Origin of the sequence: Burkholderia sp. AU38729, from assembly GCF_020419725.1 — a bacterium.
GTDB lineage: Bacteria > Pseudomonadota > Gammaproteobacteria > Burkholderiales > Burkholderiaceae > Burkholderia.
Genome location: NZ_JAIZQO010000001.1, coordinates 229934 through 345276, shown reverse-complemented (window position 1 = coordinate 345276; position 115343 = coordinate 229934). Strand labels below are relative to the sequence as shown.

100 protein-coding genes and 2 pseudogenes (2 of these 102 running past the window's edge) are annotated in these 115343 nt (G+C 66.0%); 31 read left to right on the top strand and 71 right to left on the bottom strand.

Annotated features, from left to right (window positions below):
- The 3 genes and pseudogenes from LGM56_RS01460 to LGM56_RS01450 all read left to right on the top strand — a co-directional run.
- Window positions 1-1111: the 3' portion of a nucleobase:cation symporter-2 family protein gene (locus tag LGM56_RS01460; RefSeq protein WP_089496393.1), read on the top strand. It extends 263 nt beyond the left edge of the window; only the last 1111 of its 1374 coding nucleotides appear in the window; the start codon falls outside the window, past its left edge; its stop codon occupies window positions 1109-1111.
- Between the two features lie 85 nt (window positions 1112-1196).
- Window positions 1197-2579: an amidohydrolase family protein gene (locus LGM56_RS01455; RefSeq protein ID WP_226202343.1), complete on the top strand. Its 1383-nt coding sequence runs from the start codon at window positions 1197-1199 to the stop codon at window positions 2577-2579.
- A 14-nt stretch (window positions 2580-2593) separates the two neighbouring features.
- Window positions 2594-2725 (top strand): annotated as a pseudogene (locus LGM56_RS01450) (Asp/Glu/hydantoin racemase); the annotation flags it as partial.
- Between the two features lie 39 nt (window positions 2726-2764).
- On the opposite strand, the gene LGM56_RS01445 reads toward LGM56_RS01450, so the two are convergent.
- The 5 genes from LGM56_RS01445 to LGM56_RS01425 are packed head-to-tail and all read right to left on the bottom strand — an operon-like array spanning window position 2765 to window position 9103.
- A complete protein-coding gene (locus LGM56_RS01445) occupies window positions 2765-3490 on the bottom strand; it encodes an SMI1/KNR4 family protein (protein ID WP_089426882.1) in 726 nt (241 codons plus the stop codon).
- A gap of 34 nt (window positions 3491-3524) precedes the next feature.
- On the bottom strand, window positions 3525-4826 hold the full coding sequence (locus tag LGM56_RS01440; protein WP_089496390.1) for a PAAR domain-containing protein: 1302 nt from the start codon (window positions 4824-4826) through the stop codon (window positions 3525-3527).
- Complete coding sequence (locus LGM56_RS01435) at window positions 4823-5647, bottom strand: DcrB-related protein (RefSeq protein WP_226202342.1); 825 nt, start codon at window positions 5645-5647, stop codon at window positions 4823-4825. The genes LGM56_RS01440 and LGM56_RS01435 overlap by 4 nt, the downstream gene beginning before the upstream one ends.
- 47 nt (window positions 5648-5694) lie before the next feature.
- Window positions 5695-6264, bottom strand: a complete 570-nt coding sequence (locus LGM56_RS01430; RefSeq protein ID WP_144023082.1) for a hypothetical protein — start codon at window positions 6262-6264, stop codon at window positions 5695-5697.
- Window positions 6236-9103 (bottom strand): type VI secretion system Vgr family protein, encoded by a 2868-nt coding sequence (locus LGM56_RS01425; RefSeq protein ID WP_226202341.1) that lies wholly within the window; start codon window positions 9101-9103, stop codon window positions 6236-6238. The genes LGM56_RS01430 and LGM56_RS01425 overlap by 29 nt, the downstream gene beginning before the upstream one ends.
- On the opposite strand from LGM56_RS01425, the gene LGM56_RS01420 reads away from it, so the two are divergent.
- Window positions 9102-9560, top strand: coding sequence for a hypothetical protein (locus LGM56_RS01420; protein WP_174973743.1), 459 nt, complete (start codon window positions 9102-9104; stop codon window positions 9558-9560). The two genes, LGM56_RS01425 and LGM56_RS01420, sit on opposite strands and share 2 nt — an antisense overlap.
- A gap of 518 nt (window positions 9561-10078) precedes the next feature.
- The gene (locus LGM56_RS01415; RefSeq protein ID WP_226202339.1) at window positions 10079-11320 is read left to right on the top strand and encodes an NAD(P)/FAD-dependent oxidoreductase; all 1242 of its coding nucleotides are present in this window, start codon (window positions 10079-10081) and stop codon (window positions 11318-11320) included.
- A 30-nt stretch (window positions 11321-11350) separates the two neighbouring features.
- Here the strand turns inward: LGM56_RS01415 and LGM56_RS01410 are convergent, their stop codons facing one another.
- From LGM56_RS01410 to LGM56_RS01370, 9 genes are all read right to left on the bottom strand, one after another.
- Complete coding sequence (locus LGM56_RS01410) at window positions 11351-12118, bottom strand: FadR/GntR family transcriptional regulator (RefSeq protein WP_226203224.1); 768 nt, start codon at window positions 12116-12118, stop codon at window positions 11351-11353.
- Between the two features lie 190 nt (window positions 12119-12308).
- Window positions 12309-13181: an amidohydrolase family protein gene (locus LGM56_RS01405; RefSeq protein ID WP_226202337.1), complete on the bottom strand. Its 873-nt coding sequence runs from the start codon at window positions 13179-13181 to the stop codon at window positions 12309-12311.
- A gap of 60 nt (window positions 13182-13241) precedes the next feature.
- Window positions 13242-14183: an ABC transporter substrate-binding protein gene (locus LGM56_RS01400; protein WP_089496385.1), complete on the bottom strand. Its 942-nt coding sequence runs from the start codon at window positions 14181-14183 to the stop codon at window positions 13242-13244.
- A gap of 97 nt (window positions 14184-14280) precedes the next feature.
- Window positions 14281-15318, bottom strand: a complete 1038-nt coding sequence (locus tag LGM56_RS01395; RefSeq protein WP_089496384.1) for an ABC transporter permease — start codon at window positions 15316-15318, stop codon at window positions 14281-14283.
- 27 nt (window positions 15319-15345) lie between these two features.
- Window positions 15346-16884: a sugar ABC transporter ATP-binding protein gene (locus tag LGM56_RS01390; protein ID WP_089496383.1), complete on the bottom strand. Its 1539-nt coding sequence runs from the start codon at window positions 16882-16884 to the stop codon at window positions 15346-15348.
- A 12-nt stretch (window positions 16885-16896) separates the two neighbouring features.
- Window positions 16897-17673: an SDR family oxidoreductase gene (locus LGM56_RS01385; RefSeq protein ID WP_226202335.1), complete on the bottom strand. Its 777-nt coding sequence runs from the start codon at window positions 17671-17673 to the stop codon at window positions 16897-16899.
- A 43-nt stretch (window positions 17674-17716) separates the two neighbouring features.
- Window positions 17717-18994, bottom strand: coding sequence for an L-fuconate dehydratase (locus tag LGM56_RS01380; RefSeq protein WP_226202334.1), 1278 nt, complete (start codon window positions 18992-18994; stop codon window positions 17717-17719).
- A 23-nt stretch (window positions 18995-19017) separates the two neighbouring features.
- Window positions 19018-19860, bottom strand: coding sequence for an ureidoglycolate lyase (locus tag LGM56_RS01375; RefSeq protein WP_069252330.1), 843 nt, complete (start codon window positions 19858-19860; stop codon window positions 19018-19020).
- Window positions 19861-19957: 97 nt separating this feature from the next.
- Window positions 19958-20722, bottom strand: coding sequence for an SDR family oxidoreductase (locus LGM56_RS01370; protein ID WP_226202332.1), 765 nt, complete (start codon window positions 20720-20722; stop codon window positions 19958-19960).
- Window positions 20723-21384: 662 nt separating this feature from the next.
- Between LGM56_RS01370 and LGM56_RS01365 the strand changes: the two genes are divergently transcribed.
- The 3 genes from LGM56_RS01365 to LGM56_RS01355 all read left to right on the top strand — a co-directional run bounded on the left by LGM56_RS01365 (window position 21385) and on the right by LGM56_RS01355 (window position 23340).
- The gene (locus tag LGM56_RS01365; RefSeq protein WP_039366241.1) at window positions 21385-21675 is read left to right on the top strand and encodes a DUF3331 domain-containing protein; all 291 of its coding nucleotides are present in this window, start codon (window positions 21385-21387) and stop codon (window positions 21673-21675) included.
- 167 nt (window positions 21676-21842) lie between these two features.
- Complete coding sequence (locus LGM56_RS01360) at window positions 21843-22829, top strand: oxidoreductase (RefSeq protein WP_226202330.1); 987 nt, start codon at window positions 21843-21845, stop codon at window positions 22827-22829.
- Between the two features lie 214 nt (window positions 22830-23043).
- A complete protein-coding gene (locus tag LGM56_RS01355; RefSeq protein ID WP_089426868.1) occupies window positions 23044-23340 on the top strand; it encodes a DUF4148 domain-containing protein in 297 nt (98 codons plus the stop codon).
- Between the two features lie 202 nt (window positions 23341-23542).
- On the opposite strand, the gene LGM56_RS01350 is transcribed toward LGM56_RS01355, so the two are convergent.
- The 6 genes from LGM56_RS01350 to LGM56_RS01325 form a co-directional block, all read right to left on the bottom strand.
- The gene (locus tag LGM56_RS01350) at window positions 23543-24739 is read right to left on the bottom strand and encodes a TauD/TfdA family dioxygenase (RefSeq protein WP_226202328.1); all 1197 of its coding nucleotides are present in this window, start codon (window positions 24737-24739) and stop codon (window positions 23543-23545) included.
- A gap of 22 nt (window positions 24740-24761) precedes the next feature.
- Window positions 24762-25718: an alpha/beta hydrolase gene (locus LGM56_RS01345; protein ID WP_226202326.1), complete on the bottom strand. Its 957-nt coding sequence runs from the start codon at window positions 25716-25718 to the stop codon at window positions 24762-24764.
- Window positions 25719-25751: 33 nt separating this feature from the next.
- The gene (locus tag LGM56_RS01340; RefSeq protein WP_226202324.1) at window positions 25752-26240 is read right to left on the bottom strand and encodes a thioesterase family protein; all 489 of its coding nucleotides are present in this window, start codon (window positions 26238-26240) and stop codon (window positions 25752-25754) included.
- Window positions 26241-26252: 12 nt separating this feature from the next.
- A complete protein-coding gene (locus LGM56_RS01335; RefSeq protein ID WP_039366226.1) occupies window positions 26253-27218 on the bottom strand; it encodes an L-carnitine dehydrogenase in 966 nt (321 codons plus the stop codon).
- Between the two features lie 87 nt (window positions 27219-27305).
- Complete coding sequence (locus LGM56_RS01330) at window positions 27306-28235, bottom strand: 3-keto-5-aminohexanoate cleavage protein (protein WP_039366557.1); 930 nt, start codon at window positions 28233-28235, stop codon at window positions 27306-27308.
- A gap of 83 nt (window positions 28236-28318) precedes the next feature.
- Window positions 28319-29272 carry a choline ABC transporter substrate-binding protein gene (locus LGM56_RS01325; RefSeq protein WP_089496375.1) on the bottom strand — a complete coding sequence of 318 codons (954 nt, stop codon included), beginning with the start codon at window positions 29270-29272 and terminating at the stop codon, window positions 28319-28321.
- A gap of 610 nt (window positions 29273-29882) precedes the next feature.
- Between LGM56_RS01325 and LGM56_RS01320 the strand changes: the two genes are divergently transcribed.
- A complete protein-coding gene (locus LGM56_RS01320; protein ID WP_206148512.1) occupies window positions 29883-31466 on the top strand; it encodes an isocitrate lyase in 1584 nt (527 codons plus the stop codon).
- 55 nt (window positions 31467-31521) lie between these two features.
- Here LGM56_RS01320 and LGM56_RS01315 read toward each other — a convergent pair whose 3' ends face one another.
- Window positions 31522-32400, bottom strand: a complete 879-nt coding sequence (locus tag LGM56_RS01315) for a LysR family transcriptional regulator (RefSeq protein ID WP_226202322.1) — start codon at window positions 32398-32400, stop codon at window positions 31522-31524.
- A 121-nt stretch (window positions 32401-32521) separates the two neighbouring features.
- Here LGM56_RS01315 and LGM56_RS01310 point away from each other — a divergent pair, with 121 nt between their 5' ends.
- The gene (locus LGM56_RS01310; RefSeq protein WP_226202319.1) at window positions 32522-32971 is read left to right on the top strand and encodes a DMT family transporter; all 450 of its coding nucleotides are present in this window, start codon (window positions 32522-32524) and stop codon (window positions 32969-32971) included.
- A gap of 49 nt (window positions 32972-33020) precedes the next feature.
- Here LGM56_RS01310 and LGM56_RS01305 read toward each other — a convergent pair whose 3' ends face one another.
- From LGM56_RS01305 to LGM56_RS01280, 6 genes are all read right to left on the bottom strand, one after another.
- Entirely contained in the window at window positions 33021-33461 is a 441-nt protein-coding gene (locus LGM56_RS01305) for a c-type cytochrome (protein WP_226203222.1), read from the bottom strand.
- Window positions 33462-33562: 101 nt separating this feature from the next.
- Complete coding sequence (locus LGM56_RS01300; protein ID WP_226202318.1) at window positions 33563-34063, bottom strand: c-type cytochrome; 501 nt, start codon at window positions 34061-34063, stop codon at window positions 33563-33565.
- The gene (locus LGM56_RS01295) at window positions 34060-34605 is read right to left on the bottom strand and encodes a methylamine dehydrogenase light chain (RefSeq protein WP_089485178.1); all 546 of its coding nucleotides are present in this window, start codon (window positions 34603-34605) and stop codon (window positions 34060-34062) included. The genes LGM56_RS01300 and LGM56_RS01295 overlap by 4 nt, the downstream gene beginning before the upstream one ends.
- 39 nt (window positions 34606-34644) lie before the next feature.
- The gene (gene mauD / locus LGM56_RS01290) at window positions 34645-35277 is read right to left on the bottom strand and encodes a methylamine dehydrogenase accessory protein MauD (protein ID WP_175012455.1); all 633 of its coding nucleotides are present in this window, start codon (window positions 35275-35277) and stop codon (window positions 34645-34647) included.
- Window positions 35274-35828, bottom strand: coding sequence for a MauE/DoxX family redox-associated membrane protein (locus LGM56_RS01285; RefSeq protein WP_226202316.1), 555 nt, complete (start codon window positions 35826-35828; stop codon window positions 35274-35276). The genes mauD and LGM56_RS01285 overlap by 4 nt, the downstream gene beginning before the upstream one ends.
- A 7-nt stretch (window positions 35829-35835) precedes the next feature.
- The gene (locus LGM56_RS01280; RefSeq protein WP_226202314.1) at window positions 35836-36993 is read right to left on the bottom strand and encodes an amine dehydrogenase large subunit; all 1158 of its coding nucleotides are present in this window, start codon (window positions 36991-36993) and stop codon (window positions 35836-35838) included.
- Window positions 36994-37237: 244 nt separating this feature from the next.
- On the opposite strand from LGM56_RS01280, the gene LGM56_RS01275 reads away from it, so the two are divergent.
- The 8 genes from LGM56_RS01275 (at window position 37238) to LGM56_RS01240 (ending at window position 46875) form a co-directional block, all read left to right on the top strand.
- Complete coding sequence (locus LGM56_RS01275) at window positions 37238-38200, top strand: helix-turn-helix domain-containing protein (RefSeq protein WP_089496366.1); 963 nt, start codon at window positions 37238-37240, stop codon at window positions 38198-38200.
- A 127-nt stretch (window positions 38201-38327) separates the two neighbouring features.
- A complete protein-coding gene (locus LGM56_RS01270; protein ID WP_089441811.1) occupies window positions 38328-39272 on the top strand; it encodes a GlxA family transcriptional regulator in 945 nt (314 codons plus the stop codon).
- Between the two features lie 489 nt (window positions 39273-39761).
- Window positions 39762-41474 (top strand): M36 family metallopeptidase, encoded by a 1713-nt coding sequence (locus tag LGM56_RS01265; protein WP_226202312.1) that lies wholly within the window; start codon window positions 39762-39764, stop codon window positions 41472-41474.
- A 79-nt stretch (window positions 41475-41553) separates the two neighbouring features.
- Window positions 41554-42807, top strand: coding sequence for a M20/M25/M40 family metallo-hydrolase (locus LGM56_RS01260; RefSeq protein ID WP_226202310.1), 1254 nt, complete (start codon window positions 41554-41556; stop codon window positions 42805-42807).
- A gap of 263 nt (window positions 42808-43070) precedes the next feature.
- On the top strand, window positions 43071-43430 hold the full coding sequence (locus LGM56_RS01255) for a YbjQ family protein (protein WP_089458737.1): 360 nt from the start codon (window positions 43071-43073) through the stop codon (window positions 43428-43430).
- Between the two features lie 935 nt (window positions 43431-44365).
- Complete coding sequence (locus tag LGM56_RS01250) at window positions 44366-45187, top strand: 2OG-Fe(II) oxygenase family protein (protein ID WP_226202308.1); 822 nt, start codon at window positions 44366-44368, stop codon at window positions 45185-45187.
- 37 nt (window positions 45188-45224) lie between these two features.
- Window positions 45225-45851, top strand: a complete 627-nt coding sequence (locus tag LGM56_RS01245; protein ID WP_089496362.1) for a DUF47 domain-containing protein — start codon at window positions 45225-45227, stop codon at window positions 45849-45851.
- A gap of 13 nt (window positions 45852-45864) precedes the next feature.
- Entirely contained in the window at window positions 45865-46875 is a 1011-nt protein-coding gene (locus LGM56_RS01240; protein WP_226202306.1) for an inorganic phosphate transporter, read from the top strand.
- Between the two features lie 51 nt (window positions 46876-46926).
- Here LGM56_RS01240 and LGM56_RS01235 read toward each other — a convergent pair whose 3' ends face one another.
- From LGM56_RS01235 to betC, 5 genes are all read right to left on the bottom strand, one after another.
- Window positions 46927-48177: an MFS transporter gene (locus LGM56_RS01235; protein WP_089458739.1), complete on the bottom strand. Its 1251-nt coding sequence runs from the start codon at window positions 48175-48177 to the stop codon at window positions 46927-46929.
- 227 nt (window positions 48178-48404) lie between these two features.
- Entirely contained in the window at window positions 48405-49817 is a 1413-nt protein-coding gene (gene cysS / locus LGM56_RS01230) for a cysteine--tRNA ligase (protein WP_226202304.1), read from the bottom strand.
- A gap of 373 nt (window positions 49818-50190) precedes the next feature.
- Window positions 50191-51330, bottom strand: a complete 1140-nt coding sequence (locus tag LGM56_RS01225; RefSeq protein ID WP_089496359.1) for a porin — start codon at window positions 51328-51330, stop codon at window positions 50191-50193.
- 259 nt (window positions 51331-51589) lie between these two features.
- On the bottom strand, window positions 51590-52558 hold the full coding sequence (gene choX, locus LGM56_RS01220) for a choline ABC transporter substrate-binding protein (protein ID WP_226202301.1): 969 nt from the start codon (window positions 52556-52558) through the stop codon (window positions 51590-51592).
- Window positions 52559-52603: 45 nt separating this feature from the next.
- Window positions 52604-54139: a choline-sulfatase gene (gene betC / locus LGM56_RS01215; RefSeq protein WP_226202299.1), complete on the bottom strand. Its 1536-nt coding sequence runs from the start codon at window positions 54137-54139 to the stop codon at window positions 52604-52606.
- 274 nt (window positions 54140-54413) lie between these two features.
- On the opposite strand from betC, the gene LGM56_RS01210 reads away from it, so the two are divergent.
- Together LGM56_RS01210 and purU are read left to right on the top strand one after the other, a co-directional pair.
- Window positions 54414-55319 carry a choline sulfate utilization transcriptional regulator gene (locus LGM56_RS01210; RefSeq protein WP_089496356.1) on the top strand — a complete coding sequence of 302 codons (906 nt, stop codon included), beginning with the start codon at window positions 54414-54416 and terminating at the stop codon, window positions 55317-55319.
- A gap of 169 nt (window positions 55320-55488) precedes the next feature.
- The gene (purU, locus tag LGM56_RS01205) at window positions 55489-56373 is read left to right on the top strand and encodes a formyltetrahydrofolate deformylase (protein ID WP_089496355.1); all 885 of its coding nucleotides are present in this window, start codon (window positions 55489-55491) and stop codon (window positions 56371-56373) included.
- Between the two features lie 161 nt (window positions 56374-56534).
- Here the strand turns inward: purU and LGM56_RS01200 are convergent, their stop codons facing one another.
- The 11 genes from LGM56_RS01200 to LGM56_RS01150 form a co-directional block, all read right to left on the bottom strand.
- Window positions 56535-58190: an APC family permease gene (locus tag LGM56_RS01200; RefSeq protein WP_226202297.1), complete on the bottom strand. Its 1656-nt coding sequence runs from the start codon at window positions 58188-58190 to the stop codon at window positions 56535-56537.
- Between the two features lie 226 nt (window positions 58191-58416).
- Window positions 58417-59280 carry a glycine betaine ABC transporter substrate-binding protein gene (locus tag LGM56_RS01195; RefSeq protein ID WP_226202294.1) on the bottom strand — a complete coding sequence of 288 codons (864 nt, stop codon included), beginning with the start codon at window positions 59278-59280 and terminating at the stop codon, window positions 58417-58419.
- Window positions 59281-59414: 134 nt separating this feature from the next.
- A complete protein-coding gene (locus LGM56_RS01190; RefSeq protein WP_226202292.1) occupies window positions 59415-60569 on the bottom strand; it encodes a hybrid-cluster NAD(P)-dependent oxidoreductase in 1155 nt (384 codons plus the stop codon).
- A gap of 29 nt (window positions 60570-60598) precedes the next feature.
- Entirely contained in the window at window positions 60599-61840 is a 1242-nt protein-coding gene (locus LGM56_RS01185) for an aromatic ring-hydroxylating oxygenase subunit alpha (RefSeq protein ID WP_089496350.1), read from the bottom strand.
- Window positions 61841-61892: 52 nt separating this feature from the next.
- Window positions 61893-62678, bottom strand: coding sequence for an electron transfer flavoprotein subunit beta/FixA family protein (locus LGM56_RS01180; protein WP_226202290.1), 786 nt, complete (start codon window positions 62676-62678; stop codon window positions 61893-61895).
- A complete protein-coding gene (locus tag LGM56_RS01175) occupies window positions 62675-63844 on the bottom strand; it encodes an electron transfer flavoprotein subunit alpha/FixB family protein (RefSeq protein ID WP_089496348.1) in 1170 nt (389 codons plus the stop codon). Before LGM56_RS01175 ends, LGM56_RS01180 begins: the two co-directional genes overlap by 4 nt.
- Before the next feature lie 4 nt (window positions 63845-63848).
- Entirely contained in the window at window positions 63849-65774 is a 1926-nt protein-coding gene (locus LGM56_RS01170; protein ID WP_089496347.1) for a (Fe-S)-binding protein, read from the bottom strand.
- Between the two features lie 3 nt (window positions 65775-65777).
- Window positions 65778-67841, bottom strand: coding sequence for an NADH:flavin oxidoreductase (locus tag LGM56_RS01165; protein ID WP_021160633.1), 2064 nt, complete (start codon window positions 67839-67841; stop codon window positions 65778-65780).
- Window positions 67842-67917: 76 nt separating this feature from the next.
- Window positions 67918-68451, bottom strand: a complete 534-nt coding sequence (locus LGM56_RS01160) for a DUF5943 domain-containing protein (RefSeq protein ID WP_226202288.1) — start codon at window positions 68449-68451, stop codon at window positions 67918-67920.
- A gap of 140 nt (window positions 68452-68591) precedes the next feature.
- Window positions 68592-69563 (bottom strand): dipeptidase, encoded by a 972-nt coding sequence (locus LGM56_RS01155; RefSeq protein ID WP_226202286.1) that lies wholly within the window; start codon window positions 69561-69563, stop codon window positions 68592-68594.
- A 31-nt stretch (window positions 69564-69594) separates the two neighbouring features.
- Window positions 69595-70869 (bottom strand): serine hydroxymethyltransferase, encoded by a 1275-nt coding sequence (locus LGM56_RS01150; protein WP_124578595.1) that lies wholly within the window; start codon window positions 70867-70869, stop codon window positions 69595-69597.
- Window positions 70870-71316: 447 nt separating this feature from the next.
- Between LGM56_RS01150 and LGM56_RS01145 the strand changes: the two genes are divergently transcribed.
- The gene (locus LGM56_RS01145; RefSeq protein ID WP_089426837.1) at window positions 71317-72342 is read left to right on the top strand and encodes a GlxA family transcriptional regulator; all 1026 of its coding nucleotides are present in this window, start codon (window positions 71317-71319) and stop codon (window positions 72340-72342) included.
- Between the two features lie 57 nt (window positions 72343-72399).
- Here the strand turns inward: LGM56_RS01145 and LGM56_RS01140 are convergent, their stop codons facing one another.
- Window positions 72400-73812, bottom strand: coding sequence for a discoidin domain-containing protein (locus LGM56_RS01140; protein WP_226202284.1), 1413 nt, complete (start codon window positions 73810-73812; stop codon window positions 72400-72402).
- Between the two features lie 275 nt (window positions 73813-74087).
- Here LGM56_RS01140 and LGM56_RS01135 point away from each other — a divergent pair, with 275 nt between their 5' ends.
- The 4 genes and pseudogenes from LGM56_RS01135 to LGM56_RS01120 all read left to right on the top strand — a co-directional run bounded on the left by LGM56_RS01135 (window position 74088) and on the right by LGM56_RS01120 (window position 78027).
- A complete protein-coding gene (locus LGM56_RS01135) occupies window positions 74088-75509 on the top strand; it encodes a PLP-dependent aminotransferase family protein (RefSeq protein WP_226202283.1) in 1422 nt (473 codons plus the stop codon).
- Window positions 75510-75771: 262 nt separating this feature from the next.
- Window positions 75772-76530, top strand: a complete 759-nt coding sequence (locus LGM56_RS01130; protein WP_226202280.1) for a hypothetical protein — start codon at window positions 75772-75774, stop codon at window positions 76528-76530.
- Window positions 76531-76707: 177 nt separating this feature from the next.
- Window positions 76708-76819 (top strand): annotated as a pseudogene (locus LGM56_RS01125) (EamA/RhaT family transporter); the annotation flags it as partial.
- 185 nt (window positions 76820-77004) lie between these two features.
- Window positions 77005-78027 (top strand): class I fructose-bisphosphate aldolase, encoded by a 1023-nt coding sequence (locus tag LGM56_RS01120; protein WP_226202277.1) that lies wholly within the window; start codon window positions 77005-77007, stop codon window positions 78025-78027.
- 163 nt (window positions 78028-78190) lie between these two features.
- Here LGM56_RS01120 and fdhA read toward each other — a convergent pair whose 3' ends face one another.
- The 8 genes from fdhA to LGM56_RS01080 all read right to left on the bottom strand — a co-directional run bounded on the left by fdhA (window position 78191) and on the right by LGM56_RS01080 (window position 88250).
- Window positions 78191-79387 carry a formaldehyde dehydrogenase, glutathione-independent gene (gene fdhA / locus LGM56_RS01115; RefSeq protein WP_059525191.1) on the bottom strand — a complete coding sequence of 399 codons (1197 nt, stop codon included), beginning with the start codon at window positions 79385-79387 and terminating at the stop codon, window positions 78191-78193.
- Window positions 79388-79777: 390 nt separating this feature from the next.
- Window positions 79778-80968: an efflux RND transporter periplasmic adaptor subunit gene (locus LGM56_RS01110; RefSeq protein WP_089496339.1), complete on the bottom strand. Its 1191-nt coding sequence runs from the start codon at window positions 80966-80968 to the stop codon at window positions 79778-79780.
- Window positions 80968-82860, bottom strand: a complete 1893-nt coding sequence (locus tag LGM56_RS01105) for an efflux transporter outer membrane subunit (protein WP_226202275.1) — start codon at window positions 82858-82860, stop codon at window positions 80968-80970. Before LGM56_RS01105 ends, LGM56_RS01110 begins: the two co-directional genes overlap by 1 nt.
- 8 nt (window positions 82861-82868) lie before the next feature.
- A complete protein-coding gene (locus LGM56_RS01100) occupies window positions 82869-83807 on the bottom strand; it encodes a glycosyltransferase family 2 protein (RefSeq protein ID WP_226202272.1) in 939 nt (312 codons plus the stop codon).
- Window positions 83808-83817: 10 nt separating this feature from the next.
- The gene (locus LGM56_RS01095; protein ID WP_226202270.1) at window positions 83818-85413 is read right to left on the bottom strand and encodes a DHA2 family efflux MFS transporter permease subunit; all 1596 of its coding nucleotides are present in this window, start codon (window positions 85411-85413) and stop codon (window positions 83818-83820) included.
- Window positions 85410-86693 (bottom strand): glycosyltransferase, encoded by a 1284-nt coding sequence (locus tag LGM56_RS01090; protein ID WP_226202268.1) that lies wholly within the window; start codon window positions 86691-86693, stop codon window positions 85410-85412. The genes LGM56_RS01095 and LGM56_RS01090 overlap by 4 nt, the downstream gene beginning before the upstream one ends.
- A gap of 17 nt (window positions 86694-86710) precedes the next feature.
- Window positions 86711-87280, bottom strand: coding sequence for a methyltransferase family protein (locus LGM56_RS01085; RefSeq protein WP_046549619.1), 570 nt, complete (start codon window positions 87278-87280; stop codon window positions 86711-86713).
- 67 nt (window positions 87281-87347) lie between these two features.
- Complete coding sequence (locus tag LGM56_RS01080; protein WP_089441755.1) at window positions 87348-88250, bottom strand: alpha/beta fold hydrolase; 903 nt, start codon at window positions 88248-88250, stop codon at window positions 87348-87350.
- Window positions 88251-88971: 721 nt separating this feature from the next.
- Here LGM56_RS01080 and betI point away from each other — a divergent pair.
- The 3 genes from betI to betA are packed head-to-tail and all read left to right on the top strand — an operon-like array spanning window position 88972 to window position 92780.
- Window positions 88972-89556 (top strand): transcriptional regulator BetI, encoded by a 585-nt coding sequence (gene betI / locus LGM56_RS01075; RefSeq protein WP_089426825.1) that lies wholly within the window; start codon window positions 88972-88974, stop codon window positions 89554-89556.
- Window positions 89557-89588: 32 nt separating this feature from the next.
- Window positions 89589-91058, top strand: coding sequence for a betaine-aldehyde dehydrogenase (gene betB / locus LGM56_RS01070; RefSeq protein ID WP_089475461.1), 1470 nt, complete (start codon window positions 89589-89591; stop codon window positions 91056-91058).
- Window positions 91059-91079: 21 nt separating this feature from the next.
- A complete protein-coding gene (gene betA / locus LGM56_RS01065) occupies window positions 91080-92780 on the top strand; it encodes a choline dehydrogenase (RefSeq protein WP_226202266.1) in 1701 nt (566 codons plus the stop codon).
- Between the two features lie 85 nt (window positions 92781-92865).
- Here the strand turns inward: betA and LGM56_RS01060 are convergent, their stop codons facing one another.
- The 19 genes from LGM56_RS01060 to LGM56_RS00970 all read right to left on the bottom strand — a co-directional run bounded on the left by LGM56_RS01060 (window position 92866) and on the right by LGM56_RS00970 (window position 112847).
- Entirely contained in the window at window positions 92866-93450 is a 585-nt protein-coding gene (locus tag LGM56_RS01060) for a dual specificity protein phosphatase family protein (RefSeq protein WP_226202264.1), read from the bottom strand.
- Between the two features lie 13 nt (window positions 93451-93463).
- Window positions 93464-93958: a hypothetical protein gene (locus LGM56_RS01055; RefSeq protein ID WP_226202262.1), complete on the bottom strand. Its 495-nt coding sequence runs from the start codon at window positions 93956-93958 to the stop codon at window positions 93464-93466.
- Window positions 93955-95097: an MGDG synthase family glycosyltransferase gene (locus LGM56_RS01050; protein WP_226202260.1), complete on the bottom strand. Its 1143-nt coding sequence runs from the start codon at window positions 95095-95097 to the stop codon at window positions 93955-93957. The genes LGM56_RS01055 and LGM56_RS01050 overlap by 4 nt, the downstream gene beginning before the upstream one ends.
- Before the next feature lie 282 nt (window positions 95098-95379).
- Window positions 95380-95871: a hypothetical protein gene (locus tag LGM56_RS01045; RefSeq protein ID WP_226202258.1), complete on the bottom strand. Its 492-nt coding sequence runs from the start codon at window positions 95869-95871 to the stop codon at window positions 95380-95382.
- Window positions 95868-97277: a hypothetical protein gene (locus LGM56_RS01040; RefSeq protein WP_226202256.1), complete on the bottom strand. Its 1410-nt coding sequence runs from the start codon at window positions 97275-97277 to the stop codon at window positions 95868-95870. The genes LGM56_RS01045 and LGM56_RS01040 overlap by 4 nt, the downstream gene beginning before the upstream one ends.
- Entirely contained in the window at window positions 97274-97531 is a 258-nt protein-coding gene (locus LGM56_RS01035) for a PAAR domain-containing protein (protein WP_089496328.1), read from the bottom strand. The genes LGM56_RS01040 and LGM56_RS01035 overlap by 4 nt, the downstream gene beginning before the upstream one ends.
- Window positions 97532-97766: 235 nt before the next feature.
- A complete protein-coding gene (locus LGM56_RS01030) occupies window positions 97767-98498 on the bottom strand; it encodes a hypothetical protein (RefSeq protein WP_226202254.1) in 732 nt (243 codons plus the stop codon).
- A 50-nt stretch (window positions 98499-98548) separates the two neighbouring features.
- Complete coding sequence (locus tag LGM56_RS01025) at window positions 98549-99316, bottom strand: hypothetical protein (protein ID WP_226202252.1); 768 nt, start codon at window positions 99314-99316, stop codon at window positions 98549-98551.
- A gap of 5 nt (window positions 99317-99321) precedes the next feature.
- The gene (locus LGM56_RS01020; RefSeq protein WP_226202250.1) at window positions 99322-100077 is read right to left on the bottom strand and encodes a hypothetical protein; all 756 of its coding nucleotides are present in this window, start codon (window positions 100075-100077) and stop codon (window positions 99322-99324) included.
- Window positions 100078-100082: 5 nt separating this feature from the next.
- Window positions 100083-100811 (bottom strand): hypothetical protein, encoded by a 729-nt coding sequence (locus LGM56_RS01015; RefSeq protein ID WP_226202248.1) that lies wholly within the window; start codon window positions 100809-100811, stop codon window positions 100083-100085.
- Window positions 100808-102784 (bottom strand): alpha/beta hydrolase, encoded by a 1977-nt coding sequence (locus LGM56_RS01010; protein ID WP_226202246.1) that lies wholly within the window; start codon window positions 102782-102784, stop codon window positions 100808-100810. The genes LGM56_RS01015 and LGM56_RS01010 overlap by 4 nt, the downstream gene beginning before the upstream one ends.
- Window positions 102781-105297 (bottom strand): type VI secretion system Vgr family protein, encoded by a 2517-nt coding sequence (locus LGM56_RS01005; RefSeq protein WP_226202244.1) that lies wholly within the window; start codon window positions 105295-105297, stop codon window positions 102781-102783. The genes LGM56_RS01010 and LGM56_RS01005 overlap by 4 nt, the downstream gene beginning before the upstream one ends.
- Before the next feature lie 132 nt (window positions 105298-105429).
- Window positions 105430-106551, bottom strand: coding sequence for a hypothetical protein (locus LGM56_RS01000; protein ID WP_226202242.1), 1122 nt, complete (start codon window positions 106549-106551; stop codon window positions 105430-105432).
- Between the two features lie 234 nt (window positions 106552-106785).
- Window positions 106786-107289, bottom strand: a complete 504-nt coding sequence (locus tag LGM56_RS00995; RefSeq protein ID WP_089496324.1) for an activator protein — start codon at window positions 107287-107289, stop codon at window positions 106786-106788.
- A gap of 182 nt (window positions 107290-107471) precedes the next feature.
- Entirely contained in the window at window positions 107472-107975 is a 504-nt protein-coding gene (locus LGM56_RS00990; protein WP_039369510.1) for a hypothetical protein, read from the bottom strand.
- 121 nt (window positions 107976-108096) lie between these two features.
- Entirely contained in the window at window positions 108097-108921 is an 825-nt protein-coding gene (locus LGM56_RS00985; protein WP_089496322.1) for an OmpW/AlkL family protein, read from the bottom strand.
- Window positions 108922-108994: 73 nt separating this feature from the next.
- Window positions 108995-110248, bottom strand: coding sequence for a DUF2957 domain-containing protein (locus LGM56_RS00980; protein WP_226202240.1), 1254 nt, complete (start codon window positions 110246-110248; stop codon window positions 108995-108997).
- A gap of 71 nt (window positions 110249-110319) precedes the next feature.
- On the bottom strand, window positions 110320-111933 hold the full coding sequence (locus LGM56_RS00975) for a DUF2957 domain-containing protein (RefSeq protein WP_226202238.1): 1614 nt from the start codon (window positions 111931-111933) through the stop codon (window positions 110320-110322).
- Between the two features lie 617 nt (window positions 111934-112550).
- Complete coding sequence (locus LGM56_RS00970) at window positions 112551-112847, bottom strand: cupin domain-containing protein (RefSeq protein ID WP_089496319.1); 297 nt, start codon at window positions 112845-112847, stop codon at window positions 112551-112553.
- 434 nt (window positions 112848-113281) lie between these two features.
- On the opposite strand from LGM56_RS00970, the gene LGM56_RS00965 reads away from it, so the two are divergent.
- The 3 genes from LGM56_RS00965 to LGM56_RS00955 form a co-directional block, all read left to right on the top strand.
- Window positions 113282-114226, top strand: coding sequence for an ABC transporter ATP-binding protein (locus LGM56_RS00965; protein ID WP_089496318.1), 945 nt, complete (start codon window positions 113282-113284; stop codon window positions 114224-114226).
- Window positions 114227-114229: 3 nt separating this feature from the next.
- Window positions 114230-114991 carry an ABC transporter permease gene (locus LGM56_RS00960; protein WP_083266168.1) on the top strand — a complete coding sequence of 254 codons (762 nt, stop codon included), beginning with the start codon at window positions 114230-114232 and terminating at the stop codon, window positions 114989-114991.
- A gap of 164 nt (window positions 114992-115155) precedes the next feature.
- Window positions 115156-115343: the 5' portion of an MFS transporter gene (locus tag LGM56_RS00955; protein ID WP_226202236.1), read on the top strand. It continues 1225 nt past the right edge of the window; only the first 188 of its 1413 coding nucleotides appear in the window; the start codon lies at window positions 115156-115158; its stop codon lies off the right edge, out of view.

Here is a 115343-nt window from a genome sequence, read left to right as displayed (position 1 = left end):
CAGCGTCGGCCCCGTGATCGCGATCGGCCTGACGCCGGGCGTGGGGTTCGCCGGCGTGTGCGGCGCGGTGATCGGCGCGGGCATCGTTACGACCTTCGCCGCGCCGCTGGTCGGCCGGCTGCGCCGCCTGTTCCCGCCGGTCGTGACCGGCTGCATCGTCACCGTGATCGGGCTGCAGCTGTTTCCGGTCGCGTACCAGTGGGCCGGCGGCGGCGACGCGGCGAAGCTGCAGTTCGGCGAGCTGTCGTTTCTCGCCGTCGCGCTCGTCGTCGCGGTCGTGATCCTCGCGGTCAACCGCTTCGCGAACGCGTTCCTGCGCAACCTGTCGGTGCTGATCGGGCTCGTCGCGGGCAGCCTGCTCGCGATCGCGCTCGGGATGGGCAACTTCACGAACGTCGCCGCCGCGCCGTGGTTCACCGTGCCCTACCCGTTCCACTTCGGCACGCCGGTGTTCGCGATCGTGCCGGTGCTGACGATGGTCGTCGTGATGATCGTGCAGATGGTCGAGTCGATGGGCCTGTTCGTCGCGATCGGCGACATCGTCGAGAAGCAGGTGAGCGAGGAGGACGTCGTGCGCGGGCTGCGGGCGAACGGCGTCGCGAGCGCGATCGCCGGCACGTTCGCCGCGTTCCCGTTCATCGCGTTCATGGAGAACGTCGGGCTCGTGATCCTGACCGGCGTGCGCAGCCGCTGGATCGTCGCGGTCAGCGGCGTGCTGATGTGCGTCGTCGCGCTGGTGCCGAAGATCGGCGCGATCGTCGCGTCGACGCCGTCGGCGGCGCTCGGCGGTGCCGGTATCGCGATGTTCGGCGTGGTGGTCGCCGCCGGCGTGCAGACGCTCGCGAAAGTCGACTTCGAAGGCAACCGCTACAACGTGCTGATCGTCGGCTTCACGATCGCGACCGCGCTGATTCCGGTGATGGCGCCGAAGGTGTTCGCGCACATGCCCGACTGGACGCAGCCGTTCCTGCACAGCGGCGTCGTGCTCGCGTGCCTCGTGTCGGTGCTGCTCAACGCGCTGCTCAACGGTGTGCCGGCGGCTGCCCCCGTTGAATCGCACGTCCACGCCGACGCCGCGCACGGCAGCCCGATGGCGCGCGAGTGCGACTGACGGGCCGCATGCCGCGCGCGGCATCGAGCCCGCGCGGCGCCTGACGAACCACAACCCGACTATCCGTATTCGAGGAGACCCGACCATGAGCGTTCCTTCTTCTTCGCTGCTGATCCGCAACCCGATCGCGGTCATGAGCGGCCGCACCGGCGACGCCGCACGGCTCGGCCAGGCCGACCTGCGCATCCGCGACAGCCGGATCGAGACGATTGCGCCCGATCTCGCACCGCTGCCCGGCGAACGCGTGATCGACGCGACCGACTGCGTCGTCTACCCGGGCTGGGTCAACACGCATCACCACCTGTTCCAGAACCTGCTGAAGGCCGTGCCGGCCGGGATCAACGCCGGCCTGCAGGAATGGCTCGCGGCCGTGCCGTATCCGCGCGTCGCGCGCTTCACGCCGGCACTCGCGCGCATCGCCGCACGGCTCGGCTTCGCGGAGCTGCTGCTGTCCGGCGTGACGACCTGCGCCGATCATCACTACCTGTATCACGCGGGCGGCACGACCGAGACCGGCGACCTGCTGTTCGACGAAGCGGCCAGTTTCGGGATGCGCTTCGTACTGTGCCGCGGCGGCGCATTGCAGGCGGCCGGCGATCATCCGGGCTTCGCCGGCACGGCGTTGCAGCCCGAGACGCTCGACCGGATGCTTGCCGATATCGAACGGCTGAAGGCGCGTTATCACGACGCGGGCACCGCATCGATGCGGCGCGTGGTCGTCGCCCCGACGACACCGACCTTCTCGCTGCCGCCCGACCTGCTGCCCGAAGTCGCGCGCGCCGCGCGCGGGATGGGCCTGCGGCTGCATTCGCACCTGTCGGAGACGACGCGTTACGTCGACTTCTGCCGCGAGCGCTACGGCAAGCTCCCGGTCGAATTCGTCGCCGAACACGAATGGCTAGGTCCCGACGTGTGGTTCGCGCACCTCGTCCATCTCGAGGAGAACGAAATCGCGCTGCTCGCCGAAACGGGCACCGGCTGCTCGCACTGCCCCGTCAGCAACGCGCGGCTCGGCAGCGGCATCGCGCCCGCACCGCGCATGGCGGCGGCCGGCGTGCCGGTGTCGCTCGGCGTCGACGGTGTCGCATCGAACGAATCCGGCAGCATGACGCACGAAGCGAATTTCGCGTGGCTCGTGCATCGTGCGGCGCACGGTGCGGCGGCCACCACCGCCGAGGAAGTGCTGCACTGGGGCACGCAAGGCGGCGCGCGCGTGCTCGGGTTGAACGCGGTCGGCACGCTGGAGCCGGGCCGGGCCGCCGATCTCGTGCTGTACGACGTGAGCGGGCCGCGCTTCAACGGCTTCCACGACTATTCGATCGCGCCGGTGACCGCCGGCGAGCCCGCGCCGGTGAAGTACAACATCGTGAACGGCCGCGTCGTGGTGGACAACGGCGAGATTCCGGGCCTCGACCTGGCCGCGCTGCGCCGCGAGGCCGTCGACGCCGTGCGGCAGTTGCTCGATTGAACGGACGCCCCGCGATGAATCCGCGCATCCGCATCGGCATCCTGACGCCGTCGTCGAACACCGCGCTCGAACCGCTGACGACCGCGATCGTCGCCGGGCTGCCGAACGTCAGCGTGCATTTCGCGCGCTTCACCGTGACCGAGATCCGACACGCCCGGCGCCCGAAAGGCGCCGGGCGTGTCTCATCATCGCTTGTCGGCTTCCTCGACGAAAATCTCGAACCACGCGTTCATCACGGCCCAGAAATCCACCGGCTCGAGTTCGGTCGGATTCTCGTGCCACCAGATCCGCCCTGCGTCGCTGCCGTCGCCGGCGCTGTCGCGCAGGTCGAGGCACAGATAGTCGCCGCCGCCATTCTGGAACACCGTCCACACGAGATCAGGATTCACGCCGAGCTGGCGCGTCTCGTCGGGCGTCAGGTCGAGCTTGTCCGTCAGCGCGGTCTGGTCGCCGATCGGCAACGGGCCCATCGAGTTCGCGGGGAAGAACGTCCAGCCGTTGTGCGTGAACTGGTAGAAGCTGCGCAGATCGTCGGGCAATGCGCGCCACAGCGGCATGTCATCCGATACGAGATCGCCGAGCGGCGGATGGCCGATGAAGAAGTTCAGGTCGTCCTGTTCGACCGTGTACGGATAGAGCAGGCACAGATCGCCGTTCTCCTTCTGGAACACGGCGGGGCGCCGCAGCTTCTCCGCGAAGAACTGCTCGACCGCCGGCAAGCGGCCGGCGACGCCCGCCCACATCTTCGCGAGCCAGTTGCCCAGCGCGGCGTCGGGCGTATCCAGCAGCACGCGCCATGCGGTCGGCACCTGCACGTCGGCGGGAATCTCGTTCGCTGCAAGCCAGACCTGGCCGCGCAGCTTGAAGCGCTTCAGTTCGGCCGTGTAAGTCGTTGCGGATAGCTCAATCATTGCCACTCACCCTTGAATTCGTCGTCGACACATTCTACTTGGGCTGATCGCCAAGCAAATCCTTGATCTGCTGCTGCAGCATCGTCCGGTTGTCGGCCTCGCGCTGCATCATCTGCTGCCTGAATCCTTCGTCCACCTTGATGCCGCCCTTCTTGTATTCGGTCCAGTCGGCATAGGACTTCGACCCCTTCGACGTGTTCGCCGTCTCGCTCAGGCCCGTGAAGTTGTCGGGGTTGTTCAGGACCTTGACCTGGTTGTCGAAGGACAGATCCTTGAACCCGGGCATCTCGGTGATCTCCTTCATCGATACGATGTGGTCCGCATGCAGCGGCTTGTCGATCGTCAGGCCCGGCAGCGCGGGATCGTCCATGCCGGGCTCGTAGTTCTCGTTGACCATCTTCTGGATCTTCGAGCTCGGCGTCTTGGCGCGCAGCTGATCGTACAGCGTGCGCGGCACGCCCTTGGTCGTGACGCGGACGTTGCCGCCGTTCGCGCCGAGCGTGTTCGGCTCGATCTCCACCTTGGTGCGGTTCAACACATCGACCGCGTTCTTCGCGGCTTCCGTGTCGGCGCCCTTCGCGCCCAGGCCGAGCAGCGCGAACCCGGCGACGCCGACCATGATGTCGCCGTAGCCGGGGCCCAGCGACTCGCCCCATGAATGGAGCGCATTCAGGCCGACGTTGGCGCCGATCACGGTGCCCGCGAACAGTGCGGTGGCGCCCAGGCCGGCCGCGAGCGCGCCCAGCCCGGCCGCGCCGAGCGCGACGAAGCCGAGCACTTCGAGGGCCGTCTCGAACATCGCTTCCGTGTCGTGAATCTCCACGACGGTGACGGTCTCGCCGCCGACCGTCACGTTGTCGCTCGCCGTCTTGATGGCGGCGCCGCATTCCATCTTCATCGACAGGCGCGCCATCGGCTTGCCGTTGACGGTCACGGTGCGCGACCCCTGCGCGACCAGCAACCGCGTCTGCGGAAAATGATTGAACGGCAGGCCGTTGCATTCGTCCGCATAGTCGACGCCGGCGCGCAGCGCGGAGCGACTGTTGACCGTGACGTTCGGCGATCCCTGATGCAGCATGCCGGTGGTTGGACCGGGCAGGTTGGCCGCTTTCTGGATGCCGCGGACCAGCGCGCCGCCGGCGAGGCCGCCACCCGCCACGCAGCCGCCGATGATCGCGACGAGCGCGAGGCCGCCGGTGGCCGCGGTCGCCGTCACGATGGCCGCCGCGACCACCGCGCCGACCACCGCGCCCGCGATCATGCCGAGCAGCCCGAAGCCATGCCCGATCTCGTCGCCCATGCGGGCCGCGCGCAGGGCGGCCTCGGCACCGCTCATGACGACGCGCCGTCCGGCCGCGCGGCGGCCTGCTGACGCAGGTGCGCTTCGATGTCCTGCAGCGAGACCAGCGGCGGCACCCCCTCCACGGCCGTGACCGCGTCGAGCCGGCGCAGCAGCGGGAGCCCCGAATAGCCCCGGCTGGGCCGCAACTCGTAGCGCCCTTCCGCCTTGAACAACCCCTGGCGGCTGTGCTGGACAATGCTCGGTTCGAGCGGCGAGCCGTCGCTCGCGAAGAACACCCAGTCGTGACCTTCGACTTCGCGCGTGCTGATCCGCTCGCACACCGTGCGCAGGTCCGGATAGACGCGCAGCACGCGTGTCCTGGCCGACAGCGCGAACACGTGCGGCAGGCCGTCGTGCGCGGCCGCCGGCGTATCGGCTTCATCCGGCACCGGCGGCATCAGGACGAACGACGCCAGGATCGACGTCCACGCGGGCACGTGCCGCTCGAAATCCTCCACGCGTGCATTGAGCGTGAACACCAGCATCGCGTCGTCGAGCCGGACCATCGCCTGCCGCTGCCGCAGCACCGTCTTGTCGCTGCGCCACTGGTAGTCGAGCATGATGCCCGGCAGTCCGCCGATCGTGACGGCCTCCCGCGCGAGCGGCTTGTAGCCCGGAAACTGGCGCTTGAACGCCGTCTGCTGCACATCCGCGTACGCGCCGGCGTCATCGAGCGGCGTGTCGTAGTCGCGCGTCACCACGAATGCGACGTCCTTGCGACCGGACGCATCCGGCAAATGGAACACATTCATGGTCTGGTCGCGCCAGCCGTCGGGCAACGCCATGCGCCCCTCGTGCAATCGGTAAGCCGCCATTCCGTTTTTCCTTTTATCGATCCACGCACATGCGTGAGGGGCGCGCGTTACTTCGCCTTCTCGCCGAAACCGACGCTCGACAGGCAATCGGGGTTGCGCTCCGCGAACCCGAACACGAGTTCGCCCCAGGGTGTCTCCGAGCGGAACGTCGTCTCCTCGTTCGGCGAGCGGCCCGTCGGCGTACCGGCGATCCGCATCCCGGCGAAATGCGCCTTCACGTCGTCGCGGCCGACGCAACGGCCGGACAGCGTCAACGTCAGCGCACCCTGCGCGCCGCCTTCATTGCTCGTGCGCAGCACGACGCGCTCGATCTGCGTGCCGTCGTCGAGCTTGATCGGCGCGCCATCGTCGTTGCTCCAGAACGTGAAGTATTCGTTGCTCGATTCGCTGCGCGCGAGCTTCGCGTGCAGCAGGTGCTCGACGGGTTCGCGCCGGATCGGCTGATGCGCGCCGATCTGGTCGATCACTTGCCAGAGACTGAGTTGAACGGTTGTGTGCATCTTCTTCGATCCTTGCGAACACGCCGGTGTCACGCCCAGCGACAATGCGAGCAGCAGCGAGGCGGCGATCGCCGCGCCGCGGCCGCGCTTAGTGGGACGGGGGGTAAGTACGGTCATACCAGCTTCCGTAGTACGTTTGATAATTGACATACTGGCCGTTGACGGGCACCGACGCGTATTCGCCCGTGCCATAGACGTGGCCGATGGCGGCCCGTGCCGCGTTCGCGTCGCCGTTCTTCACGAACTGGTTGTACGCGGCATTGTAGGCCGGCGAATTGGCCGGATTGCCGGCGATCTGGATGTCCGGGCCGCCGTGCGCGAGGATTTCGCGCTGCACCTTGATGTTGTTCATCGTCGCCGCGCCTTCGTCCGCCAGTTCGCTGTTGACGTAATTGGTCTTGCTCGATAAATCCGGCGCGCCCGGGTACAGCGCGTGTCCGGTTTCATGCGCGAGCCCCTGGACGACGGCCTGCGGATTGCCGCGGTCGTTGCCGTCGATCACGATCGTCGGCGGCTGGCCGTGCTTGTTCGTGGACGACCCCTGATTCGCCGGACCGTACTGGATATGCCAGCCGTCCTTCTGCAACTTGGCGATGTCGTGTTCGAGCGTCGGCGACTTCGCGGCGAGCTTGTCGACGTCGGCGCCGAGCCCGGTCGCCACGGCTTTCTTCGGCGCGCCTTTCGCCTGCTTTTTCCCGTGCGCCGGCGCAGCAGCGGCTGCCCCGCCGCCACCGCCGCCGCCTCCTCCTCCGCCCCCCCCTGCCGCCGGCGCGGCGGCGTTCGGCTCGGGATCGGTCGGATCGTTCACCGGCACGAGCGGCGGCGCCGCGGGCCCGGTCGCGCCATCGGGATTCAGGTCGACACTTTGTGAGCCCAGCACGACCACGCGCGTGCCGTCGAGCACGATCTGCCCGTCGGCCGACAGCGTGATCTTCGCCTTCCCGCATTCGAGCACGATCGACTGGGAGCCCTTGACGTGCACGTGCTCGGTATCGGATTCGATCTGCACGGGGCCCTTCGCCTTGAGCGCCATATGCTGTTCCTGCGCATGCAGGATCACCGCCGTCTTCGCCGTGTGCTGGATGTGCTCGTCCTGCGACTGCACGGAAATCGCCTTACGCACGATGCTCGCGTGCTGGCCCTGCGTGACGACGTTGGTCTGGTTCGGGCCGTTCACGACCGTCACGTGATTGTTCTGGACCGTCGTGGCCATATCCTTCTGGCTGTGGATATTGACCAGTTCCTCGCCTTTCTTGTCGTGGATCACGACTTCGCAGAACCCGCCGCCGCCGGGCGTGGAGTTGCTGTGAAAACCCATCTGGTGCGCGCCGTCGGGCAGGCCGTAGGGCGGCGTCTGTTCCGCGTTGAACATGCGGCCGACGATGATCGGCCGGTCGGGATCGCCGTTGAGGAAATCGACGATGACCTCCTGGTTCACGCGCGGAATCGCAACGGTGCCCCAGCCGCGCCCTGCCCACGGCTGCGACACGCGGATCCAGCAGGAGCTGTCCTGGTCGTTCTTGCCGTAGCGATCCCACGGGAACTGCACCTTGATCCGGCCCATGCCGTCGGTATGAATCTCCTGCCCCTTCGGGCCCACCACGATCGCGCTCTGCGGGCCGGGCATCACCGGCTTGTCATGTTGCCGCACCGGACGATACGGAATCTTGCTGCGGATCAGCGTCAGTTCGTTGCGGAAACTGCCGGGCTGCGCCGAGGCATCGTCGAAGTTGTTCTTCGCGTCGATCCGGATCCCGACGACCAGGAACGTGTTGTCGTCCTGCTTGGCCGGGTCGAACCAGAAGTGCCCGTCGATCTTGAACTTGCGGCCGACCGTGAGCCCGCGGCAACCGGATTTGCCGCGAAATACCTTGGCCTGCCACTCGTACACCTCGAGCCGGCGCTTGGCCTCCGCCTCGCCCGCGCGGGTGTCCTTGTAGGCGAATGCCGAACTGCCGTCGTACACCTCGAGCTTCGGTGCATTGCCCTGATCGGCCAGCGTCGGCAGTTCGACGTAAGGCCGGCCCTTCGGGTGCTTGTAGTCGAACGTATGCAGCGCCACCACGCCGGGCTGGGTTTCGCGGCTCGCCGATAGCGCGGTCAGGCGGTCCGCCTGCTGCACGCCGCTCGCCGCGTTGTAGGTCACGACGGGATCGTGCGCCTGGTCGGGACAGGACGCCGAATCGTCGGCGATCACGAGCGTGTGGCCGTCCTGCCGGTATTCGAAGTAGTAGAACAGCCCGTGCCGCTCGAGCAGCCGGCTGACGAAATTCAGGTCGCTTTCCTGGAACTGGACGACGTAGTCCTCGGGCTTCAGTTCCTGCTTGATGTGCGTCTGGTAATCGACCAGCGCGCCATAATCGGCGAAGACCTTGCGCAGCACGTCGAGCACCGTGACCTGCTGATAGATCCGGCTGTTGACCCGCTTGCCGAGATACCAGAGCCACGGCGCCAGGTCGCCGCGATAGTGCGCGATGCCGCCGTCGTTGCGCTCGAAGCCGAACCGGACCAGATAGCCGTGAATCTGCCGCTCCGATCCGTCCTGGAGCGTGATGTTCACGGCGACCGCCTGGTTCAGCACGTCCTTGAGGTCGATCGACGGATTCTGCGTGATCAGGTCGAGCGTGTAGCCGGGCATTTCGGACAGCGCTTCGCCGCCGGTGATCGCCGCGATCGACAGCGCGCGGTTGCCGGTCAGCGACGACTGGAAACGCAGCAGGCGCGTCGTCTCGCTGAACGGCAACGACGCGGCAGAGGCGCCGGGCTGCGCGGCCGTCTGGCCCGGAACGAAGAATTGCGGTGCGGAAGCGAGATCGGAAAGCGGCTGCCCGGCGAGCGGGTGATCGTCGACAGCCGGCGGCGCGTCGGCAGCCGCCATCGGCATCGCCGAGGCGCCCGCGCCGCGCATGCCGGCCATCGCGCCGGAAGCGAGTTGCCCGGCAAGCGGATTCAGCATGCCGGCCGCCGGTGCGGCCATCGACGCCGCAATCTGCGCCGGATTCCCGCCGGCGGCCAGGGCCTGCATGACGGCCGATGCGGTCGGCGCGATCTTGCCGACGACGGGATTCGCCGCCGCGGCCATTTGCATCGCGCCCGACTGCAGCGCGCCGGCAAGCGGGGACGATCCCGCGGACTCGGCCAATCCGGCGATTCCTGGCAACTCTTTCATGGGCCCTCTCGCTTTCTTTTCTGATTGCCGCGACGCAGGCGACGCGGCATTACTACATGTCGATGTCCGAAATATTAATTTCCGAATGCATCTTCGACGGAATGCGATTCGCGGCTTTCAGGCAATCAATGCAATCGCATTCGCCAGCAGGCAAACATTCGAGAAAATCGGCATTTTCTCCCACGCTTATGTCTTTTTCTTGGCGGGGATCGGCTGTCTCTCACGACAAGCGGCGCCATCATAACGGCCCGTCTCGGGCGAGTCCATACCTTTCAATTAAGTAGTCCCCTCGAATTCCGGCAGCCAGCTGATCATGCAGCCGACCTTCATTTCACGGGACGGGTAATTTTGACATTTCCGCGATGCAGCACGGGATAATTTACCGATACGGTAAATAACCACAAGTCGGCAATTCAAAAACAAATGAGTCCCGGCGAATCGCACCGCAACGCGGTTTTCCGGCATGGTCAGTCATTCCGGAATGACTGGAGCCGCACACCTGTCGATCACGCAATCGACTTTCGCTGGCGTATTGCGCGCCCGCATGAGATTGACGCATTTCCGGACGGAACGCCAACGGATTGTCGCCGGCGAGCGAACGTGTCGCTTCGTGGCATGACGCGCATGAAACCCGATGCGCGCCCAACCGTCGGGCATCGCGCGACGCACCCGTGCGCTCCGGAGGTATCCTCGGGTTCTGAACGGACCATGCATCTTCACGCAAACGGTCCATCCGCTAACCCTACTCTGTCACCGTCATTCATGGATTTCGACGTCATCGTTCTCGGCGCAGGCATCGTCGGCGTCTCCTCGGCACTCCACCTGCAGGATCGCGGGCGCAAGGTCGCCCTCGTCGATCGCGGCGCGCCCGGCGAAGGCACGAGCTTCGGCAACGCGGGGCTGATCGAGCGCTCGTCGGTCGAACCGTATCCGTTCCCGCGCAGCCCGTTCACGCTGATGCGCTATGCGCTGAACCGCTCGACCGATCTCTACTGGCACAGCGCGTCGCTGCCCGCATTCGCGCCCTGGCTCGCGCGTTTCTGGTGGGAATCGGCGCCGCTGCGTCACGCGGCGGCGTCGCGCGACATGCTGCCGCTGATCGAGCGCTGCATCGTCGAGCACGACGCGCTGATCGCACGGGCCGGCGCCGGCGAGCTCATCCGCGCGAACGGCTGGCTGGAAGCATTCCGCACGCCCGCCGCATTCGAACGCGGCGTGACCGAAGCCGGACTCACCGCGCGCCGTCACGGGCTCGGCATCACGCCGCTCGATGCGGCCGCGCTGCGCGCGCACGAACCGAGCCTCGCGCCCGGCTTCTGCGGCGCGCTGCACTGGCTCGATCCGAAAAGCGTCGTCGACCCGTCCGCGCTCGTCAAAGCGTACGCGCAACTCTTCGTGCAGGGCGGCGGCACGCTGCTGACGGGCGACGCCGCGAGCCTCGACGCGCTGTCGCCGGGCTGGCAGGTCAGGACGCAGGACGGCATGGCCGCCGCGCCGGCCGTGGTCGTCGCGCTCGGCCCGTGGTCCGACACGGTGTTCGGCAAGTTCGGCTACACGATCCCGCTGCGCGAGAAGCGCGGCTATCACATGCACTACGCACCTTCCACGCGCGGCGTGCCGTCGGCGCCGATCGTCGATCGCGAATACGGTTACGTGATCGCGCCGATGAAGCGCGGGCTGCGGCTGACGACCGGCGTCGAAATCGCGCGGCGTGGCCTGCCGCCCACCGGTGTGCAGCTCGAACGCGCGGAACGCGTCGCGCGGCCCGTGTTCGGTTTCGGCGAGCGGCTCGACCCGCAACCGTGGCTCGGCTTCCGGCCGTGCACGCCCGACATGCGCCCGGTGATCGGCCCCGCGCCCGCGCATCGCGGGCTGTGGTTCGCGTTCGGCCACAACCATCACGGGCTGACGCTCGGCCCCGTCACCGGCCGCCTGCTGGCCGAGATGATGACGGGCGAAGCGCCGTTCACCGATCCGGCGCCGTATCGCGCGGATCGCTTCTGAACGGGCAACCGGCCATGCTTCGACGCGCGCTCAATCGAGCGCGCGCCCGAAGATGCGGATCACTTCGTCGAGATGCTCGGCCATCGCACGCCGCGCGGCGTCCGGGTCGCGTGCGCGGATCGCATCGAGGATCGCGCGGTGTTCGAGTTCCGAGCGGTGCGGCATGTCGTTCGGCATGTACAGCGACTGCAGCCGCTGGAACATCAGGTCGTACTTGTGCGCGAGCAGCTGCTTGATCATCAGCGCATACGCGGCGTTGTCGCTCGCCTCCGCGATGCGGATATGAAACAGCCGGTCGCCCGGATGCGTGAGCGAGCCACTGAGGTTGTCTGCCTGGTTGCGCAGGAACGCCTCGTGGATCCCTTCGATCTGCTCGTCCGACCCGTGCTTCGCGGCCAGCGCTGCGGCTTCCGGCTCGATCAGCCGGCGCGCCTGCAGCAACGCGAACGGCGGGATTTCGGTATCGAGGTCGAGTGCGATGCCGAGTTCGGGATCGATCTCGACGATCGTAAACGGCGCGGCCTTCTCCGCAGGGACAGGCGCGGGTTCAGGCGGGGCGGCCGTTTCGGGATGGCGCACCTTCACGCCGTCGCCGACGCGCACGCTCACGAGTCCGCTCACTTCGAGCGCGATCAGTGCCTCGCGCACCGAGGTGCGCGACACGCCGAACTGTTCGGCCAGTTCGCGCTCGGGCGGCAGGTAGCTGCCCGGCGGAAAATCGCCGGACTCGATCATCGCACTGAGCTTGTCGGCGATCTGCTGGTAGAGGCGGCGGTTCTGAATCGGCTGGATGGACATACGTCGGGACTGGTGATCGGTTTCGTTCCGGACGGCCGCGCGCGCATCGCACGCAACCGTTTGCGCATATTCTAAAGGTTCGGCCCCGAGCATCGGGCGCAGCATCGATGCGACCGCAACCATCGACACACCGCGGCACCCTTCGTCATTCGTCCGACGAAGTCACGCCCCAACGGGCATGCCCGCGCGCTCACGTCGGCACCGCATAGCAACGCGCGGCGGTGCCGCCCCACAGCGCGGTGCGCTCGGCCGCCGACAGCCGCGATTCGGCCCAGCGCTCGATGATCGACGCCACTTCGTCATACGACGCCGCGAGCAAGCACACGGGCCAGTCCGACCCGAACATCAGCCGCTGCGGGCCGAACGCGTCGAGCGCCGCGTCGAGACACTGCTCGATGCGCCGGACGTCCTTCCCGCGCAGCCCGCGCTTCCAGTCGGCCTCGGTCACGAGCCCCGACAGCTTGCACACGACATGCGGCAGCGCGCTCAGCTCGCGCAACGCGGCGCGCCAGCGCGCGAGCGCCGTGTCGTCGCGCTCGAAGTCGGCGAGTGCGGGCTTGCCGACGTGATCGAGCACGAGCCAGTGCGCGTCGTGCCGCGCACAAAACGCCCACACGTCGCGCAACTGGCGCTCGAACACGAGCACGTCGTACACGTAGCCGTTCGCCTGCAGCCACGCGATGCCGCGGTTGAAGCCCGGCTCCGCGACGAACGCGCCGGCATCGGCTTCGTCCTGCACCTGGTGGCGAAAGCCGCGCAGCTTCGGGCTGCGCCATTCTGCAATGCGATCCGCGAGCTGCGGCGCGGCGAGATCCTCCCAGCCGACCACCGCCGCGATGCGCGCATCGTCGCGCGCGAGATCGAGCAGGAACGCCGTCTCGTCGCGCCCGGCGCGCGCCTGCACCGCGATCGACGCGCCGAGCGCCTGCGCGTGCATCAGCGGCCACAGCGCATCGGGCAGGTAGTCGCGCGCGAGCACGCCCATGCCGGGGCCGATCCACGGGTAATCGGCGGCGCGGTAGCGCCAGAAGTGCTGATGCGAATCGATACGCACTGCGCCCATGATGCCCTCGTGTCCGGTCGCCGCGGCGGCGTCGCGCGCCACCGCCGCGCGACGCAACGTTCAGTCGTACAACACCGCCGCGATCTTCGGATCGTCGATATTGGTCTTGTCGTACCAATAGAAACCGGTATCGATGACCTTCGGCAGCTTCTCGCCCTTGATCGCCTTCACGGCCGCCTCGACCGTCTTGTAGCCGATCCCGATCGGATTCTGCGTGATCGCGCCGGCCATCAGCCCGCTGCGGATCGCGTCCTTCTGCTGCTTGCCGGAATCGTACCCGACGATCACGACCTTGCGCTTCATCTCGCGCACGCCGTTGACCACGCCGATCGCCGAGCCTTCGTTGGTGCCGAACAGCCCCTTGAGCTTCGGATACGCCTGCAGGATCGACTTCGTCACCTCGGTCGACTTCAGCTGGTCGCCTTCGCCGTACTGCACGGTCACGACCCGCACCTTCGGGTGCGCCGACTTCATCCGTTCGAGGAAGCCGTCGCGGCGGTCGATGCCGGTGCGGCTCGTCTGGTCGTGCGCGACCACGGCCACCTCGCCCTCGTCGCCGATCAGCGCGGCGAGCTTGTCGGCGGCGAGCGACGCGGCGGCCTTGTTGTTGGTCGCGGCCGTCGTCACCGGGATGTCGCTGTCCACGCCCGAGTCGAACGCGATCACCGGGATCTTCTCGGCCTGCGCCTTCTTGAGCAGCGGCAGCGCGGCCTTGCTGTCGAGCGCCGCGAAGCCGAGCGCGGCCGGCTTCTTCGCGATCGCGGCCGACAGCATGTCGATCTGCTTGTCGACCATCGCCTCGGTCTCCGGCCCTTCGAACGTCACCTTCACCTTGTAGTCTTTCGCGGCCTGCGTCGCGCCCGCTTTCACGGCCTGCCAGAACTGATGCTGGAAGCCCTTCGAGATCAGCGGGATGTAGGTTTCCTGCGCCTGCGCGCCGGCCGTGACGCCGACGGCGAACGTCAGCCCGACGATCGCGTTCAACACCTTGCTCCTGATCACTTCGCGTCTCCTTTTTTCGTATCGACTCAACCGACTGGAACGACTGGGACGCCGGCCGGGACCGGCGATGAAGCACCTGCCTGCGTGAATGCGACCGTCAGCGGCGCCGCCGGCGCAGGATATCGACGTAGACGGCGAGAATGATGATCACGCCCGTCACGACCGTCTGCCATTCCTGCGCGACCGACATGATGCGCAGGCCGTTCGTCAGTACGCTCATGATGAACGCGCCGATGATCGTGCCGACGATGCTGCCCGCGCCGCCCGACAGCGACGTGCCGCCGATCACGACGGCCGCGATCGCATCGAGCTCGTAGCCCTGCCCGAGGGCGGGCTGCGCGGAATTCAGCCGCGACGCGATCAGCAGCCCGGCGATCCCGCACACCGCGCCGCTGAACGTGTAGACCGCGATCTTCCACGCGTCGACGTTCACGCCCGACAGCCGCAGCGCTTCCTCGTTGCTGCCGAGCGCGAAGGTGTAGCGGCCGAAGATCGTGCGGTTCAGCACGATCGACGCGCCGATCGCGACGAGGAACAGGATCAGCACCGCGTTCGGAATCGGCAGCGCGGGAATCAGGTTGCCGATCAATGAATCCTGCGCGATCGACGTGAAGCCCGGCGTGTCGTTGAAGTAGATCGGCCGCGTGCCCGAGATCACGAGCGACAGCCCCTTGAGCAGCATCATCATGCCGAGCGTCGCGATGAACGGCGGCACCTTCATCTTCGCGATCACGAAGCCCGATACGCTGCCCGACAACGCGCCGAAACACAGCGCGGCCAGGATCCCGAGCGGCAGCGGCATCCCCCATTTCGTCAGCACGACGCCGGCCATCACTGCGCAGAACGTCATCAGCGTGCCGACCGACAGGTCGATGCCCGACGTGATGATCACGTAGGTACAGGCGACGGCCAGCACGCCGTTCACCGCGGTGGCCTGCAGGATCGCGACGAGGTTGTCGACTTCGAGGAAGTTCGGCGACGCGACGCTGAAGAACACGATCAGCAGCACGAGGCTCGCGAACGCGAGCAGCTTCTGCCGCGCGGCCGGATTGAAGAAGCGCGACTTCACGCTCGATGCGCCGGCCGGCGTGTCGCCGGACGCGAGGGGCGGAACGGGATGCGTATCGTTGGACATGATCGGGTAAGCGTCTCGGCGTCTGATTCAGGACAATACGGTCGACTCGCGCTGTGTCGCGAGCTGCATGATCTTTTCCTGCGTGGCGTCGGCCGCGCGCAATTCGCCGGTCACGCGCCCTTCGCACATCACGAGAATCCGGTGGCTCATGCGCAGCACCTCGGGCAACTCCGACGAGATCATCACGATCGCCTTGCCGTCGGCGGCGAGCGCGTCGAGCAGCTTGTAGATCTCGCTTTTCGCGCCGACGTCGATGCCGCGCGTCGGTTCGTCGAAGAACAGGATGTCGCAGTCGCGCAGCAGCCACTTCGCGATCACGATCTTCTGCTGGTTGCCGCCCGACAGCAGCCGCGCCGGCTGCGCGACCGACGGCGTGCGGATCGCGAGCTGCCGCACGTACGACTGCGCGGTGTCGCGCAGCGCACGCGCGTCGAGAAACACGCCGCGGCGCACGAAGCGGCGCATGCTCGACAGCGCGATGTTGTTCTGCACGTCCATCCCGACCGCGAGCCCGAAATGCTTGCGATCCTCGGACAGGTAGCCGATGCCGTGCTTCACCGCATCGGCCGGCGTGCGGATCGTCACGGGCTTGCCATGCACGCGGATCTCGCCCGCATCGACCGGGTCCGCGCCGAACACCGCGCGCGCGACCTCGGTGCGGCCCGCGCCCATCAACCCGGCGAAGCCGAGAATCTCGCCGCGCCGCAGCGTGAAGCCGACATCGCGGATCGCGCGGCCGCGCGACAGCCCGCGCACTTCGAGCGCGACGTCGTTCGCGGACGTATCGGGCGGCGTGCGGAATTCGGTCGCGAGCTGACGGCCGACCATCATCGCGATGATCGTGTCCATCGACGTGTCCGCCATCGGCACGGTCGCCACGTACTTGCCGTCGCGCATCACGGTCACGCGATCGGCGATCTGGCGCAGCTCGTCCATCTTGTGCGAGATGTAGACGATGCCGACACCATGCGCGCGCAGGTCGCCGATGATGCGGAACAGCTCGGCGATCTCCGCGTTGTTGAGCGCAGCGGTCGGCTCGTCCATGATCAGCACGCGCGAGTCGAACGACAGCGCCTTCGCGATCTCGACCATCTGCTGCTTGGCCACCGTCAGCCGGCCGACCGGCGTACGCGGGTCGAGATCGAGCCGCATCCGCGCGAAGATCGCGGCCGCGTCGCGATTCAGCTTGTCTTCGTCGACGAACACGCCGAAGCGGCCGCGCGGCTCGCGGCCGATGAAGATGTTCTGCGCGACGCTCAGGTGGTTCATCAGGTTCAGTTCCTGATGGATGATGCCGATCCCGAGCGCCTGCGCGGCGCGCGGATCGGCGATCTCCACCGCGCGGCCGTCCATCCGGATCTCGCCTTCGTCGCGCGGGTAGACGCCCGCCAGGATCTTCATCAGCGTCGACTTGCCGGCGCCGTTCTCGCCCATCAGCGCATGCACTTCGCCGGCACGCAGGTCGAAATGGCAGTCGTCGAGCGCCTGCACGCCGGGAAAGCGCTTGCCGATGCCGGTCAATGCGATCAATGGTGGCGCGGCGTTCGGAGTCGGGTCAGGTTGCATGGATCGCCGCCCTCAGCTGATCGCACGGTCGAGATGCGTATAGCCGCCGTCGACGAACAGCCACTGGCCCGTCGTATGCGAGGCACGTTCCGACAGCAGGAACACGGCCGTATCGGCGATTTCGTCGGCCGTCGTGAAGCGTTGGCCGAGCGGCACCTTGCCCGCGATGCCGGCCAGCTTCGCGTCGGGGTCGTCGAAGCCGGCGAGCCAGTTCCGATACAGCGGCGTCATCACCTCGGCCGGAATCACCGCGTTCACGCGCACGCCGTCGTCGCGCAATGCGACGGCCCATTCGCGCGTCAACGCGAGCTGTGCGCCCTTCGACGCGCAATAGCCGCTCGTGTTGCCCTGCCCGGTGACGGCCGTCTTCGACGAGATATTGACGATCGCGCCGTGCGACGCCTTCAGATGCGGCACGCAGTAGTGCGCCATCACGTAGTAGTGGATCAGGTTGCGTTCGAGCGACGCGACGAATGCGTCGCGCCCGGCATCGAGCCCGATGTTGTCGTTGACGCCCGCGTTGTTGACCAGGCCGTCGAGTCGACCGAAGCGCGTGACCGTTTCCGCAACGGCATCGCGGCACCGCGCATCGTCCTGCAATTCGACCGGGATGCACGCGGCCTGCGGCTGCTTCTGCACGACGGCGCGCCAGAATGCATCGTCGGGTGCGTGGCGCGCGAACACCACCGGAATCGCGCCTTCTTCGGCCAGCCGCATCGAAATCGCGGCGCCGATGCCCGACGCGCCGCCGGTCACGATCACGACCTTGTGTTGCAGATTCAAATCCACTTCGCGTCTCCGTCGTTCATGTTGTCGGCACGCTCGACGCGTGTCAGCCGCGGAACCGGTACTGCTCCAGCGATTCGGGCTTCATCTCGATCGAGAAACCGGGCGCCGTCGGCGGCATGTACGCCGCGCCGCGCACCACGCACGGTTCGACGAAATGCTCGTGCAGGTGATCGACGTACTCCGTCACGCGCCCTTCCTTCGTGCCGGCAATGCAGATGTAATCGATCATCGACAGATGCTGCACGTACTCGCACAACCCGACGCCGCCCGCATGCGGGCACACGGGCAGCCCGTACTTCGCGGCCATCAGCATCACCGCGAGAATCTCGTTCACGCCGCCGAGCCGGCACGCATCGATCTGCACGACGTCGATCGCGCCGCGCGCGATGAACTGCTTGAACAGCACGCGGTTCTGGCACATCTCGCCGGTCGCGACCTGCACGGGCGCGATCGCCTCGCGGATCTTGCGATGCCCTTCGACGTCGTCGGGGCTGGTCGGCTCCTCGATGAACCACGGCCGCGCGAACGCCAGCTCGCGCACCCAGTCGATCGCCTCGTCCACTTCCCACACCTGGTTCGCGTCGATCATCAGCTTGCGGTCCGGGCCGATCACCTCGCGCGCGATCGTCACGCGGCGGATGTCGTCCTCCAGGTTCGCGCCGACCTTCAGCTTCACGTACTCGAACCCGGCGTCGACGGCTTCGCGGCACAGCCGCCGCAGCTTGTCGTCGCTGTAGCCGAGCCAGCCGGCCGACGTCGTGTAGCACGGGTAGCCGTCGCGCTCGAGCAGTGCGATCCGGTCGGCCTTGGCCGGCGCCTGCCGGCGCAGCAGGTCGAGCGCTTCGTCCGGCGTCAGGCAGTCGGTCAGGTAGCGGAAGTCGATCGCGCGCACCAGTTCCTCGGGGCGCATGTCGGCCACGAGCCGCCACAGCGGCTTGCGTTCGGCTTTCGCCCACAGATCCCACACCGCGTTGACGACCGCGCCCGTCGCCAGGTGGATCGCGCCCTTGTCGGGGCCGATCCAGCGCAGCTGGCTGTCCGACGTCACGTGCCGCCAGAAGCGGCCCATGTCTTCGCGGATCCAGTCGAGGTCGAGGCCGACGACGAGGTGGCGCATCGCGTCGATCGCCGCGCAGCAGATCTCGTTGCCGCGCCCGATGGTGAACGTGAGCCCGTGACCCTCGAGCCCGTCATGATCGGTTTCGAGCACGACGTAGGCCGCCGAATAATCGGGGTCCGGATTCATCGCATCGGAGCCGTCGAGCTGGCGCGAGGTCGGGAAGCGCACGTCGAGGACGCGCATCGATCGAATGATAGGCATGACGAACCGTCCGTTAAAGGAAATCAGGCCTGCACGGTGCGCTGGCGTTGCTCGCCGAGCCCGTCGATGCCGAGCGTGATCACCTGTCCGGCGCGCAGGTAGACGGGCGGCTTCTGCCCGAGGCCGACGCCCGGCGGCGTGCCGGTCGAGATCACGTCGCCCGGCTGCAGGCTCATGAAGCGGCTCAGGTAGCTGATCAGGTGCGGCACGCGGAACACCATCGTCGCGGTCGTGCCGTTCTGGTAGCGATGGCCGTCGACGTCGAGCCACAGCCGCAGTGCATGCGGATCGGGCACTTCGTCGGCCGTCACGAGCCACGGCCCGAGCGGCCCGAACGTGTCGTTGCCCTTGCCCTTGTCCCAGGTGCCGCCGCGTTCGAGCTGGAATTCGCGCTCCGACACGTCGTTCACGACGCAATAGCCTGCGACGTGCGACAGCGCGTCGGCTTCCGCGATGTAGCGGCCGCCCTGGCCGATCACCACGCCGAGCTCGACTTCCCAGTCGGTTTTCTCCGAGCCGCGCGGAATCTCGACGTCGTCGTTCGGGCCGGAGATCGCGCTCGTCCACTTGCCGAACACGACGGGCTCCTTCGGCACCTCCATCCCCGATTCGGCCGCGTGGTCGGAATAGTTGAGCCCGATGCAGATGAATTTGCCGACGCGGCCCACGCACGCGCCGAGCCGCGGCGTGCCTTCGACCAGCGGCAGCGACGACGGCGGAATGTCGCGCAGTCGCGCGAGCGACGCCGGCGCCAGCACGTCGCCGGCGATGTCGTCGATCACGCCGGACAGGTCGCGGATATGGCCCTGCGCATCGAGCAGGCCCGGCTTTTCATGGTGTTTGTCGCCAAATCTCAGCAGTTTCATGTCGTGTTGAGCCGATACGGAAAGTGAATGGGAGGGCGCGGTTAGTTCGACACGGCCGGTTAGGCACGGCCGGTTAGGCGCGGCCGGTTAGGCGCGGTCAGTTCGACCAGCCGCCGTCGATCAGGTGGATCGCGCCGGTCGTGAACGACGCTTCGTCGGACGCGAGGTACAGCGCGAGCGCGGCCACTTCCTCCGCGGTGCCGATGCGTCCGATCGGCTGGCGCGCGACGAATGCCTGGCGCACTTCGTCGGTCGATACGTGGCGCGTGCGCGCCTGGTCCGCGATGCGTTGCGCCAGCGACGGCGATTCGATCGTGCCCGGGCAGATCGCGTTGCAGCGGATGCCCCGCTCGACGAAATCGGCGGCCACCGCCTTGGTCAGGCCGATCACGGCCGCCTTGGTCGTGCCGTACACGAAGCGGTTGGGCACGCCCTTCACGCTCGACGCGGCCGACGCCATGTTGATGATCGACGCGCCGCCGGCTTCGAGCATCGCGGGCAGCAGCGCGCGGATCAGCCGGTACATCGACGTGACGTTCAGGTTCAGCGAGAACGCCCATGCTTCGTCGTCGCAATCGAGGATCGAGCCGTGGTGCACGAAGCCCGCGCAGTTGAACAGCACGTCGAACGCGCGTTCGCTCGCGGCGAGCGCCGCGACGTCCCGCGCATCGGTCACGTCGAGCCGACGCGTGGCCAGCCGACCGCCCGCGCGCTCGGCGTCGGCCTCGAGCCGCACGAGCGCGGCTTCGTTGATGTCGGTCGCCAGCACGTCGGCGCCCTCGCTCGCGAAGCGCAGCGCGGTCGCGCGGCCGATGCCCTGCCCGGCCGCCGTCACCAGCGCGCGTTTGCCCTGCAATCTCATGAGCACCTCCCGAAGAAGCCGGCCACCCGTCGGCCGATTGGCACAAAGGACTAAAGGTCCAACCAATCATAGGAAGTGAGGCCGCGTTTGTCACGGAATCGGGATTCAGTATTTACCCGGGTGGGGAAATCGGGCTGTTGAGCAAGCATTCGGCGTTCGACAGCGCCCGGGAGCACGTCCCGGGATTCGGACAAATCCAATACCGGTGGGTCTTCCAGTCGATTCTTTCGCACAAGCGGGGCACGACATCCGGCCAAACTGACGAAAAAGTCATGTTCACGTCAGGGTCTCAACGGGATGCGCGCGCCATCATGACGTACCGGACTGCGCATCCGGTCCATCGCCACCCCGCCCGCGTTCGATCCCTGCGGGCACCTCCGTCCCCCCGGCGATGGGCTCCGTGACTGGGCGAGCAGACACGGCGCGCAGGCCGATTTTCCGCCCCGGGCTTCGTGTCCGGGGCGTTTTTGTCAGTGGTTTCCAAGAAAATAAGCCTGGATTGTTTCTAAATCGGCAAAAGGTAATTTGAGCCAGACAGGATGTTTTTTCCGGTCACAGACGCTTACATTTAGCGCACCACTCATGGAAACCGCTACGGATTCGCCATCGGGTAGTGACATCCACTGCCATGACCGAACCGCACGAGCTTTAGGAAACGGCAAATGAAGGCCTCCAAATCCCTGCCTGCGCTCGATCCCGCCGACGTCCACGTCGAAATCCTCGAACGTTCCGATACGCTGCTCGTCGTCCGCTGGGTCGAGCCCGGCCGCTGTCACTACGGTGAACAGCGCTGGCGCCGCCGCTTCGCGCAACGCACCGGCACCTGCGCGCTGTCGCGCCAGGTGATCCACCGCGGCGACGAAGTCTTCCGCCCGGCCGAACGCCCGGCGCCCGCGAACGCGGCCGCGATGATCTCCGCCGCCGAAGTGCTCGCGCTGGCCGGCGGCAGGTAAATCCTGCCGGCCATACGTCACCGCACGCGGCGCCATCCGATGCGCCGGCCCTAGAAGCGCCGGTCTAGTTCCCTCGCTTGTCTGCCACGCCCGCGCACACTATCGTTACACCACTCAATGTAACGATTACGCACCGCGGCCGCCCGGCCGCGCCGATGGAGGCAGACATGCATGCATGGAGCGCGCGCCACGTCCCGGCGCAAGGCGGCAAGGTCGCGGTCGTGACCGGCGCCAACAGCGGGCTCGGCTGGCAACTGGCGGAAACGCTGGCCGCGAAAGGCGCGACGGTCGTGATGGGCTGCCGCGACGCGGCCCGCGCCGCGCAGGCGGCCGACGCGATCCGCCGGCTCCATCCCGATGCCCGCGTCGAAGTCGACGCGCTCGACCTCGCCGATCTCGCGTCGATCGCGCGCTTCGCGGCCGATGTGGGCGAACGCCATGGGCGCGTCGACATCCTCTGCAACAACGCCGGCGTGATGTTCCTGCCGCTGCGTCATACGCACGACGGCTTCGAGATGCAGTTCGGCACCAACCACCTCGGCCATTTCGCGCTCACCGGCCATCTGCTGCCCGCGCTGCGTGCCGCGCGCCGGGCGCGGGTCGTGACGATGTCGAGCGGCCTCAACCGCGGCGGCCGGATCCGCGTCGACGACCTGCGCGCCGAACACCGCTACAACCGTTATCTCGCCTATTGCGACAGCAAGCTCGCGAATCTCGTGTTCGCGATCGAGCTGCAGCGCCGTTTCGAGCGCGCGGCGTTCGCCGGGATCAGCGTGGCCGCGCACCCGGGCTACGCGGCGACCAACCTGCAGTTCGCGGGCCCGGCGATGGACCGCTCGCCCGCCCGTGCCGCACTGATGCGCGCCGCGAACCGTTATCTCGCGCAGCCGGCCGACCAGGGCGCGCTACCCGCGATTCATGCGGCAACCTCGCCGGATCTCGCCGGAGGCGCTTACATCGGGCCGTCCGGCTGGTTCGAGTCGCGCGGATTGCCGGCGCCCGCGAGTGTGCCGCGCGCGGCGCGCGACGTGGCTTCCGCTGCACTGCTGTGGGAAGCCTCGGAAGCCGCAACGGGCGTGCGGTTCCTCAGTTCGGGCGCACCGGCCGGACGCTCGCCGGGCCGGTCGTTCGACACAGCGGCCGAGGTGCGCTGAACCGCGCTTCGCCCTCCGCAATATTCGCGATACTTGTTGCACCGACCGAAAAGAAAGCCGGTTGAAAGCCTGATTCGACGCGCGACTGTTACCACCCAGGAAACAATTTATCGTCAAAATCAGCGTTTACCCTCAACCCTCCGATGACTAAGATTTGATCAATCGCTTAAGACATGGTGTCGAGAGCGAACTCAATAAAACACCGGAGGTCATCATGAAATCGCTCGTTTCCGCAGTCGTTGCCGCTGCCGCCCTGTCCGCTTCGTTTGGCGCATTCGCTCAAAGCACCGTGACCCGCGCTCAAGTGCGCAACGAACTGGTCCAGCTCGAACAAGCCGGCTACAAGCCGGGCGTGGCGAGCCCGTACTACCCGAACGACATCCAGAGCGCCGAAGCGCGTGTTCATGGTGCCGACACCAGCGGCTACGGCGCACAACCGGCTCCGGCCGTCCACTCGGGCGCCCCGGCCGCATCGTCGAACGCTCGCGACTCGATCTTCTTCGGCCAGTAAGCCGATGCGCCCTCGGCGGGCGCCGCGCATCGCGCGATGAAGCACGAAAGTCAGGACGAGCCCCCTTGCGGGGCTCGTCCTTTTTGATGAAACGCATACCTCCGCCGCCCGGCAACGGGAGGCTTCGCCCGGGCGCCTGGCGTCCGGGTGTTTTTTCATTTCCGAGGGATGCGTACGAGCAGGACGAAACCGCGCGCGCCTGTCAGCGCGACGCGGCCGCGCCAGGCGCCGAGCGCGACAGCACACGCCACCGCGACAGCAGTTCGTCGCGATCGATGTAGCAGCCCTGCAGGTGCCGGCGTCCGGTAGACGGATCGAACTCGGTGCGCGCATGCAGCACGCGGCGGTTGTCGAACGCCCACATGTCGCCCGCCCGCAGCCGGCGCTGCACGCGAAAGCGCGGCTCGCGCGCCAGCGCGAGAAACCGCCGGTACGCACGATAGACGGCCGCCACCGAGCCGGCCGGCGCATCGAGCGGCCCGCGCAGGAAGTTCGCGACACGCACCTCGGTGACGTTGCCACGCGCGTCGAGCCCGATCACCGGCGCCGAGCAGCGGTAGTCGCTGTTCGCACTCTTGTTCCAGAACTCGAACGGCGTCGACGCGAGCTGTTCGAAATCGGCCGGATGCTCGCGCCGCAGCGCATCGGCCAGCGCGAAGCCGTCGAGGAACACGCTGTCGCCGCCGGTCGCGTCGTTCGCGAGGCAATGCAGGAACTGCACGCCCGGCTGCAGCTCGCGGGTCGGCAAGTCGGTATGCGGCGGCAGGTTCAGCGACGTATACGCATTGCTGTCCGGGCGCGGCTTCGATTCGACGTCGAACAGCACGCCGAAATTGCTTTCGCGGATCAGGCCGATGCGGCGCGCGATCTCGTCGACACGGTCACGCTCGGCCGGCACGCCTTCGACGAGCGTCAGCCCCGTGCGTTGCAACGCGGCGAGCCACGCGAGCAATGCGCCGTCGTCCTCCATCACGTCGCGCCACGCGAACACGCCGATGGCCGTCGCATCGTCACCGGCCCATACGTGCCGCCCGTGCGCGGCCTGGCGCTCCGCGCGCGACACGTCGTCGTAGGCATGCGCGCGCAACCAGCCCGGCGACCACGCGCTGCGATGTCCGTCATTCCACTCGACATGCAGCGCGCCGTCGGTTTCGACGTGCACCGTCAACGCGGAGAGATCCTCGCGCGCATCGGCGATCTCGAACACCTGTTCACGCGTGACGGCATGCACGCACGCGGAACACGCGCAGTTGTCGCGCAGCCAGTCGAAATGAAACGGCGATCGTCGCGTGTCGCTCCATTCGACGTCCACCGCGCCGTCGCCAATCGTCGCCGCCGCAATGGCCACGTCGGCCGAAAACGTCCGCCAGTCCTCGATACGGTGTTGCGCTGCCTGCATCGTTGCCTCCCGGAAACGCCCGCTACGCGTGTGGTGCGAGCAGAAACCCGCCGACCGTCCGGTGCAGCCGCGCCGCCTGCGGGCTCGTTCCGAGCGCGCGCCAGCAGCCGTGCACCAGCCCTTCTCCCATCCAGTAGTGCGCGACCCCGCCGGCCGCGCGAATTCGTTCGACGTACACGCGCGCGTCGTCGCGCAGCGGATCGTGTTCCGCGCCGATCGCGAGCACGGGCGGCAGGCCGTCGAAACGCGAAGCCGCGAGCGGTACCGACGCGCGCAGCAGCGGGTCGCCGTCTCCCAGCGCATCGAGCAAGCCGCCTTCCCAGTACAGCGCGCGATAGCGATGGACGTCGTCGAGCGTCAGCATCGGCGCATGCGCTTCCGTTTCGCGCGCGGGCGCTTGCGGTTCGAACCCGAGCATCGGATAGACGAGCGCGATGCCGTCGACACCGCCTTCGCCCGCATCGCGCAGCGCGGTGGCCACGGCTGCCGCGAGCATGCCGCCCGCGCTGTCGCCCGCGAGCGTCAGCGGATGCGCGCACGGCCCGAACGGCCAGCGCGCATCGCGTGCAGCGCGCGTGACCGCCAGGCAATCTTCAAGCGCGGCCGGTGCGCGATGCTCGGGCGCGAGCCGGTAATCGACCGCGATCACGTCGAGCCCCGTATCGGCCGCCAGTTGCGCGGTGATCAGCGCATGACTGTCGAGCGAGCCGACGACGAAACCGCCGCCATGAAAGAACAGCACCGTGCCGCGTGGCGTGCGGTGCGCGGACGTGTAACGCCGCAGCGCGATCGCACGGCCGTCGGCGGCGTGCCAGACGGCGTCCTGCTGCACGATGCCGGCCGGCAGCGCGGCCGGCGTCCATTCGGCCGCGAAGCGGTCGTACAGGCGGCGCTGTTCGGCGGGCGAGCGCGCCGCCGCGTCGGCCGGATACCACGCGTCCACGGCGGTAACGAACGCTGCGATTTCCGGTTCGAGCATCGTGTGCGCTCCGAGGTCGAAGGTTCGAGCCGGCTAGCGGCGCGGCGGCAGCCCGATCACGCGGCCCGCATACGCGGGCGCCGCGCCATCGCGCTGCAACGCATGCAGCTCGGCCACGCGAGCGGCCACGTCGTCGTCGAACGGCGCCGATTTCGCGCCGTCGCGCGTATCGACGTGCAGCAGCATCTGCTCGCTCGCCGACACCGCATCGGCGTGCCCGTCAGCAAACAGCTCGAGATACAGGTGCAGCCGCTTCGCGTCGTGCGCGAGCACGCGCGCGTCGACGCGCACCGGCGTGCCCTCCTTGATCTCGTGCAGGTAGTTCACGTGCGCTTCGAGCGTGTAGACCGAGCGCCCCCGCTCGCGACGCGCGGCGTCATCGAGGCCGATGCGATCCAGCAGCGCATCGGTCGCGAAGCTGAAGATCAGCAGGTAGAACGCATCGCGCAGGTGGCCGTTGTAGTCGACCCATTCGGGCCGCACCACGTCGCGGTAAATCGTCAGCGGGGTATCGCCGGTCATCGTCTGTCGTCCTCAGTCTTCGAATCGCATCCCGTGCCGCGCCTTTACCGCGGCGATCGACTTCAGCACCTCGGTGATGCACTCGTCGCGATAGCGCTCGAGCTCCTTGATGCTGCGCGTGCCCTGCTGTTCGGTAGTGCCTTCGACGACGCTGTCGATCAGCGCGTCGGTCAGTGTGGGCGCGACCAGCTTCGTCCACGGCAACTCGAGCGCGGGGCCGAACTGCTGCATGAAGTGTCGCATGCCCGCATCGCCGCCCGCGAGCGTGTAGGTCAGGAACGTGCCCATGAACGACCAGCGGATGCCCGCGCCGAAGCGAATCGCGTCGTCGATCTCGCCGGTCGTCGCGACGCCTTCGTTGACGAGGTGCAGCGCCTCGCGCCACAACGCTTCGAGCAGGCGGTCGGCGATGAAGCCCGGCACTTCCTTGCGCACGTGCAGCGGCCGCATGCCGAGCTTGCGATAGACCTCCATCGCGCCTTCGACCGCTTCCGGCGACGTGCGCGCGCCGCCGAGCACCTCGACGAGCGGCAGCAGGTAGACGGGATTGAACGGATGGCCGACCACGCAGCGCTCCGGATGCGTCGCCCGCGCGTAGAAATCCGTCGGCAGCAGCCCCGACGTCGACGACGCGATGATCGCGTCGGGCTTCGCCGCGCGGCTGATCTGCTCGTGCAGCTCGAGCTTCAGCGCCTCGCGCTCGGGCGCGCTTTCCTGGATGAAATCCGCGTCGGCGACGCAGGCCTCGATCGTCGAGACGAAACGCAGCCGCGCAGGATCGGCGCCCGGCGCAAGGCCAACGCGTTCGAGCGCGGGCCACGCATTCGCGACGTTCGCGCGCAGCCGCTCCTCCGCGCCCGGCGCCGGGTCCCACACGACCACGTCGAGACCATGCGCGAGCGCGCGGGAAATCCATCCGCTGCCGATCACGCCGGTGCCGATGGCGGCGAACGTCTTGATGTCGGTCTTCACAGCCATGTCAACGCATCCTTCAAATCAGGGGAAATCGGTGGGCGGCGGCGCCTGTGCGTGCCGCCGCGTCATGTCAATCAGTCTCGTAAAAGCTCACGCGAACTCGGCGATCGCACGGCGTTCGAGCGGACGCTCGCCGCGTGCGGGCAGGCCGAGCTTGCGGCGGCCTTCGGCCGGCGTCAGCACGCGGGCACCGAGCCGTTCGATGATCTCTCGCGCGCGCTCGACGAGCGTGCCGTTGGTCGCATGCACGCCGCGATCGAGCCAGATGTTGTCTTCGAGGCCGACCCGCACGTGGCCGCCGAGCAGCATCGCCTGCGCGACCATCGGCATCTGCATGCGGCCGATGCCGAAGCCGGCCCAGTGCGCGCCCGGCGGCAGGTTGTCGACCATCGCCTTCATCGTGCCGGTATCGGCCGGCGCGCCCCACGGAATGCCGAGGCACAGCTGGAACAGCGGCGGATCGTCGAGCAGCCCTTCCTTCAGCAACTGCTTCGCGAACCACAGGTGGCCCGTGTCGAAAATTTCCAGCTCCGGCTTCACGCCGAGTTCCTGGATGCGCTTCGCGCCGGCGCGCAGCTGCGCGGGCGTCGATACGTAGATGTAATCGCCGTCACCGAAATTCAGCGTGCCGCAGTCGAGCGTGCAGATCTCGGGCAGCAGATCCTCGACGTGCGCGAGCCGCGTGAGGCCGCCGACCAGGTCGGTGCCCTTGCCGAAACGCATCGGGTCCTCGCCGGGGCCGATCTCGAGATCGCCGCCCATGCCGGCGGTCAGGTTGATGATCACGTCGACGTCGGCCGAGCGGATGCGGTCTACCACTTCGCGGTACAGGTTCGGGTCGCGGCTGCCGCGCCCCGTCTGCGGATCGCGCACGTGGCAGTGCGCCACCGTCGCACCGGCCTTCGCGGCCTCGATCGCGGCGGCCGCGATCTCCTTCGGCGTGACCGGAATCGCCGGATGCTTGCCGACCGTATCGCCCGCGCCGGTGACGGCGCAGGTGATGATGACTTCGTGGTTCATGCTGGTTGCCTCGCTTGAATCGGGTTGTGTCGCAATGCGGCTGTTTCGTCAGGGCGCGCCGCGTACGGCGCGCGGGCCATCCATCACAGGCCGAGATACGCCTTCACGGCCGGCAGGCCATCCTTGCCGTCGAACGTCTTGACGCCCGCGAGCCACGGATCGAGCACCTGCGGGTTCTTCTTCAGGTACGCCTTCGCGGCGTCGGCCGGCTTCGTCTTGTTCATCACCGACTGCATCAGCTGGTTCTCGAGCTGCGTCGAGAAGCGCAGGTTCGTGACGAGCTTGCCGGCGTTCGGGCAGCGTGAAATGAAGTCGGGGGCCGTGAGCGTGTACACGCGCGCCTCGCCGTAGTTCGGCCCGAACGACGCATCGCCGCCGGACAGATAGTTCATGCTGATCTGGATGTTCATCGGATGCGGTTCCCAGCCGAGGAAGACGACCCACTTCTTCTCGCGGATCGCGCGCTCGACGGTCACCAGCATTCCGGCCTCGCTCGATTCGACGAGCTTGAAGCCGCCGAGCCCGTACTGGTTCGTGTCGATCATCTTCTGGATCGTCGCGTTCGCGCTGCTGCCCGGCTCGATCCCGTAGATCTTGCCGTCGAGTTCCGCGCGGTGCTTCGCGATGTCCTCGAAGGTCTTCAGGCCCGCCTGGTATTCGTAGCTCGGCACCGCGAGCGTCGCCTTCGCGCCCGACAGGTTCGGCGGCTCGACGACGTTGATCGACTTGCTGTCGAGGAACGGCTGAAGCTGCTTCTGCTGCACGGGCCACCAGTAGCCGAGCGATATGTCGAGCTGCTTGCTCTTCAGGCCGGCGAACGAGATCGGCACCGACGCGATCGTCGTGGTCGGCTTGTAGCCGAGCGCCTCGAACACGGTCGACGCGAGCGCCGTGGTCGACGTGATGTCGGTCCAGCCGATATCCGCGAAACGCACGGTGCGGCAGGCCGCGGCATCCGTTTCGGCCTGCGCCGCGTGCGTGAACGCGCCGGTCGCCAGCACGGCCGCGACAAGCGCGGCGATCTTCGTCGACTTCATGGTTCGTTACCTCCCGGTTTGACTCGCGGCAGCCGGTGCGCGGGGTGTGCCCGGCCTGCATCGTGGGAGTAAAAGTAACGAGCCATATTGGCCGCGAGAAGACCGGCGGCGACCTGTTCTTGACTATTTGCGACTATGAGTGGAAACCACTAGGTTTCTTGAGAGGCTTGATGGGCGGGGTTTTTACGCGTATTCCCGATGGATTCGGCTTGTCCGCATGCGGCGCGATGTTTTCGATTCGGCCCAGACGAAGCGGCATGCCGGCGCGGCTTCGGTTCAGCGCCGCTCGCACCGACCCGACGATCGGGTGTCACGGGCGCATGTGAAGCTTGCCCGGCCTCCAGCAGCCGAAAGAGCGTTTCGTATTGCGGAATCCACGCCGAATTCCCGCGCCAACACCTTTTCGTCGCTTGAAAACTTGTTTTGCATTGCAAAAATCGCTGCGTAACTCATTGAAAATCAAGCAAAAATAATGTCTTATGTCTTATATAAGACATCACCAAAAGCGCGATGGGCGGCGTTACTATTTATCCCATGCAGTCCGCTTCGACAGACGTAGCGGGCACGCTCAACCCGTTACTCAAACGCGCTTTGCTCCCAGGAGATTGACATGGCCCAGTATCAAGACGACATCAAGGCAGTTGCCGGTTTGAAGGAAAACCACGGCAGCGCGTGGAATGCGATCAGCCCCGAGTACGCCGCCCGCATGCGTGCCCAGAACAAGTTCAAGACGGGCCTGGACATCGCCAAGTACACCGCGAAGATCATGCGCGCCGACATGGCCGCGTACGACGCCGACCCGGCCAAGTACACGCAGTCGCTGGGTTGCTGGCACGGCTTCATCGGCCAGCAGAAGATGATCTCCATCAAGAAGCACTTCAACAGCACCGAACGCCGCTACCTGTACCTGTCCGGCTGGATGGTCGCTGCGCTGCGCTCCGAGTTCGGCCCGCTGCCGGACCAGTCGATGCACGAAAAGACCTCGGTCAGCGCGCTGATCCGCGAGCTGTACACGTTCCTGCGCCAGGCCGACGCCCGTGAGCTCGGCGGCCTGTTCCGCGAACTCGACGCCGCCAAGGACGCCACGGCGAAGGCCGCGATCCAGGAGAAGATCGACAACCACGTCACGCACGTCGTGCCGATCATCGCCGACATCGACGCCGGTTTCGGCAACGCGGAAGCCACGTACCTGCTGGCCAAGCAGTTCATCGAAGCAGGCGCATGCTGCATCCAGATCGAAAACCAGGTGTCCGACGAGAAGCAGTGCGGCCACCAGGACGGCAAGGTCACCGTGCCGCATGAAGACTTCCTCGCGAAGATCCGCGCGATCCGCTACGCGTTCCTGGAACTGGGCGTGGACGACGGCATCATCGTCGCCCGTACCGACTCGCTGGGCGCCGGCCTGACCAAGCAAATCGCCGTGACCAACACGCCGGGCGACCTGGGCGACCAGTACAACGCTTTCCTCGACTGCGAAGAACTGTCGGCCGACCAGCTGGGCAACGGTGACGTCGTCATCAAGCGCGACGGCAAGCTGCTGCGTCCGAAGCGCCTGCCGAGCAACCTGTTCCAGTTCCGCGCCGGCACCGGCGAAGCGCGCTGCGTGCTCGACTGCATCACGTCGCTGCAAAACGGCGCCGACCTGCTGTGGATCGAAACCGAAAAACCGCACATCGCCCAGATCGGCGGCATGGTCAGCGAGATCCGCAAGGTCATCCCGAACGCGAAGCTGGTGTACAACAACAGCCCGTCGTTCAACTGGACGCTGAACTTCCGTCAGCAGGCGTACGACGCGCTGAAGGCCGAGGGCAAGGACGTGTCGGCCTACGACCGTGCACAGCTGATGAGCGTGGAATACGACGAGACGGAACTGGCCAAGCTGGCCGACGAGAAGATCCGTACGTTCCAGGCCGACGCATCGCGTGAAGCCGGCATCTTCCATCACCTGATCACGCTGCCGACGTACCACACCGCCGCGCTGTCGACCGACAACCTGGCCAAGGAATACTTCGGCGACCAGGGCATGCTCGGCTACGTGGCCGGCGTGCAGCGCAAGGAAATCCGCCAGGGTATCGCCTGCGTGAAGCACCAGAACATGTCCGGCTCGGACATCGGTGACGATCACAAGGAATACTTCAGCGGCGAAGCAGCGCTGAAGGCGGCCGGCAAGGACAACACGATGAACCAGTTCTGATACCGGTCATCGCCACGCGAAACGCCAACCCGTTACGTTACGGGTTGGCGTTTTTTTATTCGCCGATCACCCGCACGAGCGCGTCCGCCAGCACCGTCGGCGCGACCGGCAACACCAGCGCGCACACCGACCTGGCGTCTTCATCCGAAATCGGCACGAAGACGACCCCGTCGATCCCGAGACTCGCCATCCGTTCCGGCACGATCGCGACGCCGTGCCCGGCCGCGACGAGATTCAGCATCGACGTCTTCGGCGACACGATCCGGGCGGTCGCCGGCACGAAGCCGCGCTTCAGGCAAAGATCGATCACGACGCGCGCGAGCCCGCCCCGCTCCCGATACACGGCCGATACGAACGGCTCGTGCCGCAGCCGCGAGATCGCCATACGCTTGCGGCCCGCCAGCGGATGATCGGCCGGCACCGCCACGCACAGACGCTCGGCCGCGAGCTCGACGAAGCGCACGCGCGGATCGCGGCGCAGCACCGGCAGACGAACGATCCCGATATCGGCGTTGCCGTTCGCGATCTCCAGCACCTGATCCTCGGACGACGCGCGGTCGAGATCGATCCGCGCGCCCGGACACGCGCGCATGAAGCGCTCGAGCACCGGCATCAGGCTGCCGACGGGAACGGTGCTCGAATGCAGGAGCCGCAAGACGCCCGCTTCGCCGCGCGACAACTGCGCGCCCTCGTCGGCCGCGGCGGCCAGGGTCGCCGGAATCGACGCCACGCGATCGCGATAGAGCGCGCCGGCCGGCGTGAGCCGTACCCCTCTCGGCTCCCGGTCGAATAGCGGAAACCCCAGCTCGTCTTCCAGTTGACCGATCTGCCGGCTGAGCGCCGACTGCGCGACGTGGAGCGCGCTCGCGGCCGGCGTGAAGCCGCCGAGATCGGCCACGGTCAGGAAATACTGGATTTGCCTCAGGGATGGCATGCCGAAAAGAGATGGATAAGCGCCCGATTTGATATTTGCGTTATACCGTCGCGCTTTCCAGAATGGAAGCCTGTCGTGCCGGAGCCACCGTCACGGCCACTTCGCCGGAGCCTGCCTCGTCGTGACTACTCTCCTGTCCTATCTGCTGGTCGTCGCCGCCGGCGTCAGCGTGGCGTTGCAACAGGTGCTCAACGCCAACCTCCGTGCGCAGCTCGGCTCGCCGTGGTGGGCCGGGTCGGTCAGTTATCTCGTCGGCCTCGCCGCGATGCTCGTCGTGGCGCTGCTGACCCCGCATCCGCGCTTGAGCGGCACCGGCACCATTACCGGCGCCGCGTCATGGTTCAGCTGGACCGGCGGCATTTTCGGCGCGGTGTTCGTCGGCATCGCGATCCTGATGGTGCCGCGACTGGGCGCCGCGACGACGCTCGCGCTGATCGTCGTCGGGCAGATGACCGGCGCGCTCGTGTTCGACCACTTCGGCGTGCTCGGCATCCAGCAGCATGCGGCCAGCCCGATCCGCCTGGCCGGCGCGGCGTGCCTCATTCTCGGGGTGGTGCTGGTTCGGGCGTGACGACGTCGCGGATTGCTGCCGGATGCGCGTGATTTCCCGAATGAGTCAGTCAGTAGCGATCGTTGACGCCGTCGATCCCGCGCGCCTGCAACGCGCGCACGAGGCCGGCGCGCACGGTCGCGACGTCGGACAACGCGGGACGGCGGTGCGCGGCGACTTCGGCGGCCGTATAAGGCTTGAAGTCGCGCGGCAGTGCGTCGCGGTTCATGGTGGTGAGTACCCAGTTGAGCACGTCGGCGAGATCCTGGTCCGACAGCGCCGAATTCGACGCGCCGGGCACGCGCATCACGTACTCGCGCCCGGCCGGCAGATGCGTGAAATAGCCGAGCGAGTTGGCGAGCGGCGGCACCTTGCCGGGGATGCCGCCGCCCGTCGCCGTGTGGCAGCCCATGCAGTTGAGCACCCAGTGCTGGCGCGCGAGCGCCGCGTCGGCCGCGCCTTCGGCATGCACCGGTGCCGCGGTCAAACCCGCGACTGCTCCGGCCAGCATCAGCAACGACGACAGCCGACGCGACACGCTGCCGAGCCGCGACGACTCCGCGCAGCGCGTGCGCGCCGCGTCATCGCCAACACGGGGCACGCACGCGAGCGTCACAGGCCGAGCCCCTTGATGACCACTTCGCGTTGCGCATGAACGGCCGTGCCGTCCATCGCCTTCGCGCGCGCCGCACGGATATCCGCCGCCATGAACGGCTTCGCATCACCATGCTGCGCGTTGAGATCGAACACGGCGTAGTTGAGCACGTGCGCGATGTCGTCATCGCTCGCGCTCGCAAACGACGGCATCTTGAAGTTGTAGCTCTTGTCGCGCACCCTGATCTCGCCGAACATCCCGTGCAGCAGCGTTGCGACCAGTTGCGCGCGCCCCGGCTCGGCCGTCGCATACTTGCCCGGATAATCGGTCAGCGGCGGCGCGAGGCCGTCCTGCCCCTTGCCGCCCGCCTGGTGGCATACCGCGCACTGCGCGTCGAACAGGCTCTTGCCGGCCGGGTAATGCACGGTTTCCTGCGCGCCGGCGGCGGCCGGCAACGCGAAGGCCGTCACGGCCGTCATGCATGCGACGGCGAACTTCCCTGCTTGCATCCCTTTCATTGTTTTGCCGCTCCCAGCAGAACCGAAACCGAACAGTGATAGTTCGAATTCCCGTTGGCCATGCACCAGTTGATGTCGTTGTTCAGCGACAGCTTGTACAGCGGCTTCTCGCGCTCGTTGCGGTTGCAGAAGCACTTGCCGCACGACGTCTTGCCGCAGCAATCGTTGTACGACACGATGTAGTCCGAACCGTCGTGCGGGTTGCGGCAGGTGCCGATCCACGTGATCGGCGAAGGCGTCGTGCCCGGTGGGCAACTGCTCGACGTGCCGCCGCAGCAGCTGCACAGCCAGCCGTCGATCGCGCAGTATTTCCAGTAGTCGCAGCTCATCGGGTCGTCGCTTGCCGCCGATGCGGCGCCGCCGGACGCGGCCGATGCACCCGATGCCGCATCGGCCGCATACGCGGTGCGATCGACGGGCAGCAGCGGCAGCATCGCCGATCCCACCAGCACCTTGCCGAGCTTCGCCATCGCGCTGCGCCGCGAACTGTGCTGCGCGACGCCGCGCGCCGACCGCTCGAACCATGAATCAAACAGGCCCATGTCGTTGTTCTCCCTTGAGTTTGAAAGAGGGTCGGCCGGTCATGCGTGCTGCGCGTGCGCGTCGTGGTCGTGGCCGTGATCGCCGTGCACGAACTGCTGCAGCGATGCGACGCCGCGCTCCTTCGCCTCGAACAGGCTCTCGAGATGCTCGCGCGTATTGACGAGCCCCTTCGCGCGCACCGTGCCGGTTTCGTCGAGCAGCACCGCGTACGGCAGCTTGCCGATCTGGTACGCGAGGCCGAGCTCCTGCGACAGCACGTACGGGAAGCGCCCGAGGTCGTGCTTGCGCGCGAAGCGCGTGTGTTCGTCGATATCGCCGTCGCTCGCGAGCACGATGTTCACCGGCGTCGCTTCGCTCGCCTGCAGCGACGGCAGCAGCGGCAGCAACTTCTTGCAGACGGGGCACGTCGGCGACAGGAAGAACAGCAGCGTCGCCTTGCCCGACGCATCGAAGCCGCCGACCTTCACCTGCGCGCCGCGAATGTCGGTCAGTTCGAACGTCGGCGCGATCGCGCCGACCGCCGGCCCCTTGTCGATCATCAATGCGCCGGCCGGCATGATGCGTTCGTACAGGATGCCGATCTGGCGCACGAGCGCGAGACAGATCGCGCCGAGCGCGAGGACGGCCACCCACAGCAGGGCGGTGGAAACGGTGAGAGCGGTTTGCATCATGAATTCCTCAGGTGGGAAAGGCGCGGGGCGTTGGCGAGCAGCACGTCGACGGCGAGCAGCGCGCAGACGATCAGCAGCACGGAGAAGAACAGCGTCAGGTAGTCGAACCACACGACCGCGCGTGCACCCGGTTCGACGAGCGCGGTCGCGGCCAGCGCGGCGAGCAGCAGCGCGCGGCCGACGTGCAGCCAGCCGATGCCGCGCGGCGCATCCGCGCGCGCCGCCGCGAAGCCGGAACAGCCGCAGTCGATGTCGGTATGGCCGCGCAGGAGATTGATCGCAATCGCGACGGCGAAGGCCACGAGCAACGCGATCAGGCCGATCGCGCCGGCCGTGCGCGTATCGGGAAACAGCAACGCTGCGGCGCCGATCGCTTCCGCGAGCGGAATCGCGAACGCGACGGGCGCGGTCAGCGCGTCGGGCAGCAGCCGGTAGCCGGCGAGCGCCTGGCTGAACGCGGCGGGCCGCCGCATCTTCGCGAACGCGCCGAGCAGCACGACGACGGCGGCGCCGGCCTGCGCGCTGGTGGCAAGTACGGGATCGAGTGTCATCGCGGCCTCACGGGTTGACGAGCAGCGACGACGTGTTGCCGATCTGCTTCTCGACGTGCTGCAGCTTGCCGGTGCGCGCATCCATCACGACGAGGTCGGACGTCGCCGTCAGCCCGTACAACAGCGGCTTGTCGTCCTCGCTGACCTGGATCGACACGAGCGGATCGATCTTCTGCTGCGCGAGATCCCAGCGGGCGACACGCTGCTTCGACTTCAGGTCGACCACCCACACCTGCGTGCCGGGATCCTTGTGCGAGCCGTCGCCGCCCTTGTGCATCAGCACGTAGTAGCGGTTCTGCCGGGCCTGCACGGCCGTCTGCTGCATGCCGCCCGGGCGCCAGCCTTCGGCGCGCTCGGCATCCGTCACGAGCGGCCACGGCTTGCCGAACGCGGGCTGGTCGCCGCTGAAATCCGCGCTGCGCACGTTGCCGCCATACGTCGTGAACAGATAGTCGCCGTGGTAGCGCGACGCGTTCACGAACGCCGGATCCTTGTCGACGTCGATGAACGCCTCCGACATCGTGCGTTTCGCTTCCTTGCCGTTCGCATCGAGCGTGACGGTCAGCGCCTTGCCGCTTTCGCACAGCGCGGTGAAGCGGTCGTTGCCCGACGGATAGGCGAGCACGCAGGCCGCCGTATCGATCTCCGACAGCACCTGCTTCGACACCGCATCGATCACCGTCAGCGAGGCGGCCGGCGTGATGTTCGCGACGTACAGCCGCTTGCCGTCCGCGCTGAACGCGGTGTTGTACGGCGACGGCACATGCTGCGCATGCTTCGCTGGAATCACGATCTCGCCCGCATGATCGAGCGTCGTGTTGTCGGTCATCTCGACGACGTCGGTGCGCGTGCCGTGCGAGCCGCGCGAGAAGTAGGTCGTCGCGACGAAGCTCGTCTTGTGGTCGGGCGAAATCGCGAAGCCGGGGCCGAAACCGCCGTCGATCTGGCCGAGCAGCTTCTTCGCATCGGCGTCGTACACGTAGATGCGTCCGTCGGTCATCGACGGCATCGAGATGTCGACGATATAGACCTCGTGCGGATGCCATGGCGGCATCTTCTGCACGACCAGTTCCTCCGGCCTTTCCGTCGCGTTCGCGCTGCCGGCCCATGCCGCCGCGCACGCCAGCGTCGCCGCGAACACCGCGGTTCGTCGCCTTGTCCTCATGTCGCCTCCAGTTGGGGAATCACGTGATGTGGGGCGACTGTAGTTCGACAATAAATCCGGTCAGCACCCGGACCGGCACCGCGTGCGTGCCGATTCGGGATATTGGAAAACCGCCTGAAAGCCGCGCCGGCCGGACGCTTCCGACCCTCTGACCCACGCGCGCGAAATAGCGCTCCCCCTTATTGCGCCGACCACGCGGTCGGTTTAATCTTGCGCGGTCCTGATCGATGCACCCGGAGGCGCCGTGTTCGTGATTCACGAGAGGTTCGACGACGCGGACCGGCATGCCGAGGCGCTGCGCGGCTGGAACCAGCGCTACGACCAGATCGGCTCCGGCGCGTATCGCAGCGCGGTCAAGCATGCGGTGCTGGACGGCATGCAGCTGTTCCAGGAAACCGCCAACGTGCGCATCATCCAGCGCGGAAGACTGCCGCACGACCATACGGTGTTCGGCATGCCGCTCACCGGCTCGGGTGCATTCGCATTCGGCGGTGCGCGCATCGAGCGCGGCACGATGGTGATGGCGCGCGGCGGTGCGCCGTTCGAGCTGCATTCGCCCGACGACATGTCGCTGATCGGTGTCGTCGCCGATCGCGCGCTGATGCAGCAGGTCGAGGATGCCGCCGATGTACGCGTCGACGAAGCCACGTTGCGGCGCGGTGTCGTCGACATGCCCACCGCCGTGCTGATGCGCGCGAGCGTGCAGGTCGCCACGCAACTCGAGCGCGTGCTGGCGGCGCCCGATGCCTACCGCGACGCACGCGCACAGCGCGAACTGCGCGGCGAGATCGGCAACGTGCTCGTCGATCTCCTCACGTACCGGATTCCCGAGCCTTCGAACCGTCTCACGCACGCCTGTCGCGCCGACATCGTACGCCGCGTGCACGACTACGTGATCGGCCATCCCGAAGCGCCGGTCGACGTGCTGAGCCTGTGCACGCAATTGCGCGTGAGCCGGCGCACGATGCAGAACAGCTTCCAGTCGGTCGTGCAGACCAGCCCGTTGAACTACGTGCGCTCGCTGCGCCTGTCGCAAGTGCGGCGGATGCTGCTCGATACACGGCAGGCCGACCTGCCGATCAGCGACGCGGCGGCGCGCTGGGGCTTCATGCATCTCGGGCATTTCGCGAACGCGTACAAGGCGCAGTTCGGCGAGTTGCCGTCGACCACCGCGCGCCGGGCCGTGCGCGACGCAAAAACGCGCTGAGCCCGCGCAAAACCCGCGATAATCTCCCGCTGACCGTTCGGCGCACGCGAACCGGCCGCGGCGCCAGCCCGTCCGCCCGCCGCCCCGCACGATGCGCGACGACCACCGGATTCCATCTCCTGCCCCGATGCCCGAGGATTTCCATTTCCTGCTGCTGCCCGGCTTCTCCGCCCTCGGCTTCATGTCCGCGGTCGAGCCGCTGCGCGTCGCGAACCGCTTTCGCACCGAGCTCTATCGCTGGCACGTGATCAGCGCCGACGGCGCGCCCGTCGCCGCGAGCAACGGCATTCCGGTTGCCGCCGAGGCCGCGTGCGCGGAGGTCGACAAGGTCGAGACGGTGTTCGTCGTCGCGGGTTTCGATCCGCTCGTGTGCTACACCCGCGCGATCGGCGACTGGCTGCGCCGCCAGCACCGTCATGGTGCAACGCTCGGCGGCATCGACACGGGCAGCTTCGTGCTCGCGGAAGCCGGGCTGTTCGACGCGTCGCAGCCGCTCACGCTGCACTGGGAAGCACTGGCCGCGTTCCGCGAACGCTACCCCGGGCTGAACGCGACGCAGGAGCTGTTCGAGATCGACGACCGGCGCATCACGTGCGCGGGCGGCACCGCGTCGATCGACATGATGCTCGACCTGATCGGGCGGCGGCACGGCGCCGATCTCGCGGCGGCGATCTCCGAGCAGTTCGTCGTCAGCCGGATCCGGCAGCGCTCCGACAGCCAGCGGCTCGAGATCGCCGCGCGCTACGGCGTGCACAACCGCAAGCTGATCCAGGTGATCGGCACGATGCAGCGGCACATGGAAAACCCGCTCGGCTCCGATGCGCTCGCGCAGGAGGTGTCGATCACGCGGCGCCAGCTCGAACGGCTGTTCAGCGCGACGCTGAACGACACGCCGACGCACTTCTACCTGAACCTGCGCCTCGATCGCGCGCGTGAACTGCTGCAGCAGACGGACATGAGCATCACGTCGGTTTGCGTCGCATGCGGGTTCGAATCGCCGTCGCATTTCTCGCGCACGTATCGCACGCGATTCGGGCTGAGCCCGCGCAACGACCGGCGCGCGACGCGCTGATCGTCGCCGGTTTCACGCACAATCCGGCGCGGAATTGCGCGTTCGGGCAGCGATTCCCGCCGCTCGCTGAACAATGCCGGCGATTGATCGACGGACCGAAGCGGTCGTCGAAAATAAATTGGAATGTCGTTGAAAATATTCTGTAACATACCAAAAAAAGTTAGATAGGCAGCCTAACGACATGCATGCCGCATCGCGACGTGCGTCGCGCCACGCGGGCTGCCACCGATATCGATCCGATCCGAGGGGTATGACATGACGATGCTCGCTTCGCCGTCGCCGCACCTGCCTGCCGTTCGCTTCTTCTCCCGCTTCTCCCCCTCTTCGCCTGCCTGTTTCTTTTCGACCTGACATTTAGGTTTCCTTAGTCAGTCGACGCTCCCAACACCGCTTCGCCGCACCGGCGCCATCGCGCAGGCGCGCGGGCCGTGTCGTGCCTGCGCGCCACGAACGCGCGGGCGTATCCAACCGTTGAGATGAGGATCACGTATGCAGACATCACGCAAAGCACTGCCGCTCGCCCTGGGTCTCGCGCTCGGTTTCGGCATCGTCGGCGGCACCGCGGCCGATACGAAAGTGTCGAACCCGCAAGCAACGAGCCTGCGCGAAAGCCTGACGCGCGGCGTCGCGCCGCCGGCCGCCAAGGCCGATACGGCCGCCGGGCAGTTCCGCGCAGACGGCGTCGCCGTCACGCTGTACAACCCCGCGTATCGCGCGAAGAAGACCGCCACGACGCCCGCCGCCACCGCGCGCGACTTCGTCGCGTCGCAGGCCGCGCAGCTCGGGCTCGACGCGACCGCGCTCGCGAGCCTCGTCGTCACGTCGGAGCGCAACGACGCCGACTTCACCGTCGTGCGCCTGCAGCAGCAGGCGGCCGGCTTGCCCGTCTACGGCAGCGATATCGCGGTGACGGTCGCGAAGGACGGCCGCATCCTGTACGTCGCGAGCAACACGATCAACGGCGTGGTCGCGACGTCGCGCAAGTCGCAGGCCGTCGACCAGCAGCAGGCGCTCGACCGCGCCCGCGCGTATCTCGGCGTGAGCGGCTTCACGAACCTGGATGCGCAGCTCGTCGCGTTCGTCGACAAGACCGGCACGCATACCGTATGGAAAGTGCGCGGCCGCCCGAACGACGGCCCGAAAGGCGACTGGGAGCTGCTGATCGACTCGGGCAGCGGCGACGTGCTGCGCGCCGAGGACAAGGCGTTCTATGCGACCGACGGCACGGGCTTCGTGTTCCGGCCCGACCCGCTGTCGCCGACCAAGAGCAGCTACGGCAGCACGGGATTCAAGGACAACAACGACGCTGACTCTTCGCAGCTCACCGCCGCACGCGTGCGCGTGACCTTGAAGGATCTCGCGCAGTCGGGCGGGCGCTACACGCTGACGGGCCCGTACGCGTCGTGCATCGATTTCGACGCGCCGCTCGACAAGGCGTGCCCCGTGCAGTCGACGCCCGCGTTCGAGTTCACGCGCGGCAACCTGTATTTCGAGGCCGTGAACGCGTACTACCACATCGACACGTTCCTGCGTTACGTGAACCAGACGCTCGGCATCAAGGCGCTGCCGTACCAGTACACGGGCGGCGTGCAGTACGACCCGCACGGCGAATCGGGCGACGACAACTCGTCGTACTCGTCGAGCAGCGGCCGGCTGACCTTCGGGCAAGGCGGCGTCGACGATGCGGAGGATGCGGACGTCGTGATCCACGAGCTCGGCCACGGCATCCACGACTGGGTGACGAACGGCGGCCTGTCGCAACAGGAAGGACTGTCGGAAGGCACCGGCGACTATCTCGCCGCCGCGTACAGCCGCGACTTCAACCAGTGGAGCCCGTCGGATGCGCAATACCACTGGGTCTACAACTGGGACGGCCACAACGAGTTCTGGGGCGGCCGCGTGACCAACTGGAACGTCGGGCGCACCTACGCGCAGGCACGCGGCGCGGAGATCCATACGGCCGGCCAGTACTGGGCGTCGTGCAACCTCGTCGCGCGCGATGCGATCGGTGCGCAGGCGATGGACAAGGCGTTCCTGAAAGGGTTGTCGATGACCAACAGCTCGACCAACCAGAAGGCCGCCGCGCAGGCCGTGCTGACGGCCGCGTCCGCGCTCGGCTACAGCAGCGCGCAGCTGACCGCGATCGGCAATGCGTACAACCAGAGTTGCACGTACGGCGTGACCGTACCGAAGAAGTCGTAATTCCGCAGCAGGCGGGGGCGCCTCGCACGACCTGCGGCGCGCCCTCTTCCTCGACATCGCCATCCTCACGAGATCGAACATGCCTACTCTGAAACTGATCCGCCTGAGCGCCGCGCTGGGCGGCATGCTGCTGACCGCCGCCGCACACGCGACGCCGGTGTGGATCACACTCGGCGACGCGGCGTTCCGCCAGTTGCAACGCATCGACGCCGGCGCCACCGCGCAATACAGCACGACCCTCGACGCCGGCAAGACGGCCGACGGCGCCACGCGCCGCGAAACCGTTCACGTCGTCGAAATCGACGATTCACGGCTCGGCGAGCTGGCCCACGCCGTCCACCATACGCGCGGCCACGGGCCCGGCTATGTCGTGCACGACTCGTTCGACGACGCGCGCCAGGCACTGCAGCCGTTGCCGCCGACGCTCGTGAAACAGGCCGCCGCCTCCGTGTACAAGGTATCGAACGCGCCGCAGATCGGCACGTGGATCCAGCAGCTGCAGGCCAGCAACGTCGTCGGCACGATCACGTCGCTGTCCGGCTTCACGAACCGCTACTACACGACGTCGCACGGCGTCGCCGCATCGGACTGGCTCGCCCTGCAGTGGAAGCAGCTGGCGGGCTCGCGCGCCGACATCACCGTCGAACAGTTCGCGCACACCGGCTTTCCGCAGAAATCCGTGATCCTGACGATTCGCGGCAGCGATCCGGCCGCGGGCACCGTCGTGCTGGGCGGCCACCTCGATTCGACGGTCGGCCGCACGACGGAGAACACGCGCTCGCCCGGCGCGGACGACGATGCGTCGGGCATCGCCAGCCTCACCGAAGCGCTGCGCGTGCTGCTGGCGAACAACTACAAGCCGAAGCGCACGATCAAGTTCGTCGGGTACGCAGCCGAGGAAGCCGGGCTGCTCGGCTCGAAAGCGATCGCGAAGCAGTTCCGCGCGCAGAACGCGAACGTGGTCGGCGTGCTGCAGCTCGACATGACGAACTACAAGGGCGATCCGAAGGATATCTACCTGATCACCGACTACACGAACGCGTCGCAGAATACCTACCTGACGAATCTGGCGAAGACCTACTTGCCGGAACTCGCGATCGGCACGTCGCAGTGCGGGTATGCGTGCTCGGATCACGCGTCGTGGAATGCGCAAGGGTATCCGGCGTCGTTCCCGTTCGAGGCCGACCAGAACGACAGCCCGTATATCCACACCGTGAACGACACGCTGGAGAATTCGGATCGGCAGGCGAATCATGCGCTGAAGTTCGGCAAGCTGGCGCTGGCCTACGCGGTCGATCTCGGTGGCGATGGCGGGACGTCCGTGAGGCCCTGACGGCGTGCTGCCGGGAAGGTGGCCCGTGCGCGCCTCCTTCCCGGCGACTTCGGTCGAACGCGCGCCGTCAGGATCGGGTAACGACGCATGCTCGTCGCAGCTGCAATGGCCGCTGCCGGCGCTCGCCGATACATTTGTTAAAGAATGCCGCCGCCTGAGCGGACAACCGGCGACATCGCGATATCGCTCACGTCTCGCTGCCGGCTTCGCGTCCGCGTCCGGATAGAATCGTCGTTCGACCACTCCGCTCCCCACGTCCCGCCATGACCGATACCCCCCGCTCCCTCGACGATCTTTCGCCCGCTCGCGTGACGACGGCGTTCGACCTGCCCGGCCACACGACCGTCCGCTCGCTCGGCGTCGCGCAAGGCATCATCGTGCGCTCGCGCTCGATCGTCGGCTCGTTCGGTGCGTCGCTGCAGACGATCTTCGGCGGCAACATCACGCTCTATACGTCGCTGTGCGAGAAGGCGCGCGAGCATGCGTTCGACAAGATGCTCGCCGATGCGCGCAAGCTCGGCGCGAATGCGATCGTCGCGATGCGTTACGACTCGACCGAGATCGGCTCGGGTGTGACTGAAGTGATTTGCTACGGCACGGCCGTCATCGTCGAACCCGCGTGAGGCCCGGCGCTGGCGCCGACGCGAAGCACGAAAACCGCGCCGCCGTCACGGCCCGACGGGCCTTGCCCGATATGCCGAAATCGGCCCGGTGCATCGGCAACGCTGCCCGCCCGCGCCGACGCCACGGGCAGGCGAACCCCGCGCGAAAACCACGCGAAGTTTTCGATTGACGCGCCGCGCGGTTCCCTCTTACCATCGCACTCGTTTTCATTCATGGAGGCTTCTGTGCCTACCGATGCGAGTTGTAGTTGGTCCTGCACCAACCTGACTGCCGCCTGAGGAAGCTTCGCAGAGCCTTGTCTTCTGCCGCATCCCGGGATAGCAGGATGCGGCGTCTTTCAGGATCGGCCTACCGTCGATCCGAAATTCCCGTACTCGATAATTCAGTCGCCGCTCGACACGCGAGCGGCATCCGTACGTGACCCGCGTCGCGTGCGTGTGTCCGGCTGCATGCCCGCGCGTGCACGGCCCAGGTTCACGCACGCGCTACGCCAATAGACAGGAGTTCGAAATGGACGACGACCCTAGCCGATTAAGCTGCGCCGGCACGTGTTCGCACGCCCTCCCGGCGAACCCTCGACTCCCAGCCTCTTATCAGCCGATCGCGCCCGACGCGGCGCGGCGGGAAGCGCTCGTCCGTCGTTGACGTCATGACGCTCCCGCCGTGTGCAGTCCGGCGCCTGGAGCACGCATGAAACGACTCGATCTCTCCGCTCAGCCGAACCGACAGCACCGGTTCGCACACGACGGCCGCCCGGACACTCTCCCGCGTCGCCACCCTGCCGGTCATTTACGTCGATCCACGGCGGCTTCGTCACGCACGCCGCGATGACGCCGACCGGGTCGCGCCGCCACGCCCCGCCTTCTCATGCGCCTGTCACGCGGCAATGCCCGCGTTCGGCGCCACGCCATGTCCGATGTACCGGGAGAACACCATGCACAACCGTATGAAACTCCATGCCAGCCGGCTGATCCGCGACAGCTACGTCTACTTCAAGATGCCGCGCGCACTGCTCATGCATTTCGACCGCCTCGCGGCCGCCTATGACCAGCTGGATCGCAAGCAAAAGCACGCGTTCTCGTTTCCCGACCAGACCGACGGCTTCCTGCCGTTCGGGCTCGAGTACTCGCTTACGCCCGAGCGCCCTGATCTGTGCGACCGGTTCTGCTACTGGGTTGCACGGCGCGACGCGCATCACGGCTTTGCGCTGGCCAAATCCGCGTTCTACCGCGAGATCGCTGCCTACGAGGGCTGCATCCACACGATCGCGCAAGACCTGCTCGATGCGGTATGCGACAACCTCGGCGGTACGCCGCAGCCGCCGGTCCGGCACAGCTCGTACCTGCAGTTCTGCGCGTACGAGCGGCATCCCGGCAGCCACGACCGCGCGTACCTGCAGGATCCGCACGAGGACGGCCACCTGCTGTCGTTCATCCGGCCGACCGCACCCGGCCTGGTCCTGCTCCCCGACTCGTCGCCGCTTTCTGCGCTGCCGCGGCCCGACGAAATGATCGTGCTGGCCGGTTCACTGCTCGAGGCGCTCACCGACGGCGAAGTGCCGGCGATGCAGCACGCCGTCGAACGCCCGCGCACACGCACACCGCGCAAGTCGCTGATGTACTTCGTCAATCCGGACCTGTCGGCCGGGTACGCCAGCACGATCGTCAACCAGCGGCCGCTGGACTTGCGCTCACTCGCCGAAGGCCGGCACGTCGCATTCGGTAACCGCGCGCTATGCCGCCCGTGCGCGGCCTGACCCGCGTCATCCCGCCCACCTTTTCTCCGGAGAATCCATGCTTGGACGCTTCCTCCCCGTCGAAAACCGTTTCTTCGACCTGTTCGACACGCATGCGCAGCACATCGTCCTCGCCGCGTGCGAGGTTCAGATGCTCCTCGACAATCTCGACGATGCCGAGCTGGCCATGGCCAACGTCCAGACCACCGAACGAACCGGCGACAAGCTCGCACACGATGCGATCGACCTGCTGCACAAGACGTTCATCACACCGCTCGATCGCGACGAGATCCACAAGCTCGTCACGACGATGGACGACATCCTCGACCTGATGGAGGACGTCGCGACCACCGTCGTGGTCTACGACCTGAAGTCGGTCACCGAGGAGGCCAGCGAACTCGCCGACATCGTCGTGCAGTCGGCGCTGCAGGCGCAGATCGCGGTCAACCTGCTGTCCGACATGAAAGAGTCGGCGCAGATCCTCAAGGCATGCGAAGAGATCGACACGCTCGAGACCCGCGCCGACCGCGTGCTGCGATCGGCGATCTCGAAACTCTTTCGCGACGACATCGACGTGAAGACGCTCATCAAGCTGAAGGGCGTCTACGACCTGCTCGAACGGATCACCGACAAATTCGAGGATGTCGCGAACATCGTCGAAGGCATCGTGCTGGAAAACGCGTGAGCGAATCAACAAGATGCATTCGATACAACTCGCCCTATGGATGGTCGCGGCACTCGTGCTCGTGGCGCTCTTATTCGACTTCATGAACGGCTTTCACGACGCGGCAAACTCGATCGCCACCGTCGTGTCGACCGGGGTGCTGAAGCCCCAGCAGGCCGTCGTGTTCGCGGCCGCGTTCAACGTGATCGCGTACTTCATCTTCCACCTGAAAGTCGCGCAGACCGTCGGTAAAGGCACGATCGACCCCGAGATCGTCGACCACTACGTCATCTTCGGCGCGCTGGTCGGTGCGATCGGCTGGAACGTGATCACGTGGTACTACGGGATTCCGTCGAGCTCGTCGCACGCGCTGATCGGCGGCCTCGTCGGCGCGGCGCTCGCCAAGTCGGGCTGGAGCTCGCTGAACATCGACGGGCTGCTGAAGACGATCGCGTTCATCTTCATCTCGCCGCTGCTCGGCTTCATCCTCGGCTCGCTGTTCATGCTCGGCGTGTCGTGGCTGTATTTCCGCACCGCGCCCAGCAAGGTCGACCGGCGCTTCCGCCGGCTGCAGCTGCTGTCGGCCGCGCTGTACAGCCTCGGCCACGGCGGCAACGACGCGCAGAAGACGATCGGCATCATCTGGATGCTGCTGATCGCGTCGGGCTATGCGTCGGCGACCGCCGATGCGCCGCCGGCGTGGGTGATCGGCGCGTGCTACCTGTCGATGGGCCTCGGCACGCTGTTCGGCGGCTGGCGCATCGTGCGCACGATGGGCCAGAAGATCACCAAGCTCAAGCCGGTCGGCGGTTTCTGTGCGGAAACCGGTGGCGCGATGACGCTGTTCCTCGCATCGTTCCTCGGCATTCCGGTGTCTACCACGCACACGATCACCGGCGCGATCGTCGGTGTCGGCGCGACGCAGAAGCTGTCGGCCGTGCGCTGGGGGGTGGCCGGCAACATCGTGTGGGCCTGGGTGCTGACGCTGCCCGCGGCTGCGTTGTTCGCGGCCGGTGGATGGTGGCTCGGTCACCGGATCTTCTGATTGCTTCGACGCGACCGTACGCGTGACACAGGACGCATCCCGCACCCCACGTCACGCGTCGCGCTCGAGCGACTTCATGTTCGTGAGCTGAGGAAACAGCCGCATCCACGTGAGCGCGACCGCAATCGTCGCGGCGCCACCCACGACGATTGCCGCGGGCGCGCCCCACCAAGCGGCCGTCACGCCCGACTCGAATTCGCCGAGCTGGTTCGACGTACCGATGAACAGCGAATTGACCGCGCTCACGCGCCCGAGCATGTCGTCGGGCGTGCGCAGTTGCACGAGCGACAGCCGCACGACGACGCTGACGACGTCCGACGCGCCGAGCGCGGCCAGCGCCACGAGCGACAGCGCGAAGTGCCGCGACAACCCGAACACGATCGTCGCGATGCCGAATGCGATCACGCCGCCGAACATCGCGCGGCCCGGCCGCCCCTTCAGCGGGAACCGCGTGAGCCACAGCGTGCCCGCGAGCGCGCCGACCGCGGGCGCCGCACGCAGCGCACCGAGCCCCCACGGGCCGACCTGCAGGATGTCGCGCGCGTAGATCGGCAGCAGCGCGGTCGCGCCACCGAACAGCACCGCGAACAGGTCGAGCGACAACGCGCCGAGAATCGCCGGCTCGCGCCGGATGAACGCGATCCCCGAAAACACCGAGCGCAGCGTGACCGGCTCGCGGGCGGGCGGCGCACTGCGCAGCGGAATCGTGCCGCTCAGCACCGCCGCGATCGCGAATGCGACGACGCTCGTGCCGAACGCCGCGGGCGCGCCCACGCCATACAGCAGGCCGCCGAATGCGGGCCCGAGGATCTGCGCGGCCTGGTTCGCCGATGTCGACAGCGCGGTTGCGCGCGGCAGATCGGTACGCGGCACGACGGCCGGCAGCAGCGACGACACCGACGGCGACTCGAACGCGCGGGCCGTGCCGACGATCGCCGCAAGCGCGTAGACGGCCGGTGCGGCCAGCCACCCTTGCGTGGCACCGAGCAGGAACACGCCGGCGGCCAGCGCCTCGACGCCCTGGCAGATCGTCGCGATGCGCCGGCGATCGTAGCGGTCGGCCACCTGTCCGACGACGAGCGTCAACGCGAACATCGGCACGAACTGCGCGAGGCCGACGAGACCGAGCGCGAATGCGCTATGCGTGAGCGCGTAGACGTACCAGCCGATGGCAACCGACAGGATCTGGAACGCCAGGGAAGACATGACACGCGTGCCCCAGAAACGCTGGAACGGGACATGGCGGAACAGGTTGGCGGGTAACGGGGATAAAGGACTAGGGTCGGGCACGGAGTCGGTCATCGAGGTCTCGGCAGGCGGCGCTGCGCGCCGGTACCGTTCGAGAAACGACGGCGCACGCCGACGCGTGCGCGCGAAAACGGTACCGACGCGGCCAAAGCGCGATGATATGCCAACCGCGGAAAACCGGCCGCAGGCGTGAGTGCCGACGATTCCTGCGGCCAAGTCGAGCGCGGCCGCCGGGTCGATGTCCGGCGACGGGATCTTCCGATACAGGCGGCCCGCGCGCTTTACTGCGGCGGGCCGCCTGTATCGCTCGAATCCGTCGCGAAGCCGAACACGCGTTGCCCTTCCGGCGTGTCCTCGACTCTCCAGCCCTCGGCGCTCAACGCTGCCCGGATCCGGTCGGCCTGCGCCCAGTCCTTGTCCGCCCTCGCGCGCTCACGCTCACCGAGCAACCCACGGACATGGTCCGGAACGTCGAACGCAACCGGCCGCCATTCGCGCAAGCCGAGACCCAGCACGGCATCGAAGCTGTCGACGGTCGCTTTCAGGGTGGCAGGCGGCAGGTTGCTCCTGACCAGGTCCCACAGCACCGCGAGCGCCCTCGGCAGGTTCAGGTCCTCGTTCACTTCGGCATCGAAGCGCGCGGCGAAATCCGCATCGACCTGCCCGCCGTCCGGCCAGCCGGCATGGAGGTGCCGCAGCCGATTCAGCGCGGTGTGCGCCGCGTCGAGTGACGCCCACGTGAAATGCAGCTTGCTTCGATAGTGGGCCGTCAGGCACAGGTACCGGTACGCGAGCGGATCGACACCGCGGCGCTGCAAGGTCTGCAGGCGAACGAAATCGCCGCTCGACTTCGACATCTTCGCATCGGCGTCGAGCGTCAGAAAGTGCCCGTGCATCCAGTAGTTCGCGAGGGACGTGCCGTGGGCCGCCCGCGTCTGCGCGATCTCGTTGCTGTGATGCACGGCGATATGATCCTCGCCGCCGCAATGGATATCGAACAACGTCCCGAGATACTTCGCCGACATCGCCGAGCATTCGATATGCCAGCCCGGAAAGCCGCGCCCCCACGGGCTGTCCCATTCCATTTGCCGCTGGACGTCGGCCGGGCTGAACTTCCACAGTGCGAAATCCGTGATGCTCCGCTTCCCGCCCAATGCCACCCGCTTGCCCGCCTGCAACCCCGCGCGGTCCAGCCGCGCGAGATACCCGTAGTCGTCCTGCCGACTGGTGTCGAAGTAGAGGCCGTCGTCCGTCCGATAGACGTAGCCGCCCCGGTCGAGCGTATCGATGAAGGCAATCTGTTCGGCGATGTGATCGGTGGCGCGGCACCACACCGTCGGCTCGAGCAGGTTGAGCGCGTGCCAGTCCCGGACGAACGCCTCGGTGTAGCGCCGCGCGATGGCCCACGCCGATTCGCCGGTCCGACGGCTGCCCTTCTCCATCTTGTCTTCGCCTTCGTCCGCATCCGACGTCAGGTGGCCGACGTCGGTGATATTGACGACGTGCCGGACCGCGTAGCCGTTGCGTTCCAGTACGCGGCGCAGGAGATCCTCGAACACGTAGGTTCTCAGGTTGCCGATGTGGGCATCGTCGTAGACCGTCGGGCCGCAGCAATACATGCCAACCTGCCCGGCCCGGATAGGCGTGAAGGGGCGCACGGTACGCGACCAGGTGTCATACAGCGCAAGCGGCATCGAGTTTCTCCATCTGGAAAGTGTCGGCCCAAAAACAAAAAGGCCGCCTGTCTTGCATCACAGGCGGCCGGAAGGCGATTGCTTGAATGTTTAGCGAATTCGCTAGACGCAACTTCCCCCTGGCATGTTCTGACAACATGCACCGATGAACGAGGAGGGGGAAAGGGCGAGATCAAGCATGCGGTCGATGCTAGCGCCTATAGACGGCAATGGTCAATACCATCCGAGCGCTTCTCCCCGGGCGGTGGCCACGCTGCCGGCACGGGCCGGACGGCTTTCATGCCCGCTCACGCCGGCAAAAAAAAGCGCGAACCGAGGTTCGCGCCAAAGAGAGACCGCTCGCTGAAGACGTCGCTGCCCCACCCCATCCCGCTCAGAACGAATGCCGCATCCCGATCCGCACGTCGGCCTGCGTCTGCGTCGTCGACGGCGTGAAGCTGTAGCCGATCACCGCATCGACGCCCTGCGATGCGCGCAGGTAATCGCCGGAGATGTAGATGTCGGTGCGCTTCGAAAGCAGGTAGTGCAGGCCGGCCGTGCCCTGGTTCCAGTGGTGGCCTTCGAAGCGCGTGTGCTGGTAGCCCGCGATGAGGCTCAGCGCCGGCGTGAACTGGTACAGGCCGCCGCCTTCGTACACCTGCATGTGCGACGACTGGCCGAAGCCCTTGATCGTCGTGTACGAGTAGTTGGCGTCGAGCGTCAGCTTGCCGATCGTGTAGCTGGTGCCGATGCCGAACGTGCCCTGGCTGTCGACGTCCATCGCGGTGTTCGCGAACAGGTCGGTGCGGGCACCGGTCGCCGGATCGACGGTGACGGTCTGCTGGCCGAGGAACGTGTGCGTGCCGATCATCGCGTACGGGTCGAACGCATAGATGCCGTTCGGGTTGTTCAGGCGCGTATACGCGGCGCCGATCGAGAAGTCGCCCTTCGTGAAGCTCGCGCCCGCGCTCCAGGCGCTGTTGCGATGGAAGTTGCCCGCGACGTTGCCGAACGAGTACATCGCGCCGAACTTGAAGCCGCTCAGGTCGTTCGACAGGAACTTCACCGAGTTCGGCAGGCGGTCGCCGTTGAAGCGGTCGAAGTCGCCCTGGTGGATCGCATAGCCGCTGCCCCACGCGGAGATGTTGTAGATCGATACGAGCTCGTTCGTGATGTCGAGCTGGTTGCCGAACGACAGCGTGCCCCAGTCGTTCTGCAGGCCGACATACGCCTGGCGGCCGAACTCCGCGCCGCCGAAGCCGAGTTGCCCGTTGCCGAGGTGGAAGCCGCTCTCGAGGGTGAACACGGCCTTCAGGCCGCCGCCCAGGTCTTCGGTGCCCTTGAGGCCGAAGCGGTTTCCGTAGGCGACGCCGTCATCGAACTTGACCACGTGCGAACCGCCCGTGTTGTTCACGTACGTGATGCCCGCGTCGAGAATCCCGTACAGCGTCACGCTGCTTTGCGCATGCCCGATGGCGGGAATACAGGCCGCGCATGCAAGCGCGGCGGCTACGGCAACTTTCTTTTGCTTCATTGTCGACCACCCTCCCTGAACCGTTCGATGGATAGAATCTCGTCCCGGCGCGTGCCGCGATGCGCCGGTGGATTCGAATTCGGTACGCCCGCTGGCTTTGGTATTTCGTTTTCCGCAATAACGCAGCCATTGGCGAAAAATACAAACCCATATTTCGGGTCACCCGTCTGAAGGCGACACTAAATGGTCACGATGCGACGGATCGGGAAAACACGTAGACAGGCGGCACGGCAAAAACCGGCCGCCGGAAGGGAGGGAATCAGCGACCGTCGAGGGCCGCGCGCACGGCCGGCAGGCCCGGTGCGCCGGCCGCCGTCGTCACGCCGTCGAGCCAGCCGGCGACCAACGCCGGGTCGGCCTTCAGCGCATGCTGCGCCGCGAGCACGGGCGACGTCTTGTGGTCGAGCATGTCGGCGATCATCCGGTTCTCGACGTCGACCGAGAACGTCATCTGCCGGAACAGCCGCGCGAGGTTCGCGCACTGGCCGGCGAACCCGGCACGCGTGACCGTGTTGACCGTCGCGCCGCCGTAGTTCGGACCGAAGTACGCATCGCCGCCCGACAGATACGTCAGATGGAACTTCGTGTTCATCAGATGCGGCTCCCATGCGAGAAACACGATCCAGCGCTTGTCGCGCACCGCGCGCTCGACCTGCGTGAGCATGCCCGTCTCGCTCGATTCAACGAGCGACCAGTTCGCCGCGCCGAGTGCATGGTCGGACAGCATCCGCTTGATGTTCTGGTTCGCGGGCGCGCCGGGCTCGATCCCGTAGATCTTGCCGCCGAAGCGGTCCGCGTAGCGCGCGAGATCGGCGAACGTATGCACGCCGGCGGCCGCCACGTAATCGGGCACCGCGAGCGTGAATTTCGCGCCGCTCAGGTTCGCGTGCAGCACGTCGATCGATTTCTCGTCGACGAACGGCTTCACGAGCGGCGCCTGCGCGGGCATCCAGTTGCCGAGGAACACGTCGACCTGCCCTTTCTTGAGCCCCTGGTACGTGATCGGCACCGACAGGTTCGCCACGTCCTGCCGGTAGCCGAGCGCCTTCAGCACGACGCCCGCCATCGCGTTCGTCGCGTCGATGTCGGTCCAGCCGGGCGCCGCCATCTTCACGTCGCCGCACGTCTGCGGGTCGGCCGCATGCGCGGCTTGCGTCGTCATCAGGCACGCGGCGGCGGCGAGCGCCGCGCCGATCCTTCGGATTGCTGCATTGCGTTGCCGTTTCATGGTTCGCTTCCTCCGTCGTTCTTCAATGATCGCGATGCGGTACGCTCAGCGCCCGACTCGCGGAAACCGCGCCATTGCCTCGAGCGTGTCGAGCTCGATGTGATTGCGCATGTAGCGCTGGCTCGCGTCGGTGAACGGCTGCCAGTCCCACGCCTGAATGCGGCCCTGCGTCGTGGCCGCGTAATGGAAGCGCCGGCGGCGCTGGCTCGCGCGCACCTGCCGGTCCAGCTCGGGCAGGTTCCAGCGCTGCGCGGCCTGCGCGCGGAACGCGGCAAGCACGTCGGCCGCTTCCGGCGTGCCGGCCAGGTTCGTCAGCTCGCGCGGGTCGTCCGACAGGTTGTACAGCTGGTCGGGATCGAGCGGGCAATGCACGTACTTCCAGTCGCCGCTGCGGATCATCACGACCGGCGCGATCGCGCCTTCCGCCAGGTATTCGCCGAGCGCGACGTCGTGCGCCGGCGTGCCGTGCAGGTGCGGCACCAGGCTCGCGCCGTCGACCGGGTCGGGCCAGCCGCCGGCCGGTGCCGCGCCGGCGAGGTCGACGAGCGTCGGCAGCAGGTCGACGTGCGACACGGGCCCGCGCACGCGCGCGGCGTCGAAGCGGCCCGGCGCATGCACGATCAACGGCACGCGGCAGCCGCCTTCGAAGAACGTCATCTTGTACCAGAGCCCGCGTTCGCCGAGCATGTCGCCATGGTCGGACGTGACGATCACGATCGTATCGTCGGCGAATCCGCACTGTTCGAGCGCGGCCAGCACGCTGCCGAACTGCGTGTCGACATAGGACGTCGCGCCGTAGTAAGCGCGGCGCGCGGCGCGGATCTGCGCATCGGTGGGCGGCGTACGGTCGTTCTCGCAGACGAAGCGCAGCCGCTGCGAATGCGGGTCGCTTTCCGCCGCGTCGAGCCGCACGGCCGGCATGTCGATTTCTTCGTCGCTGTACAGATCCCAGTAGTCGCGCGTGATCGCATACGGGTCGTGCGGATGGGTCAGCGACACGACCATGCAGAACGGCCGTGCATCGTGCCCGGCCGCGCGCTCGCGCGCGACGTCGTACAGCTTCTGCTTCGCCGCGAACGTCACCTCGTCGTCGAAATCGAGCTGGTTCGTGCGCACGCACGGGCCGGCCTCCAGCACCGAACTCATGTTGTGATACCAGCTCGGCCGCTCGGTCGGACTGTCCCAGTCGGGCACCCAGCCGAAATCGGCCGGATAGATATCGGTCGTGAGGCGCTCCTCGAAGCCGTGCAGCTGGTCGGGCCCGCAGAAATGCATCTTGCCGGACAGCATCGTCCGGTAACCGCCCGCGCGCAGGTAGTGCGCGAAGGTCAGCGTTTGCGCCGGCAATTCGGCGGCGTTATCGTAGGCGCCGATCCCCGACGGCAGCTTGCCCGTCAGCAGCGAGAAACGCGACGGCGCGCACAGCGGGCTCGCGCAGTACGCGGCGTCGAACACCACGCCTTGCGCGGCGAGACGGTCCAGCGTCGGCGTGCGCGCGACGCGATTGCCATAGGCCGGCAGCGCGAACGGCGTGAGCTGGTCGGCCATCAGGATCAGGATGTTGGGTGTCGGGTTCGTCATCGGCGTTCGTGGGGAAAACGGTGTTCGAATGGAGCGGCGCGCCGCTCGCGCAGCGGGACGTCCGGCATGACGGAAGCGGCTCGGCGAAAGTGCCGCACGGGCGGGCCGCGCTGGCTAGAATCGCGGAATGCGTGGCGCGGTGCCCGTGAAGCGGGCTTTGAAGCAGGCTTTGAGCAGGCCGCGAAACGCAGGTACCGCACCGTCCGAAGCACTATCCCCCACCCGAATTCGCGCGGGTAGGTGTCCGGCCCTTATGGGGCCATTAGAGAGACTTATGTCGAAATCCGAACCGTTACCGTCGATGCAGGCGCTGCGCGCGTTCGAATCGGCCGCCCGGCTCGCGAGCTTCACGGCCGCCGCGCGCGAGCTCGGCTCCACCCAGCCGGCCGTGAGCCAGCAGGTGTTCCAGCTCGAGGCCGAACTGGGCGTGCCGCTGTTCGAGCGCAGCCCGCGCGGCGTCACGCTGACGGCCGACGGCGAGTGCCTGTACGAAGCCGTGCGGCTGAGCCTCGACACGCTGCGCGGCGCGACCGCGACCCTGCGTGCGCGCCGCGAGCACGGTGCGCTCACGATCGTCACCGACTTCGGCTTCGCGACCTACTGGCTGATGCCGCGCCTGGCCGGGCTGAAGCGCGTGATGCCGGATGTCGACGTGCGCGTCGTCACGTCACAGGATTACGACGCGCAGCGCGACCATGGCGACATCGCGATCCTGTTCGGCGACGGCCACTGGCCGTCGTGCACCGCCGCGCGACTCTTTCCGGAATCGGTCACACCCGTCTGCTCGCCCGCGTTCCGCGACGCGCACCCGCACGTCGCGCGGGCCGAGCACTTGCTGGCCCTGCCGCTGCTGCACGTGCAGCCGACGCGCCCCGAGCGCTGGCTGTCGTGGTCCGGCTGGTTCGACGCGCACGGCCTCGATACGGCCGCCGCCGCGCGCGGCGTGACCTTCAACAGCTACGCGCTCGTGATCCATGCGGCACTGCTCGGCGAAGGCGTCGCGCTCGGCTGGTCGCCGCTCGTGGACGAACTCGTCGCGTCGGGGCAGCTCGTGAAGCCCGTCGACGCGCCGGTCGTCACGTCGCGCGGCTACTTCCTGGTGCGGCCGCCGCAGCGGCCCGAGCCGGACGCGACCCACGTGTTCCGGCGCTGGCTGCTCGACGCGTGCGCGAGCGCGTGACGGGCGCACCGCGCCCCCGCGTGCTGGCGCGCCGATACCAGCCACACGGCGCGTTGGTTCTATCCGCCTCGAAATCGTCCTGATTTACTTGAGCCTCCCGCTACCCGCGCGGCGCGGCGCCTTCGTGCGCCGCCGCACGGCCGTGCGCCCATGCCATCCGAGGAGTCTCATGACCGCCGAGCACCGCCCCGATCAATTCGTCCTGACACTGTCGTGCCCGAGCGCGGCCGGCCAGGTCGCCGCCGTCGTCGGCTTTCTCGATCGCCATCGCTGCTATGTCGATGCGCTGAACGTGTTCGACGACGATCTCAGCAACCGCTTCTTCGTGCGCTGCGTCTTTCATCCGACGGATGAAACGCTGCAGATCGATGCGCTGCGCCACGAATTCGCACCAATCGCAGCCGGGCTCGGCGGCCAGCAGGGCGACATGCAATGGGCGATCCACGACGTGAACGCGCGGCCCAAGGTGCTGATCATGGTGTCGAAGCTCGAGCACTGCCTCGCGGACCTGCTGTTCCGCTGGCGGATGGGCGAGCTGAAGATGGACATCGTCGGCATCGTGTCGAACCATCCGGATTTCGAACCGCTCGCCGCGCAGCACGGGCTGCCGTTCCGCCACTTCCCGATCACGGCCGAGACGAAGGCGCAGCAGGAAGCGCAGTGGCTCGACTTCTTCGAGACGAGCGGCGCCGAACTCGTGATCCTCGCGCGCTACATGCAGGTGCTGTCGCAGGAGACGAGCGCGAAGCTCGCGAACCGCGCGATCAACATCCATCATTCGTTCCTGCCCGGCTTCAAGGGCGCGAAGCCGTATCACCAGGCGCATGCACGCGGCGTGAAGCTGATCGGCGCGACCGCGCACTTCGTCACCGACGATCTCGACGAAGGCCCGATCATCGAGCAGGTCGTCGAGCGCGTCGATCATGCACTGCGGCCGGAGCAGCTGCTCGCGGTCGGGCGCGATGTCGAATCGCTCACGCTCGCACGCGCGGTGAAGGCGTTCATCGAGCGGCGCGTGTTCCTGAACGGGGATCGGACGGTGGTGTTTTCGTAAGCGAAAAGGCGTCGCGTTCGACACGCGGCAGAAACGAGAAAGGCTCGACGGGTAGGTACCGGCCGAGCCTTTTTTGTTCTCGCGTTGCGCGCGATGCGCCACGCGACGCTCCGTGTGCGGTTTCCGGAGCCGCCGCGCGCCGCAGCGCATGCGCTATCGCGTCACTTCACCCAAGCAAAGTAATACGACAACCAGATCGTCAGCCCCGCGCCAATCAGCGCAACGTAAGGCATCAGATTCAGCCACATCGCACGCTTCGGCACTTCGAGTTCCATGTCGCGCTGCATCTGCGCCGGAAAGCGGCCACGATCCTGCCAGTAGTGGCGGAACAGGAACACCGGCACGATCAGCAGCATCGCGATCAACCCATTGCGCAGCGTGCCCTCGCCCTGCAGGTTCGCGCCTGCACCGACATACACCAGGTTCGCATACCCGCAGATCGCACCGCCGACGAGCAGCCACGTCGGACAGCGGAACGGCCGATCCCAGTTGCCGCGATCCATCCGGTGGATCCAGCCCGACTGAAGATTCAGGAATACGAACAGCATGTAGCAGACGTTCGAGATCGACAGCACCGTCATGTAGTCCGACATCATCAGCAACACGAGGTTGAAGCCGAGATCGGTCCACATCGCGCGCGTGGGCGAGCCGTGCTCGTTCACGTGCGACAGGTACTTCGGCAGCCAGCCGTCGACCGATGCCTGGTACAGCGTGCGCGACGAGCCCATCATCGACGTCATCACGATCAGCAGGATCGACAGCATCAGCATCACGACGACCGCATTCGCGACCCATGCGCCGCCGCCCACGATCTTCGCCATCGCAGCCGCGACGCCGGTGCCGTCGCCGATCGACGGATCGAGCATCGCCTGCGTACCGAGCGCGCCCTGGAACGCCATCGGCACGAGCGTCATCACGACGAGGCACAGTGCGCCCGACCAGAAGATCGCCTTGGCGGTATCGCGACGCGGGTCACGGAATTCACGCGTGTAGCAGACGGCCGTCTCGAAGCCGTACGACGCCCAGCCGGCCATGAACATCGCACCGAGCGCCATCGTGACGCCTTGCCCGTTCCACGAGCCGAACGTCGCGGCCGTGAGATTGCCGTGCGCGTCGTGACCGAGCGGCAGCAGCGGGAGCAGGTTCGACATCGGCACGTCGCCCGTGACGAACGGCACGATGCCGACGATCAACAGCGGCGTGAGCGATGCGATACCGAGAATGCGCTGCGTGCGCGCAGCCTTCGATGCACCGCTGTGCTGAAGCTTGAACGTGATGAGAAGCAGGATCGTCGCGATGATGAACGTCGCATTGATCCGCAGGGACAGACCGGGCTTGATGAACCCGAGATCCGCAACCTTGAGCTGCCAGTGCAGCACCGCCGCGTCGGCGGGAAAGAGACTCGTGAGCGCATAGCTCGCCGCGAGGCCGCAGCCGAGCGCGAGCATCGGCGACCACGCGAGCCAGTTGCACCACACGGAAACCGGGGCAATCAGCTTGCTGTAACGGACCCAGCCGATCGCGCCATACACGGACGCGCCGCCCGATTTATGGGGAAATAGCCCCGATATTTCCGCATAAGTCGCGCTTTGAACCAGCCCCATCGTGATCGCGGCGATCCAGATCGCCCACGCGGGCTGGCCGATCGTCGCGCATACGCCGCCGATCGTGAACAGCACGCCTGCCGGCACGCCGCTCGTTACCCAAAAAGCGTCTTTCCAAGTCAGGCCACGATGCAGCGTGTGGCCCGGCGAATCATGTGAGATGGTTGCCTCAACATCACTGGTGCGGTTCGCACGCAGTCCTGCTTGACTCATCCAATTCCTCCTCTCGAGCAGTGTTAGCGCTTCAGCGCTTACTCTGGTCCGATGCAAAGCAGATGACTCCGCACAAGGGCGCTAGTGTAACAACTTACGCTCTTTTCTGCAGAATCAAAAAAATAATTCCGGGATAAGATCGCGTCGCAGTGCGATTATTTCGCATTCCTCTCGACCTTTCCCGGACTGTCTCTTCATCTATTTATCGAGGCGATTCACCGCTGGCTTACTGCGCGCCTTCCGTCCATGCATTCACACGATCCGCGTGCGCGGCGATCCACGCGTCGGCGGCCGCTTCCGGCTTCGAGCCGTTCTGGATCGCCAGCATCACGCTGTCGATTTCACCCGGCTTCCACTGGAATTTCTTCAGGAACGCGACCACCGGCTTCGCCTTCGTTTCGAGCCCCGGATTCACGACGCTGTCGACGTGCTCCGCGCCGCCGAACACCTTCTTCGGATCATCGAGGAAGCGCAGCTTCCACTTCGCGAACATCCAGTGCGGCGCCCAGCCCGTCACGATGACCGGCTTGCTCGCATTGACCGAACGCGACAGCTCGGCCGTCATCGCGCTGCCCGAGCTCGGCATCAGCGTGTAGTTCAGCCCGTAGCTCTTGATCGCGTCGTCGGTCTTGCGCATCACGCCGGCACCGGCATCGATGCCGACGATCCGGCCGCCGAAGCTGCCCTTCTCCGCGTTCAGGTCGTCGATGCTCTTCGCCTTCACGTAGGCGGGCACGATCAGGCCGATCTTTGCATCCGGGAAATTCGCGCCGAGGTCGACGACCTTGGCCTTGTATTCATCCCAGTACGAGCCGTGCGTGACCGGCAGCCACGCGGACAGCGTCGCATCGAGATCGCCGCGCGCGACGCCCTGCCACATGATCCCGGCCGCGACCGGCACGAGCTTCACTTCGTAGCCGAGCTTCTTCTCGATCACGCGCGCCGCGACGTTCGACGTCGCCACGCTGTCGTCCCAGCCTTCGACGTAGCCGATCTTCAGCGTGGGCTTCGTATCGGCAAGTGCGGACGCGCTCAGCGCCACCATGGCCGACAGTGCGCCGGTCCACAACAATTTTCCGAACAGCTGCATGGTCGATCTCCTTGATATGCGCACCGTGCGCGTTGCCTCTCTAGGTTCTTCAACCACAAATCCGCGGTATCGTTGTTTTCCGACGGATGCTTGTCCGGACGCGACGCGCCCGGACAGCCGATGGCGTGTTGCGACTACTTGTCGATCACGAGATCCGACAGCGGCTTGCTGCAGCACAGCAGCACCATCCCCTGGTCGATCTCGCGCTGGCGGATACCGCCGTTGTGCTTCATTTCAACCTGCCCCGACACGAGCTTCACCTTGCAGGTGCCGCACATGCCCTGCGTGCACGAGGCCGGCAGCCGCACGCCCGACTGGCGCGCGGCGTCCAGCACGTGCTGCTCCGAGCCGCACGAAATCTCGCGATTGCTCTTCGCGAAGCTGACCGTGTACTGCTTCGTGTCGGTGTCGGTGTCGACGCCGTCGGCCAGTGGCGCGAGATCGGCGAGCAGTTCGTCGCTTGCGGTTTCGGCAAGCGTTTCGAACGAGAAGCTTTCCTCGTGATACTGCTTGCGATCGAAGCCGGCTTCGTCGAGCAGGTCGCGCACGGCCTTCATGTACGGCGCGGGGCCGCACGTGAAGATTTCGCGCTCCATGAAGTCCGGTGCGATCAGCTTCAGCAGCGGCAGCGTCAGGAAGCCCGTGACGCCCGGCCAGTTGGTGCGGGCGCCGACGCGCTCGACGACGAACGACGTGCGGAAATTCGTGTGGTTCGACGCGATCAGGTCGAGCTCGCGCGCGAAGATGATGTCGTCCGGCGTGCGCGCGCTGTGCACGAACAGGATGTCGCGATCCTCGGCGAGATCATGGTGCGCGCGGCTCATCGACATCAGCGGCGTGACGCCCGAGCCGGCCGACAGGAACAGGTACTTGCGCGCCGGATGCCGGGCGCACGTGAATTCGCCGGCCGGGCCGAGCACGCGCACCGGTGCGCCCGGCTGCAGGTTGTCGTGCAGCCAGTTCGACACCTTGCCGCCCGGCACGCGCTTCACCGTGATCGACACCGTGTGCGGCCGCGCGGGCGACGACGAGATCGTGTAGCAGCGGTTGATCGTTTCGCCGTCGATGTCGAGCTCGAGCGTGAGGAACTGCCCGGGCTCGAACGAGAACGAGCGGCCCTGCGGCGAACGGAAGAAGAAACTCTTCACGTCGTGCGTTTCCTGCCGCACGTGGCAGCACACCAGCGTTTCCTCGACGTCGCTCGTCCAGCGCTCGGGAAGGGCGTTCCAGAACGCCGGGCGCGTCACCCGGCTGTCCGTCGGCTCGAAGTTGGCCGCATCTCGCATCATGTCTGACTCCGCTTGTACGCTGCTGGGTACTATTCGCCGGTTTTTTCGGCGAGCCGGCCGATGTACCAGGCCGAGAATTTTTCGACGAGACCTTCCGTGAACGGCGAATACGGGCCCGGCTCGTACGCGCTGCTGGTCGCGCCGCGCTGCGAGAATTCGACGAGTGCGCGATCCTGGTCGTTGGTCGCGTTCCACACGGCCGTGAGGTTCTTCACGTCGTAGTCGATGCCTTCCTTCGCATCCTTGTGCACGAGCCACTTCGTGCGCACGAGCGTCTTGCCGGCCGACAGCGGGATCACCGAGAACGTCACGATGTGATCGCTCATGAAGTGGTGCCACGAGTTCGGCTGCGTCCAGAACGACAGCCCGCCGAGGTCGGCCTTGTCGAAGCCGCCGAGCAGCTTCTTCGATGCGACCTTCGCGTCGAGCGTCTGCGATTCGCCGTGGCGATCGAGCGGCAGGCGCTGCGTGCGGAAGCCCGTCACGTCGAGCAGCTTCTCGATCTCCTCGGACGGCAGCCCCATCTCGGCCCACTCCTTGCCGCGCCGCACGCAGGTTTCCGCGAATGCATCCATGCCTTCGGCGTTCGCGTCGGAGCGCTGGTAGCCGAAGCCGTATTCGTACAGCGAGATGGTGAGCTCCGGATGGTTCGCGACGCAGTGATAGCACTCGCGGTTGTTCTCCATCGTGAGCTTCCAGTTGCCTTCCTCGATGATGTCGACCTGCGCGGCGATCTTCGTGTTCGGCAGATCGTGCGGCAGCAGGTACGGCTCCATCTCGGCGCGCAGCTGCGCGAAGTCGGCGGGCGGCTCGTCGGCGAGGCAGACGAAGATCAGGCCCGCGAGGTTCTCGACGTGCACCGACTTCAGGCTGTGCTTGCAGCGGTCGAACTTCTCGCCCATGTGCTCGGCGAACATCAGCTGGCCCGTCAGGTTGTAGGTCCAGCTGTGGTACGGGCACACGATGTTGCCGACCGAGCCTTTGTCTTCATTGCACAGGCGCGCGCCGCGGTGACGGCACACGTTGTGGAACGCGCGGATCGCCATGTCGTCGTCGCGCACGATCAGGATCGAATCGCTCCCCAGTTCCACGGTCACGTAGTCGCCCGGCTCCGGAATGTCCGGCTCGACCGCCACCTGGATCCAGTGCTGGCGGAAAATCGCCTCCATGTCGAGCGCGAAGATGTCCTCGCTCGTGTAGAACGGCGCTTCGAGGCTGTGCCCTTCCTTGCGCCGCTCGATCAATGCACGAATGTCTGCCGATACTTTCATCGTTTGCTCCGGATTCCTTGCATCCCTGGGTTCTTGCCGACAGGCATCAAAATCAGTAGTCGATGAGCTGATGCTCGCGCAAATACGCGAGGATCACTTGTGCTTTTTCGACCGAACTCCCTTCATTTACGACGTTGCCGCCACGGCTTTCGGTCGTCGTCGCGGACAGCATCCGGGCATGCCCGGAGCGCTTCTCGGCGGCGACCAGCTTTACGGGTTTACGCTCGATCGGGCCGACCTTCCACGCGGCCGCGTCGGCGTCCGCGCCGGGCGCCGCGAGCGCCGGCCGGATCGCGCCGGCGCGCAGCCGCGCATACGCGTAGCGCGGCTCGGCATTGGCGAGCGGATGGACGGCGACGACGGCCGGCAGCGCCGCGTCGACGCGCCGCCGCAGCCCCTTCGGCAAAAATTGCCGGACGGCCACGCGACCGCCTTCGACCGTCACGTCGACGGCCGAGCCGACCAGCGGATAGCCGAGCGTCGCGGCGACGCGATACGGCAGCATGCCGGTGTCGTACGCGCCCTCGGCGCGCGTGCCGGTCAGCACGAGGTCGTAGTCCTCGACGCGTGCGGCGAGCGCATGCACGGCGTCGTCGCCGTCGCGGCAGGCCAGCACCTCGACCTCCCGTGCGCCGAGCGCGAGATATTCGGCAAGCGCCGCATTCGCGGGATCGCCCGCATGGATCACGTCGAGCTTCGCGCGATGCCGCTCCGCGAGCTGGCGGCCGGTTTCGAGCGCGGCCGCGTCGTTGCGGCTATAGCGCGCGACACCGCTGACCGGATGGCGGCCGACGGACACGAGCACCGCGATGCGTTGCAGCTGGCGGGGGGCGTTCATGCAGCGACTCCTTCCGGTTCACGGGTGCCGACCGCGGCCGGCGATTCGCCACGCGCGGCGCGCGCGGCCTGCACCTGTTCGATCAGTGCGGCGATCGTGCCCTGCGCGTCGCCGACCACCGTCAGGTTCGCGCGCTTCGCGATCGGCGCGCTGCCGTCGAGGTTCACCGCGATCACGTGGCGGCAGTCCTTGATCCCCTGCAGGTGCTGCACCGCGCCCGAGATGCCGAACGCGATGTACACGCTCGCCTCGACCGTCTTGCCGGTCGCACCGACCTGCTTGTCGCGCGTGAAGTGACCGTTGTCGACCGCGACGCGGCTTGCGCCGATCGCCGCGCCGAACGCACCGGCCAGCCGCTCGAACGCACCGATGTCGGACACGCCGTTGCCGGCCGATACGATGAAATCGGCTTCCTCGAGCGCGACCTGGGCCGCGTCGATTTCGTCGAGGCCGAGATCGCGGTACGGCTGCGCGGCGTCGTGTGCCGGGCGGATGAAGTCGGCGGCCACGCGTTCGCCCGCACCGACGAACGGCAGCTTTGCGTCGACTGCGTTCTGCGCGAGCAGGATCACGTCGGGCAGCGCACGGGTGGCAAACGCGCGCCCGGCGTGCGCATACGCGCCGACGTGCTTCGCATCGATCTCGACGACGTGCGTCGCGACGCTCGCGCCGGCGGCCGCCGCGTAGCGCCGGCCGAGATCGCCGTCGCCCGTCGCGTTGTCCGGCACGAACACGTGTTTCGGCGCAAGCGCCGCCACGCAGGCCTGCAGCGCTTGCAATTCGCTTTCAGGGTCGAACGCGCGGCGATCGAAGCCGGCGAGTTCCAGCAGCTTGTCGACGCCCAGTTCGGCCACGTCGTCCTTCAGCTCGCCGAACGCGAGCAACGCGACTTCGGTCTGCGCATCGGCGAGCAATGCGGCGGCGGCGATGGCCTGCCGCGAATGATCGTCGAGCGCGCCGCGTTCACCGTGCGCGACCACCAGCATCACGTGCTTCGGATCCTGCACCGCGCGGCGCGGCTTCGCGGCCGCCGCGCCATGACCATGCGCGAACCCGTGCACGGCGTTCGCATCCGCGCTGCCTTCCTCGCCGAGCGTGATGCGCTTCAGGCCGGCGGCCGTGATGATGAACGGCCGGCGCGGATCGATTCGTTTGATCGTATTCATCGATTCACTCCAGCGAGGCGGCAACGAGTTCGGCCACGTCGAGCACGTCGGGGCGCGGGCCCACGACGCCTTCGAGCATCGCCGTGCAGTTCGGGCAGGCAACCGCGACCACGTCCGCGCCGATCGTGCGGGCGTCGGCGATGCGGATGTCGGGAATGCGCTGCTTGCCGGGGATGTCGGTCAGCGGCGCACCGCCGCCACCGCCGCAGCACCGGCCGCGCATGCCGTTGCGCTCCATCTCGACGACCTGGATGCCGATCGTCTTCAGCAGCTTGCGCGGCGCGTCCGTCTCGCCGTTGTAGCGGCCGAGGTAGCACGGATCGTGATACGTGGTGCGCTTGTCCTGCAGCGCCTCGACGGCCTTCGGCGCGATCTTGCCGCTGTCGGCCAGCTCCGCGAGGAAAGTCGTGTGGTGCTTGACCGTCACGCGCAACCCGAGCGCACGGTATTCGTTGCGCAGGCTGTGCATCACGTGCGGGTCGGCCGTCACGATCTGCTTGTACGACAGCGTGCCGAGCGTGCCGATCAGGCGCTTCGCCATCTGCTGGAACGTCGCTTCGTCGCCGAGCCGGCGGGCGACGTCGCCCGTGTCGGTCTCGGTCGCGCCGAGCACCGCATAGTCGACACCCGCCTTGTTCAGCACCTTGACGAATGCGCGCAGCGTGCGCTGGTAGCGCATGTCGAACGCGCCTTCACCCGCGACGAACAGCACGTCGACCGGTTTGCCGGGTTGCGCGACCGGCGCGCTCAGGTCGACCGACCAGTCGTAGCGTGCGGCCGTGTCGTAGCCGCCCATCGTGCCCGTCTCGCGCAGGTTCGCGAGCACTTCCTGGCCCTTGCCCGGCACCGTGCCGTGCACGAGCGTGCGGTTGCGGCGCATGTCGACGATCGCGTCGACGTGCTCGATCAGCATCGGGCATTCCTGCACGCATGCGCGGCAGGTGGTGCACGACCACAGCGTCTGCTCTTCGATCAGGCCCGACACGATCGGGCCGTTCGGCTCGCCACGATGCTGGCCGACCGGAATGCCCGGCGACGGGCTGCCTGCGTACGCCGCATCGGTGCCGCCCGCCATCCCGACGACCAGATCCTGGATCAGCTTCTTCGGGTTCAGCGGCTGGCCCGACGCGAACGCGGGGCACGCGGCTTCGCACTTGCCGCACTGCACGCACGCGTCGAAGCTCAGCAGCTGGTTCCAGCGGAATTCGACCGGCTTCGCGACGCCGTACTCCTGATGCTCGATGTCCGGCAGCTTCAGCGCGGTCGGCGGCGTGGCCGTGCCGTTGCCCGTGAACGAGTCGCGGGTGGCCGCGAAGCGCTCCTGGCGCGGGTGGAAGGCCAGGTGCAGCAGGCCTGCGATCGCGTGCTTCATCGGGCCGCCCTTCGCGGCGCCGACCGTCATCGTGAATGCACCGACACCGATCAGCACCGCGCAGAGCACCGCGAACGCACCCGACATCGCGCCGGTCGGCACCAGCATGAACAGCACGAGGCCGAGCGCGAACGAGCCGAGCAGCCAGGGCAGCGTATTCCACGGGCCGCGCGACAGGCGGGCCGGCACGTCCTTGGCCGCACGCCGGCGCCACACGAACACCGCGCCAACCAGCATCGCGAGCGCCGCGAGGAAGATCAGCTTGTCGAGCCACGGCGAGTAGATCGCGAGGCCGTAGTTGATGAATACCAGCGCGAGCGCGCCGATCGCGCCGCCGGCCGTCGCGACGTGCGTCTTCGCGATGTACGGATCACGGGCGACCACGTGGTGCAGGTCGACGAAGTAGCGCTTCGGGATCGCGAACAGGTTCGCGACGCCGAACGAGCCGGGCGCGGTGGCCCGGCCGAGACGCCAGTAGGACGAGCGCTTCGCGACCGCGAACGCGAGCCCCGCCACCGACAGCCACAACAGGGCGGTAATGAGGAAGGACGGGTTCATCGTTTAGAAATCCTTCACGAGACGCAGCGAGTCGTAGATCGCCCCGTGGACGTTGTGCATCGAGATGCAATCGCCGACACGGAACAGCAGGAAACGGCCGTTGCCGAGTTCTTCCGACAGGCACGGCTGCGGCTCGGCCGCGAACAGCGTGTGCGGATCGATCTGGCCGCGGTTCACCGATTCCGGCTTGAGCTTCCAGTACAGCTCGTCGTTCGGCGACGAGCCGTTCTCGATCACCACCTGGTCGACCGCGCGCTCTTCCAGTTCTTCCGTGTACTCGTTGCGCAGCACGGCGATCAGCTTGCCGTCCTCTTCGTAGACGCGATCGAGCATCGTGTTCGGCGTCGGGATCACGCCGAATGCGTACAGGCGGCGATAGAAGATCGGGAACGTCGTGCCGCCGCAATCGTCGGCCACCTTCACGTCCGGCGTGACGACCTCGACCTTCGAGCCGCGGCTCGCCATGAAGTCGGCCACGCCGGCGCCCGCATGCGTGCTCACGCCGTCGAACAGCAGCACGTTCTGCTTCGGCTCGACCTTGCCGGTCAGGATGTCCCACGAGCTGACGGCCAGACCCTCGGCCACGCCCCAGCCCGGCACCTGCCACGTGAAGCTCGACCCGCCCGTCGCGAGCACGACGATGTCCGGCTTCTCGGCCATGATCATCTTCTCGTCGGCGGCCACGCCGAGGCGCCGGTCGACGCCCAGGCGCTTCGTTTCCATGTCGAACCAGCGGATGATCCCCGACATCTGTTCGCGCTGCGGCGCCTTCGCGGCGATCATCACCTGGCCGCCCACTTCGGCATTCTTCTCGAACAGCACGACGTCGTGGCCGCGCAGCTTCGCGACGCGCGCGGCCTCGAGCCCCGCGGGGCCCGCGCCGACCACCACGACCTTGCGCTTCGGGCCGCGCGATTTCTCGATGATGTGCGGCATCGTCGCTTCGCGCGACGTCGCCGCGTTCTGGATGCACAGCACGTCGAGGCCGTTGTACTGGCGGTCGATGCAGTAGTTCGCGCCGACGCACTGCTTGATTTCGTCCTCGCGGCCGTCGCGGATCTTGATCACCATGTGCGGATCGGCGATCTGCGCGCGCGTCATGCCGACCAGGTCGATCATGCCGGTCGCGAGCAGGCGCTCGGCCTGGCCCGCATCGCGGATGCTCTGCGCGTGCATCACCGGAATCTTCACGACCGACTTGATGCCGGCCGCGAGGTGCACGAACGGCTCCGGCGGCAGCGCCATCGGCGGCATGCAGTTGGCGATCGTGTTGTGCGTGTCGCCGCCCGAGCCGACCACGCTCAGGTAGTCGATCAGGCCCGTCTCCGACATCGCCTGCGCGATTTCCTTCAGCGCCTCGTGATCGAGGCCGTCCTCGTGGAATTCGTCGCCGCACATGCGCAGGCCGACGCAGAAATCCTTGCCCACCGCCTCGCGCACGGCCGTCAGCACTTCGATGCCGAAGCGCAGCCGGTTCTCCAGGCTGCCGCCCCATTCGTCGGTGCGGTGGTTCGAGCGCTTGCTCCAGAACTGGTCGATCAGGTGCTGGTGGGCGGCCGAGATTTCGATGCCGTCCATGCCGGCCGCCTTCACGCGCTTCGCGGCGGCCGCGAAGTCACCGATGATGCGGCGGATTTCCTCGATCTCGATGATCTTCGCGTTGCCGCGGTGCACGGGTTCGCGCACGCCCGACGGCGACATCAGGTGCGGCCAGTGCTCGCCGTGGAACGACGAGCGGCGGCCCATGTGCGTCGCCTGGATCATGATCTTTGCGCCGTGCTTGTGCATCGTGTCGGCGAGGCGCGTGAGCGGATCGATGATCTTGTCGGTCGACAGGTTCACCGATTTCCACCAGCCCTGCGGGCTGTCGATCGACACCGGGCTCGACCCGCCGCAGATCGCGAGGCCCACGCCGCCCTTCGCCTTTTCTTCGTAGTAGCGGATATAGCGGTCGCCCGGCAGGCCGCCCGGCTCGGCATACACCTCCGCATGCGCGGTGCTGACGATCCGGTTGCGCAGCGTCAGCTGGTTCAGCTGCATGGGTTTGAACAGGTGGGGATAACGCATCGCTGGCGACCTCTGGCGTTCGAATGTCTCGTGTTGCGGATGTTGTTGTGCTTCGGTGAATCCGTGCGTCAGGGCGTCAGTGCGCGATCGGCGACACTTCGAAGACGCAGTGGTCGTGATGCTCGGCCGCGCACTGCACTTCCTTCGAGTGCGCACGCGGCGCGCCCTTGCCTTCCGGCGTCGTGTCGTTGACCCAGTCCATCGCGCCGGCGAACCAGCCCGCGAACATGTAGCAGAGCTTGCCTTCCTTGCCCGGCTGCTGGAGCACGAACGACGAGTGGCGCAGCTCGATCTTCGCGCGCGCGCTCGCCGGGTCGGCCTCGGTGATCGAGAACAGCCCCCAGCCGCGCTGCGACAGGCGCTTCAGGTAGTGCTCGAACACGGCCATGCCGGTCAGGCCGTGCAGCTTCGCTTCCTTGTCGCACCAGTGGTAGGCCGACTTGTAGCCGGCCTTGTAGAGGATCTCGGCATACGCTTCGACGCCGAGCGCTTCCTCGACGGCGACGTGATTGTTCGTGAAGAAGTGACGCGGCACGTACAGCATCGGCAGCGCGTCGGTGGTCCAGACGCCGGTATCGGGATCGACGTTGATCGGCAGTTGCGGTTGCATCGTGGTGACTCCGTGAGGAAAGTGGCCGCGCGGCTCGGTGCACCGGCGCGACATCGTCCGCGCGCCCGTGCGGCTTGCACGGGCACGTCCCGATTTCTTTTAATGTTGAATCGCTGAAGGGGGTTCGGCGTTCGCGGCGCTTATGCGCCCCACACGTCCTTGAACACGCGCACCCAGTTCTCGCCCATGATCTTGCGGATACGCGACTCCTTCCAGCCGTGGCGTTCCATCGCCGCCGTCAGGTTCGGGAATTCGCCGATCGTGCGGATGCCGTCCGGGTTGATCACCTTGCCGAAGTTCGTCAGCTGGCGATAGCGGCCCTTGTCATGCGTCAGCATGTCGAAGAATTCCTTCGCGTAATCCTGCGTGAAGTCGGTGCCGATGCCGACCGCATCCTCGCCGATCAGGTTCACGACGTAGTCGATCGCCTCGATGTAGTCGTCGATGTTCGCTTCGATCCCGCGCTTGAGGAACGGCGCGAACATCGTCACGCCGACGAAGCCGCCCGCATCGGCGATCTCCTTCAGCTGCTCGTCGCTCTTGTTGCGCGGATGTTCCTTCAGGCCCGACGGCAGGCAGTGCGAGTAGCACACCGGCTTCTTCGAGAACGCGATCGCTTCCGACGACGTATTGCCGCCCACGTGCGACAGGTCGACCATGATGCCGACGCGGTTCATCTCGTTGATCACTTCGCGGCCGAAGTCCGACAGGCCGCCGTCACGCTCATAGCAGCCGGTGCCGACCAGGTTCTGCGTGTTGTAGCAGAGCTGCACGACGCGCACGCCCATGTCGGCGAACGCTTCGATGTAGCCGATGTTGTCCTCGAACGCATGCGCGTTCTGGAAGCCGAGGATCACGCCGGTCTTGTCTTCCTTCTTCGCGCGGAAGATGTCTTCCGTCGTGCGCACCAGCGTCAGCAGCTCGCTGTTGTCGCGGATCTTCTTCTTCATCACGCCGATATTGTCGACGGTCTTGGTGAAGTTCTCCCACACCGACACCGTGCAGTTGGCGGCCGTGATGCCACCCTTGCGCATGTCTTCGAACACCGGCTTCTCGAACTTCGAGATGTTCAGCCCGTCGATGATGATGCTGTCTTGATGCAGCGTGCTCATGTGTTGCTCCAGTATTGTCGGGTCGGTGGGATCAATAGATCGGGAAGCGTTCGCACAACGCGAAGATCTCGCGGCGCACACGCTGTTCGGTCGCGTGGTCGCCCTCCGGGTTCGCGCGCAGCGCATCGAACACTTCCAGGATCAGGCGGCCCACCTCGCGGAACTCCGCGACGCCGAAGCCGCGCGTCGTGCCGGCCGGCGTGCCGAGGCGGATGCCCGACGTGACGGTCGGCTTCTCGGTGTCGAACGGAATGCCGTTCTTGTTGCAGGTGATGCCCGCACGCTCCAGCGCCTGCTCGACCGGCGCGCCCTTCAGGCCCTTCGGACGCAGGTCGACCAGCAGCAGGTGGTTGTCGGTGCCGCCCGTGACGAGATCGACACCGCCCGCCTTCAGCACTTCGCCGAGCGCCTGCGCGTTCGCGAGCACGTTGTCGATGTAGGTCTTGAAGTCCGCGTGCAGCACTTCGCCGAACGCGACGGCCTTGCCGGCGATCACGTGCATCAGCGGGCCGCCCTGCAGGCCGGGGAACACGGCCGAGTTGATCTTCTTCGCGATCTCCTCGTCGTTGGTCAGCACGAAGCCGCCGCGCGGGCCGCGCAGCGTCTTGTGGGTGGTCGACGTGACGACGTGCGCATGCTCGACCGGGTTCGCGTGGCGGCCCGCGGCGATCACGCCGGCGATGTGCGCCATGTCGACCATCAGCTTCGCGCCGACGCTGTCGGCGATCGCACGGAAGCGCGCGAAGTCGAGCGCACGCGGGTAGGCCGAGAAGCCGGCGATGATCAGGTTCGGCTTGTGCTCGTGCGCGAGCGCCTCGACCTGGTCGTAGTCGATCCGCATCGTGTCGCGGTTCACGCCGTACTGCACGGCGTTGAACCACTTGCCCGACAGCGCCGGCTTCGCGCCGTGCGTCAGATGGCCGCCCGCGTCGAGCGACATGCCGAGCACCGTGTCGCCCGGCTTGGCCAGCGCGAGCATCACCGAGCCGTTCGCCTGCGCGCCCGAGTGCGGCTGCACGTTCGCATAGCCGGCATTGAAGATCTGCTTGACGCGCTCGATTGCCAGCGCCTCGACTTCATCCGCGAATTCGCAGCCGCCGTAATAGCGCTTGCCGGGATAGCCTTCCGCGTACTTGTTGGTCAGCACCGAGCCCTGCGCCTCGAGCACGGCGCGCGACACGATGTTTTCCGACGCGATCAGCTCGACCTGCGACTGCTGACGCTCGAGTTCCTTCAGGATGGCGCTGCGCACCGGCGCGTCGCGCTCGGCGAGGGACTGCGAGAAGAAAGGCTGGGTGTTCGACATAGTGCGTCCGTGACGAAGAATAAGGGGCTGAAACCGAAGCTCAAGGCCCGCCCTGCCTGGGTTTCCCGCTCGTCCCGTACAAGGCTGCCGACGGCTCTATTCTTGTCGTTCGGATTTTCGGCGGATTGATGAATTTAGACGCGTTCTTTGCCTTTTCCGCCATCCGCGTCCGTTTTATACAAGTGACCGGTCGTGCTTTTTCGGATGACCAACAAAAGTGGTCGAGCCAGTTCACCTATGAACAGGCACGCCGGCGGTGCGATTGCCGCCCGGTCGGGGTGCAACCCGTCACGGATACGGTGCAGTGCAGCATGCCGCTTTCAGCCAGACAACGTATGGATCTAGGGTTTAGCCGTATGGCACGCTTGTTGCGCTGGCTCACACAATATCGCAGCCCGATCGGTGCCCCCGGGCGTAAAGCTATTAGAGATTCTAGGAACGCTCCCCATGTCGCCCGACCGCACAGCGTCGCTGTCCCACTTCGCGTTCATGCCGTTACCGAACTTCACGATGATCGCGTTCACCAATGCGATCGAGGTGCTTCGGATGGCGAACTACCTGAGCGGCCAGCCGCTCTACCGCTGGTCGGTCATCAGCCCGGACGGCGGCCCGGTCACCGCGAGCAACGGCCTGACGGTCGACACCGGCCCGGCCGAATGCGTGGGGCAGCCCGACATCGTGTTCGTGTGCGGCGGCGTCGACGTGCAGCGCGCGACCACGCCCGCCCATCTGTCGACGCTGCGCCGCTTCGCGCGCGCGGGCATCCCGCTCGGCAGCCTGTGCACGGGCACCTATGCACTCGCGAAGTCGGGGCTGCTCGCGGGCTACGCGTGCGCGATCCACTGGGAGAACATGTCGGCGCTGAAGGAAGAGTTTCCGGACACGCGCTTCCTGAAGGAACTGTTCGTGATCGACCGCGACCGCATCACGTGCACGGGCGGCGTCGCGCCGCTCGACATGATGCTGAACCTGATCGCCGCGCGCGTGGGCACCGCGCGCGTCACGCAGATCGCCGAGCAGTTCATCGTCGAACACGTGCGCGACACGAGCGCGCAGCAACGCATGCCGCTCGTCGCGCGCCTCGGCTCCGCGAACAAGTCGCTGTTCGAGGTGATCTCGCTGATGGAGAACAACATCGAGGAGCCGCTGTCACGCGAGGAGCTCGCGCGGCTCGCGAACATGTCGCAGCGGCAACTGCAGCGCCTGTTCCGCGAACATCTCGGCATGACGCCGACCCACTACTACCTGACGCTGCGGCTGCGCCGCGCACGCGAACTGCTGCTGCAGACCGACATGTCGATCATGCACATCACGATGGCGTGCGGCTTCCAGTCGGCGTGCCATTTCAGCAAGAGCTATCGCGACGCGTTCGGCGTCGCGCCGACCCGCGAGCGCCGCAAGCAGGTCGCGCCGCTTGCGCAGGGTGCGGCGAGCGCCAGCCCCGCGTTTCCGGTGCACGTGCTGCATGCGTGATCCGCGCCGCGCTTGACGAAAAAAAAGCGACCTCGAAGGTCGCTTTTTTCTTTGCGCTTACGATCCCCACACCTGCATTTCGTCGAGCGAATACCCCCACGGCGTCGCGCGCTTCGTGCCGAGCATCCGCACGTAGCGGCCATGCCCGTTCAGGTTCGGCAGCGTCACGTGGCCGTACGACACGCCGTTGTTCGTCGAGTAGATCGTCGTCCAGTTCGCGTTGTCGTTCGACGTCTGGATCTGGTAGACGAGCGCACCCGCATCCCAGTAGAGATCGATGCTGCTGATCGTCTTCGTCGCACCGAGATCCACGGAGATCCATTGCGGATCGACGCCCGCGCCTTCCGGCGAATCCCAGCGCGTGCTCGTGGTGTTGCCGTCGAACGCCTTGTCGGGCGTGAGCGATGCGTTGTAGCTCGCCGACGCGGCAGCCGGACGCCCCTGCGACAGCAGCGTCGGCTGCGCGGTGGCCGGGCCGCCGTAGTAGCTGGACCCGAGCTTGGCCTTCGTCGTGTCGGCGTTCACGCCGAACGGCGACAGGCTCCAGCGCTGGCCGGTCGTCACGTCACCGACGTAGAGCTGGTAGCCGCCCGCCGTCGTCGACGAGAAGAACACGTAGTTGGTGCCGCTCACCGGCGCCGGATCCGAGTTGTTGCTCACGCAGTCGTTGATCGGCAACGCGTTCGGCGTCGACGCCGGGTCCGCCGTCTTCGTATAGATCTGGTCGGCCTGGCCGCTGTCTTTCCAGCGCGCGTAGAACACCATGCCGTCCCCACGCACGATCGGGTAGTACGTCTGCAGCCCGGCCGGGGCGTCGAACACCGCAGTCGCGCCGGTCGCGAGCGTGCGCTTCATCAGCCCCATGTTCGCGCCGGTGCCGGTCGCGTAGTACACGGCGCTCGCATCGGGCGCGAGGAACGGCATCGAGTATTCGGCGCCGGAGGGTGCGTTCGTCAGGCTCACGACCGACGTGAATACCGGGCCCGCGCTCGTGTACGACAGCGTCGCCTGCTTGACGTCGCCGTTCTGCTTGAACACGAGCGTCTTGCCGTCCGTGCTGAATTTCGGATCCTCGTTACGCGTGGCGCCCGTGCTGTTGGTCAGGTTGACGGGCGGCGTGCCGGCGCCGAGCTGGAGCATGAACACGTTCCATGCGCCGTTGCTGATGCCCATGAACGCGAGCCACTTGCCGTCGGGGCTGAACACGCCGTTCATCGGATCGGTAATGCCCCACGCGCTCTTGCTCAGTTGCGTCAGCGTATGGGCCGAGAAGTCGTACAGGAACAGCTGGCTCGTGCCGTCGCCGTACTTGACGTAGCTGTGATAGACGAGCTTGCCGGTCAGTGCGGCGGGGAACGACGCGTTGGATTGCGTCGGGGGATTGCTGATGCAGGCGGCCTGCGCGGCGCCGCCGAGGAGGTTGAGGGCAACGCCGGCCACGAGGCCCGCGACGAGAGTGTTCAATTTCACGCTGTAGGTTTCCGGTTAGGGTCATGACACCGCTGACTAGACCTCGCACGCCCAGGCGCACGGGGCACGGATCAGCCGGCGGACAGCGTGAATTCCGTATCGGTCAATGTCGGGAACAAGGATTGCTCGAGGGGCGAAAGCATGACAGCGCATCGCGCCGAAAAACAGGATCAAAGTCCGTGAAAAACGAGCGGATCACGGGAAAACGACCCTGTGGCGCAGCGCGCGCCGTGCTACTCTTTTTTCGGCACAAAGCTGCTCGACTTGAGGCAGGCATGAAGCGTTATGCGAAGCTCGCACGGACGATTTCCGAGTCGATCCGGCGTGGAGATCTGGCCCCCGGTACGCGCATCCCCACCGTGCGCGCCGCGTGCCGCGCCTATGGCGTGAGCCCATCCACCGTGTTTCGCGCGTACTACGCGCTCGAAGGCGAGGGTCTGATCGTCGCGCGTGCACGGTCCGGTTATTTCGTTGCGAACCTCGAAGACAAGCACGTGCGGTTCGGCCATGAACCGCCGCGCAAGCCGGCTGTCCCGCCCGCGGGCAACGGCGATACGTTGTTCCGGCTGCTCGACTCGCTCAGATGCGAGGACATCGTCCCGCTCGGCTCGGCCTTCGCCAGCTATTCGCTGTTCCCGATGAGCAGCCTGTGGCGCGCGATGGCGTCGGCGGCCCGCAACATGGATCGCCCGGCCCTGCTGTCCGGCGCGCCGCCCGGCCACGACGGGCTGCGCCGCCAGATCGCGCTGCGCTACCTGAATGCGGGCGCGGCGTTGCCGATGGACGAGATCGTCATCACGACCGGCGCGCTCGAAGCGCTGACGCTCAGCCTGCAGGCGCTGACGCGCCCCGGCGATATCGTCGCGATCGAGCGACCGGCGTTTCATGCAGCCCTGGAGGCCGTGCAGCGCCTGCACCTGAAGGCGGTCGAGATTCCGGTCGACCCGCGCACCGGCCTCGATCTCGACGCGCTCGAGAAAGCGCTCGACACGCATCCGGTGCGGGCCTGCTGGTTCATGACGTCGTTCCACAACCCGACCGGCGCGACGCTGACCGACGAGCGCAAGCGCGCACTGATCGACCTGCTCGCGGCACGCAACGTGCCGCTGATCGAGGACGATGTCTACGGCGAGCTGCATTTCGGCACGGCGCCCACGCGCCCCGCCAAGCTGTATGACGACAGCGGTCTCGTCCTGCATTGCGGTTCGTTCTCGAAATGCCTCGCGCCCGGGTTCCGGATCGGCTGGGTCGCGGCCGGACGCTACGTGCGGCAAATTCGTCAGGCAAAGGGCGCCAGCGCGCCGGCGGCCGACGTGCCTGCTCAGATGGCGATTTCGAGCTACCTGCGCGACGGCGCGTACGACCGCTTCCTGCGCAAGCTGCGCCGCAATCTCGCCGCGCACCAGGCACAGATGCTGGCGGCGGTGCGCGCGTATTTTCCGGCCGGCACCGAAGTGTTCGCGCCGCGCGGCGGGTATTTCCTGTGGATCGAACTGCCGCCGCGCATGGATGCGATGCACCTGTTCGGCGATGCGATGGAAAGCGGCGTCAGCATCGCGCCGGGGCCGATCTTCTCCGCGACCGGCGGATTTCGCCGCTTTCTTCGGCTCAACTACGGCCGGCCGTGGACGCCAGCGGTCGAGCACGCGATGGAGACCATCGGGACGCTCGCGGCCCGGCAGCGGCGGGATGGTTAGCGCGGAACCGACGCCTCACGACAGCCTGTTTGTGCCTTGCGTTTCACGCGCCAGCGACCAAAAATGAAGCGGTAGGCCATCACGGACGAACGCGTTCCGCGCACCCGATGTCACGGAGAATCCATGAACACCGCATGCGAACGACAGTCGACGAGGTACGCTCCACTGCATTCCGGCACGGGCCGATCGGCTGCCGTGCCGGAACGGATCATGACGACCGGCGCGCGTTCGCGTCGTTGACGGCGCCCACCCGCTTCCAGCGATGCGAGTCCTCCTCAACCGTACAATTCGCGCACGCGACGACTGGCGCGCGATCCTGAACGCGCGAGCGCAAGCGCGGCGCACCGCCAGCTTCCGCTGCAGGGCATGCGGCTTCGTGGCCATCCGTGCGCTCGAGCACTGCCCCGACTGCGGACGGCGGAACTGGCCGTTCGATTCGATCTCCCGCGCACCGGATGCCACACCTGCTCCGCACGCCGCTCACACGTGGACATCGCGCATCGCGCGCGCGCTTCGCAACGCGGCGCTCCAGCAACCTCGCGCATCGACCGCACCGATCCTGAGCATCCTGACACTCGTGCTGCTGGTCGGCGGCTATGTGGTGGTCGACCGGACATGCAAGGCCGATCCGGCCTGTCGCGGTTCGAATGATTCGCGCGCGATGGCGAGCGATGCCGCCCCGTACGCATCGAACGACCCCGTGCTGCCGGTCTTGCCCGCACCCGTCTATCCGTTTCATTCGACTGACGGAACACCGGCGGCGGTCGCCCGACCGGGCAGCCCGGGCGTGGAGGCCGCCCGCGCACCCGCGGCACGGACGGCAGTCGCGCGAGCGGCGCCGGCCATGCGCGCACCCGACCGGTCGCACCCCACCGCCACGGTTCGCCTGGCCGGCTGGAAAGGCAATCACGGTGCCGCGCATCGCCCGCATACCCTCCACCGCGTGAGCACGCACACCGCACGTGCGCGACGCGCCATCAGCAATACGCAGCAAATCGCGCAGCTCTATCGCGGCCACTGAGCGCGCAGGCGTAGTGCGCGCATGCGCGTTCGTCGATTCATTTTTCTAAAGCCCCCCTCACAAAACCTCGTTTGCGTCGCGACTCACGCGTGACGTTCAATGGATCAGTCGCCCACGCCGGCGCATCTCGCGTGTTGCGTTCCGGCCGGCCGCCTGATCCGCCGAATGGAGCCGTCGATGAATGCACTGCAACTCGTGACCCTTGCCGCCATCTGGGGCGCGTCCTTCCTGTTCATGCGCAGGGGCGCACCGGAATTCGGCGTCGTCCCGCTGATCGCGCTGCGCGTCACACGCGTCGAACGCCAGCCCATCACGCACGCGCCCCCCCGGGCACGAACGATGCGCCCGAGCACGCGCCTTGCGTTCTGGCCGGTGCGCGACAAAGAATGAAATCGGAAGGCGGCGCGACGACCGCGACGAAGTGAACAGCGGGCGGTCGCCCCGGCCGCGTGGCGGTTTCAGCGGAGGAATTCCATGAGCACCGAGAGCACACTCCAGGCGACGATCCAGGCGCTCGTTCAGGATGGCAAAGGCTTGCTGGCGGCCGACGAAAGCGGGCCGACCATCGCGAAGCGCTTCAAGACGATCGCGGTCGAATCGACCGAAGCGAACCACCGCGCATGGCGCACCCTGTTGCTGTCGACACCGGGCCTCGGCGAATTCGTCAGCGGCGTGATCCTGTATGAAGAGACGCTCGGGCAATGCGCGGACGATGGCACGCCGTTGCCCGAACTCGCCGCTCGCCAGCAGATCGTGCCGGGCATCAAGGTCGACGCGGGCAAGATTCCGCTCGCGCTCGCGCCCGGCGACGAAATCACGCAAGGGCTCGACGGGCTTGCGGCGCGCCTCGACGGCTACCAGCGGCAAGGCGCGCGGTTCGCGAAATGGCGCGCGGTGTACAACGTGTCCGCCACGCTGCCGGGCCATGCGGCGATCGAAGCCAACGCCGAAGCGCTGGCGCGCTATGCGGCGATCTGCCAGGAGGCCGGCGTCGTGCCGATCGTCGAGCCGGAAGTACTGATGGACGGCGATCATTCGATCGGCCGCTGCGCGCAAGTGACCGACGCCGTGCTGCACGCCGTGTTCAACGCGCTGCACCGGCACCGGGTCGCGCTGGCGCACATGTTGCTCAAACCGAGCATGGTCGTCGCGGGCAGCACGCATGCCGAACAGCCGGCGCCCGGCGAAGTCGCGGCGGCGACGGTGCGCCTGTTGCGCAGCATCGTGCCGGCCGAAGTGCCCGGCATCTTCTTTCTGTCCGGCGGACAAACGCCCGAGGAAGCGACCGCGCATCTCGACGCGATGAATCGCGTTGACGGGCGGCCGTGGGTGCTGAGCTTTTCCTATGGACGCGCGCTGCAAGAGCCGCCGCTGGCCGCTTGGAAGGGACAGGCGGCCAACGTACGCGCCGCGCAGGAGGCGCTGCTGCTGCGCGCACGCCTGAACAGTGCGGCCTGCCGCGGTCAGTACGACGCCGCGATGGAGCGCACCGCGTGAACGGCACCCGGTCGATCGTTCACGCGCGAGCGTCTCGCCCGGCGCTATCGCGAGCACTGAGCGAGCACTGAGCGCGCACTGAGCGCGCGAGGCCCGAACGTACAAGGGGCCGGGGCGCTTGCACGCCCCGGCCCCTTCGATTGCCGCGCGGCGATCGGTCGCGTTATGCCGCCAGCAACCCGTGCGGGTCGATGACGAATTTACGCGGCGCGCCGCCGTCGAACTTCTTGTAGCCTTCCGGCGCCTGGTCGAGCGAAATCACTTCGACGTTGACGATCTTCGCGATCGGCAGCCGGTCGAACAGGATCGCCTGCATCAGGTTGCGGTTGTACTTCAGCACCGGCGTCTGACCCGTGAAGAACGAGTGCGACTTCGCCCAGCCGAGGCCGAAGCGGATGCTCAGGCTGCCGTGCTGCGCGGCCTTGTCCTTCGCGCCCGGATCGTCCGTCACGTACAGGCCCGGGATGCCGATCGCGCCGGCCGGGCGCGTGATTTCCATCAGCGAGTTCAGCACCGTCGCGGGCGCTTCCTCCGCATGGCCCGACGAACCGTGGCCGTGCGCCTCGAAGCCGACGCAGTCGACCGCGCAGTCGATCTCGGGCACGCCGAGGATCTGCTCGATCTGCTCGCCGAGCGAGGCGTCCTTCGACAGGTCGACCGTCTCGAAGCCCATCGCTCGCGCGTGTGCGAGGCGTTCCGCGTTCATGTCGCCGACGATCGTCACGGCCGCGCCGAGCAGGCGCGCCGAGGCGGCCGCCGCCATCCCGACCGGGCCCGCGCCCGCGATGTAGACCGTCGAGCCCGGCTTCACGCCCGCGCTCACCGCACCGTGATAACCGGTCGGCAGAATGTCGGACAGGCAGGTCAGATCGCGGATCTTCGCCATCGCCTGATCGCGATCGGGGAATTTCAGCAGGTTGAAATCGGCATACGGCACGAGCACGTACTCGGCCTGGCCGCCGATCCAGCCGCCCATGTCGACGTAGCCGTAGGCGCCGCCGGCACGCGACGGGTTCACGTTCAGGCACACGCCCGTATGCGTGTCCTTGCACATCGCACAGCGGCCGCAAGCCACGTTGAACGGCACCGACACGAGATCGCCGAGTTTCAGCGTCTCGACGTCGCGGCCGATCTCGACCACCTCGCCCGTGATCTCGTGACCGAGCACGAGGCCGACCGGCGCGGTCGTGCGGCCGCGCACCATGTGCTGGTCGGACCCGCAGATGTTCGTGCTCACCACTTTCAGGATCACGCCGTGGCCGATCGCGCGGCCGCTCGGATCGACCATCTTCGGATAATCGATTTTCTGGACTTCGACCTGGCCCGGCCCAAGATAGACGACACCTCGATTGCTGCTCATCGTATTGTCTCCATGTCTAGTTGGATGGCGCCGCGGCGCGCCGGCTCATGCGGCGCACGCGCAACGTGCTGTTCGAGAGTAGTCCCGGAGGCAGGGGCGCCGATGTCTCAAACGCGACACGCGTTTGAACGGCGCCGACATCGATGGCGGAAATGCGAAAGTCGGGCGGGAAACGACGGGAAGGTTTGGCGCGCGGGGTGACGTGCTGGATGGTGATGGTGCTTGAGGTGCTTGAGGTGCTTGAGGTGCTTGAGGTGCCGGAGGTCCTTGAGCTGCTGGAGGTGCTTGAGGCGCTGGGGGCGCTCGGGTGCTGGACGCGCTGGCGCGCGCCGCAACGCGCCGGGCGGCGGGCCGTTAGCAGCGACCGGCCGCCCCACTCTCGAGCTGGCGTTACCCGCCCTGATTTTCGCGGATGATCGCGGCGGCGGCGCTTTCCGCGTCGCTCGCGACGCCGTCGTGCACGCGCGTGCTGACGGCCGGCGTCGGCGGCTCGCTGTCGAGCGCGTGGCCGTTGCGATCGTGCGTGTCGACCGTCGCGCGCATCGATAATCCCACGCGCAGCGGATGCGCGGCCAGATCGCGCGCATCGAGCGCGATCACGACCGGCACGCGCTGCACGACCTTGATCCAGTTGCCGGCCGCATTCTGCGACGGCAGCATCGAGAACGCGCTGCCCGTGCCCGCCGAGAAGCCCTGCACGCGGCCACGATAGGTCACGCGCGAGCCGTACAGGTCCGACACGACCTCGACCGGCTGCCCGATGCGCATGTGGCGAATCTGCCCTTCCTTGAAATTCGCCTCGATCCACAGTTGGTTGAGCTGCACGATCGACATCAGCGGCACGCCGGGCCCGACCTGCTGGCCGACCTGCACCGAACGCTGCCCGATCGTGCCGTCGACCGGCGCGACGATCGTCGTGCGCTTCAGGTTCCGGTACGCGAGCTTGAACTGCGCGGCCGCCTGCACGACCGCCGGGTTTTCGTCGACAGGCAACTTGGTGCCGAGCGCACGTGCCGCATCGAGCTGCGCCTGCGCGGCCGCGAGATTCGCCTGCGCACCGGCAACCGCCGCGCGCGCACGCGCGAGTTCCTCGGGCGCGACGATCTCGACCGACGCACCCGAGCGCGCGGCGAACGCGCGCTGCGCGAGCGCCAGGTCGGCGCGCCGCGCATTCACGGCCTCGACGTACATCGTGTTCGAGATCTTCGCGTTCGCGACCTGCCGCACCGCCTGTGCGAGCTGTGCCTTCGCCTGCGCGAACGCGACGGACGCCTCGGTGTCGTCGAGCTTCACGAGGGTCTGGCCGGCGCGCACGGCCTGCGTATCGGCCACCACGACGTCGGTCACCGATCCGGGGATCTGCGCGGCGACCTGGACGATGCTGCCGGCGACGTACGCATCGTCGGTGTCTTCGTAATAGCGATCGCTCAGCAGCCAGTACGCGATCCATGCGAGCGCGGCCACCAGCACGACCGCGAAGAACGCGATGAAGCGCTTGCGGCGCGTCGCGCGGCGCGCGTCGAGTGCCGGGTCGTTCAGTGCGGCCGGCGGTGCGGCGGTATGGAGGTTGTCGTGGTGCATCAGTCGCTTTGCGTAACGATCAGACGATCGTGCTGGAACAAGGGAATCGGCGGCATGACCGACGGGCCCGGCGCCGGATTCGCCGCTGCCGTGTGCGCGAGAACGGGGGGAACGCGAGGCGTCGCGGCGACGGCTGGCGTGCGTGCCGCGTCGTCGCGTCGCGCGGGCCCCGCATTCGTTGCAGCGACGACCGGCGGCACAGCCACGCTCGCCGCACGCACATCGGCCGACGGTGCCACCACCGGTCGGGTCGCGGTCGATGCGGTCGCAGCGGTCGATGCGGTCGCAGCGGTCACGGCGGGCGCGGCGGGCGCGGCGGGCGCGGCGGGCGCGGTAGTCGAAGCGCCTCGCTTCGCCGCCCCGCTACGCGCCCGATGCGCGGCCGGCGCCTGCGCAACCGTCGCGCCTGCATCGAACCCGCCGCCCAGCGCGCCGATGAGCCCGATGCGCAGCGACCGCTGCCGGCCGAGCAGCGCGATCATCTGCGCGCGCTCGTCGATCAGCGTGAGATCCGCGACGTCCACGTCCTTCTGCATCAGCACGCCGCGCCGGTGCCGGTCGGTTGCGATCTCAACGATCTTCTGCGCGGCCGCGACCGCGTCCTGCTGCTGCGCGACGAGCGTCTGCGACGTCTGCAGCGACGTGACGAACTGCGCGACCTGTCCGAGCGCGTCGTCGACGGTCTTGTTGTACAGCCCGATCGCGACGTCGGCCTGCGCGACATCCGCGCCGAGCTTCGCCTTCAGCCGGCCGCGATCGAAGATCGGCAGCGAGATCGCCGGGCCGATGGAACCGGCGAGCGCATCGCGCGAGAACAGCGACGCGGGCGTGAGCGCGAACACGCCGCCGAGCGCGACGAGGTTCACGTCCGGATAGAACTGGGCGCGCGTCGAATCGGCATTCGCGAACGCGGCTTCGACACGCAAGCGCGCGGCGACGATGTCGGGCCGGCGCCCGAGCAGATCGGCCGGCAGCCGCGCGGGCAGCGCGCCGCCCGCCAATGCGCCGACCCGCGGCCGCTGCAGCGCGAGCCCGCGCTCCGGGCCACGACCGGACAGCACGCCGAGCTGCAGCTGCGCGAGCTTGATCTGCTCGTCGTTCATCGCGATCTGCGCGAGCAGCTTGCTGCGCTTGATCGATGCGTCGCTCGCGTCGTATGCGTTGTCGAGCCCGCGCGCGGTGCGCTCGCGCAGCACCGTCGTCACGCGCTGGCTGACCTTCAGTTTCTGCTGCAGCAGGTCCTGCGTCGCATACGCCTGGTCGAGCTGGCAGTACACGGTGACGATCGCGACCGCCAGCGTGAGCCGCACCTGCTCGGCCTCGACCCGCGCCGCTTCGCGCAGCGACATCAGGCTCTTCGTCGCGGCGCGATTCTTGCCCCACAGATCGAGCTGGTAGGTCAGCCCGACGAACACCGACGACGGCGAGGTGTTCGGATCGCCGAAGATCTCGACCGGCACGCGATAGCCGCTGACCGACACGTTGGCGACGTCGTCGCCCGGCTTCGGCATCCGCGCGCGGCTGACCGTCGCGCCGGCCGTGCCCGTCAGCCCCGTCAACGAATCGAACTGCCGAAGCTGCGCCTGCGCGATCCGCAGCCGCGCCTGCGCGACCTGCAGGTCGGGATTGTTTTGCGAAGCATCGGCGACCAGCGCGTCGAGCTGCGGATCATTCAACTGCTTCACCCAGTCGGGCGCGGGCCACGCGCCGTTCACGCCGGGGCCGGCCGTGTGCACGAGCGCATCGTCGGCCGGCGCGCGCAACGACAGCGACGGCAGGAAGCCTGACGGCACGCATCCGCTCAACGCCAGCGACACGGCCGCGGCGGCGATCATCATCGAGCCGCCCTTCACGCCACGCGCCACCTTCGCCGCTTCATTCACACGCCGCATCGCGCCCCTCATCCCTGCTGCACGCGTTGCACACGCTCGGCCAGACGCGGCCGCGTGCGTTCGAGCGGGCCGAGCCGGCCGAACAGGCCATCCGCGACACCGAACAGGATGCCGGCGAGCTTCGCGCGCTTGTCGCGTTCGACGAGCGCGATCTGCACGACCTGCCATATCGTCAACAGGTTCGGCACGATCGCCACCGGAAAGCGCAACCCGTACTGCATCCCAAGCTGCACCGCATTGCGCGCGCTGTAATAGCGCCGTTGCCACGAGTGATTCATCGACGTCATTTCAAAAGGGCCGAGCGCATGACGCTGCTTCGCGCCGATCCGGTGCGGCAGCACCAGCGACGGCACGACATAGAGCGGCACGTTGCGCGACAACGCGCGGAAACTGTATTCGGTATCGACGTGATCGATGAACAGTGTCTCGTCGAAGCGGCCGAGCACGTCGAACGCGGCGCGCGACACGACGCAGCCCGACGAAATCAGGAACGCGCAGCGCTGCAACGACGCGCCCGGCTCGATGCGCAGGCGGCGCAGCCCGATCCCGTTGGTCGACAGTTCGGGCAGGAAGCTGCGCGCGTTTTCGTCGAAAATGCGCGGGCCCGCCAGGAACGGGCGCCCGCCGAGCCCCGCGCAGACTTCGCGCATCGCGGGGAAATACGCGGCCGGCACCGACGAATCCTGGTCGAACAGCGCGACGGCGTCGATCCGATCGCGAAACAACGCCGCGAGCCCCGCGTTGTACGCGCCCGCGATGCCGCCGCGATTGCCGTGATGCAGCAGCGCGATGCCCTCGCGCGCGCACAGCTCGCGGGCTCGCGTATCGGGCTGCGGCGTGTTGTCGACGACGAGCAGCGCGTCGCACGCGTGCCGCCATGCGCGGAGCGCGTCGAGCTGGGCATCGCTCGGGTGATACAGGATCACGAGTGCGCCGAGTGTCGTCATGTTCCTCTCCTCAATGCCCGAACGAGGCCGCCGCGCCGCGCTTCGGCCGCGTCAGCCACATCATTGCCGCGAGGGCGAGACACGTCATGCTCGCCATCCAGAACATGTCGTTGGTCGCCATCATGTAGGCCTGCTGCATCACGACCTGGTGCAGCGTCGACAGCTCGCGCACGCCGTCCACGCCCATCGCGTTCAGCGTGTGCACGAAGCGCTGCGTGTTCGCCGACGCGTGCGTGACGGATTGCGACACGACGTCGTAGTGATAGGTCGCGCGGTTGTCCCACAGCGTCACGCTCATTGCGGTGCCGAACGCGGCGGACAGCGTGCGCAGGAAGTTCGACAGGCTCGACGCGGCCGCGAGCCGGTCGTCCGGGATGCGCGACAGCGTCGCGGCAGTCAGCGGAATGAAGAAGCACGGCAGCCCGACCCCCTGGATCAGCCCCGGCGCGGCGATCTGCGCGAACGTCATCTTCAGCGTGAAATGCGCATCCCACGCGAGCACGGCCGCGAACACGAGGAAGCCGAAGGTCGCGAGCACGCGCGCGTCGAAGCGATGCGCGTGCAGCCCGACGAGGATCGAGAACACCAGCGCGAGCACGCCGAGCGACGCCGTGGCGAGCCCCGCGTGAAACGCGTTGTAGCCCATCACGGCCTGCATCCACAGCGGAAACACAACGCCGACCACCGAGAAGCTCATCATCCCGAGCGAGATGATCAGCACACAGAACGAGAACGTGCGATCGCGGAACAGGCTGAGATCGACGACGGGATGCGCTTCGCCCGCCTCCCAGATCAGCAGCGACACGATCGAGAGCGCCGCGACCACCGCGAGCGTGACGATCAGCGGCGAGCCGAACCAGCCGCGATCGTGGCCGAGATCGAGCATCGCCTGCAGCGAGCCGACGCCGATCACGAGCAGCACGATGCCCGGCACGTCGATCGGGCCGGCTTCACCACGTTGCGCGTCGGGGCGCAGCATCGCGGTGCAGACCGCGAACGAGAACAGCCCGATCGGCAAATTGATGAGGAAGATCCACGGCCACGAGAAGTTGTCGACGATCCAGCCGCCGACCACCGGCCCGAAGATCGGCGCGAGCAGCACCGTCATCGCCCACAGCGCGAGCGCGATCGTGCGCTTGTCCGGCGGAAATGTGCGCAGCAGGATCGTCTGCGACAGCGGCACCATCGGCCCGGAAAACAGCCCCTGCAGCGCGCGGCAGATCACCAGCACGTGCAGGTCGCGCGCGAGCCCGCACAGCAGCGACGTCAGCGTGAACAGCAGGATCGCGCCGACGAACAGCCGCAACTCGCCGACGCGGCGCGCGAGCCAGCCCGTCAGCGGCACCGCGATCGCGGCCGCGACCGAATACGAGCTGATCACCCACGTGCCCTGGCTGTTCGATACGCCGAGACTGCCGGAGATCGCCGGCACCGCGACGTTCGTCACGGTCGAGTCGAGCACCTCGATGAAAGTCGCGAGCGACAGCGCGAACGTCAGCAGCGCGAGCCGGATGCCCCGCACCGGCCGCGCGGCCGGCACAGGCGCCGGCGCGTCGAACGCGGACGGCGCGACCGGCCCGTCGTGAAGCGGCGACGCGGTGCTCATGCGCCGGCCACCGCGACATCGGCCCGCGCGCGCGCCCGCCCGCGCTTCGGCACGAACCGTTCGATGAAATCGGCGGCCGCGTTGCAGCCGTCCGGCGCGGCCGCGAGCAGCGCACGCGTACGCGCCGCATGCACCGCGAACGCAGGTTCGTCGAGCACGCGCGCGAGCGCCGCGCCGAGCCGCGCGCCGTCGAGCGGGCCGTCGACCCGCACGCCGCAGCCGTTCGCGACGACGCGTTGCGCGTTGTCGAACTGATCGTGTGCGAACGGCGTGACGACTTGCACGATGCCGGCTTCGCACGCGAGCGCCGCCGTGCCGATCCCGCCGTGATGCACGAGCGCGCGGCAGCGTGGGAGCAGCGTGCGCATCGGCACGAAGCGGCGCACGAGCAAGCGGTCACTGTCCGGCGCCGCATCGTGCGGCGTCAGCAGGATCCCGCGCGCGCCGGTCGCGCGCAGCGCGTCCGCCACCGCGCGCGCGTATGCCGCGTGATCGACGCGTGTCGAACCGGCCGTGAACACGACCGGGGGTTCACCGGCCGCGAGATACGCATCGAGTGCCACATCGTCTTCAGGCGTCGCAATATCGTTGAACAACGGGAAGCCGCTTTGCAGATGATTCGACGGCCAGTCCGGCTGCGGCGGCGCGAACCAGCCGGGAAACAGGCACAGCACGCCATCGGTCGAATGCAGCCAGCGGCCCAGCACGCGCCGCGCCGGCGCGAGCCCGAGCGCGCGACGCACCGCGTTGAGCGCGGGGCCGCATGCGCGATCGAGCACCTGCCGCTCGATCAGCGTCATCAGCACCGCCTTCACGGGCAGCGGCCAGCGCGCGGGAATCGTCAGGCGCGGGTGCGTCGGCGGCGCATGCGCGGACAGCAGCGTCGACGGCGACACCTGCACCGACACGTACGGCGTGCCGTGCAGCTCCTGCATGAAGCGCGCGGAGAACGCCCACAGCGTGCCGACGAGCACCGTATCGTCGTCGGTCAGCGCACGCAGCGCGTCGTAATGCGGGCGCAGCGTCGGCGCGATCACCGCCCACAGCGTGCGAAACGACGTGCGCGAATCCCACAGCGCGGGGTTCGCCATCGCGGCCTCGTAGTCGGCCGCGGTGCCGATCGGCACGAAGGCGAACCCGCAACGGCGCACGACCGCCTCGAACGGCGCATGCGTGCAGAACACGACGTCGTGACCTCGCGCCGCGAGCGTGCGTGCGACGCCGAGCAGCGGATGCACGTCGCCCGCCGAGCCGATCGCGGTCACGATCATCTTCGCCATCGCGCGCCTCGCGGGGTTCAGTAGAAGCCGGGAATCAGCGCCGCGACTTCGCGACGGTACTGCGTGTACGCCGGCCCGAAATACCCGGTCAGCCAGCTTTCCTCGACGCGCACCTTGTACGCGAGCGACGCGAACACGAGCAGCACGCCGATCGCACCGCGCCATTCGCCGCCGATCAGCGCCGCGCCGACGAGCGCGATCAGGCAGCCCGTATAGATCGGGTGACGCACGAGCCCATACGGCCCCGTGCGGACGAGCTCATGGTCTTCCTTCAGCGTGACCGACACGCTCCAGTTCGTGCCGAGGTGCAGCCGCGCCCACACCGAGAACAGCAGGCCGGCCACCAGCACCGCGAGCCCGCACTGCGCCTGCAGGCCGAAGCGCTGCCAGTCCGGCACGAGCGCCTGCCACGACGGATCGGGCAGGATGATCAGCGCGCCGCCGACGATCAGCGGAATCGACTGCAACGTGCGCGAGCGCGACGCTTCCTTGCGCACGGTCGTCTTCACGCCTTGCGAAGTGGCGATCCAGTAGGCGAGCCACACGGCCCACGGAACGACGATGGCGATGGTCTGAACGATATTCACGGCGGGCCTGCCTCGTTGGGATGGGAATTCGGGAGCGCCGCGCGTATCGGACGCACGGCGTGCGGCGTCACGACGACAGCGCGTGCATCGGTGCGGGCACGCACGACTGCGCGGCGGCGAGCGCCATGCCGGCGGCGAGCGACGCCCCGCCGCAGAAAAAGTCGAGCAACGCCGAACGCGTGTATTCGCGCTGCGCGCGGCCTTCGATGTCGAGGAAGTGGCCCGCGTCCGGCACCGTCGCGAACCGGGCGCGCGGCACGTGCGCGCCGAGCTGGCGCACGTCGGCGGGCGTCGTGTATTCGTCGCGCTCGCCGTTCAGGAACAGCAGCTCGCAGCCGATGTTCGAGAACTCGCTGAGGTAGCGCTCCGGCTGCAGCGACAGGATCTGGTCGACGTGGAACGCGACCTGGTCCTGCTCGTCGCGCGGCAGGCGCGTGAGATACCGGTAGTTGTACAGCTTCATGATGCGCGGCAGGTAGCGGCCGACGGTGTCGTTCAGCAGCTGCGCGGCCTTCAGGTTCTCGCCGGCCGCGATGTGGTCGCGGGCGCGCGTCACGTAGTCGACCATCGCGTCGTTCAGGAACGGCGAGAACGAGCAGATCGCCGCGCGCCGCACGCTCGGGCAGCCGCGTGCAAGCGCGAACAGCGACGCGACGCCGCCCCACGACACCGACACGAGGTACGCCGGCGCGAAGCGCTCGACCAGGTGCTGCAGGATCGCGGCTTCGTCGTCCTTCGTCAGGATGAAGCAGCCCGGGTTGTGCTGGCGCGACTGCCCCGCATACGGCAGGTCGAAGCAGATCGTGTTCATCCGCTCGCCGAGATACTGGACGGTCTGCCCGAACGACGCGGTCGTCGCGAGCGCGCCGTTGACGAGCATTGCCGTGTCGAACGCCGGGTCGAACACGTTCCGTTCGACATAGACCTTCAGACCATTCGGCAATGGGACCACGTGTTTTTCGGTCAGCATCGTCGTTCTCCGGTGGATGCGGCGTCTCGACGTCGCGGCATGCTGCAGGTGCGCAATGACTGCGCCGGTGTGTCACGCGCGATCCGAATCGCGCGATTGGCCAATGCACCGCGGCAATACCGGCGGCATCGATTCATTCCTCGTAGTGCGGCGTCATACTAATACGGACAATATTACTGACTCAAGTCATTCCAACGATAACCTCTACTCCGTTAGGAAATGCGGAAGATTCAAATTATTCCCGCATTTTTTATGGTAAGCGGAATTCGGTCGAGGGCGGTCGCAATCGTTTGCGGAACGGCAGTCGATCCCCGCTTAGTTGACACACTTCCATTTATAATCAATATGTTATGTCGTTTCATTCGGCTATTTCAAACGGATTTTCATGAATGAATCGTGACGCCGTTTCGCGCGTCGACTTCTACGCTTAACCAAATATCACACGGCTCATTACTCTTTCATTCCGTAATCGATTCGACACCTGCAACGATTAACCGGATTGATTGCTCGCTTCAGAAAGCGTTTTAAACAAACTCCATCTTTTTTAAACATCTTTCAATCATTTTTCCGCACCTGCACAACGCGCGATCGGGGGCCCCGTTCACCTCCCGGGCACCTGCCGCCACCGTCAGACCCCGATTTTTTGTTGATTGAACGATCAATAAAAAACCGCTAAGCTCTCGACTTCCATGGACGGCCCGTGCGGGCGAAGGGAGTCGCGATGCCGAAAGTCGGAATGCGGGAGATTCGCCGCGCGCAGTTGATCGACGCCACGCTGCGCTCGATCGACGAAGCGGGCCTGCCCGGCACGACGCTCGCGTCGGTCGCGCAACGCGCGAACATCTCGACGGGCATCGTCAGCCACTACTTCGGCGACAAGGACGGCCTGCTCGAAGCGACGATGCGGCACGTGCTGCGCGACCTGTGGTCGGCCACCACGCGCCGCCGCGTGGCGGCACGCAAGGATCCGCGCGCCCGGCTGCGCGCGATCGTCGCCGCGAACTTCGACGTCACGCAGGTCAGCGCGCCCGTGATGAAGACCTGGCTCGCGTTCTGGTCGCAGAGCATGCACGACCCGATGCTCAAGCGCCTGCAGCACGTCAACACGCGGCGCCTCCACTCGAACCTGTGCGCCGAATTCGCGAAGGCGTTGCCGCGCACGCAAGCGCGCGAAGCCGCCAGCGGCCTCGCCGCGCTGATCGACGGCCTGTGGCTGCGCGGCGCACTCGCCGGCGGCCCCATCGACACCCGGGCTGCATTGAAGCTCGCCCACGATTACATCGACCTGCTGCTCGCGTCCGACTGACGCACGACGCAGTCGCCCTCAAGGAGATCCTCATGTCCGTATTCGGTTTGCAGCGCCTCTACATCGGCGGCGGTTACGTCGACGCCACGAGCGGCAAGACTTTCGACACCTTCGATCCCGCCACCGGCGAACTGCTCGCGCAGGTGCAGCAGGCCAGCGCGGCCGACGTCGATCGCGCGGTGGCGTCCGCACGGGAAGGCCAGCGTGAATGGGCCGCGATGACCGCGATGCAGCGCTCGCGCATCCTGCGCCGCGCGGTCGACCTGCTGCGCGAGCGCAACGACGCACTCGCGGCGCTGGAAACGCGCGACACGGGCAAGCCGATCGGCGAGACGCTCGCGGTCGACATCGTCACCGGCGCGGACGTGATCGAGTACTACGCGGGCCTCGCGACCGCGATCGAAGGGCTGCAGGTGCCGCTGCGCGCCGAGTCGTTCGTCTACACGCGCCGCGAACCGCTCGGCGTGTGCGCGGGCATCGGCGCGTGGAACTACCCGATCCAGATCGCATGCTGGAAGACGGCCCCCGCGCTCGCGGCCGGCAACGCGATGGTGTTCAAGCCGAGCGAAGTCACGCCGCTCACCGCGCTGAAGCTCGCGGAAATCTATACGGAAGCCGGCGTGCCGGCCGGTGTGTTCAACGTCGTGCAGGGTGACGGCTCGGTCGGCGCGCTGCTGACGGGCCACCCGGACATCGCGAAGGTGTCGTTCACAGGCGGCGTCGAAACCGGCAAGAAGGTGATGTCGCTGGCCGGCGCGTCGTCGCTGAAGGAAGTGACGATGGAGCTCGGCGGCAAGTCGCCGCTGATCGTGTTCGATGACGCTGACCTCGACCGCGCGGCCGACATCGCGGTGACCGCCAACTTCTTCAGCTCGGGCCAGGTCTGCACGAACGGCACGCGCGTGTTCGTGCACCGCTCGATCAAGGATGCATTCACGCAGCGTGTGCTCGAGCGCGTGAAGCGCATCCGCGTCGGCAAGCCGACCGATGCCGATACCAACTTCGGCCCGCTCGTGTCGGCCGCGCAGCTCGACAAGGTGCTCGGCTTCATCGAAAGCGGCAAGGCAGAAGGCGCGAAGCTGCTCGCGGGCGGCACGCGCCTGACCGACGGCCACTTCGGCAGCGGCCAGTACGTCGCGCCGACCGTGTTCGGCGATTGCCGCGACGACATGAAGATCGTCCGCGAGGAAATCTTCGGGCCGGTGATGAGCATCCTCGATTTCGAATCGGAGGACGAAGTGATCGCCCGCGCGAACGACACGCACTACGGCCTCGCGGCCGGCGTCGTGACCGAGAACCTGTCGCGCGCGCACCGCACGATCCATCGCCTCGAAGCCGGCATCTGCTGGATCAACACGTGGGGCGAATCGCCGGCCGAGATGCCGGTTGGCGGATACAAGCAATCCGGTGTCGGACGCGAGAACGGCATCACGACGCTCGAGCACTACACTCGAATCAAGTCGGTGCAAGTCGAGCTCGGCCGCTACAACCCGGTGTTTTAAGGATCACGAAAGGAGACCGTCATGACGACACGCGAATACGACTACATCATCTGCGGCGCAGGTTCCGCGGGCAACGTGCTCGCAACGCGCCTGACGGAAGATCCGGACGTGACGGTGCTGCTGCTCGAAGCGGGTGGCCCCGACTACCGCTTCGACTTCCGCACGCAGATGCCGGCCGCCCTCGCCTACCCGCTGCAGGGCCGCCGCTACAACTGGGCCTACGAAACCGACCCCGAGCCGCACATGGACAACCGCCGGATGGAATGCGGCCGCGGCAAGGGGCTCGGCGGGTCGTCGCTGATCAACGGCATGTGCTACATCCGCGGCAACGCGCTCGACTACGACAACTGGTCGACGCACAAGGGCCTCGAGAACTGGACGTATCTCGACTGCCTGCCGTACTTCAAGAAGGCCGAAACGCGCGACGTCGGCCCGAACGACTATCACGGCGGCAGCGGCCCCGTGTCGGTCACGACCAGCAAGCCGGGCGTGAACCCGCTGTTCGAGGCGATGGTCGATGCAGGCGTGCAGGCCGGCTATCCGCGCACGGACGACCTGAACGGCTATCAGCAGGAAGGCTTCGGCCCGATGGACCGCACCGTCACGCCGAAGGGCCGCCGCGCCAGCACTGCGCGCGGCTACCTCGACCAGGCGAAGGTGCGCTCGAACCTCGAGATCGTCACGCACGCGCTCGCCGATCGCATCCTGTTCGACGGCAAGCGCGCGTCGGGCGTCACGTACCTGCGCGGCAGCGAACGCGCGACCGCGCATGCGCGCCGCGAAGTGCTCGTGTGCAGCGGCGCGATCGCGTCGCCGCAACTGCTGCAGCGCTCGGGCGTCGGCCCCGGTGCGTGGCTGAAGGAACTCGACATTCCCGTCGTGCTCGACCTGCCAGGCGTCGGCCAGAACCTGCAGGATCACCTGGAGATGTACATCCAGTACGAGTGCAAGGAGCCGGTCTCGCTGTACCCGGCGCTCAAGTGGTGGAACCAGCCGAAGATCGGCCTCGAATGGATGCTGAACGGCACCGGCCTCGGCGCGAGCAACCACTTCGAGGCGGGCGGTTTCATCCGCACGCGCGACGACGATCCGTGGCCGAACATCCAGTATCACTTCCTGCCTGTTGCGATCAACTACAACGGCTCGAACGCGATCGAGATGCATGGCTTCCAGGCGCACGTCGGCTCGATGCGCTCGCCGAGCCGCGGCCGCGTGAAGCTGCGCTCGCGCGATCCGAACGACCATCCGAGCATCCTGTTCAACTACATGGCCGAAGCGCTCGACTGGCGCGAATTCCGCGATGCGATCCGTGCGACGCGCGAGATCATGCGGCAGCCCGCGCTGGATCGATATCGCGGCCGCGAACTGAATCCGGGTGCGGACTGCAAGTCCGACAAGGACCTCGACGCATTCGTGCGCGCCCGCGCGGAGACCGCGTTCCATCCGTCGTGCTCATGCAAGATGGGTTACGACGAGATGGCCGTGGTCGATGAAGAAGGCCGCGTGCACGGGTTGGAGGGGCTGCGTGTCGTCGATGCGTCGATCATGCCGATCATCACGACCGGCAACCTCAATGCGCCGACCATCATGATCGCCGAGAAGATCGCGGACAAGATTCGCGGGCGCAAGCCGCTTGCGCGCGTGGACGTGCCTTACTTCGTCGCGAATGGGGCAATGGCCCGCAATATCGCGAAGGCCGTGCGGCAGCCGGAGACGGTCTGACGACGGCGGGCGTATTGCCTGCGCATCGACGTACTTTTCAAAACGCCGCCGACAGCCATTGTCGGCGGCGTTTTGCATGGGATCCTCAGCCGCTGTTCACTTCCCGCTTCAAGCGCTCGACGTCGACGTTTTTCAAGTAGTTCGTGATGTTCTGCCAGATCGGATGGAACCCGTAGCCGCCGTGCTGCAGTTCATCGAGCGCCTGCTCGCGCGTCCAGCCCTGATACACCATCCGGTACAGCGCCGACACGAGGCCGGTACGATCGGCGCCGTGCTGGCAGTGGATCAGCACCGGGCCGTCCTGGTCGGCCGTGCGCAGCGCCTTCAGCGCGGTCACCATGTCCTCGTCGCGGATGTCCCACGTGTTGATCCGGATGCGCTGCATCCGGATCTGCGTGCCGGCCAGGATGGTGTCGTCCGCGTGAAACGAACGAAAGCTGATGACCTTGCGGATGCCGAGCTTCTGCAGTTCCGGCACGTCCGAGCGCGACAGCTGGGCGCTACGGTACAGCGTCGGCGTGATGCGGTGCAGGTTGTTCACATGCGCATCGGCCACGCTCTGCGCCCATTTGATCGGCCGGGCGGACACCTCGGAGGCCGGGTCCGCGTGGGCCGGCTGCACGAGCCCGGCAAACGCGACGGCGATCGCGGCAATGATGGCGATTTTCATGTCGGGTCAGGGATCAATAAAAGGCGCGCTTGCGCTCGCGGGAAAAAATGAACAGCACGATCGCGGCGGCGCTCATCGTCCAGTAGTCGGTCGGGGCCACGCCCAGCCAGTGGATATGCCACGGCACGTTCGCCGGATTGAAGCGGGCCAGGCCATAGGCCGGATTCAGCACGAACCACAGGAAATCCTCGGTCAGCCAGAACACCATGATGCACGCGATGGTCCGCGCCTCGATGCGCCACGACCACCGTCCGTTGAACACGGCCGGCAGATGAAAGAACAGCGCGACGAACGGGAACACCCACGCGTGATAGCCGGTCATCGGCCGCCCGCCCCAGAAGAGGTCGAGCAGCCAGTGATGCTCGATGCGCCACGTCGGCAGGTTGGCGGCCCAGCCCGCGCTGCCTTCGATCTGGATCTCGACGTTCGCGAAGAAGTACGCGAGCAGCACGACCCACGCAACGACGAACACCGTATGGCGCGTCGGCACAAAACGCGCGACGCTCATGCGGCCGGCTCCAGGCCCAGCACGCGATCGAGCACGAAGCGGCCGGCGAGCGGCCGCCCGAGCGGCGCGAGACGACGGCGCATGTCGGCGAGACGCTCGGGCGTCTGCAGCAACGCGCGGATCCGGTAGACGAGCGCATCGTCGTCGATCGCCTTCAGCGCGACACCCTGTTCGAGCAGGAAATCCGCATTGCGCTCTTCCTGGCCCGGAATCGGCGAGTTGACGATCATCGGCAACTGCATCGCCAGACATTCGGACGTCGTCAGGCCGCCCGGCTTCGTGATCACGAGATCGGCGCAGGCCATCAGGCGCTCGACCTGCTGCGTGAAGCCCTGCGGAAACAGCCGGCCCGGATGCTGCGCGGCCAGTTCCAGCAACGACGCCAGCATCGCCTTGTTCTTGCCGGCCAGTGCGATCAACTGGAAGTCGGCCTCCATCTCGAGCAGGCGCGCGGCCAGCACGTCGAGGCCGCCGAGACCCGCGCCGCCGGACATCATCAGAAAGGTGCGGCGCGCGGGATCGAGGCCAAATTCGGCCGCGCAGGCCGCGCGATCGAGCGGCTGGCCGAATGCCGGCATGATCGGGATACCGCTGACGTGCACCGTGTCGGGCGCCATGCCGCGCGCATGCATGCGCCACGCGATCTCGTCGTTGGCCGCGAAATAGCCGCGCATGTTCGGCACGACCCACATGCTGTGCAGGTCGAAATCGGTGACCTGCACCCACACCGGCGTATCGACGCGCCCCTTGCGGATCTCGCGCGACAGCAGCTCGGCAGGCAGGAAGTGCGTGCAGATGATCGCGTCCGGGCGCTGCCGCTCGATCTCCGCGAGCAGTGCCCGGCAATTGAGCCGCTCGATCGCGCGCCGGATCTTCTGCGACGGCGCGGCGGGATCGACTTCGTCGGTCTTCTGGTACAGGTAGCCCCACAGCGCCGGCTGGCTGCTGACGAGCTTGATGTAGAGATCGGTGTACAGCTTGCGGAAACCGGTGGACACGAAATCCATCACGTCGAGGTGAGTGGCTTCGATACCGGCGGGGTGGCGGTCGGCGAACGCGCGGATCGCTTCGGCCGCCCGGGTATGGCCGGCGCCGGCGCTGACGCTCAGGAGGAGGATCTTCTTGTTTTGCTTTGACATCTGACTGACCGTTTCGAAAGGTTTGATACGGATGCGGAGTCTGTGTAAGCGATCGCGAGGTTCAGCGACATCGGATGACGTGGATCGCCGTTGCCGACCGCTTCCGGATCATACTTCGTCCGGATTCCGGCGTGCGGTCCCGCTCGGTCGTCCGTGTTTCGATGGTCGTCAGTCTGGCCTATCCGCATACCGGTGCAGACGCCGATCGAACGATTCGGGATGGCAAAGGAATCGCCACGAAACACATGCGAAGCCGACACGATCTTTGCCGGCAATCCTCCGTCAGCGGAGATCGCCCTTGTCCCGCTGCGCGTTGCGGGGAGGCGGGTCGCGGCCCTCCAGACGCGCGATCGCGTCGACCGGATGCGTGTCAGGCCGCGCGCGCTTCGAACTGATCCACCACGGCGAGCCTTGCCGCCGATACCATTTCCAGGCGTTCGCAGACGTCATTTGCATCCCGCGATCGGGGCACACGCCGTCGGCGATGTCTTCGCAATAGAGCCGCACGGCAAGATGAAGCTGCCACTCGTAGAAAGCTTCCGCGACGATCCAGCCGAACGTGGCGCCCCACAGCATGAGCGCCCATTGAAGCGGGACGGAACTGCCGAGATCCAATGCGGCAAGCCATCCGACGACGGTCGTATAGAGCGCGCATGCCACGATTCCGCTCCAGCAGGAGACGAGCAGCAGATACGGCCTGAGCATGGGTCGGCGTCGAGCGTTGCCGTTGTATGCTGGGCCTGCATCGTCGTTGCGTGATCGGCGCCTGCTCACGCCTGCTCCGTCGAAAATCGCAACCTGTCGTCAAAGTCGTCTTCTACCACACGGCGCCGTACCCAGCACCCGACGATCGTCAGCAAAGCGCTCAGTCCATACACCACACTGGCCCCCAGGAACCAGGCGTCGGAGGCACCCGCCGCATCGAACAGGAACAGGGACATGGCCAGGCCACAGGTCAGGCCGATGAAAACGGACACATCGAGGACACGAACGCTTGCCTCGCCAACGCGCGAAACAGGCGTACTCCGGGTCCCGACCAGATTCAGCGTCACGTCCTGGCCTTGTGGCGACGCGACCAGTTGAGCACCCTGCCCGTGTTCGACCATTTGCGCCGCGAGCGCCTGAAGTAGCCATGCACTCACCGGCCCGGGTTCACCGATCGCACCGTCCAGGTCGTGTTCGGCCAGGTTGAGACCCGCGTCCTTGATCGCCCCGCTTGTCGCGTGGCGGCTCTGTCGCGACAACCCGCTCGACCAGCCGTGCCGGATGCGTGCACGGGCTGTCTGTTCGGCCGACAGCAGTCTTTCCAGCGCGTCCGCGACGGAGTCGGATGGTGTCGAAATCGGGCGAAACAGGCGAGCCTGCGGCTTGAGTTTCCCCTTGAACGCCGCGACGACCTTAGGAGGAGCAAGCAGCATCGCAGCGGCTATCTCCGAGCAGGACGGCTCCTTTCCCTCGATGTGCAACTGGCAACCGAGTACCAACCGGACACTCGACCCCAGGCCCGGGTCGAACCACTGCTCCGGCTGATCGACCTTTCCGTCGAACGGCGCCCATCGGAGATCGGCGAGATCGGACAAACCCAGTTTCCGCCAGACCGCTCGCAGTTCGGCTATGTGTTGCGGGTCATCGGAATGCAGGATCACATCGAAGACGCAGGTATCCGCGAGGTTCGAAATATGCGCGGTGAACGGCTTGATCAACTGCTCGATCACCTGCGCCATGCGCGATACGCCCGCCGAAACAACCAGCTCGGGCAAGGCCATGATCTTGCCCGGATTCATCGGTGCCCTCCCTTCGAGCCCGAGCAGACGTTCCGCCAGATCGGGTTCGGGTGTCAGCACCACGCTGCCCAGTACCGCCACGTGGGCACGCGCCCATTCTCGTCGTCGGGCATGATGGAGCCGGCACAGATGGTTCCACCAGTCGACCCGTGCGACCCAGTCCTCGTAACGGCTATAGATCCACGCGCTGATGCCACCCCAGAAGAGCAGCGGAATCAACACGGCGCGCCCGAAGAACGCGCCGGAGATCATCGACTTACCCTGCTCCCAGTTGAGGACTGTTATGACGATGCCCGCAACCTGGATGACGACGAACGCGATCACGTACCACCAGATCGACGGCGGCTTGCCGTACTGGTATTCGGCGATATCGGAAACAGTCCATTTCATTTTCATAAGAGTCTCATCCCGGTACCGCTGGCGATGACTTCGCTGCCACAGGCTGTACGGCAACGGTTGAGCGCCCACCCTCGGCCGCCTTCGTTATAGCCTTCGCCTGATTCAACGATGCGGTTGTCGCCGTGCTCGGGGCACGACACGATGTCGTGATGCAGGGCAATCTTGCTGCCGTCGAGGATGAAGGTCGAGGAAGCGGTTTTGACGACGCCTCCGTGTGTGGTGGAGTCGCCGAGGCGAACGGGGATTTTCATCGGTAGTGGATCCGTTGGGTAAATGCACGCTTGGATGCGGTTGCAGGCGCTCCACGGCGAGACCAGAATTTCCGGTGGCGATTGACGGCCTGCGGCTCTCGCGCAGCGGTCAAGAGTAGAAGCCAAGTGGAACAGCACATCCCGTCATCAACGTCAAGAAAATCATCGAATACAAGATCTGCAGTCCTCTATTTCTCATTTAGTTTCCTTCTCCGAGTAAAGGTAGTCATACGCCTCACGGTGTCAGAGACGCGTCAGGATTTGTGGGTTTGAGCGATGAATCGCACGTGATTCGATCTTGGCCGGAGGGTGTCGAGGCTCCCTGAAGGTAGTTAGGGCGCTTGGATGCCGCAAAACTGGATCCTCTGATTCCGGGTGGATAAGGCTTGCTGAGATCGATTCCATAAACCATTGGATACTCGCGCACATATGCTTCAGACTCGTCTGCGTAGTCGCTCTTGGCTACAAAGAGTCTTCCACCCACGACCGCGAATGTGTATCTCTTGGAATTTTCGAACGACTCAAAGCTATTCGTCGCGTAAGACCTCGCCTGAAATGTCACTCCTCCATCTGTCGAGTACCAGAAGGGAACCACGCAGCCCTTTTCACCATTTCCGCAGATCAGATGCGGTGGATACGCCAGCGGAAGGACAATATTCATACCGGTTGGGTCTGCGTTGATAATGCGTCCCTGAAAATTCTCGAAAAGACCTCGACCCAGATATTTTCGGATCCCTGCACGCGTATCGTTGTAGTAGCTTTCCCCATGATTGCAGTCCCGATAGCGCTCCAGCGTCACAAACCGGTGATCATCGATCCGATAGATCACCTGCGGCGGTGAGTCGTATGGCAGCGTCTCCAGCTTCGAACTCATGAAATCGCCCAATCCAAAGACGGGTCGCGCCGGCGGTTGGACCGCACAACCCTGCAGCAGAGCAAGCACTGCAATCACTGCAATCACTGCCACTCTATTTCTCATCTTGACTGGCTTCGCGGCTGTCTTCATATCCAATCGTCTTATTGCATCAACGGTGCATCGGGATTCGTCGGTTTGAGCGATGAATCGCAAATGATTCGATCTTGACCGGATGGCGTACGAAGACCATCTGGCATCAATTTCTTCCTGGATTGCCATGCGCTATCCGCATGAAAACCAGGTGGATAGGGTCCACCAACGTTGATACCCGGGATGAGCGGATACTGTTTTACTTGCAGGTCGTAGTCCGGCAGATCCCTCCGATATTGATACTTTACGGCGACGAACAACTTGTCCTTGGTAGCCGCGAACGTGTATTTCTTCGAGTCATCGAACGGTCTAAAGCTATGATCTGCGTAATCCTCGACAAGAAATGTTCGCCCACCGTCGGTTGAGTACAAGAAAGGCACCACGCAACCTTTCTCGCCATTACCGCAAAATGCTCGCGGCGGGTACGCCAGCGGCAAGACTATGTTCATCCCCGTCGGATCTGCATTGATGATGCGGCCTTGAAAATTCTCGAAGCGACCTCGGCCTAGGTACTTTCGAATACCTGTACGTGTATCGTTGTAGTAGCTTTCTCCGTGATTGCAGTCCCGGTAGCGTTCAAGTGTGACAAACCGGTGATCGTCGATCCGGTAGATCGTCTGCGGCGGTGAATCGTATGGCAATTCCTTGAGCGTCGAACTCCTGAAGTCGCTCAGCCTGAAGGCCGAGCGCTGTGGCTGCTGCGTTGCACAGCCCTGCATCAGCACAATCGAGACAATCACCGTCACTCGGCATATCATCGCAACTATCTTCTTATCCATTCTTCTTATTGCACCAACGGTGCATCTGGATTCGTTGGCTTTAGCGATGAATCGCAAATGATTCGATCTTGACCGGATGGTGTCGAGGCTCCCTGAAGGTAGTTCGGGCGCTTGGATGCCGCAAAACTGGATCCTCTAATTCCGGGTGGATAAGGCTTACTGAGATCGATGCCATAAACCATTGGATACTCGCGTACATATGCTTCCGATTCGTCCGCATAGTCGCTTTTTGCAACGAAAAGCCGTCCATTCGCGACTGCGAATGTATACCGCTTCGAATCATCGAATGGTTTGAAACTATGATCTGCATAGTCTTTGACGTGAAATGTCTGCCCGCCATCTGTCGAGTACCAGAAAGGCACCACGCAACCTTTCTCGCCATTACCGCAAAATGCTCGCGGCGGGTACGCCAGCGGCAAGACAATGTTCATCCCGGTTGGATCCGCATTGATGATGCGGCCTTGAAAATTCTCGAAGCGACCTCGGCCCAGGTACTTTCGGATACCTATACGCGTATCGTTGTAGTAGCTCTCTCCGTGATTGCAGTCCCGGTAGCGTTCAAGTGTGACAAACCGGTGATCGTCGATCCGGTAGATCGTCTGCGGCGGTGAATCGTATGGCAATTCCTTGAGCGTCGAACTCCTGAAGTCGCTCAGCCTGAAGGTCGAGCGCTGTGGCTGCTGCGTTGCGCAGCCCTGCATCAGCACAATCGAGACAATCACCGTCACTCGGCATATCATCGCAACTAGTTTCTTATCCATTCTTCTTATTGCACCAATGGTGCATCGGGATTCGTTGGTTTGAGCGATGAATCGCAAATGATTCGATCTTGGCCGGATGGTGTCGAAATGTCTCGTAGAAACTGAGGGTGTTTCGACGCAGCAAAGCTGCCCCCCGTAGCACCAGGAGGGTATGGACGACTCAAATTAATTCCGGCGATCATCGGATATTCCACGACATACGCGTCACTTCCGGCAGACTTTTCTGCAATATATAGCTTTGCTTTTGTCACGGCGAACGTATAGTTTTTTGAATCATCGAATGGTATAAAGCTATGATCCGCGTAATCCTCGATGAGGAATGTTCGCCCACCGTCGGTTGAGTACAAGAAAGGCACCACGCAACCTTTCTCGCCATTTCCGCAAAATGCTCGCGGCGGGTACGCCAGCGGCAGGACGATGTTCATCCCAGTTGGATCCGCATTGATGATGCGGCCTTGAAAATTCTCGAAGCGACCTCGGCCCAGGTACTTTCGGATACCTATACGTGTATCGTTGTAGTAGCTCTCTCCGTGATTGCAGTCCCGGTAGCGTTCAAGTGTGACAAACCGGTGATCGTCGATCCGGTAGATCGTCTGTGGCGGCGAATCGTATGGCAACTCCTTCAGCGTCGAACTTCTGAACTCACTCAGCCTGAAGGTCGGGCGATGTGGCTGCTGCGTTGCACAGCCCGATGCCAATACAACCAGCGTTATCACAACCGCAAGAGACCTCATGCCGATCCCCCATACTGCTGCCGAGCGAGGCGCTCACCGTCCGTCCTGCTTTGCTCCTCGGCCACCGTGTCCCAATCAATGAGGGCGGGCTTGACGACGGTTTCAGGTATACCGCTCTCGAGGTACGGATCCGTACCCTGCGTCCAGTCAGCCAGTTTCATCAAGGACGTCCAGAAGGATGGCATCTCATAGGAATCACAGAATCCGACGGGAAGATCGTAGGCGGCCACGCGCGCCATGAATGCCTGATGCTGTGGCAGCGTGCTGTGGTTCGTTGGCTCGGCCCTGTAGGTGTCGAGGCGCTCGAGCATTTCATCCTGACTTTCAAGGCGGGTCCCGCGCCTGGACGTGTAAATATCCTCCGTCGACACGTTCAGCTTGGGTTCATAGAGTGATCGATTGAAGCGGTAGTCCTTGTCGGCATAGCTACCGGTGTCAGGGTCATTCGGATCCACTTTCCACTCTCCCATCTGAGGAGCTTCTTCACGAGACTCTTCAAATATCCTCATCTCCTCGGCCGTGACCGGCTGCGGCACCCGCTCGGCGTTGATCGTGACCGTCTTGTCGGGATGCGGAACCGCCCAAAGCGTCAAGAGAGGGGGAATGATGTTCCGGTTGCCGTTCCAGAAGTCGGTCGGCTTTGCACCGGGAGCCAACTTATCCTCGGGCGTTGGTGGCAGTGTGCCGAACTTCTTTACGCCCGGCTCATCGCCAACCGGTGTGCCGCGTGCCAGCATGCGCTGCTTGACGGTATCTCCCAAGTCCTTGAGGAGTTCATCATCCACGCCCTGCCAGCCGATGCTTTTCAGCGGTGCAGCCCCCATCACCCGATCGTGCGGCGTGAAGTACACGTACAGTCGGCCATGATTGTCGCGCTCGTGTATGCCGGACCGACGCTTGTTGTCAGGCCGCCAGAAGTCCATGTCTTCGGATGCACCACATTGAAGCTGCTGTAACTGCGCTTCGGTCATGACACGTTTGTCCTGCTTGATTCGCAATGCAACATTCCGGAACGTATTGACGCGTGCCGCCTCGGTCGGACGATCGGGGCCGCATGCAAGGGCATCGGTGATCTTGTCGTCGAGTGCGTATGGCGAGTTCATCACGAACAGCGCATCGGGTGCACGTGTCGCACATAGTGCAGTGGCCGCCATCGCGATCATGGTGCCCTGGCTGTGCGACATGACCGTCACGGTATCGCGCGGGCATTTGTTTCTGATCGTGTCGATCAGTTTCGCCAACCGTTGTGCCGCGTGCGCATAGTAGCTGCGCGGTGGCGCATCCTGAAGCTGACGATCCGCTTCAGTATTCAGCCTCTCCATATCAAAACCGAACACGTGGCGGTTGAAGCCGGTTTTGCTCCACAATTGCTGGAGGTTGTTGGTACCGTTCTGAAACGGACCGCCGCCCCAGAACCACGGCCCGGACGGAGTATCGCTGCCCAGCCACTCGCCGTTTTCATTCGTACAGTGACGAGCCCAAAAATCGGCATCGTTCAGATTGCGTAGCGGTACACGCCAATTTCTCTCCTTGCCGGAGACTGCGCTGTAGCCCCAATAGAAACGGATCACTGGAGAATTTCCCGGTTTGGTTGGATCAATCTGGCGCGGAACAGAACGTCCGGTGTTGGGATCTTCTGTCAAGTATGCATTTGGTCTCAGTCTGGTTTCTTCCGTTCGACGCAAGCGTTCACTCAAACCGTCACACAGTGCTTCTTCCGCCGCGTCATACCACTCCCCCGTCGAATTGACGCCATGCACGAAAATGATCACCCCCGGCATGTGCGGTGGAATCCGGCACTCCGCACGCACCTCGAAGCTGCTCGGCGTGTGATAGGACTCCCAAAAAGGTTGCCCAAGATGATCGCGCTGCATCGGCACGACCCGCGTGGCGGCATGAAGCCGAAACGCCTCCGGAGCAGCGGCATCGTGGGCCACCCCGCCATCGGCCAACGAATTGTCCTGATCGGTCATGTATCAAGCCCCTCGCTTTTCTTCAACAGCAGCTTGAGACCTTGCGCGACATCCTGCCGGCTCAGCGAAGTCTCGCCTTTCTCGTCGGTCACGCCCTCGACGATCTGCCCATCCGCAAGCCGGATCCTGTATGCCCGGTTCGCCACCGGCCGGCCGGTGATGTGATCCGTCAGAATGAAGCGTTCGTCGTTTGGAACGCTGACCTGACCGAATTTAGGCAGCGGTAGCGACAGCGCACCCGGCCCCTCCTTCTGAATCTCGATGATCTTCAGGATCAGGCAACCGGCTCCGCCAATCTCCACATTGTCTCCCTGCACCTTGACGTAAGCCGACCCACCTCCACTCAGGACGACGCCATTGGCGGCATTCACGGTCGCGGCGCCATCGGCGCTCGTGATTCGCATGTCCTTCTGAGCAACCAGTTCCATCGCGTCCGATTGCGCCTGAATCTGCACCTTCCCCCGCGCCGCATGGAGCTTCGCTCCCATCTTGTGAGCAAACAACGACAGTACTTCCCCGGCCGCGATCGCGACATTCCCGATCGCGCTCACGCTGAACCTGGCCGACGTCGCCACGCTCACATCCTTGCCCGCCGACACCATCACGCGATCCGGTGTCGCCATGCCGATGCCGTCCGGCGCCGACAAAGCGATGACCGCCTTCTTCAATCCCGTCAGCTCATCTTTCAACCATGCGTTTTCGGCCCGCAGGTCCGCGATTTCCGCCTTGGCCACCGCGGCGGCCTCGGCCAGCCCGCCGACCTGTGCCTGCGTGAACTGAAACTGGTTTGCCACGGGCCGCATGTCCGTCTGTTCGCCACGCGCCCGCTCCTGCATGTCGGCCGATACAAGTACGCCTCCACCTGCGCGCACATGACCACGCATGTCCGTACGAAGCTCGAATCCTTCGCCCCGATTCTGGTTGTCTCGATCGACTGCGTGGCCTAGATTCAACTGCGTCTTGCCGCGCTCGGTCGCGAGCTTGATATGCTCCTTGCCCTCCCGGTCTTCCATTTGCAGCGTGTTGTTCGACCGGGTCCGGATCGTATTGCGCGTCCCCCATGGATAGCCGCCGACGATCGGATCGGTATCCTCCGCCGTATGCAGCACCTGACTGATGTACGGCAGATCTGGGTTTCCCCACAGGAACCCGACCGTCACGATCGTGCCCTCGACCAGACCGAAATGAAAACCGGCTTGCCCCGCTCCCGCGAACGGCTTTGCCAGACGCATCGGGCAACTTTCGAGCCCTGGCGTGCGCTTGTCCTTATCGGCGTGAATATGGACGATGTAGCGTCCCTGGGCGTCGAGATAAGGATTTTTCCAGCCGCCGGACGAAGCCACGGTTCCGGTGATGACGCCTTCGATACGTGGCCACGCCTCTTCCTTGAGCGGAAGCCGGTAGAGCCGATCGGAAGGAGTCGCATCGAACTCGACCTGATACCCCGTCTTGCGCGATGCCCGGCATGTCACACGCACCGCGAGCAACCCATGCTTCGCATCCGGCAGTGTGCGATTCGTCAACTTCAGCACGGCCCCCGGCACAAGGTCCAGCATGTCGCAGGCGCCGCGATACTTGACCTGCTCCGCCAGCGCGGCTTCGTGCCGCAACAACGCCTCCCGCTTTGCTTCGTCCTCGGTCAAGTAAGGCGCGCCCCATACATAGTCCTCGCCGTACGCAGTCCGATCCTCCCGAATGTCGTGCGAAGCCTCAATCGGCTGAGCCGGCTGCCGTTCGGTGTGATAGCTGCGCACGGTGTGGCGCTTCGGCACCGTCGTCGCATGCATTTCGAGCGAATGGACCGATTCGCGCCCGTCAGTCATCAAGCCGCTATGCTCGCGGTATGGAACCACCAGTGCGTCGTCCCGACGGTAATGCGTGAAATCGTCGCCGAATCTCACGTGCTCGTGTTTCTCGCCCGCATCACAAACGAACCAGATTCCCGTGCGCCGACAAAGCCGTGTAATGAACGTCAGGTCGTCTTCCCCCCACTGCATCACGAACGCATGCTTGCGGTATTCCCGATACAGCGAGATTTCGACACTCGCGAATATCTGGTTGAACTCGTGCTCCTTCAGAATCTGCCTGATGATCTCAGGCTCGCTCATGTCCAGAAAGAAGCGGCAACGGCGCGAGCCGCGCAACAGCGCAAGACGCGACTCCAGCACTATCTCGTAGGTGGATTGATCCCGATTGCTATTCAGATGTGCAAAGCCCGTCACGATGCCATGGACGCGCCGGGCTGGCTCGGGTCGACTCCAGCGGTCGCGAGGAGGAGGCTGGATCGCGAACGTGCACGGCCTGTTCAGGAATTCGATCCGAGACAGATCGTGTTCGGGATGCGTAAACTGGATCGTGAATTTCGTCGGCTCGCCCATGCCGGACGTACCCTCGAACGCGAAGATATCCGCGAGCGCGGCACGCTTCGCCTGAGGCATATCGAGACGATAGAACTGGTGAATTTCGATACCGGCGCGCGCATCGGCATCGACAAGGACATTGCTCGGGGCCAAGGATTTTCTCCTGGTCAAACATTATCGAATTGATCCCGACAAGACCTTAATCTGCAAAACTGAAAAATCAAATAGAACGAGTTCGAAAATTCAATTAAACGAATACCTGACCGTCTGACACCAATTTGCGCGTCACTCGGGCTTCGTTTCACCCCTACCAAACTGCGCCGTCCCAACACCCCGCTTCCGCATCCGCTTGCCGCGAACGATCGGATTCCATCGCGACGTCAGGCTCATTGCGCCTTGCAGGCCTTCGAACGCGACGTCCTCCTTCGGCCCGAATCGACTGACCGCCGGCCACGCGAGCACGTGATCGAGCCATGCCTGCCATTCATCACCATGAAAGCGGCGACCAACTTCCCGAACGGCATCCGGCGCTGCAATCACGATGCCCGCCAGCAGGTAGTAGGCCCAGAAACTGCCCGCGCCGACGAGTCGATCGAGCCTGCACACGGATAACGCCGCGAGCAGCCCGTCCACCGACGCGAGATCGGCACGATGCGTGCGGATCGCCCGCGCAACGAGGTTGTGCTGACCGCCATACGCGGCAACAGAAGTCCCGTCGCCGGCAGCAAGCGCGGCCGAGAACGTCACGAGCGCCGCCATCTCGTCGATGCGCGATGCATCGTCGCGCGGCCCGCACACGCGCAGCACGATCGCGTCGATGACGGCGCCCGGCATGGCCGACGTTTCTCCATTCGCCGCCGCGGCAACGGCCAGCCTTTCTCTCAGGTTCTTCGGGGCCGGCGTGTCGCCGTGCGCGCCCTTTTCATGTTCGGCGCATTCGCCGTCATCGCCCCCGTTGCATTCGACACCACCGGCAATCCGCTCGAGCGCAGCCCAGCCGACATCGGGATCGTCGAATGCGCACGCATCGATCACACCGTACGCAGTGTCGAACACGGCGCGCGAGCCCGGGCAGCTACGTTCGGCTTCGGCGAGTTGCTGCATCGAAGGTACATGCGAGCACGCGCCGCGCGGGTCCGTCAGATCGCATGCGCAGGCGCCACCGTCCGACGCGATCCACGGCGCGAGCCGGCCAAGAATCGCTGCCGCTTCTCGAGACAGGTTCGCGCCCACCCGCATGCGTATCGCGCGCGACGCGATGACGGTCGTGTCGCCGGCGTCACCCGTGTCCGCCGCGCACGCGGCGGCGTCGAGTCGTTCGATCAGGTACTGCAGCCACGCGGCCGTGCGCAGCCGGTCAGGCGTCGCGCCGCGGGCATCTCCATACTTTGCTGGATCGGTAAGCATGGGTCTTCCGGGAGTGTTCTGGCCAATTTGAATTTGGTTGTTTCAATCGAATCGGGCAGCGCGGCACGCCGCGCCAGCCCTGCCTGTCCACCCGGATCGGATCGCGACACGGGCGGTCAGCCGGCCGTCGCACCGATACGCGCGACGACACGATTGCATCGGGGAATGAGGCGTCGGCCATGCCTATCGCGCGGCCCTCGTGCACCAGAGGCGCCCGGCTTCACTCAGCGACGCTTACTGCACGTGGAGCTTCGGCGATGCCATCAACGTGCCGGACCACACGCAGTCGGGTGTCCAAACGGCATTGTTGAACGTCAGCGATGCATTCGAATCGTTCCATGCCGCCACGAGCTTGCTCGGCCCGCAAGCGCCAAGCAGCTTGAAGTCCACCTGCGCGTTGTCGATCGAAAGCTGTGTCGCGCTGTCCACCTGCCCCGTCCACGGCGACGCGCTGCTCGCGGTACTGCTGGTCGCCGGACACCAGTTCCCCCCGCTGTACTGCACCGACGTGATATTGACGATACCCGCCGGCGTAATCGTCCCGTTGAACGTCACGGAGCAGTTCGAGACGATCGACTTTTTGCTGAGCGTGGTCAGCCCCGTCGCGGAGAACGGCTCGCCGTTCGGATTCATCGGTTGGCCGTCCACGCGCGAAACGGTCACCGCAAAAGCAGGCGCAGCCGAGACCGCAGTGAACACCGCTGCAGCAACAAGCGATGCGATTTGACGAATTTTCATCTGGATGGCCCTCTCTCTTGATATATGGCGGCCTTGCACGAGAAACACGGCCGCTCTGCGGAACGAATCCGGCCGACGCGCCGAATCATGCGACGGCACGGACCCATCGAAGCTGCGAATACCCGCCGCGCCTGCCGCACGGCCCTCGCACGCGGCCGGCACCCGCTTCGATCCGCGATCGCTTATTGCACGTGGAACTTCGGCGACGTCGCGACCGTGCCGCCCACCGTGCAATCCGGCGTCAGCGTGGCGTTGTTGAACGTCAGCGACGAGTTCGGATCGCTCCACGTCGTCACGACCTTGCTCGGCCCGCAGGTACCGAGCAGTGTGACGTTCACCTTGACGTTATTGATCGTCAACTGCGTCGTGCTGTCGGCCTGCCCCGTCCACGGCGACGCGCTGCTCGCGCTGCCGTTGATCAGCCCGCACGTCGCACCGCCCGAGAACGTCGTCGACGTGATGTTGACGATGCCGGTCGACGTGATCGTGCCGTTGAAGGTCGCGTTACAGGCCGCGGTGATCTGCCCCTTGCTGAGGTTCGTGAGGCCGGTCGCGGAAAAAGGCTCGCCGTTCGGGTTCATCGGCTGACCGTCGGCCCGCGTAACGGTGACTGCGAAAGCAGGCGCGGCCGAAACCGCGGTGAAAGCCACTGCAGCAACAAGCGATACGATTTTGCGAATGCTCATTTGAACTGCCCCCTCTCTTCACAAATGGCGGCACGCCGCCAGGAACGCGATCGTCCGGCCGGAGTGGTCCGGCCAGCCGGTCGCAGGAAGCCGCCGGCGCGCGTCATGCGCACCGGTCGGCTCAGAACTTGTAGGAAATCCCGACGAACGTGATCAGCGGGTCAGCCTTCAGCCGCGTGCGCGTGGTGGCCAGCGTCGAGCCGTCGGCCGCCTTGATCACGAGCGACGAGTAGGTCTTCAGCGGCATGTAGGTCAGCGTCGCCGTGAGCCCCCAGTGCTTGTCGATCGCATAGCTCGCGCCGACGTTGTAGACCGGCGTGAACGACGACGACGCCTTGCCCTCCACCGACGTCGGCCCCGGCTTGCCGGCACCGGCCGCAAGCACGCTGCCGAGGTTCTCGTTGATGTCCTTCGCGAAGTTGCCGTTCAGCTCGATGTTGCTGAACCAGCTGTAGGCCACGCCGATCCCGACGAACGGCCGGAACCGCGCGGTCGACGAGTTGAAGTAGTACTGCAGAATGATCGTCGGGCTCCACTGCCGCGCGTTCTTCACCGCCGGCTGGTTCGCCGGGTTGTCCATGTTGACGCTGCCGAGCGCGCCGGCCGGGCCGGGCGGCCGGATCGTGCCGTGCCCGGTCAGCGTGAACTCGGGCGGCACGCCGAGCACCGACGTCACCGCGATGTGGTCGGTGAAGAAGTGCGTCAGCGTGAGGCCGACGGTATCCGCGTTATTGACCGTCAGGCTCGTGCCCGGCGACGTGAACGACCCGGGCAGGCGCAGCGGCCCGTTGATCGGCATGCCGGCCAGATTCGTCGTCAGCCCGTTGGTCGAATCCTGCGGCATGATGTGCAGCCAGCCCAGCGTCGCGACGTTGTCGCCCGCCTGCTGGGCCGATGCGAGCGTCGACACGCCTGCGACGACACCCGCGACTATCAGCTTCTTCATGAAGTCTCCCCTCATTCTGTCCGGGCGCCGCGCATCCGCGCGCGGCGCCACCGTGTCTCCATCCAGGCGTGCGTCACTGCACGAATGCGCCGACCGTGAAGTACGGGTTGCTCGTATCGTTCATGTCGAGGAACCCGAATACGCCGCCGGTGAACACGAACTTGCCGGTCGCCGGCCCCGACGCCGCATCCGCATGCACGGTCGTCACGACACCCGGCACCTTCTGCGTGTAGTCGAGGTTCAGCGCACGCGTGAGCGCGGCCTGCGACGCATTGAACGGATCGAGCAGCGTGGCCTGCGCGCCGACGAGCGCGGTCGCGCGGTAGTTGAACGCGCTGTCGACACCCGTGTACTCGCCGTTCTGCGAGCCTTGCGCGATCGCCGTCTGCGGGCTCAGGAACGAAATGCCCGATTCGTCGTCCGCGCTCGGCGGCCCTTGCGTGAGGTCCGCGTTGGCCGCGCCGGTGCGGATGAAGATCGGCGCGAGCTGGTTGCGCAGCTTGCCGACGATCAGGATCCCCTTGCCGGCCTTCGCCGGATCGACCGCCGCGAGCGTCGGCGGAATCTGCGGCAGGTAGTTGAGCGACTGGAACGCCGGCGCATCGGGCCGCAGCGTGAACGGCTGGTTCACGGTCGCGCTCGATGCAAGCGGCTGCCCGCCGTTCTTCTTGCCGAAGTTGTCGGTCTCGACGTAGCTGCCGTCCGCGTTGATCGTCACCTGCTGGTCGAGCGCCACCGGCTGGAAGCTCTGCGACGGCACCTGGTGATAGCCGAGCTGGTTGTACTTGCCGGCGATCTTCGTCAGGTCGGTTTCCAGCGACGAGAAACTGATGAACGGGTAGTACGGGAACGTCGTCTTCGTGATCTTGCCGACGCCGATCACGCCGTCGAACTGAATCGTCGCGCCGGGAATCGCGCCGCCCAGCACACCTTCGCCGAGGAACAGCCGCGCGGGCCGGTTCGGGTCGAGGCTCGCGTTCTGCATCCGGAACGTGCACTGGTTCAGCTTCACGGTCGGCAGCCCCGTTTCGTCGGCGAGCGTGCCGTCGACCACGTTGGCCGGCGCCGTGTCGCGGGTCGGCTGCACGGTGCCCGTGGTGGTCGGCACCGGCGATGCGAGATACGTCATCCGGTACGTCATCTTCGTCGTGTCGAGCTGCACCTTCACGAGCTCGCCCGATCCCGACCCGCCGATGAACACCGTGTTGTAGTCGATCGTCTGCGGGCACAGCCGGACTACCGGTGCGGGCGGCGGGTCGCCGTCGCCGCCGCAGGCGGCCAGCACGGGTGCGAGCGACGCCGCGGCCATCCATTGCTTCAAATTCATAGGAATCCTCTTGAAATTCGATTCGCCGGCGGCGACGCATGCGCCGCCGGTGTTACGTGTTCAATGCAGGGTTACTGGACGAACGCGCCGACCGTGAAGAACGGGTTGACCTGGCTGTTGTTGACGACCATCGCGTAGACGTTGCCGGCCGTCACGATCCAGCCCGTATCGCCCTTCTTGAAGATCGCCACGTTGCCGCTCGCACCCTTCGCGTTGAAGTCCTGCGAGGCCGTGACCTTGATCTTGCCGGGCGTGGCCTGCGTATAGTCGAGCGCGAACTGCGAGGTCACCGACGACGTCTGCGGATCAATGAACGCCGCGGTATTGCCCTGGAACAGCGTCGACGTATAGTTCGCGGCCATCGTCGACACGGCAGTGCCGTCGTTACAGGTTCCGGCTTCCGTCAGGAAGGTGCCATTGACGAACTTGCCAGGCAGATCCGGGTGCGGCACGTTTGGATTGAAGCTCGGGCCTGCCGACGGGAAGAAGCTCGCCGTGCCGGGAGACGTCACGATGCCGCATGCGGATGCGCTGGTCGCGCCGATGTAACCGCCCTTCAGCGAATTGGCGGCAATCGCGGTGGCTGACGACAGCATCGAGATCCCGACTTCGGCATCGGCGACCGACGCGAGCGGATTGGCCGGATCGACATACGTGTAGCCGACACGGATCACGACCGGTATCCGTACGCCGTTCAGCTTGCCGACGATCATGATGCCTTTGGCCTGACTCGACGCAAGGAGGATGAGCGACGACCCCTGCCCCGCGATCGGATACGAGGCCACGCCAAACGCATTCGGCAGCCCGTTGCTCACGAACACGTTGTCGGCCGACCCGTCCGCATTCTTGCGCAGCGTCCAGGGAGTCCCGGTCGTCTGACACGAGTAGTCGCTGCCTTGCGTGATCGTGCACGAACCGTCCGCATTGAGCGTCTGGTTCCAGTTGACGACGTCCGGCTCCCAGCCGATTGGCCCCAGCGCGCTCTGCCCACCCCCGCCGATCGGCGACAGATGGATGCCTACCTCGTTGTAATTGCCCGCGACCTTCGAAAAGTCGGTTTCCGTTTCGATGAAGCCGATGAACGGGTAGAAATCGAACGTCCGCGACGGCACGTAGCCGATGGGCGTGGGGGCCCCGAGGTCGATACCCTTGTACGCAATCGTCGCCCCCGGAATCCCGCCACCCACCACGCCATTGCCGACGAACAGCATCGGCGGATCGGCACGGTTGATCGTCACCGCGTACGCGCCGTCGCTCGTCGCGCCGCTGTCGAGCACGAATGCGCAGCGGTTCTGCTCGGCGGTCGGGAGCGTGGTCGGATGATGAAATGCACCGCTGATCGTCAGGCCCGCGCGCGTGTTGTTGACTTGCCCTGCCGACGTCGGCACCGACGATTCGAGGAACTGCATCTGATAGGTGAGCTTCATGGTGTCGAACTTCACCTTCACGTACTCGCCGCTGCCTGCGCCGCCCGTATACGTCGTCGTGTAATCGAGCGCGTCCGGACACAGCTTCGTCACGACGGGCGGCGTCGTTTCGGCCCCGCTCGGCCCGCATGCGCTGCCCGAGCACTGCGGCACGTTGATCGGCCCCGGATCGTCGCCGCCGCCGCAACCGGCGACGAACGGCAGCGCCAGTACCGCGCACGACAGAATCGCTTTCCGCCATTCAGGAATGCAAATCATCAACCCCTCCTTTTCAGGTACGACAAGTCTCGTCCGGACAGGCTGCATGGCCCGCCGGTTGGTATCGCGCCGCGGCACGGACGCGCGGCGCATGACGGTGCGCGCAAGCCGGCCGCGATGCCGGTCAGGCACATGCGGCACACGCCGCGGCGGCAGACAAGCGCTCTCCCGCGGCGCCGTCATGCGGCACGGCGCCGTGAGAACGATCGAAACGGGAAGTGGTTCGCCGCTACACGGCGACAGGACAACGCAGGCACGCGATCTGCATCGCGCCTGCATTCAGCGAAAAAACGGGAAACGGCAGTCCGACTGGCCCCGCGGATAGGCGTCTCATGTATGGGTCTCCATCCGTACGCTTGATTCGTTATCGTGATGCGTCGTTTGTCGAGACTATGATCGGACGATACCCACAAGTAAATGGATGCAGAGTTCCAAACGACCGAAACCACGCAATCCTAGCGTTTACACGGTATTTGACAGATTTTCAAACAGCCTTCAATTTATTTGCTCAGACAAATACCCGGGCGGTATAACACGCGTTTGAATGGCGGCCGCCAATCCGCGCTTGGCCAAGCCAGCCGGGCCTCAGCCGGCCGCCTGCATGTTGCGGCGCAACCTTACACGTCGATGATCGCGAGCGTGCCGTGGCTGCCCGGCAGCACCGCATGAGCCACACCGGCGCGCGCGAGGTACATCTGCCCGGCCTCCACGATGATCGTCTCGCCCGCGACCTCGAGCAGCATCCTGCCGTCGAGCACCAGCAGCCCCTCGTTGTAGTCGTGCACTTCCGCTTCGTAAGCCTGCGCATCCATGCGCAGCACCTTGATCCTGGCCGGCCCGACCTCGCCGACGATCGTGGATTTCCATGCGACGGCCTGCGCCGCCGCCACGGATTTGAAATCGATCAAAGACATGCGCGCCGCTCCGTGAACGATGAAAGGAACGCATTATCGCGAGCGCCGCGCATGCCGTCCCGGTACGGCGCGACAGCCTTCGGGCGGCACAGTCGGCCGTCCGGCCGCGCCGCCACCGAGCGGAAACCCGATCGCAGCCCGGTTCGCCGAAAACGGCACTCATTGTTCACGCGCCGCAAATAAATCGCCGCGTTATTCCGCGATGCGCGGTCAATTCACGCAAATCCGGCACCGGCAACCCACGCCCTTTCCACGAGAATGCATTTCCATCTACCGATTGCTAATATGGCGATCCTGCGATCCCGCACCACAACGCCGTTCGACATGACGCCCGTTCGCCATGCCGTCCCCGGTCCCGGCCGCTTCGCAGCGGCGGCGACGCCGGGCACGTGCGGCGCACGCCGTCGCGCCGGCCGGCCGTCCCATCCGTGAGCATGCAACCGATCCTTTCCGTCTCCGACCTCTCCAAGACTTACGCGTCCGGCTTCCAGGCGCTGAAGCACGTGACCCTCGACATCCGCCCCGGCGAGATCTTCGCGTTGCTCGGGCCGAACGGCGCCGGCAAGACGACGCTGATCGGCTCGATCTGCGGCATCGTCACGCCGACCGAAGGCCGCGTGACGGTCGGCGGCCACGACATCCGCGATCACTACCGCGCGGCCCGCGAAATGATCGGCCTCGTGCCGCAGGAACTGACCACCGACGCGTTCGAGACCGTGTGGGCGACCGTGTCGTTCAGCCGCGGCCTGTTCGGCAAGGCGCCCGATCCCGCGTACATCGAGAAGACGCTGAAAGCGCTGTCGCTGTGGGACAAGCGCGACAACAAGCTGATGACGCTGTCGGGCGGCATGAAGCGCCGCGTGATGATCGCGAAGGCGCTGTCGCACGAGCCGCGCATCCTGTTCCTCGACGAACCGACGGCCGGCGTCGACGTCGAGCTGCGCCGCGACATGTGGAAGCTCGTCGATTCGCTGCGCGACAACGGCGTGACGATCCTGCTGACCACGCACTACATCGAGGAAGCCGAGGAAATGGCCGACCGCATCGGCATCATCCTCGGCGGCGAGCTCGTGCTCGTCGAGGAAAAGCACGAACTGATGCGCAAGCTCGGCAAGAAGCAGCTCACCGTGCAGCTCGAGCACCCGCTCGCGGACGTGCCGCCCGCGCTCGCGCCGTTCGGTCTCGAACGCGCGGCCGACGGCGCCGCGCTCGTCTACACGTACGACTCGCAGCGCGACGACGCGAGCATCGCGAAACTGATCAACGCGCTCGGCTCGGCCGGGATCGGCTTCCGCGACCTGCACACGACGCAGAGCTCGCTCGAGGATATTTTCGTCAGCCTGATCGACAACCGCCGCAACGGCGTGCAAGGAGCCTGACGTATGAACCTGCATGGCATCCGCGCGATCTACCGCGCAGAAATGGCCCGCACGCGCCGCACGCTGATGCAGAGCATCATCGCGCCGGTGATCTCCACATCGCTGTATTTCGTGGTGTTCGGCTCCGCAATCGGCTCGCGCATCAGCGACGTGAACGGCATCGGCTACGGCTCGTTCATCGTGCCGGGGCTCGTGATGCTGTCGCTGCTGTCGCAGAGCATCTCGAACGCGTCGTTCGGCATCTACTTCCCGCGCTTCACGGGCACGATCTACGAAATCCTCTCCGCGCCCGTGTCGTACTGGGAGATCGTGATCGCGTATGTGGGCGCGGCCGCGTCGAAGTCGATCCTGCTCGGCGTGATCATCCTCGCCACGGCCGGCCTGTTCGTGCCGCTGCACATCCTGCATCCGTTCTGGATGGTGCTGTTCCTCGTGCTGACGGCAGTCACGTTCAGCCTGTTCGGCTTCGTGATCGGCATCTGGGCCGACAGCTTCGAGAAGCTGCAGCTCGTGCCGCTCTTGATCATCACGCCGCTCACGTTCCTCGGCGGCAGCTTCTACTCGGTCGACATGCTGCCGCCCGCGTGGCGCGTCGTCACGCTGTTCAACCCGATCGTCTACCTGGTCAGCGGCTTCCGCTGGTCGTTCTACGGGATCGCCGACGTGCATGTAGGTGTCAGCCTCGGCGCGACGTCGCTGTTCCTCGTGATCCTGCTGGCGATCGTCGCGTGGATGTTCCGCACCGGCTACAAGCTGAAGAATTAATTGATGCGCGACGGCCGCACCCCGCGCGGCCGTCGATGACGCATTTGAGCAAGCAGGCGGCGCTTTTCCTCTGATGCGGCATTTTGTGGTCGCGTCTACTGAAGAAGAAGCATCGGGGCCGCGAAGCACGCGCTTCGCGGCCCCTTTTCATTTCAGAGGACGCCATGCCCGCCGCCACCGCTCCCGCCTCCGCCGCCGCCCGGCTCGAACGCCTGCCGTTCTCCGGCTATCACAAGCGGATCTTCTTCATCATCGCGATCGCGTTCTTCTTCGATTCGGTCGACCTCGGCACGATGACGTTCGTGCTCGGCTCGATCCGCAAGGAGTTCGGGCTGTCGACCGCGGCCGCCGG

Bases quoted from the DNA above. Each gene is read 5' to 3' on its own strand.
- LGM56_RS00960 (WP_083266168.1), top strand. From the start codon at position 114,230: ATGAACCTGCATGGCATCCGCGCGATCTACCGCGCAGAAATGGCCCGC.
- LGM56_RS01280 (WP_226202314.1), bottom strand. From the start codon at position 36,993: ATGAGGACAAGGCGACGAACCGCGGTGTTCGCGGCGACGCTGGCGTGC.
- LGM56_RS01240 (WP_226202306.1), top strand. From the start codon at position 45,865: ATGCATTCGATACAACTCGCCCTATGGATGGTCGCGGCACTCGTGCTC.
- LGM56_RS01430 (WP_144023082.1), bottom strand. From the start codon at position 6,264: ATGACCGTACTTACCCCCCGTCCCACTAAGCGCGGCCGCGGCGCGGCG.
- LGM56_RS01360 (WP_226202330.1), top strand. From the start codon at position 21,843: ATGCATGCATGGAGCGCGCGCCACGTCCCGGCGCAAGGCGGCAAGGTC.
- LGM56_RS01160 (WP_226202288.1), bottom strand. From the start codon at position 68,451: ATGCAACCGCAACTGCCGATCAACGTCGATCCCGATACCGGCGTCTGG.
- LGM56_RS01345 (WP_226202326.1), bottom strand. From the start codon at position 25,718: ATGCTCGAACCGGAAATCGCAGCGTTCGTTACCGCCGTGGACGCGTGG.
- mauD (WP_175012455.1), bottom strand. From the start codon at position 35,277: ATGATGCAAACCGCTCTCACCGTTTCCACCGCCCTGCTGTGGGTGGCC.
- LGM56_RS01435 (WP_226202342.1), bottom strand. From the start codon at position 5,647: ATGGCGGCTTACCGATTGCACGAGGGGCGCATGGCGTTGCCCGACGGC.
- LGM56_RS01325 (WP_089496375.1), bottom strand. From the start codon at position 29,272: ATGAAGTCGACGAAGATCGCCGCGCTTGTCGCGGCCGTGCTGGCGACC.
- LGM56_RS01350 (WP_226202328.1), bottom strand. From the start codon at position 24,739: ATGCAGGCAGCGCAACACCGTATCGAGGACTGGCGGACGTTTTCGGCC.
- LGM56_RS01090 (WP_226202268.1), bottom strand. From the start codon at position 86,693: ATGGCGAAGATGATCGTGACCGCGATCGGCTCGGCGGGCGACGTGCAT.
- LGM56_RS01050 (WP_226202260.1), bottom strand. From the start codon at position 95,097: ATGTCAAAGCAAAACAAGAAGATCCTCCTCCTGAGCGTCAGCGCCGGC.
- LGM56_RS01365 (WP_039366241.1), top strand. From the start codon at position 21,385: ATGAAGGCCTCCAAATCCCTGCCTGCGCTCGATCCCGCCGACGTCCAC.
- LGM56_RS01040 (WP_226202256.1), bottom strand. From the start codon at position 97,277: ATGAAAATGAAATGGACTGTTTCCGATATCGCCGAATACCAGTACGGC.
- LGM56_RS01195 (WP_226202294.1), bottom strand. From the start codon at position 59,280: ATGCAGCTGTTCGGAAAATTGTTGTGGACCGGCGCACTGTCGGCCATG.
- LGM56_RS01025 (WP_226202252.1), bottom strand. From the start codon at position 99,316: ATGGATAAGAAGATAGTTGCGATGATATGCCGAGTGACGGTGATTGTC.
- LGM56_RS01375 (WP_069252330.1), bottom strand. From the start codon at position 19,860: ATGAAACTGCTGAGATTTGGCGACAAACACCATGAAAAGCCGGGCCTG.
- LGM56_RS01020 (WP_226202250.1), bottom strand. From the start codon at position 100,077: ATGGATAAGAAACTAGTTGCGATGATATGCCGAGTGACGGTGATTGTC.
- LGM56_RS01105 (WP_226202275.1), bottom strand. From the start codon at position 82,860: ATGCGGCGTGTGAATGAAGCGGCGAAGGTGGCGCGTGGCGTGAAGGGC.
- LGM56_RS01320 (WP_206148512.1), top strand. From the start codon at position 29,883: ATGGCCCAGTATCAAGACGACATCAAGGCAGTTGCCGGTTTGAAGGAA.
- LGM56_RS01390 (WP_089496383.1), bottom strand. From the start codon at position 16,884: ATGCAACCTGACCCGACTCCGAACGCCGCGCCACCATTGATCGCATTG.
- LGM56_RS00995 (WP_089496324.1), bottom strand. From the start codon at position 107,289: ATGAAAATTCGTCAAATCGCATCGCTTGTTGCTGCAGCGGTGTTCACT.
- LGM56_RS01305 (WP_226203222.1), bottom strand. From the start codon at position 33,461: ATGCTGGCCGGAGCAGTCGCGGGTTTGACCGCGGCACCGGTGCATGCC.
- LGM56_RS01200 (WP_226202297.1), bottom strand. From the start codon at position 58,190: ATGAGTCAAGCAGGACTGCGTGCGAACCGCACCAGTGATGTTGAGGCA.
- LGM56_RS01060 (WP_226202264.1), bottom strand. From the start codon at position 93,450: ATGAAAATCGCCATCATTGCCGCGATCGCCGTCGCGTTTGCCGGGCTC.
- LGM56_RS01395 (WP_089496384.1), bottom strand. From the start codon at position 15,318: ATGTCCAACGATACGCATCCCGTTCCGCCCCTCGCGTCCGGCGACACG.
- LGM56_RS00990 (WP_039369510.1), bottom strand. From the start codon at position 107,975: ATGAGCATTCGCAAAATCGTATCGCTTGTTGCTGCAGTGGCTTTCACC.
- LGM56_RS01180 (WP_226202290.1), bottom strand. From the start codon at position 62,678: ATGAACGCCCCCCGCCAGCTGCAACGCATCGCGGTGCTCGTGTCCGTC.
- LGM56_RS01210 (WP_089496356.1), top strand. From the start codon at position 54,414: ATGTCGAAATCCGAACCGTTACCGTCGATGCAGGCGCTGCGCGCGTTC.
- LGM56_RS01455 (WP_226202343.1), top strand. From the start codon at position 1,197: ATGAGCGTTCCTTCTTCTTCGCTGCTGATCCGCAACCCGATCGCGGTC.
- betC (WP_226202299.1), bottom strand. From the start codon at position 54,139: ATGACGAACCCGACACCCAACATCCTGATCCTGATGGCCGACCAGCTC.
- LGM56_RS01225 (WP_089496359.1), bottom strand. From the start codon at position 51,330: ATGAAGCAAAAGAAAGTTGCCGTAGCCGCCGCGCTTGCATGCGCGGCC.
- LGM56_RS01355 (WP_089426868.1), top strand. From the start codon at position 23,044: ATGAAATCGCTCGTTTCCGCAGTCGTTGCCGCTGCCGCCCTGTCCGCT.
- LGM56_RS00975 (WP_226202238.1), bottom strand. From the start codon at position 111,933: ATGATTTGCATTCCTGAATGGCGGAAAGCGATTCTGTCGTGCGCGGTA.
- LGM56_RS01035 (WP_089496328.1), bottom strand. From the start codon at position 97,531: ATGAAAATCCCCGTTCGCCTCGGCGACTCCACCACACACGGAGGCGTC.
- LGM56_RS00980 (WP_226202240.1), bottom strand. From the start codon at position 110,248: ATGAATTTGAAGCAATGGATGGCCGCGGCGTCGCTCGCACCCGTGCTG.
- LGM56_RS01370 (WP_226202332.1), bottom strand. From the start codon at position 20,722: ATGAGATTGCAGGGCAAACGCGCGCTGGTGACGGCGGCCGGGCAGGGC.
- LGM56_RS01015 (WP_226202248.1), bottom strand. From the start codon at position 100,811: ATGAGGTCTCTTGCGGTTGTGATAACGCTGGTTGTATTGGCATCGGGC.
- LGM56_RS00965 (WP_089496318.1), top strand. From the start codon at position 113,282: ATGCAACCGATCCTTTCCGTCTCCGACCTCTCCAAGACTTACGCGTCC.
- LGM56_RS01285 (WP_226202316.1), bottom strand. From the start codon at position 35,828: ATGACACTCGATCCCGTACTTGCCACCAGCGCGCAGGCCGGCGCCGCC.
- LGM56_RS01110 (WP_089496339.1), bottom strand. From the start codon at position 80,968: ATGCACCACGACAACCTCCATACCGCCGCACCGCCGGCCGCACTGAAC.
- LGM56_RS01270 (WP_089441811.1), top strand. From the start codon at position 38,328: ATGCCCGAGGATTTCCATTTCCTGCTGCTGCCCGGCTTCTCCGCCCTC.
- LGM56_RS01260 (WP_226202310.1), top strand. From the start codon at position 41,554: ATGCCTACTCTGAAACTGATCCGCCTGAGCGCCGCGCTGGGCGGCATG.
- LGM56_RS01255 (WP_089458737.1), top strand. From the start codon at position 43,071: ATGACCGATACCCCCCGCTCCCTCGACGATCTTTCGCCCGCTCGCGTG.
- betB (WP_089475461.1), top strand. From the start codon at position 89,589: ATGTCCGTATTCGGTTTGCAGCGCCTCTACATCGGCGGCGGTTACGTC.
- LGM56_RS01330 (WP_039366557.1), bottom strand. From the start codon at position 28,235: ATGAACCACGAAGTCATCATCACCTGCGCCGTCACCGGCGCGGGCGAT.
- purU (WP_089496355.1), top strand. From the start codon at position 55,489: ATGACCGCCGAGCACCGCCCCGATCAATTCGTCCTGACACTGTCGTGC.
- LGM56_RS01315 (WP_226202322.1), bottom strand. From the start codon at position 32,400: ATGCCATCCCTGAGGCAAATCCAGTATTTCCTGACCGTGGCCGATCTC.
- LGM56_RS01440 (WP_089496390.1), bottom strand. From the start codon at position 4,826: ATGAGCGGTGCCGAGGCCGCCCTGCGCGCGGCCCGCATGGGCGACGAG.
- LGM56_RS01095 (WP_226202270.1), bottom strand. From the start codon at position 85,413: ATGAGCACCGCGTCGCCGCTTCACGACGGGCCGGTCGCGCCGTCCGCG.
- cysS (WP_226202304.1), bottom strand. From the start codon at position 49,817: ATGCCGCTTGCGCTGTATGACACCTGGTCGCGTACCGTGCGCCCCTTC.
- LGM56_RS01010 (WP_226202246.1), bottom strand. From the start codon at position 102,784: ATGACCGATCAGGACAATTCGTTGGCCGATGGCGGGGTGGCCCACGAT.
- LGM56_RS01170 (WP_089496347.1), bottom strand. From the start codon at position 65,774: ATGAACCCGTCCTTCCTCATTACCGCCCTGTTGTGGCTGTCGGTGGCG.
- LGM56_RS01410 (WP_226203224.1), bottom strand. From the start codon at position 12,118: ATGTCCATCCAGCCGATTCAGAACCGCCGCCTCTACCAGCAGATCGCC.
- LGM56_RS01265 (WP_226202312.1), top strand. From the start codon at position 39,762: ATGCAGACATCACGCAAAGCACTGCCGCTCGCCCTGGGTCTCGCGCTC.
- LGM56_RS00970 (WP_089496319.1), bottom strand. From the start codon at position 112,847: ATGTCTTTGATCGATTTCAAATCCGTGGCGGCGGCGCAGGCCGTCGCA.
- LGM56_RS01335 (WP_039366226.1), bottom strand. From the start codon at position 27,218: ATGGCTGTGAAGACCGACATCAAGACGTTCGCCGCCATCGGCACCGGC.
- LGM56_RS01120 (WP_226202277.1), top strand. From the start codon at position 77,005: ATGAGCACCGAGAGCACACTCCAGGCGACGATCCAGGCGCTCGTTCAG.
- LGM56_RS01380 (WP_226202334.1), bottom strand. From the start codon at position 18,994: ATGCCTATCATTCGATCGATGCGCGTCCTCGACGTGCGCTTCCCGACC.
- LGM56_RS01175 (WP_089496348.1), bottom strand. From the start codon at position 63,844: ATGAATACGATCAAACGAATCGATCCGCGCCGGCCGTTCATCATCACG.
- LGM56_RS01235 (WP_089458739.1), bottom strand. From the start codon at position 48,177: ATGACCGACTCCGTGCCCGACCCTAGTCCTTTATCCCCGTTACCCGCC.
- LGM56_RS01300 (WP_226202318.1), bottom strand. From the start codon at position 34,063: ATGAAAGGGATGCAAGCAGGGAAGTTCGCCGTCGCATGCATGACGGCC.
- LGM56_RS01130 (WP_226202280.1), top strand. From the start codon at position 75,772: ATGCGAGTCCTCCTCAACCGTACAATTCGCGCACGCGACGACTGGCGC.
- LGM56_RS01150 (WP_124578595.1), bottom strand. From the start codon at position 70,869: ATGTCGAACACCCAGCCTTTCTTCTCGCAGTCCCTCGCCGAGCGCGAC.
- LGM56_RS01055 (WP_226202262.1), bottom strand. From the start codon at position 93,958: ATGAGCGTCGCGCGTTTTGTGCCGACGCGCCATACGGTGTTCGTCGTT.
- betA (WP_226202266.1), top strand. From the start codon at position 91,080: ATGACGACACGCGAATACGACTACATCATCTGCGGCGCAGGTTCCGCG.
- LGM56_RS01165 (WP_021160633.1), bottom strand. From the start codon at position 67,841: ATGCGTTATCCCCACCTGTTCAAACCCATGCAGCTGAACCAGCTGACG.
- LGM56_RS01100 (WP_226202272.1), bottom strand. From the start codon at position 83,807: ATGACGACACTCGGCGCACTCGTGATCCTGTATCACCCGAGCGATGCC.
- LGM56_RS01000 (WP_226202242.1), bottom strand. From the start codon at position 106,551: ATGCTTACCGATCCAGCAAAGTATGGAGATGCCCGCGGCGCGACGCCT.
- LGM56_RS01250 (WP_226202308.1), top strand. From the start codon at position 44,366: ATGCACAACCGTATGAAACTCCATGCCAGCCGGCTGATCCGCGACAGC.
- LGM56_RS01295 (WP_089485178.1), bottom strand. From the start codon at position 34,605: ATGGGCCTGTTTGATTCATGGTTCGAGCGGTCGGCGCGCGGCGTCGCG.
- LGM56_RS01340 (WP_226202324.1), bottom strand. From the start codon at position 26,240: ATGACCGGCGATACCCCGCTGACGATTTACCGCGACGTGGTGCGGCCC.
- LGM56_RS01415 (WP_226202339.1), top strand. From the start codon at position 10,079: ATGGATTTCGACGTCATCGTTCTCGGCGCAGGCATCGTCGGCGTCTCC.
- LGM56_RS01145 (WP_089426837.1), top strand. From the start codon at position 71,317: ATGTCGCCCGACCGCACAGCGTCGCTGTCCCACTTCGCGTTCATGCCG.
- LGM56_RS01155 (WP_226202286.1), bottom strand. From the start codon at position 69,563: ATGAGCACGCTGCATCAAGACAGCATCATCATCGACGGGCTGAACATC.
- LGM56_RS01135 (WP_226202283.1), top strand. From the start codon at position 74,088: ATGAAGCGTTATGCGAAGCTCGCACGGACGATTTCCGAGTCGATCCGG.
- LGM56_RS01445 (WP_089426882.1), bottom strand. From the start codon at position 3,490: ATGATTGAGCTATCCGCAACGACTTACACGGCCGAACTGAAGCGCTTC.
- LGM56_RS01190 (WP_226202292.1), bottom strand. From the start codon at position 60,569: ATGATGCGAGATGCGGCCAACTTCGAGCCGACGGACAGCCGGGTGACG.
- fdhA (WP_059525191.1), bottom strand. From the start codon at position 79,387: ATGAGCAGCAATCGAGGTGTCGTCTATCTTGGGCCGGGCCAGGTCGAA.
- LGM56_RS01185 (WP_089496350.1), bottom strand. From the start codon at position 61,840: ATGAAAGTATCGGCAGACATTCGTGCATTGATCGAGCGGCGCAAGGAA.
- betI (WP_089426825.1), top strand. From the start codon at position 88,972: ATGCCGAAAGTCGGAATGCGGGAGATTCGCCGCGCGCAGTTGATCGAC.
- LGM56_RS01080 (WP_089441755.1), bottom strand. From the start codon at position 88,250: ATGCTGACCGAAAAACACGTGGTCCCATTGCCGAATGGTCTGAAGGTC.
- LGM56_RS00985 (WP_089496322.1), bottom strand. From the start codon at position 108,921: ATGAAGAAGCTGATAGTCGCGGGTGTCGTCGCAGGCGTGTCGACGCTC.
- LGM56_RS01425 (WP_226202341.1), bottom strand. From the start codon at position 9,103: ATGCTGAATCCGCTTGCCGGGCAACTCGCTTCCGGCGCGATGGCCGGC.
- LGM56_RS01245 (WP_089496362.1), top strand. From the start codon at position 45,225: ATGCTTGGACGCTTCCTCCCCGTCGAAAACCGTTTCTTCGACCTGTTC.
- LGM56_RS01420 (WP_174973743.1), top strand. From the start codon at position 9,102: ATGCCGGCCGCCGGTGCGGCCATCGACGCCGCAATCTGCGCCGGATTC.
- choX (WP_226202301.1), bottom strand. From the start codon at position 52,558: ATGAAACGGCAACGCAATGCAGCAATCCGAAGGATCGGCGCGGCGCTC.
- LGM56_RS01405 (WP_226202337.1), bottom strand. From the start codon at position 13,181: ATGGGCGCAGTGCGTATCGATTCGCATCAGCACTTCTGGCGCTACCGC.